Annotated in this window: 108 protein-coding genes, 1 tRNA gene and 3 riboswitches (1 of these 112 cut by a window edge); of the genes, 55 read left to right on the top strand and 54 right to left on the bottom strand. The window is 72.3% G+C overall.

Annotated elements, in window-relative coordinates; all coding sequences use genetic code 11:
- On the top strand, nt 1-410 hold the 3' end of the coding sequence (locus ACGWYL_RS13890) for an HAD-IC family P-type ATPase (protein ID WP_218845752.1). 2323 nt of this gene lie to the left of the window's left edge; the window shows 410 of its 2733 coding nt (coding positions 2324-2733); the start codon falls outside the window, past its left edge; its stop codon occupies nt 408-410.
- Between the two features lie 4 nt (nt 411-414).
- Here ACGWYL_RS13890 and ACGWYL_RS13885 read toward each other — a convergent pair whose 3' ends face one another.
- Both ACGWYL_RS13885 and ACGWYL_RS13880 read right to left on the bottom strand, forming a co-directional pair.
- Complete coding sequence (locus tag ACGWYL_RS13885) at nt 415-930, bottom strand: hypothetical protein (protein WP_395487485.1); 516 nt, start codon at nt 928-930, stop codon at nt 415-417.
- On the bottom strand, nt 927-2003 hold the full coding sequence (locus ACGWYL_RS13880; protein ID WP_395487484.1) for a YbdK family carboxylate-amine ligase: 1077 nt from the start codon (nt 2001-2003) through the stop codon (nt 927-929). The genes ACGWYL_RS13885 and ACGWYL_RS13880 overlap by 4 nt, the downstream gene beginning before the upstream one ends.
- A gap of 111 nt (nt 2004-2114) precedes the next feature.
- On the opposite strand from ACGWYL_RS13880, the gene ACGWYL_RS13875 reads away from it, so the two are divergent.
- From ACGWYL_RS13875 to ACGWYL_RS13845, 7 genes are all read left to right on the top strand, one after another.
- Nucleotides 2115-2978, top strand: a complete 864-nt coding sequence (locus ACGWYL_RS13875) for a class II glutamine amidotransferase (RefSeq protein WP_179424385.1) — start codon at nt 2115-2117, stop codon at nt 2976-2978.
- Between the two features lie 10 nt (nt 2979-2988).
- Complete coding sequence (locus tag ACGWYL_RS13870; protein WP_179424386.1) at nt 2989-4488, top strand: MFS transporter; 1500 nt, start codon at nt 2989-2991, stop codon at nt 4486-4488.
- Nucleotides 4485-5609, top strand: a complete 1125-nt coding sequence (locus tag ACGWYL_RS13865) for an aminopeptidase P family protein (protein WP_395487483.1) — start codon at nt 4485-4487, stop codon at nt 5607-5609. The genes ACGWYL_RS13870 and ACGWYL_RS13865 overlap by 4 nt, the downstream gene beginning before the upstream one ends.
- Nucleotides 5610-5729: 120 nt before the next feature.
- A complete protein-coding gene (locus ACGWYL_RS13860; RefSeq protein WP_179424388.1) occupies nt 5730-7196 on the top strand; it encodes an APC family permease in 1467 nt (488 codons plus the stop codon).
- Nucleotides 7193-7642, top strand: coding sequence for a hypothetical protein (locus ACGWYL_RS13855; RefSeq protein ID WP_179424389.1), 450 nt, complete (start codon nt 7193-7195; stop codon nt 7640-7642). Before ACGWYL_RS13860 ends, ACGWYL_RS13855 begins: the two co-directional genes overlap by 4 nt.
- 3 nt (nt 7643-7645) lie before the next feature.
- Entirely contained in the window at nt 7646-8980 is a 1335-nt protein-coding gene (locus tag ACGWYL_RS13850) for a dipeptidase (protein WP_395487481.1), read from the top strand.
- The gene (locus ACGWYL_RS13845) at nt 8977-10260 is read left to right on the top strand and encodes a threonine/serine exporter ThrE family protein (RefSeq protein WP_395487480.1); all 1284 of its coding nucleotides are present in this window, start codon (nt 8977-8979) and stop codon (nt 10258-10260) included. Before ACGWYL_RS13850 ends, ACGWYL_RS13845 begins: the two co-directional genes overlap by 4 nt.
- A 6-nt stretch (nt 10261-10266) precedes the next feature.
- Here ACGWYL_RS13845 and ACGWYL_RS13840 read toward each other — a convergent pair whose 3' ends face one another.
- A complete protein-coding gene (locus ACGWYL_RS13840; RefSeq protein WP_395487479.1) occupies nt 10267-11778 on the bottom strand; it encodes a SulP family inorganic anion transporter in 1512 nt (503 codons plus the stop codon).
- A 142-nt stretch (nt 11779-11920) separates the two neighbouring features.
- Here ACGWYL_RS13840 and ACGWYL_RS13835 point away from each other — a divergent pair, with 142 nt between their 5' ends.
- Nucleotides 11921-13462, top strand: coding sequence for a protein kinase (locus tag ACGWYL_RS13835; protein WP_395487478.1), 1542 nt, complete (start codon nt 11921-11923; stop codon nt 13460-13462).
- A gap of 6 nt (nt 13463-13468) precedes the next feature.
- On the opposite strand, the gene ACGWYL_RS13830 is transcribed toward ACGWYL_RS13835, so the two are convergent.
- On the bottom strand, nt 13469-14467 hold the full coding sequence (locus ACGWYL_RS13830) for an endonuclease/exonuclease/phosphatase family protein (protein WP_395487477.1): 999 nt from the start codon (nt 14465-14467) through the stop codon (nt 13469-13471).
- Between the two features lie 90 nt (nt 14468-14557).
- Here ACGWYL_RS13830 and ACGWYL_RS13825 point away from each other — a divergent pair, with 90 nt between their 5' ends.
- On the top strand, nt 14558-15316 hold the full coding sequence (locus ACGWYL_RS13825; RefSeq protein WP_395487476.1) for a ZIP family metal transporter: 759 nt from the start codon (nt 14558-14560) through the stop codon (nt 15314-15316).
- Here the strand turns inward: ACGWYL_RS13825 and ACGWYL_RS13820 are convergent.
- The gene (locus ACGWYL_RS13820; protein WP_395487475.1) at nt 15302-15697 is read right to left on the bottom strand and encodes an NUDIX hydrolase; all 396 of its coding nucleotides are present in this window, start codon (nt 15695-15697) and stop codon (nt 15302-15304) included. The genes ACGWYL_RS13825 and ACGWYL_RS13820 overlap by 15 nt on opposite strands.
- Before the next feature lie 33 nt (nt 15698-15730).
- Between ACGWYL_RS13820 and ACGWYL_RS13815 the strand changes: the two genes are divergently transcribed.
- Nucleotides 15731-16198, top strand: a complete 468-nt coding sequence (locus ACGWYL_RS13815; protein ID WP_269302147.1) for a PPOX class F420-dependent oxidoreductase — start codon at nt 15731-15733, stop codon at nt 16196-16198.
- An 85-nt stretch (nt 16199-16283) separates the two neighbouring features.
- On the opposite strand, the gene ACGWYL_RS13810 is transcribed toward ACGWYL_RS13815, so the two are convergent.
- Nucleotides 16284-16874: an MOSC domain-containing protein gene (locus tag ACGWYL_RS13810; protein WP_395487474.1), complete on the bottom strand. Its 591-nt coding sequence runs from the start codon at nt 16872-16874 to the stop codon at nt 16284-16286.
- Nucleotides 16875-16956: 82 nt separating this feature from the next.
- On the opposite strand from ACGWYL_RS13810, the gene ACGWYL_RS13805 reads away from it, so the two are divergent.
- Nucleotides 16957-17544, top strand: a complete 588-nt coding sequence (locus ACGWYL_RS13805; RefSeq protein WP_395487473.1) for a dihydrofolate reductase family protein — start codon at nt 16957-16959, stop codon at nt 17542-17544.
- 1 nt (nt 17545) lies between these two features.
- Here ACGWYL_RS13805 and cobF read toward each other — a convergent pair whose 3' ends face one another.
- Genes cobF through ACGWYL_RS13775 form a run of 6 tightly spaced genes read right to left on the bottom strand, consistent with a single transcriptional unit; the run spans nt 17546 to nt 25355 of the window.
- On the bottom strand, nt 17546-18304 hold the full coding sequence (gene cobF / locus ACGWYL_RS13800; RefSeq protein ID WP_179424399.1) for a precorrin-6A synthase (deacetylating): 759 nt from the start codon (nt 18302-18304) through the stop codon (nt 17546-17548).
- A complete protein-coding gene (cobN, locus tag ACGWYL_RS13795) occupies nt 18301-21906 on the bottom strand; it encodes a cobaltochelatase subunit CobN (RefSeq protein ID WP_395487472.1) in 3606 nt (1201 codons plus the stop codon). The genes cobF and cobN overlap by 4 nt, the downstream gene beginning before the upstream one ends.
- Nucleotides 21903-22556 (bottom strand): (2Fe-2S) ferredoxin domain-containing protein, encoded by a 654-nt coding sequence (locus tag ACGWYL_RS13790; RefSeq protein WP_395487471.1) that lies wholly within the window; start codon nt 22554-22556, stop codon nt 21903-21905. The genes cobN and ACGWYL_RS13790 overlap by 4 nt, the downstream gene beginning before the upstream one ends.
- Complete coding sequence (locus tag ACGWYL_RS13785; protein WP_269302135.1) at nt 22553-23314, bottom strand: ABC transporter ATP-binding protein; 762 nt, start codon at nt 23312-23314, stop codon at nt 22553-22555. The genes ACGWYL_RS13790 and ACGWYL_RS13785 overlap by 4 nt, the downstream gene beginning before the upstream one ends.
- On the bottom strand, nt 23311-24330 hold the full coding sequence (locus ACGWYL_RS13780) for an iron ABC transporter permease (RefSeq protein ID WP_269302134.1): 1020 nt from the start codon (nt 24328-24330) through the stop codon (nt 23311-23313). Before ACGWYL_RS13780 ends, ACGWYL_RS13785 begins: the two co-directional genes overlap by 4 nt.
- Nucleotides 24327-25355, bottom strand: coding sequence for an ABC transporter substrate-binding protein (locus ACGWYL_RS13775; RefSeq protein ID WP_395487470.1), 1029 nt, complete (start codon nt 25353-25355; stop codon nt 24327-24329). The genes ACGWYL_RS13780 and ACGWYL_RS13775 overlap by 4 nt, the downstream gene beginning before the upstream one ends.
- 55 nt (nt 25356-25410) lie before the next feature.
- A riboswitch (cobalamin riboswitch) is annotated at nt 25411-25593 on the bottom strand.
- 49 nt (nt 25594-25642) lie between these two features.
- Between ACGWYL_RS13775 and ACGWYL_RS13770 the strand changes: the two genes are divergently transcribed.
- The 3 genes from ACGWYL_RS13770 to ACGWYL_RS13760 are packed head-to-tail and all read left to right on the top strand — an operon-like array spanning nt 25643 to nt 28682.
- Nucleotides 25643-26521: a nitrite reductase gene (locus ACGWYL_RS13770; RefSeq protein WP_395487469.1), complete on the top strand. Its 879-nt coding sequence runs from the start codon at nt 25643-25645 to the stop codon at nt 26519-26521.
- A complete protein-coding gene (locus ACGWYL_RS13765) occupies nt 26518-27183 on the top strand; it encodes a precorrin-8X methylmutase (RefSeq protein ID WP_179424405.1) in 666 nt (221 codons plus the stop codon). Before ACGWYL_RS13770 ends, ACGWYL_RS13765 begins: the two co-directional genes overlap by 4 nt.
- Nucleotides 27180-28682 carry a precorrin-2 C(20)-methyltransferase gene (locus ACGWYL_RS13760; protein ID WP_395487468.1) on the top strand — a complete coding sequence of 501 codons (1503 nt, stop codon included), beginning with the start codon at nt 27180-27182 and terminating at the stop codon, nt 28680-28682. Before ACGWYL_RS13765 ends, ACGWYL_RS13760 begins: the two co-directional genes overlap by 4 nt.
- 161 nt (nt 28683-28843) lie before the next feature.
- Here the strand turns inward: ACGWYL_RS13760 and cobM are convergent, their stop codons facing one another.
- Nucleotides 28844-29599, bottom strand: a complete 756-nt coding sequence (gene cobM, locus ACGWYL_RS13755; protein WP_179424407.1) for a precorrin-4 C(11)-methyltransferase — start codon at nt 29597-29599, stop codon at nt 28844-28846.
- The gene (gene cbiE / locus ACGWYL_RS13750) at nt 29596-30801 is read right to left on the bottom strand and encodes a precorrin-6y C5,15-methyltransferase (decarboxylating) subunit CbiE (protein ID WP_395487467.1); all 1206 of its coding nucleotides are present in this window, start codon (nt 30799-30801) and stop codon (nt 29596-29598) included. The genes cobM and cbiE overlap by 4 nt, the downstream gene beginning before the upstream one ends.
- Before the next feature lie 70 nt (nt 30802-30871).
- Nucleotides 30872-31018, top strand: a riboswitch (cobalamin riboswitch).
- Between the two features lie 46 nt (nt 31019-31064).
- Between cbiE and ACGWYL_RS13745 the strand changes: the two genes are divergently transcribed.
- The 8 genes from ACGWYL_RS13745 to ACGWYL_RS13710 all read left to right on the top strand — a co-directional run bounded on the left by ACGWYL_RS13745 (nt 31065) and on the right by ACGWYL_RS13710 (nt 39749).
- A complete protein-coding gene (locus ACGWYL_RS13745) occupies nt 31065-33071 on the top strand; it encodes a VWA domain-containing protein (RefSeq protein WP_395487466.1) in 2007 nt (668 codons plus the stop codon).
- 1 nt (nt 33072) lies between these two features.
- Nucleotides 33073-33687, top strand: coding sequence for a cob(I)yrinic acid a,c-diamide adenosyltransferase (gene cobO, locus ACGWYL_RS13740; protein ID WP_179424410.1), 615 nt, complete (start codon nt 33073-33075; stop codon nt 33685-33687).
- Nucleotides 33684-36101, top strand: coding sequence for a cobyrinate a,c-diamide synthase (locus ACGWYL_RS13735; RefSeq protein WP_395487465.1), 2418 nt, complete (start codon nt 33684-33686; stop codon nt 36099-36101). The genes cobO and ACGWYL_RS13735 overlap by 4 nt, the downstream gene beginning before the upstream one ends.
- A 203-nt stretch (nt 36102-36304) precedes the next feature.
- Complete coding sequence (cobA, locus tag ACGWYL_RS13730; RefSeq protein WP_395487674.1) at nt 36305-37066, top strand: uroporphyrinogen-III C-methyltransferase; 762 nt, start codon at nt 36305-36307, stop codon at nt 37064-37066.
- Nucleotides 37063-37545, top strand: a complete 483-nt coding sequence (locus tag ACGWYL_RS13725) for a histidine phosphatase family protein (protein WP_395487464.1) — start codon at nt 37063-37065, stop codon at nt 37543-37545. The genes cobA and ACGWYL_RS13725 overlap by 4 nt, the downstream gene beginning before the upstream one ends.
- A riboswitch (cobalamin riboswitch) is annotated at nt 37532-37593 on the top strand. Its footprint overlaps the gene before it by 14 nt.
- Nucleotides 37594-37649: 56 nt before the next feature.
- Nucleotides 37650-37859 (top strand): CbtB-domain containing protein, encoded by a 210-nt coding sequence (locus ACGWYL_RS13720; protein WP_179424414.1) that lies wholly within the window; start codon nt 37650-37652, stop codon nt 37857-37859.
- A gap of 124 nt (nt 37860-37983) precedes the next feature.
- Nucleotides 37984-38793, top strand: coding sequence for a CbtA family protein (locus ACGWYL_RS13715; RefSeq protein WP_395487463.1), 810 nt, complete (start codon nt 37984-37986; stop codon nt 38791-38793).
- Nucleotides 38790-39749, top strand: a complete 960-nt coding sequence (locus ACGWYL_RS13710; protein ID WP_395487462.1) for a cobalamin biosynthesis protein — start codon at nt 38790-38792, stop codon at nt 39747-39749. The genes ACGWYL_RS13715 and ACGWYL_RS13710 overlap by 4 nt, the downstream gene beginning before the upstream one ends.
- Here the strand turns inward: ACGWYL_RS13710 and ACGWYL_RS13705 are convergent.
- Nucleotides 39688-40428, bottom strand: coding sequence for a cobalt-precorrin-6A reductase (locus tag ACGWYL_RS13705; RefSeq protein ID WP_395487461.1), 741 nt, complete (start codon nt 40426-40428; stop codon nt 39688-39690). The two genes, ACGWYL_RS13710 and ACGWYL_RS13705, sit on opposite strands and share 62 nt — an antisense overlap.
- Nucleotides 40425-41921, bottom strand: coding sequence for a cobyric acid synthase (locus ACGWYL_RS13700; protein WP_395487460.1), 1497 nt, complete (start codon nt 41919-41921; stop codon nt 40425-40427). Before ACGWYL_RS13700 ends, ACGWYL_RS13705 begins: the two co-directional genes overlap by 4 nt.
- Nucleotides 41922-41954: 33 nt before the next feature.
- On the opposite strand from ACGWYL_RS13700, the gene ACGWYL_RS13695 reads away from it, so the two are divergent.
- On the top strand, nt 41955-42704 hold the full coding sequence (locus ACGWYL_RS13695; protein WP_395487459.1) for a gamma-glutamyl-gamma-aminobutyrate hydrolase family protein: 750 nt from the start codon (nt 41955-41957) through the stop codon (nt 42702-42704).
- Here the strand turns inward: ACGWYL_RS13695 and ACGWYL_RS13690 are convergent.
- Complete coding sequence (locus ACGWYL_RS13690; RefSeq protein WP_395487458.1) at nt 42691-43836, bottom strand: alpha/beta hydrolase fold domain-containing protein; 1146 nt, start codon at nt 43834-43836, stop codon at nt 42691-42693. The two genes, ACGWYL_RS13695 and ACGWYL_RS13690, sit on opposite strands and share 14 nt — an antisense overlap.
- A gap of 205 nt (nt 43837-44041) precedes the next feature.
- Entirely contained in the window at nt 44042-44623 is a 582-nt protein-coding gene (locus ACGWYL_RS13685; protein WP_179424420.1) for a QsdR family transcriptional regulator, read from the bottom strand.
- 138 nt (nt 44624-44761) lie between these two features.
- On the opposite strand from ACGWYL_RS13685, the gene ACGWYL_RS13680 reads away from it, so the two are divergent.
- Nucleotides 44762-45682, top strand: a complete 921-nt coding sequence (locus ACGWYL_RS13680; RefSeq protein WP_395487457.1) for an ABC transporter ATP-binding protein — start codon at nt 44762-44764, stop codon at nt 45680-45682.
- Nucleotides 45679-46494, top strand: a complete 816-nt coding sequence (locus ACGWYL_RS13675) for an ABC transporter permease (RefSeq protein WP_395487456.1) — start codon at nt 45679-45681, stop codon at nt 46492-46494. The genes ACGWYL_RS13680 and ACGWYL_RS13675 overlap by 4 nt, the downstream gene beginning before the upstream one ends.
- A 49-nt stretch (nt 46495-46543) precedes the next feature.
- Here the strand turns inward: ACGWYL_RS13675 and ACGWYL_RS13670 are convergent, their stop codons facing one another.
- The 6 genes from ACGWYL_RS13670 to ACGWYL_RS13645 form a co-directional block, all read right to left on the bottom strand.
- A complete protein-coding gene (locus tag ACGWYL_RS13670; RefSeq protein ID WP_395487455.1) occupies nt 46544-47662 on the bottom strand; it encodes a hypothetical protein in 1119 nt (372 codons plus the stop codon).
- Nucleotides 47663-47820: 158 nt separating this feature from the next.
- Nucleotides 47821-49008: an MFS transporter gene (locus tag ACGWYL_RS13665; RefSeq protein WP_395487454.1), complete on the bottom strand. Its 1188-nt coding sequence runs from the start codon at nt 49006-49008 to the stop codon at nt 47821-47823.
- A 37-nt stretch (nt 49009-49045) separates the two neighbouring features.
- A complete protein-coding gene (locus ACGWYL_RS13660) occupies nt 49046-49690 on the bottom strand; it encodes a phosphoribosyltransferase (RefSeq protein WP_179424424.1) in 645 nt (214 codons plus the stop codon).
- A gap of 8 nt (nt 49691-49698) precedes the next feature.
- Entirely contained in the window at nt 49699-51297 is a 1599-nt protein-coding gene (locus tag ACGWYL_RS13655; RefSeq protein WP_395487453.1) for a hypothetical protein, read from the bottom strand.
- A gap of 23 nt (nt 51298-51320) precedes the next feature.
- Nucleotides 51321-51506, bottom strand: a complete 186-nt coding sequence (locus tag ACGWYL_RS13650; protein ID WP_179424426.1) for a hypothetical protein — start codon at nt 51504-51506, stop codon at nt 51321-51323.
- A 340-nt stretch (nt 51507-51846) separates the two neighbouring features.
- Nucleotides 51847-51920: transfer RNA gene (locus ACGWYL_RS13645), tRNA-Pro, on the bottom strand.
- Between the two features lie 196 nt (nt 51921-52116).
- Here ACGWYL_RS13645 and ACGWYL_RS13640 point away from each other — a divergent pair.
- The 3 genes from ACGWYL_RS13640 to ACGWYL_RS13630 all read left to right on the top strand — a co-directional run bounded on the left by ACGWYL_RS13640 (nt 52117) and on the right by ACGWYL_RS13630 (nt 55979).
- Nucleotides 52117-53691, top strand: a complete 1575-nt coding sequence (locus tag ACGWYL_RS13640) for a capsular polysaccharide synthesis protein (RefSeq protein WP_395487452.1) — start codon at nt 52117-52119, stop codon at nt 53689-53691.
- A gap of 68 nt (nt 53692-53759) precedes the next feature.
- Complete coding sequence (locus ACGWYL_RS13635) at nt 53760-54725, top strand: L-lactate dehydrogenase (RefSeq protein WP_179424427.1); 966 nt, start codon at nt 53760-53762, stop codon at nt 54723-54725.
- A gap of 60 nt (nt 54726-54785) precedes the next feature.
- Nucleotides 54786-55979, top strand: coding sequence for a DUF222 domain-containing protein (locus tag ACGWYL_RS13630; protein WP_395487451.1), 1194 nt, complete (start codon nt 54786-54788; stop codon nt 55977-55979).
- On the opposite strand, the gene glsA is transcribed toward ACGWYL_RS13630, so the two are convergent.
- From glsA to nagA, 19 genes are all read right to left on the bottom strand, one after another.
- A complete protein-coding gene (gene glsA / locus ACGWYL_RS13625) occupies nt 55976-57151 on the bottom strand; it encodes a glutaminase A (protein WP_179424429.1) in 1176 nt (391 codons plus the stop codon). The two genes, ACGWYL_RS13630 and glsA, sit on opposite strands and share 4 nt — an antisense overlap.
- Nucleotides 57151-58473, bottom strand: coding sequence for a ribosome biogenesis GTPase Der (gene der, locus ACGWYL_RS13620; RefSeq protein WP_317628297.1), 1323 nt, complete (start codon nt 58471-58473; stop codon nt 57151-57153). The genes glsA and der overlap by 1 nt, the downstream gene beginning before the upstream one ends.
- Nucleotides 58474-58482: 9 nt before the next feature.
- A complete protein-coding gene (locus ACGWYL_RS13615; RefSeq protein WP_395487450.1) occupies nt 58483-60393 on the bottom strand; it encodes an ABC transporter ATP-binding protein in 1911 nt (636 codons plus the stop codon).
- Entirely contained in the window at nt 60390-62123 is a 1734-nt protein-coding gene (locus ACGWYL_RS13610) for an ABC transporter ATP-binding protein (protein WP_395487449.1), read from the bottom strand. The genes ACGWYL_RS13615 and ACGWYL_RS13610 overlap by 4 nt, the downstream gene beginning before the upstream one ends.
- 4 nt (nt 62124-62127) lie before the next feature.
- Nucleotides 62128-63462 (bottom strand): GntP family permease, encoded by a 1335-nt coding sequence (locus tag ACGWYL_RS13605; RefSeq protein ID WP_395487448.1) that lies wholly within the window; start codon nt 63460-63462, stop codon nt 62128-62130.
- Nucleotides 63463-63969 (bottom strand): gluconokinase, encoded by a 507-nt coding sequence (locus ACGWYL_RS13600; RefSeq protein ID WP_179424434.1) that lies wholly within the window; start codon nt 63967-63969, stop codon nt 63463-63465.
- A 37-nt stretch (nt 63970-64006) separates the two neighbouring features.
- Entirely contained in the window at nt 64007-65587 is a 1581-nt protein-coding gene (ffh, locus tag ACGWYL_RS13595; RefSeq protein WP_179424435.1) for a signal recognition particle protein, read from the bottom strand.
- A 26-nt stretch (nt 65588-65613) separates the two neighbouring features.
- Entirely contained in the window at nt 65614-67923 is a 2310-nt protein-coding gene (locus ACGWYL_RS13590; protein WP_395487447.1) for a [protein-PII] uridylyltransferase, read from the bottom strand.
- Nucleotides 67857-68195: a P-II family nitrogen regulator gene (locus tag ACGWYL_RS13585; RefSeq protein ID WP_179424437.1), complete on the bottom strand. Its 339-nt coding sequence runs from the start codon at nt 68193-68195 to the stop codon at nt 67857-67859. Before ACGWYL_RS13585 ends, ACGWYL_RS13590 begins: the two co-directional genes overlap by 67 nt.
- Before the next feature lie 19 nt (nt 68196-68214).
- Nucleotides 68215-69474: an ammonium transporter gene (locus tag ACGWYL_RS13580; protein WP_179424438.1), complete on the bottom strand. Its 1260-nt coding sequence runs from the start codon at nt 69472-69474 to the stop codon at nt 68215-68217.
- Nucleotides 69475-69580: 106 nt separating this feature from the next.
- Nucleotides 69581-70738, bottom strand: coding sequence for a signal recognition particle-docking protein FtsY (gene ftsY / locus ACGWYL_RS13575; RefSeq protein ID WP_179424439.1), 1158 nt, complete (start codon nt 70736-70738; stop codon nt 69581-69583).
- A complete protein-coding gene (cydC, locus tag ACGWYL_RS13570) occupies nt 70735-72336 on the bottom strand; it encodes a thiol reductant ABC exporter subunit CydC (RefSeq protein WP_395487446.1) in 1602 nt (533 codons plus the stop codon). The genes ftsY and cydC overlap by 4 nt, the downstream gene beginning before the upstream one ends.
- On the bottom strand, nt 72333-73928 hold the full coding sequence (gene cydD, locus ACGWYL_RS13565) for a thiol reductant ABC exporter subunit CydD (protein WP_395487445.1): 1596 nt from the start codon (nt 73926-73928) through the stop codon (nt 72333-72335). The genes cydC and cydD overlap by 4 nt, the downstream gene beginning before the upstream one ends.
- On the bottom strand, nt 73925-74920 hold the full coding sequence (gene cydB / locus ACGWYL_RS13560; protein ID WP_179424442.1) for a cytochrome d ubiquinol oxidase subunit II: 996 nt from the start codon (nt 74918-74920) through the stop codon (nt 73925-73927). The genes cydD and cydB overlap by 4 nt, the downstream gene beginning before the upstream one ends.
- Before the next feature lie 11 nt (nt 74921-74931).
- Nucleotides 74932-76362 (bottom strand): cytochrome ubiquinol oxidase subunit I, encoded by a 1431-nt coding sequence (locus ACGWYL_RS13555; protein ID WP_179424443.1) that lies wholly within the window; start codon nt 76360-76362, stop codon nt 74932-74934.
- An 82-nt stretch (nt 76363-76444) separates the two neighbouring features.
- The gene (locus ACGWYL_RS13550) at nt 76445-76870 is read right to left on the bottom strand and encodes a thioesterase family protein (protein ID WP_179424444.1); all 426 of its coding nucleotides are present in this window, start codon (nt 76868-76870) and stop codon (nt 76445-76447) included.
- Complete coding sequence (gene smc, locus ACGWYL_RS13545) at nt 76867-80421, bottom strand: chromosome segregation protein SMC (RefSeq protein WP_395487444.1); 3555 nt, start codon at nt 80419-80421, stop codon at nt 76867-76869. Before smc ends, ACGWYL_RS13550 begins: the two co-directional genes overlap by 4 nt.
- A 55-nt stretch (nt 80422-80476) precedes the next feature.
- Entirely contained in the window at nt 80477-80677 is a 201-nt protein-coding gene (locus ACGWYL_RS13540) for a hypothetical protein (protein WP_179424446.1), read from the bottom strand.
- Between the two features lie 86 nt (nt 80678-80763).
- On the bottom strand, nt 80764-81912 hold the full coding sequence (gene nagA / locus ACGWYL_RS13535; protein WP_395487443.1) for an N-acetylglucosamine-6-phosphate deacetylase: 1149 nt from the start codon (nt 81910-81912) through the stop codon (nt 80764-80766).
- A gap of 47 nt (nt 81913-81959) precedes the next feature.
- Between nagA and ACGWYL_RS13530 the strand changes: the two genes are divergently transcribed.
- Nucleotides 81960-82466: a PH domain-containing protein gene (locus ACGWYL_RS13530; protein ID WP_395487442.1), complete on the top strand. Its 507-nt coding sequence runs from the start codon at nt 81960-81962 to the stop codon at nt 82464-82466.
- Nucleotides 82450-83760: a PH domain-containing protein gene (locus tag ACGWYL_RS13525; protein WP_269306936.1), complete on the top strand. Its 1311-nt coding sequence runs from the start codon at nt 82450-82452 to the stop codon at nt 83758-83760. Before ACGWYL_RS13530 ends, ACGWYL_RS13525 begins: the two co-directional genes overlap by 17 nt.
- Here the strand turns inward: ACGWYL_RS13525 and dusB are convergent.
- From dusB to ACGWYL_RS13510, 3 genes are read right to left on the bottom strand one after another with little or no spacing between them, the layout of a single operon-like run.
- Nucleotides 83747-84883: a tRNA dihydrouridine synthase DusB gene (gene dusB, locus ACGWYL_RS13520; protein ID WP_269306934.1), complete on the bottom strand. Its 1137-nt coding sequence runs from the start codon at nt 84881-84883 to the stop codon at nt 83747-83749. The two genes, ACGWYL_RS13525 and dusB, sit on opposite strands and share 14 nt — an antisense overlap.
- On the bottom strand, nt 84871-85389 hold the full coding sequence (locus tag ACGWYL_RS13515; protein ID WP_395487441.1) for a hypothetical protein: 519 nt from the start codon (nt 85387-85389) through the stop codon (nt 84871-84873). Before ACGWYL_RS13515 ends, dusB begins: the two co-directional genes overlap by 13 nt.
- A 2-nt stretch (nt 85390-85391) precedes the next feature.
- Nucleotides 85392-86777: a glycine--tRNA ligase gene (locus ACGWYL_RS13510; RefSeq protein ID WP_269306930.1), complete on the bottom strand. Its 1386-nt coding sequence runs from the start codon at nt 86775-86777 to the stop codon at nt 85392-85394.
- Nucleotides 86778-86930: 153 nt separating this feature from the next.
- Here ACGWYL_RS13510 and ACGWYL_RS13505 point away from each other — a divergent pair, with 153 nt between their 5' ends.
- From ACGWYL_RS13505 to ACGWYL_RS13425, 17 genes are all read left to right on the top strand, one after another.
- Nucleotides 86931-88031 (top strand): ROK family protein, encoded by a 1101-nt coding sequence (locus ACGWYL_RS13505; RefSeq protein WP_269306928.1) that lies wholly within the window; start codon nt 86931-86933, stop codon nt 88029-88031.
- A 49-nt stretch (nt 88032-88080) separates the two neighbouring features.
- Nucleotides 88081-89331: an extracellular solute-binding protein gene (locus ACGWYL_RS13500; RefSeq protein WP_179424454.1), complete on the top strand. Its 1251-nt coding sequence runs from the start codon at nt 88081-88083 to the stop codon at nt 89329-89331.
- 92 nt (nt 89332-89423) lie between these two features.
- On the top strand, nt 89424-90323 hold the full coding sequence (locus ACGWYL_RS13495; RefSeq protein ID WP_218845754.1) for a carbohydrate ABC transporter permease: 900 nt from the start codon (nt 89424-89426) through the stop codon (nt 90321-90323).
- On the top strand, nt 90320-91147 hold the full coding sequence (locus tag ACGWYL_RS13490; RefSeq protein WP_179424455.1) for a carbohydrate ABC transporter permease: 828 nt from the start codon (nt 90320-90322) through the stop codon (nt 91145-91147). Before ACGWYL_RS13495 ends, ACGWYL_RS13490 begins: the two co-directional genes overlap by 4 nt.
- The gene (locus tag ACGWYL_RS13485) at nt 91144-92589 is read left to right on the top strand and encodes a glycoside hydrolase family 3 N-terminal domain-containing protein (protein ID WP_395487440.1); all 1446 of its coding nucleotides are present in this window, start codon (nt 91144-91146) and stop codon (nt 92587-92589) included. Before ACGWYL_RS13490 ends, ACGWYL_RS13485 begins: the two co-directional genes overlap by 4 nt.
- Nucleotides 92586-93506: an ROK family protein gene (locus tag ACGWYL_RS13480; protein WP_395487439.1), complete on the top strand. Its 921-nt coding sequence runs from the start codon at nt 92586-92588 to the stop codon at nt 93504-93506. Before ACGWYL_RS13485 ends, ACGWYL_RS13480 begins: the two co-directional genes overlap by 4 nt.
- Nucleotides 93506-94264, top strand: a complete 759-nt coding sequence (nagB, locus tag ACGWYL_RS13475) for a glucosamine-6-phosphate deaminase (protein ID WP_269306921.1) — start codon at nt 93506-93508, stop codon at nt 94262-94264. The genes ACGWYL_RS13480 and nagB overlap by 1 nt, the downstream gene beginning before the upstream one ends.
- Nucleotides 94265-94292: 28 nt before the next feature.
- Complete coding sequence (locus tag ACGWYL_RS13470) at nt 94293-95357, top strand: ABC transporter ATP-binding protein (protein WP_395487438.1); 1065 nt, start codon at nt 94293-94295, stop codon at nt 95355-95357.
- 38 nt (nt 95358-95395) lie between these two features.
- Nucleotides 95396-96337 (top strand): metal ABC transporter substrate-binding protein, encoded by a 942-nt coding sequence (locus ACGWYL_RS13465; RefSeq protein WP_395487437.1) that lies wholly within the window; start codon nt 95396-95398, stop codon nt 96335-96337.
- The gene (locus ACGWYL_RS13460; protein ID WP_317628298.1) at nt 96334-97119 is read left to right on the top strand and encodes a metal ABC transporter ATP-binding protein; all 786 of its coding nucleotides are present in this window, start codon (nt 96334-96336) and stop codon (nt 97117-97119) included. The genes ACGWYL_RS13465 and ACGWYL_RS13460 overlap by 4 nt, the downstream gene beginning before the upstream one ends.
- Nucleotides 97116-97946: a metal ABC transporter permease gene (locus ACGWYL_RS13455; protein WP_179424461.1), complete on the top strand. Its 831-nt coding sequence runs from the start codon at nt 97116-97118 to the stop codon at nt 97944-97946. Before ACGWYL_RS13460 ends, ACGWYL_RS13455 begins: the two co-directional genes overlap by 4 nt.
- Before the next feature lie 43 nt (nt 97947-97989).
- Nucleotides 97990-98328, top strand: a complete 339-nt coding sequence (locus tag ACGWYL_RS13450; protein WP_218846559.1) for a transcriptional repressor — start codon at nt 97990-97992, stop codon at nt 98326-98328.
- Nucleotides 98316-99185 carry a 3-methyladenine DNA glycosylase gene (locus ACGWYL_RS13445; RefSeq protein ID WP_395487436.1) on the top strand — a complete coding sequence of 290 codons (870 nt, stop codon included), beginning with the start codon at nt 98316-98318 and terminating at the stop codon, nt 99183-99185. The genes ACGWYL_RS13450 and ACGWYL_RS13445 overlap by 13 nt, the downstream gene beginning before the upstream one ends.
- Entirely contained in the window at nt 99182-99628 is a 447-nt protein-coding gene (locus ACGWYL_RS13440; RefSeq protein WP_179424464.1) for a GNAT family N-acetyltransferase, read from the top strand. Before ACGWYL_RS13445 ends, ACGWYL_RS13440 begins: the two co-directional genes overlap by 4 nt.
- Nucleotides 99629-100549, top strand: coding sequence for a PfkB family carbohydrate kinase (locus ACGWYL_RS13435; protein ID WP_395487435.1), 921 nt, complete (start codon nt 99629-99631; stop codon nt 100547-100549).
- Between the two features lie 32 nt (nt 100550-100581).
- Nucleotides 100582-101160: a dihydrofolate reductase family protein gene (locus ACGWYL_RS13430; RefSeq protein WP_395487434.1), complete on the top strand. Its 579-nt coding sequence runs from the start codon at nt 100582-100584 to the stop codon at nt 101158-101160.
- Nucleotides 101161-101193: 33 nt separating this feature from the next.
- Nucleotides 101194-101634, top strand: a complete 441-nt coding sequence (locus tag ACGWYL_RS13425) for a VOC family protein (RefSeq protein ID WP_395487433.1) — start codon at nt 101194-101196, stop codon at nt 101632-101634.
- On the opposite strand, the gene ACGWYL_RS13420 is transcribed toward ACGWYL_RS13425, so the two are convergent.
- Nucleotides 101635-102615 carry a TIGR03557 family F420-dependent LLM class oxidoreductase gene (locus ACGWYL_RS13420; protein WP_395487432.1) on the bottom strand — a complete coding sequence of 327 codons (981 nt, stop codon included), beginning with the start codon at nt 102613-102615 and terminating at the stop codon, nt 101635-101637.
- An 86-nt stretch (nt 102616-102701) separates the two neighbouring features.
- Complete coding sequence (locus ACGWYL_RS13415; protein WP_395487431.1) at nt 102702-103067, bottom strand: hypothetical protein; 366 nt, start codon at nt 103065-103067, stop codon at nt 102702-102704.
- Between the two features lie 89 nt (nt 103068-103156).
- Between ACGWYL_RS13415 and ACGWYL_RS13410 the strand changes: the two genes are divergently transcribed.
- Nucleotides 103157-103915, top strand: coding sequence for a M15 family metallopeptidase (locus ACGWYL_RS13410; RefSeq protein ID WP_395487430.1), 759 nt, complete (start codon nt 103157-103159; stop codon nt 103913-103915).
- Between the two features lie 35 nt (nt 103916-103950).
- The gene (locus tag ACGWYL_RS13405; protein ID WP_395487429.1) at nt 103951-105531 is read left to right on the top strand and encodes a Na+/H+ antiporter; all 1581 of its coding nucleotides are present in this window, start codon (nt 103951-103953) and stop codon (nt 105529-105531) included.
- A 67-nt stretch (nt 105532-105598) separates the two neighbouring features.
- Here ACGWYL_RS13405 and ACGWYL_RS13400 read toward each other — a convergent pair whose 3' ends face one another.
- Together ACGWYL_RS13400 and ACGWYL_RS13395 are read right to left on the bottom strand one after the other, a co-directional pair.
- Nucleotides 105599-106408, bottom strand: a complete 810-nt coding sequence (locus ACGWYL_RS13400) for a methyltransferase domain-containing protein (RefSeq protein WP_395487428.1) — start codon at nt 106406-106408, stop codon at nt 105599-105601.
- Nucleotides 106398-107270 (bottom strand): class I SAM-dependent methyltransferase, encoded by an 873-nt coding sequence (locus tag ACGWYL_RS13395; RefSeq protein ID WP_395487427.1) that lies wholly within the window; start codon nt 107268-107270, stop codon nt 106398-106400. The genes ACGWYL_RS13400 and ACGWYL_RS13395 overlap by 11 nt, the downstream gene beginning before the upstream one ends.
- Nucleotides 107271-107389: 119 nt before the next feature.
- On the opposite strand from ACGWYL_RS13395, the gene ACGWYL_RS13390 reads away from it, so the two are divergent.
- Genes ACGWYL_RS13390 through ACGWYL_RS13375 form a run of 4 tightly spaced genes read left to right on the top strand, consistent with a single transcriptional unit; the run spans nt 107390 to nt 110116 of the window.
- Entirely contained in the window at nt 107390-108778 is a 1389-nt protein-coding gene (locus ACGWYL_RS13390; protein WP_395487426.1) for a pyridoxal phosphate-dependent decarboxylase family protein, read from the top strand.
- Nucleotides 108765-109157, top strand: a complete 393-nt coding sequence (locus ACGWYL_RS13385) for a hypothetical protein (protein ID WP_269306894.1) — start codon at nt 108765-108767, stop codon at nt 109155-109157. The genes ACGWYL_RS13390 and ACGWYL_RS13385 overlap by 14 nt, the downstream gene beginning before the upstream one ends.
- 14 nt (nt 109158-109171) lie before the next feature.
- Entirely contained in the window at nt 109172-109693 is a 522-nt protein-coding gene (locus ACGWYL_RS13380) for a 2'-5' RNA ligase family protein (protein ID WP_395487425.1), read from the top strand.
- Between the two features lie 39 nt (nt 109694-109732).
- Nucleotides 109733-110116, top strand: a complete 384-nt coding sequence (locus ACGWYL_RS13375; RefSeq protein ID WP_395487424.1) for a VOC family protein — start codon at nt 109733-109735, stop codon at nt 110114-110116.
- Here the strand turns inward: ACGWYL_RS13375 and ACGWYL_RS13370 are convergent.
- From ACGWYL_RS13370 to ACGWYL_RS13360, 3 genes are read right to left on the bottom strand one after another with little or no spacing between them, the layout of a single operon-like run.
- Entirely contained in the window at nt 110113-110697 is a 585-nt protein-coding gene (locus ACGWYL_RS13370; protein WP_395487423.1) for a hypothetical protein, read from the bottom strand. The genes ACGWYL_RS13375 and ACGWYL_RS13370 overlap by 4 nt on opposite strands.
- Nucleotides 110694-110981 carry a hypothetical protein gene (locus ACGWYL_RS13365; RefSeq protein WP_395487422.1) on the bottom strand — a complete coding sequence of 96 codons (288 nt, stop codon included), beginning with the start codon at nt 110979-110981 and terminating at the stop codon, nt 110694-110696. The genes ACGWYL_RS13370 and ACGWYL_RS13365 overlap by 4 nt, the downstream gene beginning before the upstream one ends.
- Nucleotides 110978-111181: a hypothetical protein gene (locus ACGWYL_RS13360; RefSeq protein ID WP_269306885.1), complete on the bottom strand. Its 204-nt coding sequence runs from the start codon at nt 111179-111181 to the stop codon at nt 110978-110980. The genes ACGWYL_RS13365 and ACGWYL_RS13360 overlap by 4 nt, the downstream gene beginning before the upstream one ends.
- Before the next feature lie 115 nt (nt 111182-111296).
- Here ACGWYL_RS13360 and ACGWYL_RS13355 point away from each other — a divergent pair, with 115 nt between their 5' ends.
- Nucleotides 111297-112445, top strand: a complete 1149-nt coding sequence (locus ACGWYL_RS13355; protein WP_395487421.1) for a DUF222 domain-containing protein — start codon at nt 111297-111299, stop codon at nt 112443-112445.
- On the opposite strand, the gene cimA is transcribed toward ACGWYL_RS13355, so the two are convergent.
- The gene (gene cimA / locus ACGWYL_RS13350) at nt 112424-114025 is read right to left on the bottom strand and encodes a citramalate synthase (protein ID WP_395487420.1); all 1602 of its coding nucleotides are present in this window, start codon (nt 114023-114025) and stop codon (nt 112424-112426) included. The two genes, ACGWYL_RS13355 and cimA, sit on opposite strands and share 22 nt — an antisense overlap.
- Nucleotides 114026-114028: the final 3 nt, after the last annotated feature.

The following is a 114028-nucleotide window of genomic DNA, read 5'->3' as shown; positions in this document are numbered from 1 at the left end:
CGCGCGCCAACTGGATCCGGCTGTGCGTCCAGGGCGCGGTGATGACCGCGGGCTCGCTCGCGGCCTACCAGATCGGCGTCGAGTGGGAGGACGCCGTGCTGGCCTCGACGATGCTGCTGACGACCCTCTCGCTGTTCCACCTGGCGGGGGCACTGCTGAGCCGCGACCAGGAGAACACCATCTTCGACAGTCGGGCGCTGCCCGCGGTCGCGCAGCTGCGGCGGTACGGGATCGCGCTGCTGGCCATCGTGCTGGTGACGACGCTGGACTTCCTCCAGCGGATCTTCGGCACGACCGAGATGACCCTCGGCCAGTGGGGCACGTGCCTCGGCCTCGCCGCGACGCTCGTCGTGGTCGAGGAGATCGTCAAGGCCGTGCTGCGCAGCCGCCGCGAGCCCGTGGCTGCCTGACCCCTCAGTGCAGCAGGGTGTTGAGCCCCAGCATGAAGAGCCCGAGGAGCGCTGCGAACGCCGTCTCGGCACCGGTCCGCCAGCCGGAGACGCCGGCCTGGTGGGCTGCGAGGTAGCCGGACACCGCCATCAGCACGACGGTGACCCACAGGCCCGCGGCCATCGCCGTCGCGACCTGCGACCCGAAGGCCAGCATGGTCGCGAACACGACGAGGGCCGGCAGACCACCGAGGAACACGGGCCACTCGTGCCGGATGCTGCCGACGAGGCGGGCGGCGAGATGGACCTGGTCACCGTCGATGCCCCGTCCGAGGGCGTGGGTGTAGGCGTGCGAGAGCCAGTAGATCGTCAGCACACCCGCCGCGCCGATCACGCTGACCTCGGCCCGGGTCTTCTCGCTCATCAGGGCGAGGGTGGCGCCCATGACGAGCGCGCCATGGATCATGCCGGCCGGGTGCAGCCCGGCCAAGCGCCGGGCGACGCGCATCCGGAAGCCGTGAGGCGGTCGGTCGGTGGTCATGGCGTCTCCTCCCCCGCCGTGGCCGACGCGAGGACGTCGACGAACACGCGGGGCGCGCGGTGGGTGGTCAGGAGCCGGCGCTGACGGTCGGCGCCCGTGCCCTCACGGTGGACGCGCTCGAGGCCGCACAGCAGGACGTCGGCGTCGTCGCGGCCGGTGGTGCCGGGCAGGATCGTGCGCAGCAGCCGGGCCACCACGACCGCCCGGGTGACCTCGTCCGGACCGCTCGACGGTGGCCTTCCGTCCACGGCGACCGCCAGCAGGGCGGTGCGCAGCGCCGTGCCCGAGACCTTCACGGCAGGACGCCCCTGCTCCACGTCGGCCACCAGCACCGTCACCAGAGCGCGGCAGATCCCGGCGAGCAGGACCGCGTCGGCGGTCTCCAGGCACGTGTCGGCGATGCGGATCTCGATCGTCGGATAGCGCGGGGAGAGCCGCGCGAGGAAGTAGACGCTGCGCGCGTCGAGGGCGGCGCCGCGGTCAACCAGCTCCTGCACCGCGGCGTCGTAGGCCGCCGCGTCGGCCCACGGCTCGGGCGGCGCGAAGGTCGGCCAGAGCAGCTGGCGCGCGTACCGCGTGCTCTGCCAGCCGGAGTCCCGACCCGACGTCACCGGCGAGTTGGTGCCGAGCGCGAACAGCGTCGGCAGCCAGGTGCGCAGGCGCGCCAGCACCTGGACCGCGAGGTCGCGGTCGGGCAGCCCCACGTGCACCTGGCACGCGCACGTGCCGGCCGCGGCGGTGGCCTCGGGGAACCGCTCGGCCAGACCGCGGTAGCGCGGTGCGTCGGTGACGAGCTCGGCTCCCGGGTCGTCCATCGGCGGCGAGCCCGCCGCGACGAGCCGCACCCCGAGGTCGCGGCACGCGCCCGCCACCCGTGAGCGGAGGTCGCGCAGCTCGCGATCGAGATCGGCCAGGTCGGTCCACACGCCGGAGTTCGTCTCCACCTGGAACGACATGAGCTCGGGCTTCACCCGGGGGTCGCCGATCGCGCGGATGACGTCGTCGGCGACGGGCCGGACCGCTCCCTCGGGGTCGAGGAGCAGGAACTCCTCCTCCACGCCCACGGTCAGCATGGACCCATCGTGCGGACCGCGCGGCGGACGGACCTCATCCCCGTGGGATGAGGCATCCCGGCGCGCGACTGGGTCACGCTCCGAGGAGACCGAGCGTTGGAGGAGGCCGCGATGTGTCGATGGCTGGCGTACTCGGGCAGTCCGATCCTGCTCGAGGAGCTGCTCTACAAGCCCGTCCACTCCCTGATCGACCAGAGCCAGCACTCGCGCATGGGGGTCGAGACGACGAACGGCGACGGCTTCGGCGTCGGCTGGTACGGCCTCGACGAGGCGCCGTCACTGCCCGGCACGCGCCGCAGCGACGAGCCCGTGCTGTTCCGGGGCGTCGGGCCGGCCTGGGGCGACCAGAACCTGCGCGAGCTGGCGCGGTCGACCTCGTCGGGCCTGTTCCTGGCGCACATCCGGGCCAGCACGGGCACGCCCGTGCAGCAGTCGAACTGTCACCCCTTCCGGCACGGGCGCTGGCTGTGGGTGCACAACGGCGCGATCCGCGACTTCTCGGTGCTCAAGCGCGATCTGGTCATGGCGGTCGATCCCGAGCTCTACCCCTTCATGGCGGGCTCCACGGACTCCGAGGTGATGTTCTTCCTCGCGCTGACGTTCGGGCTGCACGAGGACACGATCGGCGCCGTCGAGCGCATGGCGGGCTTCGTCGAGGCGGTGGGTCGCGCGCACGGGGTGGACGAGCCGCTCCAGATGACCGTGGCGACGACCGACGGCGAGCGGCTGTGGGGCTTCCGGTACTCCAGCATCGGTCAGAGCCGCACGCTGTACGTCAGCACGGCCCTGTCCACCCTGCGCCAGATGTACCCGGACAACCCCGTGTTCTCGGAGCTCGACGACGAGACGCGGATCGTGGTCTCCGAGCCCCTCGGCGACCTGAAGGGCGCGTGGAACCCCGTGCCCGAGTCCAGCTTCGGCATCGTCGAGGCGGGGGACGACACCCTGGGGCGGTTCCAGCCCCGTGAGCCGTGAGGACGATCGGATGAGCCGCACCGCACCGTCGACCAGTCGTGCCGGCGGCGTGCTCGCCGCCACGTGCATCTCCACCCTCGTGGTGAACGCCAACACCTCGGCGGTGAGCATCCTGCTGCCGGCGATCTCGGAGGACACCGGGACGTCGGTCACGACGCTGCAGTGGGCCGTCACCGGGTACTCGCTCGTGGGCGCCGCGGTCATCGTGACCTCGGGCTCGCTGGGCGACGTCTTCGGTCGCAAGCGCGTCTTCCAGCTGGGCCTGCTGCTGTTCGTCGTCTCGTGCGTGCTCATCGCGCTGGCGGAGTCCGGTGGGATGGTCATCGCGGGGCGCGTGATCCAGGGCGCCGCCGGGGCCACGATCCTGGCGTGCGGCCTGAGTCTGCTCTCGGTGGCGAACGAGGACGAGGCACAGCTCAGGGCGGTCTCCCTGTGGGGCGCCGCGGCGGCGGTCGGAGCAGCGGCGGGACCGCTGCTCGGTGGCGTCCTGGTGGACATCACCGGGTGGCAGGGGCTGTTCTGGATCGACGCCGCGGTGGCCGTGCTGTGCATGCTGCTGACCTTCGTCACGGTCGCCGAGTCGCGCGACCCCGACCGGCCGCGGTCGATCGACTACGCCGGCACCGTGCTGATCGCCGCGACGCTGACGCCGCTGATCCTCGCGGTGACCGAGAGCAGCGACTGGGGCTGGCTCTCCCCCGCCACGCTCGGCTGCTTCGCGATCTCGATCGCCGCCGGCTGGGCGTTCATCGTCGTGGAGAAGCGGGTGGCCGTGCCGCTGCTGGACCTCGCGCTGCTGCGGAACCGCGTGCTCGTCGGCTCGACGATCGCGATTCTCATCGGTGCCGGCACGATCAACGGCCTGATGTACCTGCTGAGCCTCTACTTCCAGGACCCGTCGACGCTCGACTTCAGCCCGCTCCAGGCCGGCCTGGCGACCCTGCCGGCGACGGTGGGCCTGGTCGTCGTCGCCCCGCTGGTGCCGAAGCTGGCCGCGAAGTTCGGCGGCCGGCAGACGATCGGGGTCGGGTTCGTGCTCACGACGGTGGGCTTCGTCATCGTGGGCTTCGTCCAGTCGGACTGGCGGTACGTGGCGTTCCTGCTGCCGCTCGTCGCGATCGCGGTGGGCATGGGCCTGTCGAACGGCCCGGCCTCGTCGGCGGCGACCGCCTCGGTGCCCCAGAGCCAGGTGGGCGGGGCGTCGGGTGTCTCGAACATGGCCCGCTACGTGGGCGCGGCCGTCGCCACCGCCCTGGCCGCGACGGTGTACGGCACGGTGATCGGCAACCGCACCGACGACGGCGCCGGGCAGGCGGAGGCGCTGGCCGACGGCCTGGCCGCCGCGTCGTGGCTGATGGCCGTCCTCAGCTTCCTCGGCGTGCTGATGGCACTCGTCATCGCCAAGCACCGGGCGGCCCGCGGCACCGTGGACGACGCGGTCGCCTCGGCCGCCGCGATCACCCACACGCTGCCGACCACGGCCTCGGGCGCGGCGGAGGCGACCCGATGAGCACGACACCGACCCCGTTCACGGCCGACGACCTCGCCGCGCGGATGCGCCACGCGGTCGAGTCGGCGCAGGCCGCCGGCCTCGACGGTCTGCTGGTGATGCCGGGCCCCGAGCTCGTCTGGCTGACCGGGTACCGGCCCACGGCGATCACGGAGCGGCTCACCACCCTCGTGCTGACGGCCGACCGCGAGCCCACCCTCGTGGTGCCGACCCTCGAGCGCCCCGACGCCGAGGGCTGCGCCGCCGCCTCCGCCCTGGATCTCGTCGACTGGACCGACGGGCAGGACCCGTTCTCCGTCGCGGCCGGCCTCCTCGGCGGCACCCGGATGCTGGCGATCTCCGACTCCGCCTGGGCGATGCACCTGCTGGGCCTGCAGGACGCCGCTCCCGGCGTGGCCTACCGCTCCTTCACCCAGGCGCTGCCGATGCTGCGCGCGGTGAAGGACGAGGCCGAGGTGGCCCGGCTCGCCGCGGCGGGCGCCGCCGCCGACGCGACCTACGGCGAGATCCTGAAGGTGCGCTTCGCGGGACGTCGCGAGACCGAGGTCGCCGCCGACCTCGCCCGGCTGCTGCGCGACTTCGGGCACGAGCAGGTCGACTTCACGGTCGTCGGCTCGGGTCCCAACGGCGCCAACCCCCACCACGAGGCGGGCGACCGAACCATCGAGGAGGGCGACGCAATCGTCCTCGACTTCGGTGGCCTCGTGCACGGGTACGGGTCGGACACCAGCCGCACCGTGTCGGTCGGCGAGCCGTCGGCCCTCGTGCGCGAGGTGCACGAAGTCGTCCGCCAGGCCCAGCAGGCCGGCGTCGAGGCGGTGGCCCCGGGCGTGCCGTGCCAGGAGATCGACCGCGCAGCCCGGAAGGTGATCACCGACGCCGGGTACGGCGAGCGGTTCATCCACCGCACCGGGCACGGCATCGGCACGACCACCCACGAGCCGCCGTACATGATCGAGGGCGAGACGCAGCCGCTCGTCGAGGGCATGTGCTTCTCGGTCGAGCCCGGGATCTACCTGCCCGGGCGGTTCGGCGTGCGGATCGAGGACATCGTGACGGTCACCGCCACCGGCGGGCGGCGCCTCAACGCCACTGACCGCGGCCTCGCCGTCGTCCACTGATCACCCGCCAGGGGTGAGGCCGCCTCGCCCGCCGCGGCGTGAGACTCGGACCACCAGCCGGCTGACGGCTGCACGGACGGAGGAGCACATGTTCACCCTCGCAGTACCTCGAGGCACCTCATGACCACCGCGGACCTCTCCGCGGAGGGCGGCGGCTCCCGCGTGCGCGCGGCCACGAGTCGCGCGAGCACGCACCAGTGGATCTCCTGGATCGCGCTGGCGATGATGACCACCAGCTCGGTGGCCAGCCTGCGCGCGGCCCCGACCATGGCGGTCTACGGTCTCGCCTGCGTCTTCCTGTACCTGCTCCCGGCGATCGTCTTCCTCCTGCCGACCTCGCTGGTCTCGGCCGAGCTGGCGTCCGGCTGGGAGGGCGGCATCTACAAGTGGGTGTCGGAGGGCCTGTCCAAGCCGATGGGCTTCCTCGCCGTCTGGTGCCAGTTCGCGATGACGATCTTCTACTACCCGAGCCTGCTGGGGTTCGTGGCCAGCACGCTGGCCTACGTCTTCAACCCCGCCCTGGCCAGCAGCGGCGTCTGGACCGCCGCGGTCATCATCGTCGTGTACTGGTCGGGCGTCTGGGTCTCGGCGCGCGGCACGAAGGGCGTCGCGGGCCTGGCCAGCGGCGGCCTCATCATCGGCACGCTCGTGCCCGGCGTCGTGCTGGTGCTGCTGGGCGTGGTGTTCCTCGGCCAGGGCAACGAGTCGGCCGCGCCGATGACGTCGGACCACCTGCTGCCCGCGTGGGCCGGACTGTCCAGCCTCGTGCTGATCGTCAACAACTTCCTGTCGTACTCCGGGATGGAGATGAACGCGGTGCACGTCGGGTCGCTGAAGAACCCCGCCAAGGAGTTCCCGAAGGCCATGTTCCTGGCGATGGGCCTCGTGCTGACGATCTTCATCCTGCCGGCGCTCGCGATCGCGTGGATCGTGCCCGCCGAGGAGCTCTCGCTCACCGCCGGCGTCATGCAGGCGTTCGACGCGGTCTTCGCGAACTTCGGCTGGCAGTGGCTCACCCCGATCGTCGGCATCATGCTGGTCACCGCCTCGCTCGGCGGCATGCTGACGTGGCTGGCCGGACCGTCGAAGGGCCTGTTGCTGATCTCGCGGCAGGAGGGCTACCTCCCGCCGTTTCTGCAGAAGCTCAACAAGAACGGCGTGCAGCAGAACATCCTCGTGGTCCAGGGCCTCGTCACCACGGTGATCGGCCTGGCCTACGCGCTGATCCCCGACGTCTCCAGCGCGTACTGGATCTTCTCGGTGATCACGACGCAGGTGTACCTGATCATGTACCTGCTGATGTTCGTCGCCGCGGTGCAGCTGCGTCGCAAGGAGCCCGACCACCCGCGCGGCTACCGCGCCCCGATGCTGGTGGGACTGTGCGGCGTGGGCTTCGCGGCCTCGCTGGCGGCCCTGCTGGTCGGCTTCATCCCGCCGTCGCAGTTCGCCTCGGGCAGCTCCGGCGTCTACTTCCTCATCGTGGGCGGCGGCGCGCTCGGCCTGGGCCTGCTGGTGCCGTTCCTGTTCTACCGCTTCCGCAAGCCGTCGTGGAAGCAGCCCCAGCCTGAAGAGGTGGTCGAGTCATGAGCACACACCGGGAGTCGCAGACGAAGCGCGAGCGGTCGTGGATCTACATCACGGCCTGCGTCCTGCTCGGCATCGCGGCGGTGGTCGCCGTGCTGACCTTCAGCGAGGCGCGCGAGTCGAACCGCGCGCAGGAGAAGGCCGACCAGCTGATCGAGGCGTTCGTCGACGCGGGCGCAGCCCGTACGCCCGACCGGGACATGATCGTCCGGGTCTTCGGCGACGACGGCGGCGCGACGTGCGAGAACCCGAACGACGCCCTCCGCCGGGCGACGCTCGCCTCGCTGCTGACGAACGGGGCCACGGGCCCGGGCGCCCGGCCGGTGATCGCCGACAGCCGGGCCGTCCAGGGCCAGCTGCTCGTCATGGAGGTCTACTGCCCCGACGAGCTCGAGGACTTCCGCTCGTACGTGGAGGACCTCAAGACCGACGACCACATCGGAGACTGATCCATGGACCTGCGCCAGCGCATCGATGCCCTCATGCCCTCGGTGCGCGACGAGCTGACCGAGCTCGTCGCGCTCCGTTCGGTGGCCGACCCCCGCCAGTTCCCGCCCGAGGAGTGTGGGCGCACGGCGGAGTGGGTGCGCGCACGGTTCGAGGCACTCGGCTTCGCCGACGCCCGGCTCGAGGAGACGGCCGACGGCAGCCACGCGGTGGTCGGCACCCGACCGTCCGCGCGGGAGGACGCCCCGACGGTCCTGCTGTACGCCCACTACGACGTGCAGCCGCCCGGGAACGAGGCCGACTGGCGCACTCCCCCGTTCGAGCTGACCGAGTCCGGCGGGCGCTGGTACGGCCGGGGCACCGCCGACTGCAAGGGCAACATCGTCATGCACCTCGCGGCTCTGCGGGCGATCGGCGACGACCTGGGGGTCGACCTCCGGCTCGTGGTCGAGGGCTCGGAGGAGCAGGGCACCGGCGGTCTCGAGGGGTTCGTCGAGGCGAACCCCGACCTGTTCCGCGCGGACGCGATCCTCGTGTGCGACACGGGCAACGCGGCGGTGGGCCGTCCGGCGGCGACCGTGAGCCTGCGCGGCATGGTCAACGTCGTGGTCACCCTCGAGTCGGCGACGTCGGAGATCCACTCCGGGATGTTCGGCGGCGCCGCGCCCGACGCCCTCGCGGCGCTCGTGGCCACGCTCGCGAGCCTGCGCGACGAGGAGGGCAACACCACCGTCGACGGTCTCGACAGCGGGCAGGAGTGGACGGGTGCGCCCTATCCGCCCGAGCAGTTCCGCTCGGACGCGGGCGTGCTGGACGGGGTGTCGCTGCTGGGCGACGGCACGGTCTCGGACATGCTCTGGGCGCGGCCCGCGGTGACGATCCTGGGCATCGACTGCCCGCCGGTGATCGGCTCGGCCGCGGCGATCGTTCCGAAGGCGGCCGCTCGCCTCAACCTGCGCATCCCGCCCGGCGTCGACCCCGCCGAGGCCGAGGCCGGACTCGTCGCGCACCTGAAGGCCGCCGTCCCGTGGGGCGTGCACTGCACCGTCGAGACCGAGGCGACGGGCTCGCCCTTCCGGGCCGCCACCGACGGGCCGGCGTATCGGGCCATGGCGTCGGCCATGCACGAGGCGTACGGGGTCGAGATGACGCACCTGGGCCAGGGTGGCTCGATCCCGCTGTGCAACGTGTTCGACGAGCTCTACCCCGAGGCGGAGATCTTCCTCATGGGCGTCGAGGAGCCGCAGGCCCTGATCCACGCCCCCAACGAGAGCGTCGACCCGCGGGAGATCGCGTCCATGGCATTGGCGGAGGCGCTGTTCCTCGAACGCTTCGCATGAGCGAGCGCCGCGAGGCCTACGAGGCGCTCGACCTGGCCCTGCGGATCGGCGAGGTGCTGCTGTCCTCCGGAGCCGGCGCCGCGGACGTGTCGGCCACGATGCTCGAGGTCACGCGGGCCTGCGGCGTGCGCAACGTCTCGGCCGACGTGACCTTCGTCGACCTCACGCTGCGGCACCAGCCGAGTCGGGACGAGCCCGCCGCGATCCAGGTGCGCCGGGTCAACCGACGGCCGGTCGACTACGCGAATCTCGTGGAGGTCGACCAGGCGGTGACCGAGCTCGTGGCCGGCCGCATCACCCGGGACGAGGCCCGCGACCGCGTCGCCCGGATCGTGTCGACCGGCCACAGCCGGCCGCGCTGGGCCGTGACGCTCGGTTGGGGCGTCATGGGCACGGGGATCGCGCTCACCCTGGGTGGCGGGCCGGTCATCTGCGCGCTGGCGTTCATCGCCGCGTGCGGCATCGACGCCACGCAGCGTCTGCTCCCGCCGCACCGCATCCCGACGTTCTACCAGCAGGCGGCGGGCGGGTTCGTCGCGACGATGATCGCGGTGCTCGCGTCGGCCACCTCGATCGAGGCGGATCCGTCCCGCGTCGTCACGTCGGGCATCGTCATGCTGCTGGCGGGCGTGGGCATCCTGGGCGCCACGCAGGACGCGCTGACCGGCTTCCCGGTGACGGCGTCGGCCCGCGTCATCGACGCGTTCCTGAACACGATGGGGATCATCGCGGGCGTGGGCGCGGGGCTCACGGTGGGCGACCTGCTCGGGGTGGGGCTCGTCGACCTCGAGGTCGGCGCCGCCGGCATCGCCGAGGCCGGGGTGATCGTCGTCGGAGCGGCCCTCGCGGCATCGGGCTTCGCGTTCGCCTCCTACGCCCCGTGGCGCGCCCTCGTGGCGGTGGCGCTGGTGGGCGGGCTCGGCCAGGCGGTGCTGCTGTCGGTCAACAGCACCGCCGTCGGGCGCACGTGGGGGTCGGCGGTGGCCGCGGTCGTGATCGGCGCGGTGTGCCACCTCGCCGCCGGCCGGTTCCGGGTGCCGCCGCTGGTCGTCGTGGTGCCCGCGATCGTGCCCCTGCTCCCCGGCCTCGAGGTCTACCGGGGGCTCGCGCTGCTCGCGCAGGGCCACGACGGCGTGCTCGAGCTCGCCTCCGCCCTGGCGACCGCCCTCGCCCTGGCCGCCGGCGTCATCCTCGGCCAGTACGTGGCCCGCCCGATCAAGCGGGAGGCCGATCGGCTGGAGCGCCGCCTGTCGGGTCCGCGGATGGTCGGCCGGGGCTAGCGCCGCTCAGTCCCCCGCGTCGAGGTGGCCGGCCAGTCGGCGGTGCCGCTCGAGGCTGGCCTCGTTCAGGCCCTCGATGCGCACGGTCTTGCCCTTCGCCGCGTACTTGGTCTCGATCGCGTCGAGCGCGGCCACGCTCGACGCGTCCCAGACGTGCGACTCGGACAGGTCGATGACGATGTTCGGCGGGTCGCCCGCGTAGTCGAACTGGTAGACGAGGTCGTTGCTGGACGCGAAGAACAGCTCGCCCCTGACCTTGTAGACCCGGGTGTCCGGGTCGGGGTGCGCGACGTCGACCACCTCGGTGAAGTGGGCGACCCGGCGCACGAACATCACCGACGCGACCAGGACACCGGCGATGACGCCGATCGCGAGGTTGCCCGTGGCCACGACGACGGCGACGGTCACGACCATCACGAAGGTCTCGCTGGGCGGGAGCCGGCGCAGGGTGGCCGGCGTGATGCTGTGCCAGTCGAACGCCGCCACCGAGACCATGATCATCACCGCGACGAGCGCGGCCATGGGGATCGTCGCGACGACGTCGCCGAGGCCGACCACCAGCACGAGCAGGAAGACACCGGCGAGGAACGTGGACAGCCGCGTGCGAGCGCCCGAGACCTTCACGTTGACCATCGTCTGGCCGACCACGGCGCAGCCGCCCATGCCGCCGAACAGACCGGTGACGACGTTGGCGACGCCCTGCGCCCACGACTCGCGCGTCTTGTTCGAGTGGGTGTCGGTGATGTCGTCCACGAGCTTGGCCGTCAGCAGGGACTCCATCAGGCCGACGAGCGCCATCGCCAGCGCGTACGGGCCGATGATCCGCAGCGTCTCGAGGCTCAGCGGGACGTCGGGCGTGAACAGTGACGGCAGGCTGCTGGGCAGCTCGCCCTCGTCCCCCACGGTCGGCACGCCGAGCGACATCGTCACGGCGACCGCGGTCAGGACGGTGATCGCGACGAGCGGCGACGGGATCGCCCGGGTGAGTCGCGGCAGCAGCACGATGATGGCCACGCCGGCGGCCACCATCGGGTAGACGAGCCCCGGCACGCCGATCAGGTGCGGCACCTGCGCCATCAGCACGAGGATCGCCAGCGAGTTGACGAAGCCGACCATCACCGACCGCGGGATGAAGCGCATGAGCCGGGCGACGCCGGCGAACGCCAGCGCGACCTGGATGAGGCCGCCCAGGATCACGGTGGCGATGAGGTGGTCGTAGCCGTGCTCACGCATGACCGGCGCGACGACCAGCGCGACGGCGCCCGTGGCCGCGGAGATCATCGCGGGACGGCCGCCGAGGATCGCCGTCGTGACGGCCATCGTGAACGAGGCGAACAGGCCGACCTCGGGGTCGACGCCCGCGATGATCGAGAAGGCGATCGCCTCGGGGATCAGCGCCAGCGCGACCACCAGCCCGGCCAGCACCTCGGTGCGCAGCAGGCGCGGCGAGGCGAGCGCGGCGCGGACCGTGGGGACGCGTCCGGTCTCGGGCACGCGCGAGGGCGCGGAGGAGGTCATGGGGGTTCCGTTCCGTGCATCCGGGGACGGGGTGCGGACGCCCGGAAATCCTAGTCCCGACAGCGTGAGCGAGAGTCCTCGCGAGCCCGTGCGCTTCATCACTCGGGCCGCGAAGTCGGCGAATCCGACCTACCGTGGACTGGTGACCCAGACCCTGATGCAGCGCTATGCCCTCGACGAGGTCGTCGGCACCGGCGGCATGGGCTCGGTCTACCGAGCCACCGACACGCGCCTCGGCCGCACCGTGGCCATCAAGGTGCTCAGGCCCGGCACGGAGGACGACGAGGTCAACCGCGCGCGGATGCGCAGCGAGGCCCACCTGGCCGCCTCGATCCACCACCCGGGCGTCGCGCAGGTCTTCGACTTCGCGGAGGACGACTCCCCCGAGGACGGTGCGACCTTCATCGTCATGCAGTACGTCGAGGGGCACTCGCTGGGCCAGCTGCTCAAGGAGCGCGGGCCGATGGCGCCCGACCAGGTGATGTCGGTCGTGCAGCAGGTCGCCGAGGGCCTCCAGGCCGCGCACGACGCCGGCATCGTCCACCGCGACCTCAAGCCCGCGAACATCATGCTGACCCCCGAGGGCCGCACGGTTCTCGTCGACTTCGGCATCGCCCGCACCGACACCAGCGAGCCGCTCACCGACACCGGGTCCCTCGTCGGCACGACCGACTACATGAGTCCCGAGCAGGTGCGCGGCCGCCTCGCCACCCCGCAGTCCGACCTGTACGCGCTCGGCGTCGTGGCGTTCCACTGCCTCACCGGCACTTCACCGTTCCGCCGCGAGACGCACATCGGCACGGCGATGGCCCAGCTGCACGACGAGCTGCCGGATCTCGGGCCCAGCGTGCCCGAGGACGTGGCCGGTCTCGTCCGATCGCTCACGGCGAAGGACCCGGCCGACCGCCCGTCCACCGCGGCCGAGGTCGCGTCTGCTGCGTCCCGCATCGGCGCGGCGGGATCGATCGACCTGCCCGAGCGCTTCGAGGAGCCCCACCCGAGCCGCGACGTCGCCACGGACCCCATCCCGCTGCCGACCTCGGCCGTCCGTGCCGTCGCCCCTCACCGGAGCCGCCGCCCGCGGGTCGCCTACGCGTCGGTCGGCGTGATCGTGCTCGTGGCCGCACTGCTCGGAGGACGCCAGCTGATGTTCGGCGGGCCGCCGCTCGTGCCCGACGTCGTGGGGATGCAGGCAGCCGACGCGACGAGCCGGATCGACGAGGCGGGACTCACCGCCCGCACGAAGGTCGTCGACGTCGCGAACACGCCCGAGGGCGAGGTCGTGGAGCAGTCCCCCGCCCCCGGCGCGGAGGGCTCCGAGAGCAGCCCGGTCACGCTCTCGGTTGCGTCCGGCAAGGTGCGGATCACCGCCAAGAGCCTCATCGGCAAGCCGTTCGCCGACGTCGCGGCGGCGCTCGAGCGGCGCGGCTTCGCCGTGAAGCGCGCGGATGTCACGCGGGCCGGGGACACCGGCGAGGTCGTCGCACTCGACAAGACCGGCCGGCTGCCCGACGGCGCCACGATCCTGGTCTCCGTGGCGGTTGCGCCGGTCGTCACGAACGCCGCGACGGCGCCGAAGGCCACGAGCGGCGGCAGCGGCGCCGCGAAGTCCAGCGGCAACCAGGGCAAGGGCAAGAACAACGGCAAGGCCAAGGGGAAGTCGAAGGGCAAGGGCAAGGGCTGAGCCCCGTCAGTCCTCCTCTGTCACCCGCAGCGCGATCGGGAAGTGGTCCGAGAACCCCTGCTTGTCGACCGGGTGGCCCATCCCGCCGAACGGGACCGGCCGGGGGTACTGTCCCTCGTCCGCCGTGCCGGGGAAGCGCAGGATCCGCACCGACTCCTCGTCGACGCGCAGCGGTCCGTCGGCCGCCATCGCCCGGTTCACCAGCACCTGGTCGAGCAGGTTCGGCTGGTTCTGCCAGTAGAAGCTGCCGTCCGGCTGGCCGCCGCGGCCGCCGAGCAGCGGCCAGGCGAGGTTCCACAGCAGCGGGACGTCGGCGTTGAGCACGCGGTTGCGCTGGCGGGTGCTGAGCGCGTGCGTGACGAGCGAGACGTCGAACGGCTCGTCGTTGAAGTCGCCCAGCGCCAGCACGGGGGTCTCCGGTCCGTGCACCTCCAGCACCCGCTCGTGGAAGTAGGCGAGGGTCTCACCCGCGATGTCGCGGTAGCCGGCCGACTCGTACTGGCCCCCGCTCCGCGACGGCCAGTGGTTGCCGAAGACGGCCCACGTGCGAGCGCCGTGGCGGGTGCGGAAGTTGACCTGCACGATCTCGCGCGTGGCGTTGCGGCGCATGACGACGTGGAAGAACGTCTCGTCGGCGGGCACCTCGAACAGCCCCGTGTCGTAGAGGAACGCCACGTCGATGCCGCGCGCGTCGTCGGTGTCGGCGTGGGCGATGCCGTAGTGCCGCCCCGGAAGACGCTTCTCGACGTTGGCCACCAGCAGGTTGAGGACGAAGCGGTTCTCCACTTCGCACACGCCCAGCAGATCGGGTCCGGCACCGTCGTTCATCTGGGCGATCACCGACGCGAGCTGGTCGATCTTGCGGTTGCGGAGCGTGCGCGTCCAGCCCCTGAGGTCGTTCCCGAGGACCCGCCGGACCTTCTCGGTGCGCCGGGTCGCGGGAGCCTTCTCCTCGTCGAAGAGGTTCTCCACGTTCCACCACGCGACGTAGTAGTCGACGGACATGCGTCCACCTCCTCGGCGTCCCTCTCATGATGCACCCGCATCGGCCCGTCGTGACCTGCGTCGGTGCCTCCGGACTGACACGATCAGGGGATGGACATGCCGATCGGGGTGGAGGCGGGCCTGTGGGGCCTGGTGGCGGGCGGTGCGCTGGTGATCGGTGCGGCGGTCGCGTGGCTCGTGCCCGTGCCGCGCCGTGTGGTCGCATCGGTGATGGCGTTCGGCGCCGGCGTCCTCATCTCGGCCCTGTCCTTCGACCTGGTCGACGAGGCCGAGCAGCTGGGCGGGCTCCGGCCCACCGTGCTCGGCTTCCTCGCAGGCGCACTCGCCTACGTCGCGGCCAACCTCGTGCTGGCCCGGTACGGCGCCCGCCACCGGAAGCGGTCGGGTGCTCAGCAGTCGTCCGAGGAGGAGCAGTCGGGCAGCGGCACGGCGATCGCCATCGGCGCGCTGCTCGACGGCATCCCGGAGTCGGTCGTCCTCGGGCTGTCCCTCGTGGGCGGGGGCGGCGTCGGGGTTCCCGTGCTGGCGGCGATCTTCGTCTCGAACCTGCCCGAGGGGCTGTCGAGCGCCGCCGGCATGAAGCGCAAGGGCCGCTCGGCCCGCTACGTCTTCGGGGTGTGGGGCGGCATCGCGGTGGCGAGCGGGCTGGCGGCCATGGCCGGGTGCCTGCTGCTGGAGGGCGCCTCCCCCACCACGATCGCCGCCATCACGGCCGTGGCGGCGGGCGCGATCCTGGCGATGGTGGCGGACACGATGATCCCCGAGGCGTTCGAGCGCACGCACCTGTACGCGGGGCTCCTGGCGACGATCGGGTTCCTGTGCGCGTTCACGATCTCACGCGCGGGCTGAGCGCAGCAGGTCCAGCAGGTCGTCGACCATCGGCAGTGCCGCCATCTCGTCGAGGCTGAACCAGCCCGCGTCATCGGCGTCGTCACCCGCCACGAGCCGGCCCGACACGACCGTCGCCGCGAAGTCGTGGATCTCGTAGTCGCGGCCGTCGCCGATCGGCACGTGCGCGGTCCAGAGCTCGGGCCCGACCTCGACGACGTAGCCGGTCTCCTCCAGCACCTCGCGGGTGCACGCCTCCTCGAGCGTCTCCCCCGGCTCGACCCGGCCGCCCGGGACGGACCACTGCCCGCGCCCCGGGTCGTGCGCACGGCGCACCAGCAGGACGCGACCCTCGTCGTCGAGCACGACGGCGCTCGCGGCGAGGACGGGAGCTTCGACCATGCCCCCATCATCCCCGCGGCGTAGCGTGAGTCCATGCCCCGCTCGATCGCCACCAACACCCGTGTCGGCCTCGACGAGCTGCTCGACTTCGTCCGGCCGCGTCACCGGTTCATCCTGCTCACGCGACGCTCCGACGGCAGCCCGCAGGCCTCGCCGGTCACCGGCGGGGTCGACGACTCCGGACGGCTCGTGATCTCCACCTATCCCGAGCGGGCGAAGACGCACAACGCGCGCCGCGACCCCGAGGTCAGCGTGGTCGTGCTGTCGGACGAGTGGAACGACGCGTGGGTGCAGGTCAACGGCACGGCCGAGGTGCTCGACGTGCCCGACGCGCTGGACGCGTTCGTCGAGTACTTCCGGAACATCTCCGGCGAGCACTCCGACTGGGACGAGTACCGGCAGGCGATGCTCGACCAGGGCAAGAGCCTGATCCGGATCACGCCCACGTCCTGGGGCCCGATCTCGACCGGCGGCTTCCCCGCGCGCCTCGCCGACGACTAGCCAGCGCCCCGAGATTTGCTCCGATTTCCACCTTTCGGCACGTCTGAAACGTGGAAAGTGGAGCAAATCTCGGGACGGGCGGAGGTCAGACCGGCTGGAGTGGCGTGTGCGGCTCGGCCGGCAGCGTGATGGTGACCGCGGTGCCGGGGCGCACCTCTCCCCCGCGCTCGACGACGGCCATCACGCCGGCCTTGCGGACCACGGGTGCCGAGGCGCCCGCGGAGCCGGTGGGCGGGGCGGGTCGCGAGGCGGGCGTGCCGTCCGCCTTGGCCAGCACCACCTTGATGAGTCCGGGCTGGAAGCGGTTGATCTGCACGCAGGGGTTGCGCAGGCCGGTGATCCGCACGACCGGGCCGCCGAGGTCGAGCAGCGTCCCGGTGGGCAGGCCGAGCAGGTCGACGCCCTCGGTCAGCACGTTCTCGCCGAGGTCGCCGGCGGTCAGCTCGTGCCCCATCGCGCGGGCCTCGTCGAACAGCTCGGCGTGGATCAGGTGCACCTGGCGCAGGTTGGGCTGCCGGGGGTCCTTCCGCACGCGCGACCGGTGCTTCACGAAGGCGCCGGCGTGGGCGTCACCCTCGACCCCGTGGCCCTCGACGAGCGTGATGGACTCGACCGGCACCTTGCTGAAGCGGTGCCGGTCGTCCCGGCTGACGGCGACGACGCGGGGATCGGGCATGGGCCCATGCTGTCACGCGGTGCTGGCCGGATCGACGCCTGCGGTGGACACTCGGAGAAAGGGGCCGAGGCGGGGAGGCAGCATGACCGCGACCTACACCTTCGACGTGTTCGCCAGCGTGGACGGCTACGGCTCGTACCGGCCGCCGGGCGACTGGGGCGGGTACTGGGGCCGGCAGGGTCCCGAACTGCTGCGGCGCCGCGAGGAGCTCTACGCGTCGGACGTCCGGATGGTGCTCGGCGCCACGACCTTCCGTGAGTTCGTCGAGATGCTGTCCACCGACCGGTACCCCGAGCTCGACGACACGTGGGTCGGACGGATGCGCCGGATGCCCACCACGGTCGTCTCGTCGACGCTGGACGGCGACCTCGACGGGCCCGACGTCACCGTGGCTCGCGGCGACGCTGCCGAGGTCGTGGCGCGGCTGAAGGAGGAGTCCGACGTGCCGCTGCGCTCCCACGGCAGTCTCGGCCTGAACCGCGACCTCATGGCGGCGGGGCTCGTCGACGTGGTGCAGCTGACGGTGTTCCCGGTGCTGACCGGGCGCACGGGCGAGCGGCCCGTGCTGGCCGACGCCGAGGACTTCGACCTCGAGCTGCTGGAGCACCGCGTGCTCGACGACCGCACCGTCGAGCTGACGTACCGGCCCTCGCTGCGGACGTGGGACTGAGTCAGGCCCGGCGCAGCAGGTACGTGTCCATGACCCAGCCGCGGGCGGCCCGGGCCTCCGCACGCCTGGCCGCGATCTCCTCGACGACGCGGTCGAGCCGGCCGGCGACCACGACCTCGTCCGCCGATCCCAGGTTGGCGCCCCACCAGACGTTCCAGGCCGCGCGCTCCGGCAGGCGCCGGCACGTCAGCGACCCGTCGAGCATCACCACGAGGTTGTCCCCGGCGGTCGCGTCCTCCAGCAGGCGCCGGCCGGTGGTGATGGTGATCGGGCCGCCGACGGCGTTGAGCACGAGCCGGTGCCGCGCGGCGAGCAGCTGCACGCTGCTGAGTCCGGGCACGACCTCGACCTCGACGTCGACGACCCCGCGCTCCTCGATGCGGTCGGCGAGCCGGATCGCCGAGTCGTAGAGCGACGGGTCGCCCCAGACCAGGATCGCCGCGTCCCCCGGGTGCTCCAGCAGCGTTGCCTCGAACGCGATCGCGCGCGCCTCGTGCCAGTCGCGCACGGCACCGGCGTAGTCGGTCGGGTCGTCGCGGTCGCGCTCCGGGTCGGGCACCGCCACGAGATGCCACGGTCCGCGCACGTGGCGGCGGCAGATCTCCTCGCGCATGGCGATGAGGTCGGCCGTGCCGGGGTGCTGCGCGGTCTTGTCGGCGACGAGCAGGTGGTCGACCTCGTTGAGCACCCGGGCCGCCTGCGCCGTCAGCAGGTCGGGGTCGCCCGGCCCGAGTCCGACGAGCGCGAGCCGCCGCGTCACGCGTCGTCCTCCAGGTCGCCCTCGACCTCCAGGTAGACGCGCGCCATCTCGGCCATGACCTCGGGATCGGGCTCCTCCCACAGGCCGCGGTCGGCGGCCTCGTTGAGCCGCTCGACGATGCCGCGCAGGGCCCACGGGTTGGAGCGCCGCATGAACTCCTGGTTCGTCTCGTCGAGCACGTACTCCTTCGCCAGGGACTCGTACATCCAGTCGTGCACGACCCCCGCCGTGGCGTCGAAGCCGAACAGGTAGTCCACCGTCGCCGCCAGCTCGAACGCACCCTTGTACCCGTGGCGCTGCATCGCGGAGATCCAGCGCGGGTTGACGACGCGCGAGCGGAAGACGCGGTTCGTCTCCTCCTGCAGCGTGCGGGTGCGCACCGCGTCGGGGGTGGTGGAGTCGCCGACGTACGCCTTCGGCTCGGTGCCGGTCAGCGCGCGGACCGTGGCGATCATGCCGCCGTGGTACTGGAAGTAGTCGTCGGAGTCGGCGATGTCGTGCTCGCGCGAGTCGATGTTCTTCGCGGCCACCGCGATGCGGCGGTAGCTCGTGCGCATGTCGTCGCTGGCGGCGACGCCGTCGAGGTCGCGGCCGTAGGCGAAGCCGCCCCACGCCGTGTAGACCTCGGCGAGGTCGGCGTCGTCGCGCCACGTGCCCGACTCGACGACCTGCAGGATGCCGGCGCCGTACGAGCCGGGCTTCGAGCCGAAGATGCGGGTCGTGGCACGGCGGTGGTCGCCGTGCTCCGCGAGGTCCTGCGCCGTGTGGGCCCGCACGTAGTTGGACTCCTCGGGCTCGTCGAGGTCGGCCACGAGCCGCACCGCGTCGTCGAGGATCTCGATGACGTGCGGGAACGCATCGCGGAAGAACCCGGAGATGCGCACCGTGACGTCGATCCGCGGGCGCCCCAGCTCGGCGAGGTCGATGACCTCCAGGCCGTTGACGCGGCGCGACGCGGGATCCCACGTGGGCCGGACGCCCAGCAGTGCCAGGACCTCGGCGATGTCGTCGCCGGACGTGCGCATCGCGGAGGTGCCCCAGACGGACAGCCCGACCGAGCGCGGGTACTCCCCCGTGTCCTCGAGGTGCCGGGCGACGAGCGACTCGGCCATCGCCTGACCCGTGTCCCAGGCCAGCCGCGAGGGCACGGCGCGGGGATCGACCGTGTAGAAGTTCCGGCCGGTCGGCAGCACGTTCACGAGGCCGCGCAGCGGCGAGCCCGACGGTCCGGCCTGGATGAACCGGCCGTCCAGCGCGCGCAGGATGTTGGTCAGCTCGTCGGTGGTGGCCGCGAGCCGCGGGACGACCTGCTCGGCCGCGAAGCGCAGCACGGCCTGCACGATCGGGTCGTCGTGCACCGTGTCGATCGCGGCCGGGTCCCAGCCCGACTTCTCCATGGTCTCGACGAGACCGCGGGCCTGGGCCTCGACGGCGTCGACCTCGGGCAGGGGGGCGTCCTCCGCCAGGCCCAGCGCCGCGCGCAGTCCCGGCAGCGCCTTCTCCTGGCCACCCCACACCTGTGTGGCGCGCAGCACGGCGAGCACGAGGTTCACCCGCGCCTCGCCCTCGGGCGCCTGCCCCAGCACGTGCAGGCCGTCGCGGATCTGGACGTCCTTGATCTCGCACAGCCAGCCGTCGACGTGCAGCAGGAAGTCGTCGAACTCCTCGTCGCCGGGTCGCTCGTCGAGGCCGAGGTCGCGGTGCATCTGCGCGGACTGCATGAGTGTCCAGATCTGCTGGCGGATGGCCGGCAGCTTCGGCGGGTCCATCGCGGCCACGTTCGCGTACTCGTCGAGCAGCTGCTCCAGCTTCGCGATGTCGCCGTAGCCCTCGGCGCGCGCCATCGGCGGGACGAGGTGGTCGACGATCGTCGCGTGCGCGCGCCGCTTGGCCTGCGCGCCCTCGCCCGGGTCGTTGACCAGGAACGGGTAGATCAGCGGCATGCTGCCGATCGCGGCGTCCGTCGCACAGGCGGCCGACAGCGCGGCGTTCTTGCCCGGCAGCCACTCCATCGACCCGTGCTTGCCGAGGTGCACCACGGCGTCGGCCCCGAAGCCGTGCTCCAGCCAGCGGTACGCCGCGAGGTAGTGGTGCGAGGGCGGCATGTCGGGATCGTGGTAGATCGCGACCGGGTTCTCGCCGAAGCCGCGCGGCGGCTGGATGAGGATGACGACGTTGCCCGCGCGCAGGGTGGCCAGCACGATGTCGCCGTCGTCGTCGACGAACAGCGATCCCGGCGCCTCGCCCCAGGTCTCGACCATCTCGTCGCGCAGCGCGGCCGGGAGGTCGGCGGTCCAGCGCAGGTAGTCGTCGCGGCTGATGCGCACGTGCGAGCTGCTGAGCTGGGCCTGCGTCAGCCACTCCTCGTCCTGGCCGCCGGCCTCGATGAGCGCGTGGATGAGCGCGTTGCCCGACGTGGTGTCCGGCTCCTCACCCTCCACGGGCGGCAGTGGGTCGACGCCGGGGATCTCGCCCGGCGCGCCGAGGTCGTAGCCGGCGTCGCGGAGCTGCCGCAGCAGGCGGATCGCCGACACGGGGGTGTCGAGGCCAACCGCGTTGCCGATCCGGCTGTGCTTCGTCGGGTACGCCGACAGCACGAGGGCGACCCTGCGCTCGGCCGGCGGCACGAACCGGAGCCGGGCGTGGTTGACCGCGATGCCGGCCACCCGTGCGCAGCGCTCCGGATCGGTCTCGTAGCGCGGCAGGCCGTCGTCGTCGACCTCCTTGAACGAGAACGGCACCGTGATGAGGCGCCCGTCGAACTCGGGGATGGCGATCTGCGTGGCCGAGTCGATCGGCGTGACGCCGTCGTCGGAGGCCTCCCACTCCTCGCGCGTCGAGGTCAGCGCAAGTGCCTGCAGGACGGGCACGTCGAGGGCGCGCAGCCGCTCGACGTCCCACGCCTCGTCGTCCCCGCCGGCGCTCGCGGTCGCGGGCTTGGACCCGCCGGCGGCCAGCACCGTGACGACGATGGCGTCGAGGGTCGCGAGCTCGTCGAACAGGTCGTCGGCGGCGGCGCGCAGGGACGAGACGAAGATCGGGACGCCGGTGCCACGGCCTGTCGCGTCGATCGCCTCCGCGAGCTCGTGCGCGAACCTCTGGTTCCCGCTCACCTCGTGCGCCCGGTAGTAGAGGATGCCGACGCGCGGGAGGCCCTCGGTGGCGGGCGTGGCGCGCTCGCTCACGCCCCATTCGGGCAGCACGGCGGGCGGCTCGAAGCCCTCGCCCGTGAGCAGGACGGTGTCGGACAGGAAGGCGTGCAGCTGGCGCAGGTTCTCGGCGCCGCCCTCGGCGAGGTAGCGGTGGGCCTCGGCGCACACGCCGATCGGCGCGGTCGACAGCTCCATGAGGGCCGCGTTCGGGAGCCGCTCGCCACCGAGCACGACGAGCGGACGGCCCCGCTCGCGCACGAGGGCGGCGACGTCGCGGACGTCCTCCGGTGAGCCCAGGACGCGCAGGACGACCAGGTCGGCCTCGTCCACCAGCGCGTCGCGGCGGTCGTCGGTCACCCGGGCGGGGTTCGCCCACGAGTAGGCGGCGCCGCTGGCGCGGGCCGACAGGAGGTCGGTGTCGGACGTGGACATGAGGGCGATGCGGGTCATGCTGCTCCTTCGGGTGGCGCGGTGGTGCCGGGGATGCGGAGGTCGTCGAGGGGTCGGCCGGCGGCGAGGTGCTCGCGCACGAGCCGGACGGCGTCGTCGGGTCCGACGGGGCCGTACCAGGCGCCCTCGGGGTGGACGACGGCCACGGGTCCGTGGTTGCACGGGAACAGGCAGCCGGTCTGGGCCATGAGGACGTCGGAGTCCGTGAGGCCCTCCTGCACGAGGGCCATGACGAGGGCGCGGTAGGTGTCGTCGGACCCGTGGGCGCTGCAGCGCGGTCCGCGGCACAGCAGCAGGTGGTGCCGGTGGGCCGGAGGGGCATTCCAGGCCGAGGACGTCAGGGCGGCCTCGCGGCCCGTGATGGTCCGGTCACCGAAGTGCAGGATCGGCGGGTCGACCTGCGCGCGGAGCCAGTGCCCCGCCACGCGTCCCACCCACGAGCGAGCGAACGCGAGGTCGTCCGTGGAGACGGGCTCGAGACGCAGCTCGCGCACGCCCTCGCCGTGCAGCTCGTCGAGCACGCGGACCAAGGTCGGCTCGGCGCCCTGCAGGAACGCGATCCGGGCGCCCGCCTCCGTGGCGGCGCGGCGCAGCACGCCTTGGCGCGCGGCGTCCGACAGGGTGGTGGCGACGTGGACGAGGACGGTCATGGCTGCCACACCACCGTCAGGGCCCCGGTGACGGGGTGCGGCTCCACGAACGCGGTGACGCCGTAGACGTCGGCGACGAGGTCCTCGGTGATGACCGCGGTGGGTGTGCCGGAGGCCACGACGCGGCCCTCGGCCAGGACCACCACCTCGTCGCAGTAGGCCGCCGCGAGGTTGAGGTCGTGCAGGGCGGCCACGGCGGTGACCTCGGCGTCGCGGACGAGCCGCAGCACCTCGAGCTGGTGACGGACGTCGAGGTGGTTGGTGGGCTCGTCGAGCAGCAGCACCTCGGGGTCCTGGGCCAGCGCCCGCGCGATCTGCACCCGCTGGCGCTCGCCGCCGGAGAGGGTCGCGTAGGGCTGCTCCAGTCGCTCGAGCACGCCGGTCGCCGCGGCCGCACGGCGTACGGCGTCGACGTCGTGCTCCCCCGCGGGCTGCCACGAGCGCCGGTGCGGGATCCGGCCGAGCTCGATGACGTCGCGGACGAGCGGGTCGGTGTCCGTCGCGGACTCCTGCTCGACCACGCCGACGCGCTGGGCGACGTGACGCCGCCGCAGGGTCGCGAGGTCGTCGTCGCCCAGCCGGACCACCCCGGACGAGGGGGCCCGCAGCCCGGCGAGCAGCCGCAGCAGGCTCGACTTGCCCGACCCGTTGGGCCCGAGCAGCCCGACCATCGAGCCGGGCGCCGCGTCGATGCTGACGCCGTCGACGATCAGGCGGTCGCGGACCGCCCAGGACACGGAGGAGGCGCTGAGGCTCATGCGCGGGACCTCCGACGCAGCAGGACCAGGGCGAACGCCGGCACGCCGAGCAGCGCCGTGGCCACGCCGACGGGGAGCTCCTGCGGATCGATGATGGTGCGGGCGGCCGTGTCGACCCACACGAGGAACACGGCGCCGCTGATCGCCGCGAGCGGCAGCATCCGGCGATGGTTCACGCCCACCATCGCGCGGGCCACGTGCGGCAGGACGAGCCCGACGAACCCGATGGCACCGGACGTGCTGACGATGACCGCCGTGGTCAGTGCGGTGATCACGAGCAGGATGATCCGGGCGCGGCCCACGTCGACGCCGAGGGCGGCGGCGCTGTCCTGGCCGAACGCGAACGCGTCCAGGGTCGACGCCAGCAGCAGGCACGCGACCACGGCGAGCGCCACCGTCGAGCCCACGACCGCGACGTCGGTCCACGAGGCGCTGCCGAGCGAGCCGAGCAGCCAGAACAGCACGCCGCGGGTCTGCTCGGCGTCGGCGGCGGTGAAGACGATGAACGAGGTCAGCGCCGAGAACAGCTGCGTCGCCGCGACGCCGGCCAGCACGACACGGTCGGTGGTCCCGCCCGCCGCCGCGGCGAGCACGAGCACCAGCAGGAACGCGCCCATCGCGCCCACGAAGGCGCCTCCCGCCAGGCCGATCGTCCCCGCGCCGACGCCGAGCACGACGATCGAGACCGCTCCGGTGGAGGCGCCGGACGAGACGCCGAGGACGAACGGGTCGGCCAGCGGGTTGCGCAGCAGCGACTGCAGGATGACGCCGCAGACGGCCAGGCCGGCCCCGCACGCCGCGGCGAGCAGCGTGCGGGGCAGGCGCAGGTTCCAGACGATGCCCTCCTGGATGCGGGTCAGCCCGGACTCGCCGCCGATGGCCCGCGACCAGGCCAGGGACAGCACGGACCGCGGACCGACGTCCGAGGGGCCGATGGTCACCGCGACGCACACCGACGCGACCAGCACCGCCACCCCGGCCGAGCCCAGGATCCAGGCGCGCCGGGTGACCGTCACTGCGACAGGCCGAACTCGGCCAGCGCGTCGGCGACCTGCTCGAGGCCCTCGACGGTGCGGATCGAGGGGTTCAGCGCGGCGCCCGAGAGCGCGACGTAGCGCCGGTTCCTGACCGCCGTCATCTCGCGCGTGACGGGGTTGGACTCGAGGAACTCGATCTTGGCCTGCGCAGACTCGGCCGTCTGGCTCTTGCGGGTGAGGTCGCCGATCACGAGGACGTCGGGGTCGCGCTCCGCGACGGTCTCCCAGCCCACCTGCGGCCACTCGGCCTTGGTGTCGTCGAAGACGTTCTCCAGGCCGAGCGCCCGGGTGATGATGCCGGGACCGCCGCAGCAGCCGGCGAGGTAGGGCGACTCGGCGTTCGCGAACCAGTACAGGACGCTGACGTCGTCCTCCGGGGCCTTCGCGGAGGCGGCCGCGACGCGGTCCTGCAGCGACGAGACCAGCTCGTCGCCACGGTCCTCCACGTCGAGCAGCTCGGCCAGCTCGGTGATCTCGCGGTAGATCGCGTCGATCTCGAGGACACCGGTCCGGGCGCCGTCGTCGTCGCCCTCGTTGTCCTTGCCCTCGCACTCGGCGGGCGACAGGTACGTGGGCACGCCGAGGTCGGCGAACGCGCCCGCCGTGCCGACGCCGCCCTTGCCCAGCGTGCTGGCGAACGAGGCGGTCACGAGGTCGGGCTCGGTCTGCAGGACCCGCTCCATCGAGGGGGCGCTGTCGGCGAGCCGCTCGACCTTCGCGTTCTCGGCCTCCAGGCCGTTCATGACGGGGTCGGTCCAGGTGCCGGTGCCGGCCATCCGGTCGGCCACTCCGAGGGACAGCAGGATCTCGGTGGAGCCCTGGTTCAGTGAGACGATGCGCTGCGGCGCGGACTCGACGGTGGTGGTGCGGCCGCAGTTCTCGAGGGTGCGAGGGTAGCCGTCGGAGGAGGCGCGGTCGGGATCGGTGTCCTCGGACGCACAGGCGCCGAGGGTCAGCAGGCCTGCGGAGAGCAGGACGAGGGTACGGCGGACAGAGGTACGCACGGGCGTGATCCTTCGAGGTCTGGGGCTCGTTCGCGAAGCCCGGTGGGACCAGACGGCGGTTGCCGTGAGGGCCAGCAGGTCTTCGGACTCGGGATCGACCGGACGGAGCGCCTTCCCAGACCTCTCGGTCCAGTGGCTGTGTGCCCCGCCCGTCACCCTCACCGCTGCGCGTCAGTCCCGGACTCTCACCGGGTTCCCTGGCTCATCGCTGAGTTTGACTGGCGAGCCGACCGTAGCAGTCCCGCGGCGGGACGTGCGGCGGCAGGGCCGGATGGCACCATGTCGGCGTGACCGAACGGACCCGCCGCGACCTGTGCCCCGGCCTGCTGCGCCCCTGGATCGCCGACGACGGCGCCCTGGTGCGCGTGCGAGTGCCGGGCGGCCGCCTCACGACCGACGCATTGCGCGGACTGCACGAGGTCGCCGAGTCGCACGGGGACGGCGCCGTGCACCTGACCTCCCGAGCCAACCTGCAGGTCCGCGGCATCGCGCACGACGACGGCTGCCTGCCCGACGCCGTCGTCGATGCCGTGATGGCGACCGGCCTGATGCCGTCGGCCTCGCACGAGCGGGTCCGCAACATCATGGCCTCGCCCCTCACCGGGATCGTCGGAGGCCGCGTCGACCTGCGACCTGCCGTGCGCGAGCTGGACGAGCGTCTGTGCGCCGATCCCATGCTCGCCGCGCTCGCCGGTCGCTTCCTGTTCGTGCTCGACGACGGACGCGGCGACGTCGCGGGCCGCGACCTCGACCTGGGTCTCGTGGCGGTCTCGACGACCGAGGCGCAGCTCCGTGCCGGGCGTTCGGCGTGGGGTCCGGCCGTGCCCGTCGCGGAGGCCGCGGAGGCGCTCGCGGGCCTCGCCCGGAGGTTCGTCGCGGCCGCCGGTGCCCAGCCCGAGTCGCCGTGGCACGTCGACGAGCTGCCCGGCGCCGGAGCCGGCCTCCTAGGGCACGTCCACGAACGCCGTGACGAGACCCGGGTGTCGGCCGAGCCGCCGCCGCTTGGCAGGATCACGCAGGACGACGGCCGGCTCGCGCTGCACCTGGCGGCACCGGGCGGACGTCTCGACCGGCGGCTGATGGACGACGTCCTCGCGCTGGACGCCCCGCTCGTCGTGATCACGCCGTGGCGCACCCTGATCGTCCCCGACCTGGAGAACGCATGACCCTCGCCCCACCCGCCCGCCGGTACGCCTACGAGACCGACGGCGCCCAGATCTACGTCGACTCGTTCGCCACGATCCGCGCCGAGGCCGACCTGACGGGCGTGCCGGCGGGCGCCGAGAAGGTCGCCGTGCGGATGATCCACGCCTGCGGTCAGACCGACCTCGCCCGCGACCTCGTGATCCACCCCGCGCTGGTGTCGGCCGCGCGCGCGGCGCTGGAGTCGGGCGCGCCGATCCTCACCGACGCGCACATGGTGGCCTCGGGCGTCACCCGCGCTCGGCTCCCCCGCGACAACGAGGTCCGGTGCCTGCTGCGCGACGAGCGGGTCCCGGAGCTGGCCAAGGCGTGGTCGACCACCCGGTCGGCCGCCGCGGTCTCGCTGTGGACCGAGCACCTCGAGGGCGCCGTCGTGGCGTTCGGGAACGCCCCGACGGCCCTGTTCCACCTGCTCGAGATGCTGCGCGACGGGGCCCCGCGTCCCGCCGCGATCATCGGGACGCCGGTCGGCTTCATCGGCGCCGCGGAGTCGAAGCAGGCCCTGATCGACCTCGCCTCGGACGTGCCCGGACTCGACGTCCCGTACCTCGTCGTCACCGGGCGCCGCGGCGGCTCCGCGATGGCCGCCTCGGCCCTCAACGCGCTCGCCCAGGAGCGCGAGTGACCGGGCGGCTGTACGGCGTCGGCGTGGGCCCCGGCGACCCCGAGCTGATCACCCTCAAGGCCGCCAGGCTCATCGAGTCCGCGGACGTCATCGCCTACCACCAGGGCGTCGGCAAGCAGTCGAACGCGCGCCGCATCGCCGCCGGCCTGTTGCGCCCGGGCGTCGCGGAGGAGGCGCTGGTCTACCCGGTCACGACGCAGGTCAGCGACCATCCCGGCGGGTACGCCGGCGCGATGGCCGACTTCTACGCCGACTGCGAGCGTCGGGTCCGTGAGCACCTCGCCGCCGGCCGCGACGTCGTCGTCCTGGCCGAGGGCGACCCGATGCTCTACGGCTCGTTCATGTACCTGCACGACCGGCTCCACGGTGAGTTCGAGACGCACGTCGTCGCCGGCGTTCCGGCCTTCGCCGCGGCGACCGCGACCACCGCCCTGCCGCTCGTGCGGCAGACCGACGTGCTGACCGTGCTGCCCGGGACGCTGCCCGAGCCCGAGCTGGCCCGGCGCCTCGCGGACACCGACGGCGCCGTGATCATGAAGCTCGGCCGGACCTTCGCGAAGGTGCGCTCGGCCCTCGAGCAGGCCGGCCGCGTCGAGGGCTCCTGGTACGTCGAGCGCGCGTCGATGGACGCCGAGCGGGTGCTGCCCGTGGCCGAGGTCGATCCCGAGACCGTGCCGTACTTCTCGATCGTGCTCGTTCCGGGCGACACCCGCCCCGGAGTCGCGCGCTACGAGAGCCCGGCACCCGAGGCCGTCACGCCCGCCGTGGACGCCGAGGTCGTCGTCGTGGGCCTGGGCCCCGGGCCGGACGCGTGGCTCTCGCCCGAGGCCACGCAGGTGCTCGCCGAGGTCGGTCACGTCGTCGGCTACGGCCCCTACGTGGAGCGGGTCCCCCAGCGCTCCGGCCTGGTGCGTCACGCGTCGGGCAACACGGTGGAGGTCGACCGCGCTCGTGACGCCCTCGAGCTGGCGCTCGCCGGCGAGCGCGTGGCCGTCGTGTCGGGCGGTGACGCCGGCATCTTCGGCATGGCGTCGGCCGTCTTCGAGGCCGCGGAGGACCCGCGCTACGCCGACGTCGCCGTGCGCGTCGTCCCCGGCATCTCGGCCGTCCAGGCGGTCGCCGCGCGCGCCGGAGCACCGATCGGCGCGGACTTCGCCGTCATGAGCCTCTCCGACCGGCTCAAGCCGTGGGAGGTCGTCGAGCAGCGGCTCCGCGCCGTGGCCGCGGCCGACCTCGTGCTCGCGCTGTACAACCCCCGGTCGCGCTCGCGCACCGAGCAGGTCGCGCAGGCACGGGCAGTGCTGCTGGAGCACAAGTCGCCCGACACCGTGGTGGTCGTCGGACGCGACGTCGGCCGTGCCGAGGAGAGCCTCACGGTCACCACGCTCGGCGAGCTCGACCCCGAGACGGTCGACATGAAGTGCCTGCTGCTGATCGGCGCGTCGTCCACGCGGGTCACGCCGTCCGGACGCGTCTGGAGCCCGCGCTTCGTGCAGTGACGGGTGAGCGGTGAGCTGGCAACCCCACGAGGCCCGGATGCGGTTGCTCACTCACCGCCGCCCCAGCCACCCGGGGTGAGCGGTGCGCTGACAACCCCACGAGGCCCCCATGCGGTTGCTGACTCACCGCCGCCCCAGCCGAGGTCGCCGCAGGGGTGGTCCTAGGGGCGCTGGCGACGCTCGCGGCTGGCCGCGTAGAGGTACGACTCGCCGCCTCGCACGTCGGGAGCCAAGGCGGGGCCGACGAGGATCACCGCGGCCTGGCGCAGCCCGGCGGCCTCTACCTGGTCGGCGATGTCGGCGAGCGTGCCGCGCAGCACGAGCTCGTCGGGCTGGGTGGCCTTCGACACCACCGCCACGGCGCAGTCGGCGCCGTAGTGCTCGGCCAGCTCGGCCGCGAGCTCGCGCGTGCGCGTGATCCCCAGGTGCAGGGCGAGCGTCGCGCCGGTCGCGGCGAACGCCGCGAGCTGCTCACCCGCCGGCATCTGCGTGGAGCGCGCCTGCGTGCGGGTGAGGACGACGGACTGCGCCAGCTCGGGGACGGTGAGCTCGGCGCCGACGATCGCCGCGGCGGCGGCGTAGGCGGGCACGCCGGGAGTGACGTCCCACGCCACCGAGGCGGCGTCGAGCCGGCGCGCCTGCTCGTGGACGGCCGAGTACAGCGAGGGGTCGCCGGAGCACAGACGCACGACCTCGAGTCCCTCGCGGTGGGCGTCGACCAGCGCGGCCGTGATCTCCTCGAGGTCGAGGTGCTGCGTGTCGACCAGCCGCGCCCCGTCGCGGCAGTGGCCGAGGACCTCGGCGTCGAGGTAGGTGCCGGCGTACAGGACCACGTCGGCCCGCTCCAGCAGCCGCACCGCGCGCAGGGTGAGCAGGTCGGCCGCGCCGGGTCCGGCGCCGACGAAGTGGACGGTCATGAGTCTCCCTTGACGATGGACCACTGGCTGACGGCGCGGGCGGGCGTCCAACCGGTGAAGGTGCCGAGCGGCTCGGCGCGCTCGACGTGAAGGCGGACGAGCTCGCCGCCATGACGACGGTACCGATCGAGGAGGACGGCCTCGGTCTCGGCCGTGACGGCGTGGACGACGAGCCGGCCGCCGGGCAGCAGCGCCGTCCAGCACGCGTCCAGCACGCCGTCGACCGTGGCGCCACCCCCGACGAAGACCGCGTCGGGTCGCTCGAGGCCGGACAGCGCGGCGGGTGCGTCGCCCTCCACGACCTCGAGGCCCGGGACACCGTGGGCGTCCGCGTTCCGGCGCACGAGGGTCGCCCGGTCGGGACGGGACTCGATCGCGATCGCACGGGCGCTGGGCCACGCGCGCATCCACTCGACGCCGATCGAGCCGCTTCCGGCGCCGACGTCCCACAGCAGCTGACCGGGAGCCGGAGCGAGCCGCGCGAGGGCGCTGGCGCGCACGTCGCGCTTCGTGATCTGGCCGGCGTGGTCGAAGGCGTCGTCGGGCAGCACGCCGCCGACGGCCCAGCCGGGTCCGGCGCCACGGACCTCGACGGCCAGCACGTTCAGGCGCGGGGCGGTCGCGTGCCAGGCGTCCGCGGTGCCCTCGATCCGGGTCTCGTCCGCGCCGCCGAGGTCCCCCAGCACGACGAGCCGCGAGGCGCCCCAGCCGAGGTCGGTCAGCAGCGTCGCCACGGCCGCGGGGGTGGACTCGTCGCTCGACAGCACGAGCAGGCGGCCGTGCGCGGACAGGGCAGGAACGACGAGTCGCACGTCCCGTCCGACGACGCTGACGACGCCCACCGACTCCGCGGGCCAGCCCATCCGGGCGCGCGCCAGCGCCACCGACGACACCGCCGGCACGATCACGACGCGCTCGGTCCCGAGCAGGTCGATCAGCGTCGTGCCGATGCCCGAGACCAGCGGATCACCGGACGCGAGCGCCACCACGGGACCCTCGGCCGCCGCCACGAGATCGGGCAGTCCGTCCCGCAGCGGCGACGGCCACGGACGGCGGATCTGGCCCGGGATCGCGGGGACGCCGGCCAGGTGCCGGTCGCCGCCGAGCAGCGTCCGCGCGCCCTCCACGATCGCCCTCGACGAGGCCGGCAGACCGTCCCAGCCGTCGGCCCCGACGCCGACCACGGTCACGTGCACGCTCATGGTCGAGGACCCTAGCCCGGTCGTCCCGGCCACCGGGCCCCCCGTCCGGTCCGCCACGGATGCGTCTAGGGTGATCGCGAAGGTTCGAGGTGCCCCACGGCCGTTTGGCCACGGGGAGAATCTGGGAAGCCGGTGAGAATCCGGCACAGGGCCCGCTGCGGTGACTCAGGCACAGATCTGGGAAGTCCGAAGACCGGCCTCGATCCGACCCGGGGCGCAATCCGCGTCCCGGACCGACATGGCAGATCGAGCGGGAGCCCTACATGCCAGCGCAGTATCCGTTTTGTGCCGTCGTCGGCTCCGACGACATGACCCTCGCCCTCACCCTGGTCGCGATCGACCCGCTCATCGGCGGCGTCCTGGTCCGCGGGGAGAAGGGCACCGCCAAGACCACCACGGTCCGCGGCCTCGCCGAGGTGCTGCCCCCGGTGCGCGCCTATGACGGTGATCGGTTCTCGATCGATCCCGCGGACCCCGACGCCGTCTCGCCCGACGGTCCGTTCGGCGCCGTGACGCCGGTCGTCGAGCGCCCGGTGCGGCTGGTCGAGCTGCCCGTGGGTGCGAGCGACGACCGGGTCACCGGATCGCTCAAGCTCGACTCCGCCCTGCGCGACGGCCGCGTCGAGCTCGAGCCCGGCCTGCTCGCCCGCGCCCACCGCGGCCTGCTCTACGTCGACGAGGTCAACCTGCTGCACGACCACCTCGTCGACCTGCTGCTGGACGCCGCCGCCACCGGCCGCGTCAGCATCGAGCGCGACGGCGTCTCCGCCGAGCACGCCTCGCGGTTCGTGCTGATCGGCACCATGAACCCCGAGGAGGGTGAGCTGCGCCCGCAGCTGCTCGACCGGTTCGGCCTCACGGTCGAGGTGGCCGCGCCGCGCGATCCCGCCCTACGGGTCGAGGTGGTGCGCCGCCGGCTGGCGTTCGACGCCGACCCCGAGGGCTTCGCGGGGCGCTGGGCCGCCGAGCAGGAGCTGCTCCGCACTCGCCTCGCCGACGCCCAGGGGCGGGTCCGCGACGTCGTCCTCGACGACGAGACCCTCACCACGATCGCCGAGATCTGCGCCGCGTTCGACGTGGACGGACTGCGCGCCGACCTCGTGACCGCCCGCACGGCCGCAGCCCACGCGGCATGGCAGGGCCGCACGCAGGTGACCCGCGAGGACGTCCGGGTCGCCGCGCGCCTCGCTCTCCCCCACCGCCGCCGGCGCAACCCGTTCGACGAGCCGGGCCTGGACGAGGACCGCCTCGACGACCTGCTCGGCTCCGACGAGCCCGACCCCGGTCCGGACGGGCCGGACGACGACGGCCCCGGTGGCGACGGCGGCTCCGACGACTCCCCGCCTGACGGCACCCCACCCGAGACTCCCCCGCAGGAGAGCTCCGAGTCGCCCGACGACGAGCGCCGTCCCGCGCCGGCCGGTGCCGGCTCGGTGGCGTCCGCCGGCGAGCCCAGCCGGGCCCGGCTGCTCGTGGTCCGCGGCACGGGCGAGGGCCAGTCCGGGCGCCGCTCGCGCGCTCGCACCGCGCAGGGGCGTGTCGCCGGCGTCCGGCACGACGGCGAGCCCACCGGCCGGCTCCACCTGCCCGCGACGATCGCCGCCGCGGCTCCGCACCAGCTCGCCCGCCGGGGACTCCTCGACGGCCGGGGACTCGCGCTCGACATCTCCGACGTGCGCCGCGCCGAGACCGTCGGCCAGGAGTCGAACCTCGTGCTGCTGTGCGTGGACGCCTCCGGGTCGATGGCCGCGCGCCGCCGGATGGAGCAGGTCAAGACCGCGGTGCTGTCGCTGCTGCTGGACGCGTACCGCCGCCGCGACAAGGTCGCCCTCGTGACGTTCCGCCAGCACGACGCCGAGATCGTCCTGCCGCCCACCGGGTCGGTCGAGGTGGCGTCCCGCCGGCTCGCGGACCTGCCAGCCGGCGGCCGCACGCCACTGGCCGAAGGGCTGCACCGGGCCGCCGAGGTCGTCCGCCGCGAGGCGCTGCGCGACCCGTCCCGCCGTCCTCTGCTCGTGGTCGTCACGGACGGCCGCGCCACGTCCGGCCCGGATGCCCTCGCCCGGGCCCACCACGCCGCCCGCCACGTCGCCGCGGCCGGGATCCAGAGCGTGGTCGTGGACTGCGAGTCGGGGCGCTTCCGGCTCGGGCTCGGAGTCGAGCTCGCCACCCACCTGCAGGCCGAGCACGTGCCGCTGGGCGAGGTGACCGCCGACGGCCTCACCTGCGTCGTCCACGCGGCCACCGCGCCGCGCGAGGGGGTGGCCTGACATGCCGCAGGGTCAGCCCCTGGTCGTCCCGGACGACGGCCTCACCACCCGCCAGCGCCGCAACCGGCCGCTGCTGATGGTCCACACCGGGAACGGGAAGGGGAAGTCGACGGCCGCGTTCGGCCTCGCCATCCGCGGCTGGAACCAGGGCTGGGACATCGGCGTCTTCCAGTTCGTGAAGTCCGCGAAGTGGCGCATCGGCGAGCAGACCGTGCTCGAGCGCCTCGCCCGACTCCACGAGGAGACCGGCGAGGGAGGACCGGTCGAGTGGCACAAGATGGGCTCGGGCTGGTCCTGGAGCCGCAAGGGCGGCACCGAGGCCGACCACGCCGCGGACGCCGCCGAGGGCTGGGCCGAGGTCAAGCGCCGGATCCGGGCCGAGCGGCACCGGCTCTACGTCCTCGACGAGTTCACCTACCCGATGCAGTGGGGCTGGGTGGACGTCGACGACGTCGTCGAGACGCTCGCGAACCGTCCCGGCAGCCAGCACGTCGTGGTCACCGGACGCCGTGCCGACGCCCGGCTGGTGGAGGTCGCCGACCTCGTGACCGAGATGACCCACGTGAAGCACCCCATGGACGTGGGCCAGAAGGGTCAGCGAGGCATCGAGTGGTGAACCTGCCACGGGTCCTCGTGGCAGCCCCGGCGTCGGGGCACGGCAAGACGACGATCGCGACCGGCCTGATGGCCGCGCTCGCCGCCCGCGGGCACGTCGTCTCCGGCCACAAGGTGGGCCCCGACTACATCGACCCCGGCTACCACGCGCTCGCGACCGGCCGTCCCGGCCGCAACCTCGACCCGCACCTGACCGATCCGTCCCTCATGGTCCCGCTCCTGCTCCACGGCGCGCGCGGGGCCGACCTCGCCGTCGTCGAGGGCGTGATGGGGCTGTTCGACGGCCAGATCGGTGGCGACGGCTTCGCCTCCTCGGCCCACGTCGCCGCGCTCACCCGGACGCCCGTCGTCCTGGTGGTCGACGTCTCGCACGCGTCGCGCAGCATCGGCGCCGTCGTCCACGGGATGGCCACCTTCGAGCCCGGCGTGACCATCGCGGGCGTCGTGCTGAACAAGGCAGGATCGTCGCGGCACGCCACCGAGGTCGTGCGGGCCGTCGAGCGCACGGGAGTCCCCGTCCTCGGCGTGCTGGGTCGCGACCAGGGCGTCAGCGCTCCCTCGCGCCACCTCGGGCTGGTGCCCGCGGCGGAGCGCGACGAGGCCGCCGCCGCACTCGACCGCCTCGCCGAGCAGGTGACCGCGGGCATCGACCTCGACGCGGTGCTCGACGTCGCGCGGACGGCTCCCGCGCTGACCGAGGACCCGTGGAGTCCCGCGGACCATGTCATGCGGGTCGCGGACAACTCGCCCGTCGTCGCCGTCGCGGCCGGTCGCGCCTTCACGTTCCGCTACGCCGAGACCACCGAGCTGCTCGAGGCCGCCGGCTGCACCGTCGTCCCGTTCGACCCGGCCCACGACCGACGCCTGCCCGACGGCACGCGCGGGATCTACCTCGGCGGCGGCTTCCCCGAGGTGCACGCCGCCGCCCTCAGCGCGAACACGAGTCTGCGCGCGGACCTGCGCGAGGCGGTCCTGGACGGCGTGCCGACGGTGGCCGAGTGCGCCGGCCTGCTGTACCTCTGCCGCTCGGTGGACGGTCACCCGATGGTGGGCGCACTCGACGCGGACGCCGTCATGACGCCCCGCCTCACGCTGTCGTACCGGCGTCCCACCCTCCACGGCGATCAGCTGCTGGGCGCCGCCGGCACCGAGGCCACCGCGCACGAGTTCCATCGCACGACCGTGACGCCCGTGCACGGCGATCGACCGGCGTGGTCCGTCGACGGGAGCGCGGTCGGCTTCGCGGGGCCCACCCTCAGCGCCTCGTACCTGCACCTGCACTGGGCCGGTCACCCGCAGCTCGCGCAGTCCTTCGCCGGGGCGGTGGCGGCGGCCGGTCCCCACACGGGCGCCGTGGCGGTCGACGTGCTGCCGCAGGAGCCCGCGACGACCGAGCGCCTCGACGACCCGCTGCGCCACCACGGCGACGCGGAGCTGGGCGACGGCCTCGTCGACCTCGCCGTCAACGTGAGCCGGCTCCCCCGCCCGGACTGGCTGGAACGTGCCCTGGCGGAGGGCGTCGCCGCGTCGACCTCCTACCCCGACGCGACCGCGGCCCACGCGGCGGTCGCCCGTCGTCACGGGCGCGGGATCGACGACGTGCTCGTCACGGCCGGCGCGGCAGAGGCGTTCCTGCTGATGGCTCGCGCGCGCAGGTGGCGTCGACCTGTCGTGGTCCACCCCCAGTTCACCGAGCCGGACGTGGCGCTGCGCTCCGCCGGGCACGACGTCACGCACGTCGTGTGCCGTGCCGAGGACGACTTCGCCCTCGTCCCCGAGGACGTGCCCGAGGACGCCGACCTCGTCGTCGTGGGCAATCCCACGAACCCGACCGGACGCCTCCATCCGGCCTCCGTGCTGCGCGCACTGTGCCGGCCGGGTCGCGTCGTCGTGGTCGACGAGGCGTTCATGGACTTCGTCCCGGGCGAGACGCAGAGCCTGGCTGCGCACCGCGTTCCCGGCCTGCTGGTCGTGCGCAGCCTCACCAAGCTCTGGTCGATGCCGGGCATCCGCGCGGGCTACGTCGTCGGGGACGCCACCGTCGTCGCCGACCTGCGGGTCCAGCAGGCTCCGTGGTCGGTCAGCACGCCCGCGCTGCACGCCGTCGTGGCCGCCACCGGGCCGCAGGCCGCGGCCGAGACCTACGGGCGCGCCCGCCAGGTGGAGGTGCACCGTCGCGTCCTCGTCGACGGGCTGGCCGAGCTCGGCGTGCCCACCGCGGCGTCCTCCGGCCCGTTCGTCCTGGCCCGCGCCGGGACGGGAGCCCACGCACGCCTGCGCGGGGCGGGGATCGCCGTGCGCCGCGCCGACACCTTCCCGGGCCTCGACGACGGCTGGGTGCGCCTCGCCGTCCGCGAGCCCTCCGTCACCCGCCACCTGCTCACCACGTGGGGAGTCCACACCGCATGCACCTGAACGCCACCGGCCTGTCCGTCCTCGTCCTCGAGGGCGCCGAGCATGCCGTCCCCACCGTCGCGAGCCTCCTCGGCGACGGCGCGTCCGTCACGGTGCGCGCTCCATCCGTCTGCACCGCCCTCCAGGACCTGGCGCAGCGCGGCCACCTGCGCTGGACGCGCGACGAGGTCGATGAGGGCTCGTTCGACCTGGTCGTCCGCCACCTGGCGAGGCCGGTCGTCCGCGAGTCCGCCGGTGCGACGACCGGTCGCGTCACCCTCGTCGGCGCCGGACCCGGCGATCCCGGTCTGGTCACGGTCGCCGGACGCGCCGCGATCGAGACCGCCGACGTCGTGGTCGCCGACCGGCTGGCGCCGTGGGAGGCCCTCGCCTGGGCGCCCGCCCACGCCGAGGTCGTCGACGTCTCGAAGATCCCCTTCGGACGGTCGACCAGCCAGGACGAGATCAACCGGATCCTGGTCGACCACGCCACGGCCGGGCGCCACGTCGTCCGGCTCAAGGGCGGCGACTCGTACGTGTTCGGCCGCGGCTTCGAGGAGGTCCAGGCCTGTGCCGCCGCCGGCATCGCCACGACCGTCATTCCCGGCGTCACCTCCAGCGTCGCGGCGCCCGAGCTCGCCGGCGTCCCGGTGACGCACCGCGGACTCGTCCAGGGCTTCACCGTGATCTCCGGCCACGTGCCTCCGGGCCACCCCGACTCGACGATCGACTACGCGGCGCTCGCCCGCTCGGGCACCACGCTCGTCGTCCTGATGGGCGTGCGCACGCTTCCCGCGATCACCGAGGCGCTCCTGGACGCGGGACTCGACGGCGGCACGCCGTGCGCGCTCGTCGCGGACGCCAGCCTGGCCGGCCAGCGCAGCCTGCGCACCACCCTCGCGAAGGCAGCGTCCGACGCCGCGACCGCAGGGATCGGGGCACCGGCCGTCGCGGTGATCGGTCACGTGGCGGCGCTCGAGCCGTGATCCGTTGGCTGCGGCACGGCGAGTCGACCTGGAACGCCGCGGGCCGGCTCCAGTACGGCGACCCCACCCCACCCCTGACCGAGACCGGACGACGCCAGGCGCGTGACGCCGCCGACCGGCTGCAGGGCGCACCCGTGTGGATGCTGCTGTCCTCCCCCGCTCGGCGTGCGGTGGAGACCGCTGAGATCGTCGCCGAGGTCCTCGGTCTCCCGGTCGAGCTGGACGACCGGCTCGTCGAGCGCGGACGGGACGAGACCGTCGAGTCCGTCCGCTCCCGCCTCGCCGATCTGCTCCACGAGCGCGGCGACGGACTGCTGGTCGTGAGCCACGGCGACACCATCGCGATCGCGGTCGAGCAGCTGACGGGGGTGCCGTGCGCCGTCCCGCAGAACGCGCAGGTCCACGTCACGGACCCTCTGGTCGAGGGTCCCCCGGGGCTGCTAGCCTCGTCACGCCTTGCTGACAGGAAGCCGGTGTGATTCCGGCGCAGTCGCGCTACTGTGACGCCCCTTGGGGCGGAGCCAGACCCTCCAGCCGGGCGAAACATCCATCGATGGGACGCAGCATCCCCAAGGAGTGTCACATGCCTCAGGCAACCGCGGCCGTTCCCGCCGCCCTTCCGCAGATTCCCGTCACGGCCCTCGCGCCCTGGACGGTCTTCTTCTCCCTGCTCACCGTCGTGGTGCTGTTCTTCGTGGGCGCCGAACAGGGTGCGTTCTCGGTCCTCGAGGGAACGCTGGTGCACGAGTGGGTCCACGACGCACGTCACGTCATGGGCTACCCCTGCCACTGACGCGCTCGCGCGTCCTCCTCGCCCGGCTTTGCCCGGGCGCTGACCGGGACCTCTCCCGGATCCACCCAGCTCCACCGGTGGTGGCGACCCGTGCCGCCGCGACCGGTCCACGAACGGAACCCTCATGAACCCTCGCACCTTCCTGGTCCACGGCCTGATCGCCGGCCTCGTCGCCGGCTTCGCGGCCTTCCTCGTCGCCCACGTCGTCGCCGAGCCCCAGATCGACGCCGCCATCGCGCTGGAGGAGGCCGCCTCGGCCGAGCCCGCCGAGCACGGTCACGACGGCGACGCCGCCCCGCACGCCCACGACGACGAGGCCGGAGGCCACAGCCACGGCGAGGAGGCCGAGGTCTCGCGCGGCACGCAGTCCACGTGGGGGCTGGCCACCGGCACGATCCTGCTGGGCACCGTGCTCGGCGGCGCCACGGCGCTCGCGGCAGCCTTCGCCCTGGGACGTCTGGGCTCGCTCGGCCCTCGGGGGTCCACCGCGGTCGTCGCCCTCGTCGGCTTCGTGGCCACCGGCCTCGTGCCGTTCCTGAAGTACCCGTCGACGCCACCTGCCGTCGGCAGCGGCGACACGATCGGAGAGCGCACCGCTCTCTACTTCGGCTTCTGGGCCGTCAGCCTCGTCGCGGCGATCGTCGCCGTCGTCGTCGCCCGTCGCCTGGCCGACCGACTCGGCGGCTTCGAGGCGGTCGTCCTTGGCGCCCTGGGCTACCTCGTGGTGGTCGTGGCCGTCGGGCTGGCGCTGCCGACGGTCAACGAGGTGGGCGACTTCCCGGCCGACACGCTCTGGTACTTCCTCCGCGAGTCGCTCGTCACCGTCGCCGTGCTCTGGGCGGTCCTCGGAGTCGTCCTCACCGGTCTCGTGGGACGCGACGCCGACCGTGCCATGCACGACCGGCGTCGTCGCGAGGCGGCCGCGGCCCTGTGAGCCGGGCGCGCGCCACCGGGATCCTCCTCGGCTTCCTCCTCGACCGGGCACTGGGCGACCCCGCCCGGCTTCACCCCGTCGCGGGACTCGGCCGGTTCGCCGCCACGGTGGAGCGGGTGACTCATCGCGACCACCGCGTCGCCGGGGTGGTGCACCACGCCGCCGTCGTCGGCCCGCTCGTCGTCGGGGCGGTCGCCGCGGAGCGGGTCTGTCGCCGGCCGTGGCAGCGCGTCCTGCTGACGTCCGCGGCCACGTGGGCGGTCCTCGGTGGCCGGTCACTCGTGCGCGAGGGCGAGACCATCGCGGCGCAGCTGGAGCGCGACGACCTCGCGGCGGCACGGCGTCAGGTGACGCACCTGGTGGGTCGCGACCCGAGCGGACTCGACGCGGACGGCGTGAGCCGCGCAGCCGTGGAGTCGTTGGCCGAGAACACCTCCGACGCCGTCGTCGCGCCGCTCCTGTGGGGCGCGGCGCTCGGGGTGCCGGGCCTCGTCGGCTACCGGGCGGTCAACACGCTCGACGCGATGGTGGGCCACCGCAGCCCGCGCTACGAGCGGTTCGGCTGGGCCAGCGCGCGGGTGGACGACGTCGCGAACCTGGTCCCGGCGCGGGTCTCCGCGGCACTCGCGGTGGTGCTCGCACCGGTCGTCGATGGGCGTCCCGCGGACGCGTGGACGGCCTGGCGGCGCGACGCCCGGAGCCACCCGAGCCCGAACGCCGGACCGGTCGAGGCGGCCTTCGCCGGAGCGCTCGGGGTGACGCTGGGTGGCGTCAACGACTACGCCGGACGGCTCGAGGACCGGGCGCGGATGGGCGACGGGCCCGCTCCCGACGTGGCCGACCTCCCCCGCGCGACGCGGCTCGCCACCGCGGTGGCGTGGGCCTCGGCCTGCGTCAGCGTGCTGCTCGCGCTCGCACCCAGGCGCGGGCTGCCGCGGCGTCGCGCACGACGCTGACGCCTTCCGGCGCCCCGGCGCGACGCACCACCACCACGGGGACCCCGCGCTCGGCGGCGACGTCCAGCTTGGCCTCGGTGTGGGAGCCGCCCGAGTCCTTCGTGACCAGCACGTCGGCCCCGGTCATCGCCTCGCGCTCGTGCTCGAGGGTGTACGGACCGCGGCTCTGGACGAGCGTCCACGACGTGGGCAGCTCGATCTCGGGCGGGTCGACGACGCGCACCACACAGGCGAGGTCACGCAGCGGCTCGACGAAGCGGTGCAGGGACTGACGGCCCACGGTCAGGAACGGGCGCTCGCCGAGCGTGGCCGTCACTCGGGCGGCCTCGTCGTGGTCGTCGACCCAGTGCCACGCGCCGGCGTCCGCCCGCTCCGACCAGCCCGGACGCTCGAGACGCACGAGCGGGACGTCAGTGCGCTCGCACGCGGCCGCGGCGTTGCCGCTGATGTTCTCGGCGAACGGGTGGGTGGCGTCCACCACGACGTCCACCCTTGCGTCGCGCAGGTGCGAGGCCAGCCCGTCGATCCCGCCGAAGCCGCCGATGCGGACCTCGCCCACGGGCAGTCGCGGACGGGCCACCCGGCCGGCCAGCGACGTCACGACGTCGTCGCCGTCCTGCACCAGCAGCTCGGCCAGGGCGCGGGCCTCCCGCGTGCCGCCCAGCACGAGGACCCTCACGCGTGCGGTCCGATCGTGGGCACAGTGGGCGCGCCCTGCTGCGCGAGCTGGAGCAGCGCGTCGACGTCGAGGTGCTGCTCGGCGAGGTCGCCGAGGAGGTCGAGTCGGCCCTCGCGCGCGGCCGCGAAGCTGACGCCCGAGGCGCTGAACGAGCCGCCGCGCGATCGTGCCGCGAGGTCGAGGACCGCGGTCCGGAGGTCGTCTGACTCCAGGCTCCCGTGCCACATCGTGCCCAGCACCGCGCCGACGCGCGCACCGCCGAGGAACTCCTCCGCGCCCGCGTCGCGGGTGATCCGGCCGTGGTGGATCTCGTAGCCACCGGCGGCGGCGCCCAGCGCCTCGCCCTCGGGCAGTCGCAGTGTCTTCTCGGCTGCGAACGTCGTCTCGACGGGAAGCAGCCCCAGTCCCGCGACGCTGGTCGGCTCGCCCGCCTCCACTCCCTCGGGGTCGTGCACGTGACGGCCGAGCATCTGGAATCCGCCGCAGATGCCCAGGACGGCGCGGCCCGACTCGGCGTGGCGCGTGATCGCGCGATCGAGGCCGCGCATCCGCAGCCAGGCGAGGTCGGAGACCGTCGCCCGCGTGCCGGGAAGCACCACGAGGTCGGCGTCGGCGAGGTCGCGCGGATCGGCGGTGAACACCACGTCGACGTCGGGCTCGAGGCCGAGCGCGTCCACGTCGGTGAAGTTGCTGATCCGGGGCAGCCGGATCACCGCGACGCGCAACGCGCCCTCGGCGCTGGTCCGGCGCCCTTCGAGGTCGAGGGCGTCCTCGGAGTCCAGCCACACGTCGGGGCTCCACGGCAGGGTGCCGAGGACCCGTCGGCCGGACAGGTCCTCCAGCTGCCGCAGGCCGGGCGCGAGGAGTGACTGGTCGCCGCGGAACTTGTTCACCACGAAGCCGGCGACGAGCGCCTGGTCGGCGGGCTCGAGCAGGGCCACGGTGCCGTAGAACGCGGCGAAGACGCCACCGCGGTCGATGTCGCCGACGACCACGACGGGCATGTCGGCGTGCCGGGCCAGGCCCATGTTGACGTAGTCGCCGGCACGCAGGTTGATCTCGGCCGGACTGCCGGCGCCCTCGGCGACCACGACGTCGAACCGCGACGCGAGGTCGTCGAACGCGGCGTGGGCGGCTGTGGCCAGGTGGGTGCGGCCGCCGATGAACTCGCGGCTGCTGATCTCGCCGGCGGGCTCGCCCATCACGACCACGTGGCTGCGGCGGTCGCCGCCCGGCTTGAGCAGGACGGGGTTCATCGCGGCCTCGGGCTCGGCGCCGGCGGCGAGGGCCTGGACCCACTGCGCGCGCCCGATCTCGGCGCCGTCGGCACACACCATCGAGTTGTTCGACATGTTCTGCGCCTTGTACGGCGCCACACGCAGGCCGCGTCGGGCGAAGGCCCGGCACAGGGCCGTGGTCACGAGGCTCTTGCCCGCGTCGGACGTGGTCCCGGCCACCAGGATCCGGGCGCTGCGGCGGGGCTCGGGGTGCACGGCTCCAGTATCGCGGAGGCCTACGCTGTGCTCGTGACCGGTTCCCCCACCTCGAAGCCGCTCCTGGCGATGCTGCACCTGCGCACCTCGCGACCCGCAGCACCTGACTTCCAGGTCGCCCTCGATGCGCTCAACGCGCCCACCGTCCGGGTGGCCGAGCAGCTGGGCTGGGAGGTCGTCCCGGTGGCGTCGGCCGAGGTCGACCGCTCGGTCACCGCCGCACTGGTCGCGCGGGCCGACGCCGTGGTCGTGATGGGCGGCGAGGACGTCGACCCGTCGCTCTACGGCGGTCCCACCACATACCCCGGCTCCGGCCATCACGAGCCGCTGGCCGACCTCGCCCACCTCGACGCCGTGCGCGCCTGCATCGAGACCGGCACTCCCCTGCTGGGCATCTGCCGCGGGCTGCAGATCATGAACGTCGCGCTGGGCGGCACTCTCGTCCAGCACCTCCCCACCAGCGCAGGGCACCGCGCCACCGGCGACGACCACTTCGTCCGCAACCGCGTGACCGTCACGGACGCGTCGCTCGCCACCGTCGTGGACGCCCGCGAGGACATCCGCTGCACCCACCACCAGGCGGTCGACCGGCTCGGCGACGGCCTGGTGGTCGCCGCCCTCGCCGCGGACGCCGTCGTCGAGGCCGTCGTGCACGAGACGGCGCCCCTCACCGGCGTGCAGTGGCACCCCGAGCACCCGCAGACCGCCGACGCCCAGCTGGCGCCGCTGCTCCTGCGCCTCGCGTCGCAGCTCGACGACGGCTCGCTGACTACGGTCGCCTGAGGCGCGCCCGGTCGGCGGCGAACCCGGCCACGTCGCGCACGGTCGACTCCAGCGCGGCCGGCAGCCAGTGCCGGAAGATGACGTCGGCGCCGTGCACGAGCCCGATGTTGACGCGAGCCGCCACGTCGACGCCGGCCCGCGCCAGCCTCCGCGCGAAGGCGATGCCCTCGTCGCGCAGCGGGTCGAGCTCGTTGACCGCGACCACGAACGGCGGCAGTCCGCGCAGCTCGTCCTCGGAGGCGAAGTACGGCCACGCGATGGGGTCCTCGGCATGCTCGCCGGTGGGGTCGTAGGCCCGCACCAGCAGCGCCATGCCGCCGTTCTCGATGAAGTACCCGTCGTTCTCGACGAGCGACGGGAGCTCGGTGAGGCGGCGCTCGTGGTCCCAGGCGTAGCCGCCGCTGATGTACGGGATGCTCGCGTAGACACCGTCGATGGCGTCGAGGCGGCCGCGTCGCTTCGCCAGCAGCGTCGTGGCGATCGCGAGGTTGCCTCCTCCCGACTCGCCCTGCACGACGACGCCGGACAGGCCCAGCGACTCCCGGTGCTCGTCGACCCACAGCACGGCCGCGAGGCAGTCCTCGACCCCGGACGGGAAGGGGTGGTGTCCCTCGGCGGTCCAGGCGTTGCGGAAGTCCACCATCACCACGACGGAGCCGGCGGCCGCGAGATCCGTGCACCAGCGGCGGTGGACGCGGTTGTCGGTGGTGAGGATCGTCATGCCGCCGCCGTGCGTGTAGACCAGGCCGGGCAGCACGCCCTCCACCCCGGCGGGCCGGAAGACGTGCAGCGTGATCTCGTTGCCGTCGACCCCGAGGATCGTCTCGGTCGAGGTCTCGACGTCGTCGCGGTCCGTGGGCAGGTCCAGGGCGATGGAGTCGTAGACGGCCTGGAAGCCGTCGTGGGACGCGCCCACGGCGGCCAGGACGGTCGGCAGGTCGTCGCTCGCCGAGACCGGCGGTGCAGCGGCCACCTCGTCCAGGCCGAAGGTCGCGAGCGCCTCGACCATGGCGGGCGAGAAGCGCGGGTCCGTCCGCGGACCGCTGGACCCGTCGCCGAGGCGGCCGGGAGGGGTGTAGGTAGAGCGTTCGGGGGTCACGGTCATGGCGGGCACCTTTGTGGCGTGGGTCACGTTTGGCTCGGATCCTATGACCGAGAATGCAACATGACAAGACGTTTGTTACATCTGGGCGGTGAGTCCTCAACCTCACTCTGGATGGAGCGGTGAGTCCTCAACCTCAACGGACCCGTCAGAGGTTGAGGAGGCACCGGACCGCCGCGGGAGGGGTTGACCACTCACCGCTCGAGCAGCGGTCCCGGAGGTCGAGCGGGCGGAGTCACGGCCGGAGCAGGGCCTCCAGCACGCGCTGTGCCGCCTCGGGTGCGGGCGGTGCGCCCGTGATCGTTGGCAGGTAGACGTAGGACTCCACGAGCCGCACGCACGCGTAGGCCAGGTCGTGGGCCGGCACGGAGTCGGTGGTGCGACCCTCCGCGACGTCGACCTCGACGTATGCGCGGACGGCGTCGACGAAGCGTGCGTGGAAGCCGTAGTCGGCCGTGGTCATCACCCGCATGAGGAACGCGTTGTTCTCCTCGTTGAAGCGACGGACCTCGGGCCAGGAGAACATCGCGCGCAGGAACCCGCCCAGCACGAGCGGGACCCGCGGGCCGGGCACGTCGCGGGCCGCCTCCCACTCCTGGCGCATCGTCAGCTCGGTCAGCTGCCAGGTCACGTCGACCAGCATCTGCTCCTTGGTGCCCACCCAGCGGTAGAGCGTCACCCGGTTCACACCGAGCTCGGCCGCCATCCGGCCGAGGTCGAGTCCCTCGCCGTTCAGGTAGGCCCGGCGGCCGAGCCGGTACGCATCAGCCTTCGTCGGTCGCGCCCGCGGACCCTCGGCGTCCTCGCGTCCCTTCATGCCCCGCACCCTAGCGGCGCGACGCGCACCCTGAGCGCAGGCGGCCGGGACCCTGAGCACGACTCGGGGTGCGGTCAGGGGCTCGTCCGGGGACGGGCCCGATGTGCCGGGAGGCCTCGCGGCACGACGCTGGGCCTCATGATCACAGTCGATTCCCTCTCGAAGTCCTACGGCGGTCACACCGCCGTGGACGACGTGTCCTTCACGGCCCGTCCCGGCCGTGTCACGGGCTTCCTCGGCCCCAACGGCGCCGGCAAGTCCACGACGATGCGAGTGATGGTGGGGCTCACCCCGCCGTCCAGTGGCGACGTCCACGTCCTCGGTCGCCGGTTCAGTGACCTCCCCGACCCGGGACGCGAGGTCGGCGTCCTGCTCGACGCCTCCGCCCAGCACGCGGGCCGCACCGGTCGCGAGATCCTCACGATCGCCGCCATGACCATGGGTCTGCCCCGCACCCGCGTCGACGAGATGCTCCAGCGCGTCAGCCTGACGCCCGTCGAGGCCGGCCGTCGCGTCCGCAACTACTCCCTCGGCATGCGTCAGCGCCTCGGCATCGCCACCGCGCTGCTGGGCGACCCCGAGGTGCTGATCCTCGACGAGCCCGCCAACGGCCTCGACCCGGCCGGCATCCGCTGGATGCGCGACCTGCTCCGCGGCTTCGCGGACGACGGCGGCACGGTGCTGCTCTCGTCCCACCTGCTGCACGAGATCGAGGTCATCGCCGACGACCTCGTCGTCATCGGCAACGGGCGGATCGTCGCGCAGGGCTCGAAGGAGGAGCTGCTGGCCAGCGCGGGCACCCTGGTCCGCGCCGCCGACGGCGCCGCGCTGGCGGCCGCGCTGCAGACGGCCGGCATCGCGGCTCGGCCCACCGCCGAGGGAGCGGTGCTCGCCGAGTCCGACCTGACCAGCGTCGGGAACGCGGCCTTCGCGGCCGGCATCCCCGTCCTGGAGTTGCGGGCCGCCGACGGCGCCCGCCTGGAGGAGATGTTCCTCTCCCTGACCGCGGAGACCCAGCGCGACCGCGTCCAGCATCGTTCCGAAGGAGCAGCAGCATGAGCACCACCATCACCCCCGCCGCGGCCGGCGTGGCCGCGAGCCGCCCGGCGCGCCCGGTCCCCGCCCGGACGCCGTTCGCCCGGATCCTGCGCGTCGAGCTGCGCAAGATGTTCGACACGCGCTCGGGCTTCTGGCTCATGGCCAGCGTCGTCCTGCTGTCGATCGTCGCCACCGTCGCGACGCTGATCTTCGTGGACAGCGAGAACCTGTCCTACGAGCACTTCGCGAGCGCCGTCGGCTTCCCGATGACGGTCATCCTGCCGATGATCGCGATCCTCGCGGTCTCCAGCGAGTGGAGCCAGCGCACCGCACTGACGACGTTCACGCTCGTCCCCCACCGTGGGCGCGTCCTGACGGCGAAGGCCCTCATGACGGTCGTCATCGGCGTCGTCTCGATGCTCATCGCGGGCGCGGCCGGCGTCGTCGGCAACCTCGTCGGCTCCGCGATCGCTGGCGTCGACCCCGTGTGGGACGTCTCGATCCGCGAGTTCTCCCAGATCGTCCTTGCGAACGAGATCGGGATGCTGATGGGCCTGATGCTGGGCATCGTCCTGCGGAACTCCCCCGGCGCGATCGTCGCGTACTTCGTGTACTCGCTCGTGCTGCCCGGCGCCTCGAGCGCCCTGGCCAGCACGCAGCAGTGGTGGGCCGAGCACGGCCCGTGGTTCGACCTCAACTGGGCCACGATGCAGCTCTTCGACAACAAGCTGACCGGAGAGATGTGGGCCCAGCTCGGCACCTCGGCCCTGCTGTGGCTGGTGGTCCCGCTGGCCCTGGGGACGCGGGCGCTGCTGCGCTCCGAGGTGAAGTGAGTCGCTGAGGCGAGGGCCCCGGGTGTCCGCCCGGGGCCCTTCCCGGGGCTCAGATCAGCTCCATCACGGGTCCTTCGTGGACGGCCCGATAGACCACGTTGCGCATCGCATTGGCCTGGTCCGAGGTGAGGGTGCGGTCAATGGGGCGGAGCACGATGCGCAGCAGCAGATTGACCTGACCGTCCCGGGTGCCGAGCCGAGCGCGTGCCGGCCCGGTCAGCTCCTCGTGCGTCGTGCGACCGAGGACGTCGATGGACTCGACGACGTCCGCGTCGTCGCCCAGCGCGATCCGGATGCGGTCACCCAGCGTCTCCTCGTCTTCCTCCGCACCGACCACCACCGAGATGTCGCGCCGCGTCGCCGGCAGCAGCGAGACGTGCTGCCACGGCGCCAGGGTCCGCATCTGGGCGGCGATGCGCGGATCCTCCGCCCGGAGGTAGCGAATGTCGGGGATGCCCTTGCGCAGCATCAGCGCCCGCTCCAACCCCATGCCGAGCGCCAGACCGGACCACCGGTCCGGGTCGAGACCGGAGCCGCGCAGCACCTCGGGATGGATGCGTCCGCACTCGGCGAGCTCGAGCCATGCGCCCTCGTGCAGGACGTCGATCTGCCGGCCGCCCACCGTGTAGGGGTGCGAGACGTCGGTCGTCCTCCACGCGGCGCCCGGGAGCACCGTCTCGACGACGCGGCTGATCATGCTGAGCATGTCCTCATCGCTCGTGGCAGGCGTGCTGCGGATGCGCCAGAGATCGACCTGGTGCGGTTCTCCCACGTGGCTGCGGTCCACGGCGTCACGCCGGTAGACGAGGCCCGGCGCCACGATCAGCTCGTCGACCTCACGACGTCCCGCGTACTCCTCGAGGGCGGCGGGCAGCTCAGCGCTCGTGTGGCTGCGGAGCATCACCGTGGGACTGACGTAGCGGGTGTAGCGACGGGCGCGGGTGACGTCGTCGTGGTGGTAGCCCAGGCGGTCGTAGTTCTCGCGGACGGGCACGATCGGCGAGTGACGTACGTGGCGGACGGAGGCACCCCACGCGGACTCCAGCGCATCCACGACGGATGCGAGGAGAGTCTGCATGACGTGCTCACCTTGAGCGGGATCGGTGAGGTCGCGCAGGTTCAGTGCGCGGCAGAGCTGGTCAGGGGTGAGGTGGTCGGCGTGCGACATGAGGAGGTCTCCAAAAGGTTGCAGGTGGTCGAAGGAGCGGAGCTTCCCCCCGGCCGTGCCTGCGGAGACCTGCGGCGCTACGAGCGCGCGTCGACGACCCCGCGGCCTTCACCCGGCCGGGGGTCGCGAAATCGCTGATGCCTGTGCACGACGCCAGCCTACCGGGGTGCCCGGTGCCGCAGCGCCCACCGCAGCGGCACGTACGCGAGCAGCATCACGACCGCCGTGCCGGCCGACAGCAGCACGCGGTGGTCGGCGTACAGGAGCCCGGCGATCGCTCCGCCGGCCAGCGCCGCGACGCCCTGGTAGGCGGCGAACACGCCGTAGGCGGTGGCCAGGCGCTCCCGCGGCACCAGGTCGGCCACGAGCGCCTTGACGGCGGAGTCCTGCAGACCGGTCGCGGCACCCCACAGCACGATGCCCAGCAGCGCGAGCCCGAGCCCGTCGAGGAAGACCAGGGCCGGCACCGGCGCGACGACGAGCGGCAGCACCATCAGCGTGCCGCCGCCCCACCGGTCGAAGGCCACGCCGGCGACGAGGGCGGCCAGTGCGGACGCGGCCATGGCGCCGGCGTAGACGACCGGCACCGCCGCCGTCCTCACGAGGTCCTGCTCGGCGAGGTGGTAGCCGAACAGGCCGAAGGTCAGCAGGCCCGCGGTCGTGATCGCGATCGCGAGGGCGAAGGCGTGGAACCGCGCGGGCAGTCGCTCGCCGTCGCCCAGGGCCGGCACCGGCACCTCCTCCAGGCCGGGGGTCGCGAGACGACGCCGCAGCACCGCCAGGATCAGCAGCGCGATGACGCCGGGGATCGCCAGCACCGCGAGCCCGGCCTGGACGCTCCACACGGCGGCGACGCCGGCCACCACGAGAGGCCCCGCGAACGCCCCGACCTGATCGAGTGCCTTGTGCACGCCGAAGCCCTTGCCGCGGCCCACGGACTGCGCGGCCGAGGCGAGCAGCACCGACTTCGACGGGCTCCGCAGGGCCTTGCCCGTGCGCTCGGCGAGGATCAGCAGCGTCGCGACGGCGAGGCCGGCCGAGCCCAGCTCGGGTGCGACGGCCAGCAGCGGCACGCACACCGCGGTCAGGCCGTAGCCGATCCCGGTGAGCAGCCAGTGCCGCTGCGTGCGGTCGGCGACCCGGCCCGCCACGAGGCGCAGCACGAGCGCCGCCGCCTCGCCAGCACCGGTGATCAGACCGACGGTCGCGGCCGAGGCGCCGAGCTCGCCGAGGTAGGGGCCCGCGATCGACCGCATCCCCTCGTAGACCATATCGGCGAAGAGGCTGACCAGGCCGAACGCGAACACGCCGCGCCACGGCGACCAGGTCCTGGCGGGGGTCGACACCCTCCGAGGGTCCCAGAGGTCGAGCCCCACCCGTGCCTCAGGGCAGGCCGAGCAGCGCGGCGACCTCGCGGTCGCTGACGGCTGTGAAGTCGCGGTACCAGTGCCCGACCGCAGCGAAATGGAGCGGCATGTGGAGCACGACCACCTCGTCGGCCTCGATCAGGACGTCAGCGACCCCCGTCGGTGCCACGGGCGACGCGACGACCACGCGGATCGCGCCCCGCACCCGCGCCGCCCGGCACGCGACCCGCACCGTCGCTCCCGTGGCGATCCCGTCGTCCACGAGCAGGGCGGTACGCCCGGTGAGGTCCAGCGGTTCCCGGGCGGAACGGAGGCGCCGGACACGCTCGTCCAGCGCCTCCCGCTCCCGCCGCTCCACCTCGCGCACCTGCTGCTCGGTCGTGCCCTCGAAGGCGACCAGCGCCTCGTCCAGCACTTCGCTCCCGCCCTCGCCGATCGCGCCCATGGCCAGCTCGGCATGGAACGGGAAGCCGAGCTTGCGCACCACGACCACGTCGAGCGGTGCGTCCAGCGCGCGGGCGACCTCGAACGCGACCGGCACACCGCCGCGCGGCAGTCCGAGCACGACGAGCTCCGGTCCCCGCAGGTGCCGCACCAGCGGGACCAGTCGACGTCCGGCGTCGGTCCGGTCGGCGAACCGCGGGGAGGCGCGCGACCACATGCCCGTCCTCAGAGCGGCGAGTGGACGAACGGCAGGAACCTCGACACCCAGTCGATCCGGTCGTCCAGCCAGCCGAGCAGTCCGAGTGAGCTGGTGATGGACGCCGGCGGGTCCGAGACGAGGGTGTCCGCGCGCAGCAGCCGCTCGAAGTCCAGCTCCACCGGGTCGGCTCGCGGGTGGCCCTGCCGGTCGAGGAAGGCGACGCCCGCCGAGCGGAGCACCGAGACGACCTCCTGCGCGAGGATGCCGTAGCCGATCGTCGTCGGGTGGACGCCGTCGAGGGAGAACAGACCGCCCTCGGTGCGCCCGTCGGGGCCCGAGCGGAAGAACCGAGTGGTCGGCACCGGGTCCAGCCGCCTCAGCGCCGCCGGGAGCTCGTACGGCTCCCACCACGCCGGACGGGCCCACGGGCTGGCGACGTAGCGGCGGGTCGCGAGCCGGTCGAGCAGGCCGCCCATGTCGAACAGGTGCCAGTCGAGGCCGGACTCCCTGGCGGCCCGAACCGACGCGATGATCGTCTCGTTGTAGGCGTCGATCGCCGAGTCGATCGCGCGGACCTCGTCCTCGACGAGGTGCGGGTCGTGCCGCGGGTCGAAGCCCTCGTCCGTCACCCACGGCCGCGTGTAGAACGGGAAGTACCGCGAGTCAGGACGCACCTTCTGGTGCGTGCCCCGGGCGATCGGCGCGATCGTGACCGACGGGACCGTCGCCACCACGACGTGCTGGGCGGGGATCCTGCGCAGCCGCGCGACGAGGTCGGCCCAGTCGGCCTCGAACGCGCTCGGTCGCCAGATCGTGCAGCCGGCCCGGGCGTCGCGTCGCTGAGCGAGCGTCAGCTCGGCGTAGCCCTCGGGCGTCCACACGGTCTCGAGGGAGACGACGGAGCCCAGCGCGTTGTTGGACCCCAGGACGACCACGAGCGTCTCGATCCCCTCGTCCACCGCGAGGTCCTCGATCGCGTCGAGGACGGTCCGCCGCGGGTCGTCGCCGGCGGCGCGGCGCAGGACGGGCCACGCCGCTCGCGCGTGGTGGTGCTCGACCAGCTGGCCGAGGAAGTCGTCCGTCGTCGGCGCCGCGAGCGTCCGCTCGATGCGGGCCTCGGTCGTCACCAAGGGGTCCAGGACGTCCCAGCCGTAGACGGCCATGTTGTGGAACGGGGCGCCCCGGCCGGGCGGACGGGAGCCGGTCCCGCGCTCCCAGAAGTCTTCGATGCTGTCCATGTGGTCGCGCAGCCACGGCGCCGCTCGGAGGCTCTCGAGCAGGTCGAGTCGGCTGCCGAACCGCCGGTCGAACTCCCGCGCCAGCCGTTCGAGGTCGACCGGGAGGCCACCGGGCCCGGTGGGCCACTCATAGGTCGGGTACGTGAACTCCTGCGCCGACAGTCCGAGCTCGTAGGCCACCATGGCGGGCCACGACAGGTCGGTCCGGTGGATCGCACCGCTCATGAACCCGTGCGTGAGCGAGTCCCCCACCGTGACCAGGCGGTGGCGCGCCTGCCGCGCCGGAGCGGCGGCCGTGACCGAGACACCGAGCGTCGTGTCGGTCTCGGGACGTCGCGGCTCACTGCGGATCTCCACCTCACGCGGAGTCGCCTGCCGAGCCCGCATCGTCCTCACCCTCTCGACGAGAGTCAGCCTCGTCGGACGTGGAACCGCAGCGCTTCCTCCACGACGTCGAACGCATCGGCTGTCGTGATGTGGCGGCTCTCGGGCGTGTAGCCCGCGCACAGCACGCCTCGTCGCACGGCCCGCCTGGCGGACTCGAGAGAGGTGTCGCTGCGGCCAGCCACGATCTCGGCCAGCTCGTCGACGTCCACCAGGCCAAGGGTGGGAAGCCCGCCGTCGGGAGCGCATGCAGACATCAGGAGCGCCATCTCGTCGGCGCCGCGGGGCTCCCGCGCAGGCTTGGCAGGAGGGCGCGCGGGCACCCATCTCCTCGCCACCGCCTCACCTGCGGCGCGGCTCCAGTACCTCATCCGGTTCGGCAAATGCATGGTCACGACCCCCTCCGCACCGCTGTCGCCCACTGCGGTGCCGATGAACCCAGCCTAGAGAGTTCCTGCCGTCCCACAACTGGGGCGCCGATCCATCGTCGTGCGGATCGGGCGAGCCTCCTCAGACATGACGAAAGCCCCGGTCTCCCGGGGCTTTCCGTTGTCGGGCTGACAGGATTTGAACCTGCGACCCCCTGACCCCCAGTCAGGTGCGCTACCAAGCTGCGCTACAGCCCGTGACAACCTGCAAGAGTCTACCGTAGGTCCTCCCGGGCCCGAGCAAGGCCTCCCGCACGATCGGCCGGCCCCACACTTTGGAGCGCCCCGACGCCTCAAGAAGCCGGTCTTCCCCAGTCTTCGGCTGTCACCGCCACAGAGCCATCCGCGGTGTCCCTACACGGATCTTGCGTCCAGCGCTTGTAACGTCTGCCGCGTGAAGCCGTCAGTCAAGACTTCGAGCGCCGAACGCATTCCATTGGCCCTAGACGCGTGGACGCCCTCGTCCGAGGGAATCGCGCTGGTCGGAGGCACCGATCGGCTCCGCGTCGAGGCTCCCGGTCTTGGCGAGAGCTTCGCACGGTGCAGCCCGCGAGACCTGGGCTTGGCCTCCCGACGCCCCTACCGGATTCGCGCCACGGCGAACCTCGAGTCGCCTGTCGATCCGATCCTCTCTCCTCATGCCCTTCGCATGGTCTTGACACGCACCGGCCGCAGCAAGACCCGTGAGGTTGTGTCCCGTTCGTGGCCCGCCGTCAACAGTTACGGCGCCCACCGCATCGAACTTGTCCTAGACCGCGCCGATCTTCGTGGCGATGTGCAACTCGAACTCCACCTCGGTGGCCGGGGGGGGGTGACATGGTCCGACTTGCGAGCGGAGCCGATACCGGGTGCTGCCACGCGGAGGTTGCGCCGCGCCTCTCTCAAGGACGTCAGCACGTCATGGGACGCTCGCGTGGAGCTTGCACGTCGCATTGCCGCGCAGGACAGTGTTGCTGCCGCCGAACTTCTGCATTCCGTGCTCGACGATCCGAGGACGACCGCATCGATTGCGCATGAAGCCGCTCGCCTCGATCAGCGGGTGCATTCACGCGCGGACATTTCAGACAAGCGCCACTGGCGCCGGCGCTTGGTCGCAGCCAACAAGACGGCCGCACGATTGGAGGAGCGGCTGCCATGGTCGACAGTCGTTGCGATGCTGCGGACGCGTGCGGGCAACTTTCGTGATCGAGCCCATCTCTGGCAGTTCTTCGAGCCCCGCATCGAGGATCTCCGGGCGGCCGCCGCATCGGAACGGGTACCAGCCCGTCCATCAGACCGTGTGTTCACCTACTGGGCACAGGGACTCGATCATGCGCCACCCATCGTTCGCGAGAACGTCGCTCGAATGCGCAGCATGTTCGGCGACAGACTCGTGGTCCTGACCGACGAGTCCAAGGACGATTGGGTTCCGAGGCCAGCATTCGAGGACTATCGACCCCGCATGGTCCCACGTGAGCATTCCGACGTCCTACGTCTCGACCTGCTCCGCAAGTACGGAGGACTCTGGCTCGACGCGACGTGCCTGGTCACCGCGGCATTCACCGTCCCGAAGGGTTTCTTCGCGTTCCCCAAGGAGGGCAAGCGCGCGGAAGGCACCCCTCGGCTCTCGGTGTGGGCGTTAGCGTCAGAGCCCGGCGGTTACCTGGCTTCAGTCTTTGCCGAAGCACTCCACGCCTATTGGTCGACGTACGACGAGGCACTGGACTACTACTTCATACATCACATCTTCGAGGTCCTGTGTCTTCTGGACCCAACGTTCGATGAGGAATGGCAGCGCGCGGCAACGGTGGGCAGGAGTTGGGGTATCGCGCCCCGCGAGCTCTACCGCGTCATGGGCAACGAGTACGACCCGGATAGAGCCGCTGAGATCCTCGAAGGATCACCCGTGCACAAGTTGAATCACAAGGGACCTGCTCGACGTGCGAACAGCCGATCCTTTCTCGCAGCCGTGCTCGACGGCCGTATGTAGGACCGGGCTTCGTCGACTCTGGGGACCGCAAGGTCGTCACGGGCCCAGCCGGGCACCAGAATGGGCCCATGGCCGTCATCGAGAACTCCAAGGTCGCCATCGTCGGAGCCGGCAGCGTGGGCACCGCGATCGCCTACGCCTGCCTCATCCGCGGGTCCGCGCGCACCATCGCCCTCTACGACGTGAACCGGCCCAAGGTCGAGGCGGAGGTGCTCGACCTCCAGCACGGCGCCCTCTTCACGGGCAGCAGCCAGATCATCGGCGGCGCCGACCCGGAGGTGGTCGCGGGCGCGCATCTCGTCGTCATCACGGCGGGTGCGAAGCAGGATCCCGGGCAGACCCGGATCGACCTCGCCGGCACGAACGTGAGGATCCTCGAGCAGATGCTGCCGGTCCTCATGGAGCACGCGCCGAACGCGGTCTACGTGCTCGTCACGAACCCCTGTGATGTGCTGACGGTCGCCGCGCAGCAGATCACCGGCCTTCCCGAGGAGCGCGTGATGGCGTCCGGCACCGTGCTCGACACGTCGCGGCTGCGCCAGCTGCTGGCCACCCGCGCCGGCGTCGCCCCGAACAGCGTGCACGCCGACATCGTGGGCGAGCACGGGGACACCGAGTTCGCGCTGTGGTCGCAGGCGCGCATCGGACCCGTGCCGATCCTGGACTGGGCGCCCTCCCCCACGGCCTCGGACCAGAGCCCGTTCTCGCACCGCGAGCTCGACGAGATCACCGACCGGGTCCGCAACGCGGCCTACGCCGTGATCGAGGGCAAGGGCGCCACCAACTACGCGATCGGCGTCTCGGCGACCCGGATCATCGAGGCGGTCCTGCGCGACGAGAACGCCGTGCTGCCCGTCAGCATCGTCCACCGCGGCCACCACGGCATCGACGGCGTCGCGCTCTCGCTGCCCAGCATCGTCAATGCCAAGGGCGTCTCGCGCGTGCTCGACGTGCGGATGTCCGCCCACGAGGAGCGCCAGCTCCACTCGTCCGCCGACGCACTCCGGAAGGTCCAGCAGGACCTCGGCATCTGACCTCGACCCGTCGTGCAGTCGACCCGAGGCGGTGTCGGTGGGCGTCCCTAGGTTGGACGCATGGACCAGGTCGAGCAGCTGCTGCTGCAGAGCGCGGCGCGAGCACAGGCACGCGCCGAGTTCGCGCTGTGGTCGCTCGTCCTCACCTCCCACGAGTCCGCGTGTGCCGAGGTCGACGCCGAGGAGGCGCCCGAGATCGGCAAGGAGCTCGGTCGTCGCGAGGTGACCTTGCACCTCGCCCAGGCGCTGCGGATGACCGAGCACCGTGTGTGGGGCCTCGTCAACGATGCGGGCACGCTGCGCGACCGGGCGCCGCGCACGTGGATCGCGTTCGGCGACGGGTCGATCGACGCCACCCGCGCCGGACTGATCGCCACCACGGTCGACCAGCTCGAGACCACGGCGGCCGCCGAGGCGCTCGACGCCTCCGTCGTCGCCTACGCCACCACGCACACCACCGGCGAGCTCCGGTCCTGGCTGCGACGGATGCGCGCCCGACTCGAGCCCGAGCAGGTCAGCGCCGAGGCCCAGCGCTCGGTCGAGACCCGGCGCGTCGACGTCAGCCACAACGGCGACGGAACGTCCTGGCTGAGTGCGCTCCTGCCCACCCACGTCGCGATCGCGGTCGGCCACCGGCTGCGGCGTGCGGCGAAGGCACTGCCGAAGATCGACGCCGAGACGGGCGAGATCGACCGCCGCACCCGCGACCAGCGCCAGGCCGACCTCGTGGGCCACTGGCTCACGTCCTGCACCGGCACCGAGACCGACATCCGCGCCGAGATCGCCATCAGCATCGACGCCACCGACCTCGTCGGTCTCACCGATGGTCCGGGCGTCACCCGAGACGGCGAAGCGGCACTGCCGGCCGAGTGGGTCCGCGAGCTCGCCGCCTCCGAGACCACGCTCTTCCGCCGCCTCGTCCTCGATCCGCTCGGCCGGGTGCTCGACACCACCAGCCTCGGCTACCAACCGCCGGACTCCCTCCGGGCCGCCCTGCACTGGAGGGACGGCACCTGCCGGGTGGCCAGCTGCCGAGCACCGGTGGCCGAGACCGATCTCGACCACGAGCTGGCCTACGACCGGGGCGGCACCACCAGTGCCGCGAACCTGCGCTGCCTCTGTCGCAAGCACCACAACATGAAGTCGCACGGACGACTGCCCGAGAAGTTCATCGCACCCGCGGTCGAGCACCGCGAGCGGTGGCACCTGCCCGCGCCCGTCGTGGCGGAGCTCGACCTGTGGCCGGCGGTCTAGATCAGGCGAGCGTCGTCGTCGAGGTCCGTCACCGTAACGCTGAGGCCGTCGAGCTCGAGCCGGCGTTTGGCCTCCAGCGCCATGCGGCGACCCACGTCGGTGACCTCGTCGACGCGGCGGATGTCGAACACGACCCGCTGCGTCTCCGGCGGGTTCTCCACCAGGTGACGGATCAGCGACTCGGCGCTCGCGAAGAGCAGGTCGCCACCCAGCACGTAGGTCGTGGAGTCGTCCTCCACCCGCACGTCGGCCAGCGCCGAGCGCGACGGACGACCGGGGTTCATCAGGTGCATGCCCATGTCGTCCGACAGGCGGCGCATCATCTCCACGCCGCGGGCGCTGTTGCCGTGCGCGTCCAGGCCGGGCGAGAACACCGCGACGCCCACCTGGCCCGGCAGCACGCCGATGATCCCGCCCGAGACGCCGCTCTTCGCCGGGATGCCCACGGTGCTGAGCCAGTCGCCCGCCGCGTCGTACATCCCGCACGTGGCCATCACGCTGAGCACCTGCCGGGCGGTGGCCTCGGCCATCAGCCGCTCCCCCGTCTCGGGCTGGACGCCACCGTTCGCCAGCGTGGCCGCCATCCGCGACAGGTCGCGCACGTCCACCGCCAGCGAGCACTGACGCACGTAGCGCTCGACCGCGTCGACCGGGTCCTCGACGACGCCGTAGGCCGCCATGAGGTGCGCGAGCGCCAGGTTGCGGTGCACGGAGCCCATCTCGGACTCGTAGACGGCCTCGTCCAGCTCCAGCTCGCGGCCGGCCAGCTTCGAGGCGAACTCGGCGAAGCGCTCGAACGAGCCCACCAGCCCGGCGGTCGCGATCGCGCCGGCGTTGATCATCGCGTTGTGGGGCCGGCCGGTCTCGGAGTCCACCGATATCTCGTTGAACGCCTCACCCGAGGGCTCGACGTCGATCTTGGCGTGCACGGCGTCCCAGCCCAGGTGCTCGATCGCCACCGCGTACGCGAACGGCTTCGACATCGACTGGATCGTGAAGCGGTGCTCGGCGTCGCCCGCGCTGTGGTGCGCGTCGTCCACCGTGCTGATCGCGATCGCCGACAGGGACGGGTCGACCTTCGCCAGCTCGGGGATGTAGTCGGCGGGCTCGCCCTCGATGCCGCCGCAGGCCTGGAGGACCTCGTCGAGGTAGTCCGGGACGGGCGAGCGCATCAGCGGCGCTCGCGCTTCTTGCGCGGGCGCTGCTGCAGGTGGATCGGGCTGCCCACGAAGCCGAACTCCTCGCGCAGCCGGCGCTCGATGAAGCGCAGGTAGCCCGCCTCGAGCTTGCCCGAGGTGAACAGCACGAACGTGGGCGGAGCGGTGGACGCCTGCGTGCCGAAGAGGATCTTCGGCTGCTTGCCGCCGCGCACGGGATGCGGGTGCTCGGCCACGAGACGCCCGAGGAACGAGTTCAGCGCGCCGGTGGACACACGGGTCTCCCAGCCCTCGAGCGCCGCGTCGAGCGCGCGCACGAGGCGGTCGATGTGCCAGCCGGTGCGGGCCGCGACGTTGATGCGCGGCGCCCACGGGATCTGCACGAGGTCGCGCTCGATCTCGCGGTCGAGGTAGAAGCGGCGCTCGTCGTCGACGAGGTCCCACTTGTTGAAGGCCAGCACGACGGCGCGGCCGGTCTCCTCGATCGTGTTGATGATGCGCAGGTCCTGCTCGGTGATCGACTCGCTCGCGTCGATCACCATGACCGCGACCTCGGCGCGCTCGATCGCGCTGGAGGTGCGCAGGCTGGCGTAGTACTCGTGGCCGCTGGCGGTCTTGACGCGCTTGCGGATGCCGGCGGTGTCGATGAAGGTCCACAGGCGCCCGCCCAGCTCGACGAGCTCGTCGACGGGGTCGACCGTGGTGCCCGAGGCGTTGTCGACGACGACGCGGTCCTCGCCCACCAGCTTGTTGAGCAGACTGGACTTGCCCACGTTGGGCTTGCCGACGATCGCCACGCGACGCGGGCCGGCGGGAGCGTCGAAGTCCTCGGGCGGTGCCTCGGGCAGGGCACTCATGATGGCGTCGAGCAGGTCGCCGCTGCCGCGGCCGTGCAGGGCGGAGACGGGGTACGGCTCGCCGAGGCCGAGGTTCCACAGTGCGGCGGCCTCGAGCTCGCTCTTCTGGTCGTCCACCTTGTTCGCCGCGAGGACGACCGGCTTGCCGGCGTCGCGCAGCAGGCGCACGACGCGGTCGTCGACGTCGGTGGCGCCCACGCGGGCGTCGACGACGAACAGGATCGCGTCGGCGACGGCGATGGCGACCTCGGCCTGGGCGGCGATCCGCTCGGCCATGCCCTTGGCGTCGGGGTCCCAGCCGCCCGTGTCCACGACGGTGAACGCGCGACCGTTCCAGACCGCGTCGTAGGGGACGCGGTCGCGAGTCACGCCGGGGACGTCCTCGACGACGGCCTCGCGGCGTCCGATGATGCGGTTGACCAAAGTCGACTTGCCGACATTGGGACGGCCGATGACGGCGAGAACGGGCTGTGTGGACACCCGCACAGCCTATCGGGGCGGTGTCTGCGCCGTGGAGGCGAACTGCGCGGCGTACAGCCGCTGGTACGCGCCCTCCGCCGCGATGAGCTCGTCGTGCGTGCCCTGCTCGACGATCCGACCCTGTTCCATGACGACGATCAGGTCCGCGTCGCGGATCGTGGAGAGCCGGTGCGCGACCACGAAGCTGGTGCGTCCGGAGCGCAGGTCGTTCATCGCCGACTGCACGAGGGCCTCGGTGCGGGTGTCCACCGAGCTGGTCGCCTCGTCGAGCACGAGGATCGCTGGATCGGCCAGGAACGCCCGCGCGATCGTGAGCAGCTGGCGCTGTCCGGCGCTCACTCCCCCGCCGTCGTCGGTGATCACGGTGTCGTAGCCGTCGGGCAGCGTGCGCACGAAGTGGTCCACCGAGGCCGCCTGCGCCGCCGCGAGGATCTGCTCCTCCGTCGGGTCGTCGGCGCCATACGCGATGTTCTCCCGGATCGTGCCCGAGAACAGCCACGTGTCCTGCAGGACGACGCCGAAGTCGTCTCGGAGCTCGCGCCGGCTCATGTCCGCGATGTCGACGCCGTCGAGCGTGATGCGCCCGCCGTCGACCTCGTAGAAGCGCAGCACGAGGTTCGTCAGCGTGGTCTTGCCCGCGCCGGTGGGTCCGACGATCGCGACGGTCTGTCCGGGCTCGGCCACGAGCGAGAGGTCCTCGATGAGCGGCTCGTCGGTGTACGAGAAGTCCACGTGGTCGAAGGCGACGCGGCCGCGCAGCGGATCGGGCTCGGGCGCGTCGACGCGATCGGGACGCTCGCGCTCCTCGTCGAGGAACGCGAACACGCGCTCGGCCGACGCCATGCCCGACTGCAGCAGGTTCACCATCGCGGCGACCTGCGTGAGCGGCTGCGTGAACTGGCGCGAGTACTGGATGAACGCCTGCACCGAGCCGAGCGACAGCGATCCGTTGGCGACCCGCAGGCCGCCCACCACGGCGACCAGGACGTAGTTGAGGTTCGAGACGAACATCATGAGCGGCTGGATCACGCCGGAGATGAACTGCGCCCGGAACGACGCCCCGAACAGCTCGTCGTTCGTGGCCGCGAAGTCCTCCTCGGCCACCTTCTGGCGGCCGAACACCTTGACGACCTCGTGACCGGTGAAGGACTCCTCGACGATCGCGTTGAGGCGGCCGGTCTGCGTCCACTGCGCCACGAACTGCGGCTGCGAGCGCTTCATGACGGCGCCGGTGATCGCGATCGCGACGGGGATCGTCACCAGGGCGATGATCGTCAGCAGCGGCGAGATCCAGAACATCATCGCGAGCGTGCCGATCACCATGAGGATGCTGGTGATCATCTGGCTGAGCGTCTGCTGCAGCGACTGCGCGAGGTTGTCGAGGTCGTTCGTGGTGCGCGACATGATCTCGCCGCGCTCCTGCCGGTCGAGGTGCGCGAGCGGCAGGTGGTTCAGCTGGTCCTCCACGTCGTTGCGCAGGTCGGCGACCATCCGCTGGACCACGGTGGTGGCGAGGACGCCCTGGAGCCACATGAACAGCGACGACACGACGTAGACCACGGTGACGATTGCCAGGATCGTGCCGAGGCGGCCCATGTCGATGCCCTCGCCGGGCCTCAGGTCGATGGCGGAGACGAGCTCGGCCAGCTGGTCCTGCCCGTCCGCGCGCAGCGAGGCGACGGCCTCGGCCTTCGTCATCCCCTCGGGGAACTGGCTGGAGAGGAAGCCGTCGAAGATCACGTCGGTGGCGTGGCCGAGGACCTTCGGGCCGATCACCGACAGTGTCACGCCGATGAGGCCGAACGCCGCCAGGGCGAACACCATCGTGCGGTCGCGCAGCAGTCGGCGGAACACGCGGCCGAACGTGGCCTTGAACTCGGTCGCCCGCGCCGGCTTCTGCGGCGCTCCGTGCCAGCTCATCGGGCCTCCTCCGGCGACAGCTGCGACAGGACGATCTCGCGGTAGACCTCGCAGGTCTCCATGAGCTGCTCGTGCGTGCCCGTGCCGACCGCCCGGCCCTCGTCGAGGACGAGGATCCGGTCGGCGTCGCGGATCGTGCTGATCCGCTGGGCCACGATCACCACGGCGGCGTCGGCGGTGACGGGCTTGAGCGCCGCACGCAGGGCCGCGTCGGTGGCGTAGTCCAGTGCGGAGAACGAGTCGTCGAACAGGTAGATGCGCGGGCGCTTCACGATCGCGCGAGCGATCGCGAGGCGCTGGCGCTGGCCGCCGGAGAAGTTCGAGCCGCCTTGGCTGACGGGCGACCCGAGACCCTCGGGCATGGCACGGACGAAGTCCTCCGCCTGGGCGATGCGCAGGGCGTCCCAGAGCTCCTCGTCGGTGGCGTCGGCGCGCCCGAAGCGCAGGTTGTCGGCGATCGTGCCGGTGAACAGCAGCGCCTTCTGCGGGACGAGGCCGATCGCGCTCCAGACGTCGGCCGGTCGCACGTCGCGGACGTCGAGGCCGTCGACCAGAACACGCCCCTTCGTCACGTCGAAGAGCCGCGCGACGAGACCGAGCAGCGTGGTCTTGCCGCTGCCCGTCGAGCCCACGATCGCCGTGGTCTCACCAGGGCGCGCCACGAGCGACACGTCGGAGATGACCGAGCTCTCGGCACCCGGGTAGGCGAACGAGGCGCCGTCGACGTCGACACGCCCCTGCGTGAGCTCGACCGACGGCACCTCCGGGTCGAGGTCGACCGCCGGCTCGGTCCGCAGCACCTCGGTGAGGCGCTCGGCCGAGACCTCCGACCGCGGCCACAGCATGAACATGAAGGTGGCCATCATGACCGCCATCAGCGTCTGGATCAGGTACTGCTGGAACGCGGTCAGCTGCCCGATCTGCAGCTCGCCCGCGCCGATGCGCGAGGCGCCCCACCACAGCGCGAGGACGACCGAGAGGTTCATGATGCCCATCAGGAGCGGGAAGAAGATCGTCATCAGGCGACCCGCGCCGACGGCGACCTGGCGGTTCAGCTCGTTGGCGTGGGCGAAGCGCGCGGCCTCCTGGTCCTCGCGCACGAACGCACGGACGACGCGCACCCCGGTGATCTGCTCGCGCATGATCTGGTTCAGGGTGTCGATGCGCTCCTGCATGAGCCGGAACAGGGGCCGCATGCGCGCGATGATCAGGCCCAGCGAGATCACGAGGACCGGCAGCACGATCAGGAAGACGCCCGACAGCTGCACGTCCTCGCGCAGCGCCATGACGAGGCCGCCGATGCCGGTGATCGGCGCGGCGACCATCATCGTCAGGCCCATGAACAGCAGCAGCTGGACCTGCTGGACGTCGTTGGTGTTGCGGGTGATCAGCGTGGGCGGCCCGAACGAGGCCATCTCGCGGCTGCCGAACGACTGGACCGTGCCGAACACCGCGGCACGCAGGTCGCGGCCCACGGCCATCGCCACGCGCGAACCGACGTAGACGGCGACGACGTTGCACACGACCTGGAGCACCGTCACCGCGAGCATGAGCCCGCCGACGCGCCAGATGTGGCCGATGTCGCCCTGGGCGACGCCCTCGTCGATGATGTCGGCGTTGAGTCCGGGCAGGTACAGGGTGGCCAGGGTCTGGACCAGCTGGAAGAGGCACACCACCAGGACCGGGACCCGGTAGGGCCGCAGGTGGTGGCGCAGGAGCGCGATCAGCACCCGATCAGACTACGAGTCCCAGCAAGAGCACGAACACCAGACCGGACACGGACAGCACGGTCTCCATGAGCGACCAGGTCTTGATGGTCTGGCCGACCGTCATGCCGAAGTACTCCTTGACCAGCCAGAAGCCCGCGTCGTTCACGTGGCTGAAGAACACCGAGCCCGCGCCGATCGCGAGCACGAGCAGCGAGACCTCGGGGGTGCTGAGGCCCTCGGCGAGCGGCGCCATGATGCCCGAGGCCGTGACGGTGGCGACCGTCGCCGAGCCCGTCGCCAGGCGGATCAGCACGGCCACGAGCCACGCCACCACCAGCACGGAGAAGTCCGTGTCCTCGACCCAGCCCGCCACGACGTCAGCGATGCCGGTGTCGATGAGGGTCTGCTTGAAGCCGCCGCCGGCGCCGACGATGAACACGATGCCCGCGATCGGACCGAGCGAGGCGCCGAGGCTGTCCATGATCTTCTGCCACTCCATGCCGCCCGCCCGGCCGAAGGTGAACAGCGCCACCAGCACCGAGATCAGCAGGGCGACGAGCGGCGTGCCGATGAAGTCGAGCGTCGACCGCACGATCCCCTCGGCCTCGATGATGTCGGCGACCGTCTTGGCCAGCATCAGCACGACCGGCAGCAGGACCGTGGCGAGCGTCAGCGCGAACGACGGACGCTTCTCGTGGGTCACGGTCTCGTCGGTGGAGAAGAGGTCGGGCGCCGGGATGTCGACCCAGCGCGTGGCGACCTTCGCGAACATCGGGCCCGCGACGATGATCGTGGGGATCGCGACCAGGACGCCGAGACCGAGGGTGAGGCCGAGGTCCGCGTCCAGCGCGTCCACGGCGACGAGCGGACCGGGGTGCGGGGGCACGAACCCGTGCATCGCCGACAGGCCGGCCAGGGCCGGGATGCCGAGCGCGATCAGCGACTTCCCCGACCGGCGCGACACCAGGAAGATCACCGGCATCAGCAGCACGAGGCCGATCTCGAAGAACATCGGCAGGCCGATGAGCGCGCCGATGCCGGCCATCGCCCAGGGCAGCATCCGGTCGGACGACTTCCCGATGATCGTGTCGACGATCTGGTCCGCTCCCCCGGAGTCCGCGAGCAGCTTGCCGAACATCGCACCGAGGGCGATCAGCATGCCGACGCCGGCCACGGTGTCGCCGACGCCGGTGCTGAAGCTCTCCAGCACGTCGGCCATCGGCATTCCGGCCATGGCGCCGACCGCGAGCGAGCCGAGGGTCAGGCTCAGGAACGGGTGCAGCTTGGCCACCGTGATCAGCACGACGATGACCGCGATGCCGATGAGGGCCGCGAGGATCAGCTGGGTCGAGTCGGACATTCAGGCATCCTCCTGGGTGCGCAGCCAGAGCAGGAACGCCGCCGCGATCCGCTCGGGCGTCTCGGTGACGTCGAAGACGACGCCGTTCTCATCGGCCTCGAGCGGCTCGAGGGTGGCCTCCTGCGACTCCAGCAGCGAGGTCGGCATGAAGTGGTCGCGTCCCTCCATGCGGGACAGGATCAGCGCGTGGTCGCCCACGAGGTGCAGGAACACCGTGCGCGGGGCGTGCTTCGTGAGGACGCCGCGGTAGACGCGACGCAGCGCGGAGCAGCTGATCACGCCGCCGGCCTCGTCGTGCTCGGCGAGCCAGCCGCCGATCAGCTCGAGCCAGGGCCAGCGGTCCTCGTCGGTGAGCGCCTGACCGGCCGACATCTTCTCGATGTTGGCCTTCGGGTGGTAGTCGTCGCCGTCGGCGTAGGGGACGTCGGCGCGGTCGGCCACCGCGTGACCCACCGCGGACTTGCCGACCCCCGAGATCCCCATGACCACGACCAGCGGTGGACTCATGGCCCACACGCTACGCCCGGCGCGGGCGCCCGTCGCGTCAGAGCAGGTCGCGCAGCTCCTTGGGCAGCTCGAAGTCGTCGGCCGCGGCGTTCTGGTCGAACCCGAACGCGCCGGCACCGGCGGGCTTCGCGGGCTCGGCCTTCGCGGCCGCCGCGCGCTTGGCCGGGTTGCCCGACACGCGCTTGCCCTTCTTCTTGTTGGCCTGCTTCGGCTGCTTGGCGCCGGCGCGCTTGCCGGCTCCCATGCCGGGCATCCCGGGCATGCCGCCCATTCCCGGCATGCCGCCACCCTTCGCCATCCGCTGCATCATCTTGGCGGCCTCGAAGAAGCGGGTGACGAGCTGGTTGACGTCGCTGACCTGCGTGCCCGAGCCACGAGCGATCCGGGCGCGGCGCGAGCCGTCGATGATCTTGGGGTTGTCGCGCTCGGCAGGCGTCATCGAGCGGATGATCGCCTTGATCTTGTCGATGTCCTTCTCGTCGAAGTTCGCGAGCTGGTCCTTGAACTGGCCCATGCCCGGCAGCATCCCGAGCATCTTCGTCATCGACCCCATCTTCGACAGGGCCTCCATCTGCTGGAGGAAGTCGCCCAGGGTGAACGAGCCGCCGGCGACCTTCTCGGCCGCCTGCGCGGCCTGGTCGGCGTCGAAGACCTTCTCGGCCTGCTCGATGAGCGTCATGACGTCGCCCATGTCGAGGATGCGCGAGGCCATGCGGTCGGGGTGGAAGACGTCGAACTCGTCGAGCTTCTCGCCCGTGGAGGCGAACATGATCGGGCGGCCCGTGACCGAGCGCACCGAGAGCGCGGCGCCGCCGCGGGCGTCGCCGTCGAGCTTGGACAGCACGACGCCGGTGAAGTCGACGCCCTCGAGGAAGGCCTCGGCGGTGCCGACGGCGTCCTGACCGATCATCGCGTCGATGACGAACAGCACCTCGTCGGGCTGCGTGGCCTCGCGGATGTCGCGTGCCTGCTTCATCAGCTCGGCGTCGATCGCGAGGCGGCCGGCGGTGTCGATCACGACGACGTCGTGCAGCGAGCGCTTCGCCTCGGCGACGGCGTCGCGGGCGACCTGGACCGGGTCGCCGATGCTCTGGGTGCCCGACTGGGTCTGGGCGGCGCCGACGTTGCCGGCCTCGGGGGCGAAGACCGTGACGCCAGCCTGCTCGCCGACGACCTTCAGCTGCGTGACGGCGTTCGGGCGCTGGAGGTCGGCCGCGACCAGCATCGGCGAGTGACCCTGGGCCTTGAGCCAGCGACCCAGCTTGCCCGCGAGGGTGGTCTTGCCCGCGCCCTGGAGGCCGGCCAGCATGATGACGGTCGGCGGGTTCTTCGCGAACCGGATGCGACGCGTCTCGCCGCCGAGGATGCGGACGAGCTCGTCGTTGACGATCTTGATGACCTGCTGGGCCGGGTTGAGCGCCTGGCTCACCTCGGCGCCGCGGGCGCGCTCCTTGACGTTGGCGATGAACTCGCGGACGACGGGCACGGCGACGTCGGCGTCGAGCAGGGCGACGCGGATCTCACGCGCGACGGCGTCGATGTCGGCGTCGGACAGCTTGCCCTTGCCGCGGAGTCCCTTGAATGCCGACTGGAGCCGGTCCTGCAGCGAATCGAACATAGGTCCCCAGAGTAGCCGAGCACCCGTCAGGCGAGAGCGTCGCTCACCGCAGTCCGCAGGACCTGTGCCGCATCGTCGTCCAGGGCGGCGCCGTCGTCGTCCGTCACGTAGAACACGTCGCGCGCCTCGTCGCCGTACGTGGACAGGTGGGCCGAGCGGATGTGGTGCCCCAGCGCGGAGATCGTGCGGCACACCGTCCACACCAGCCCGCGCCGGTCGAGCGTGCGGACCTGCAGCAGCGTGGCCGACTGCTCGTGCGTGTCCAGCACGGCGATCCGCGGCTCGTACTCGTCGCGCTCGAGCCGGTAGACCAGCCGCTGGGCGAGGTCCTGCCGGCCCTGCAGCACCGGACGGATCCGCTCGGCCAGTGCGGTGGCGTCGATCGACGCCCGCGTGACCTCCCAGAGGCTGGCGGCCACGTCGTCGGCCGTGATGCTGCGGCACGAGCGGATGTCGAGCCCGGCCACGGTGAGCGCGCCGGCGAGGTCGGCCAGGACGCCCTGCCGGTCGGGCACGACGATCGTGACGAGCGAGCCGTCGTGGTGCGCGGTCGCGGTGAGCCGCAGGTCGGCGTCCGGCATCGTGAGGTCGGGCAGCGGCACGTGGGCCGGCCAGCCGGCGTAGTCGTCCGAGGGCGGCGTGGTCGTGCCGCGCAGCCGCGCGCGCACCTTGCCCGCCAGCCCCTCGACGAGGCTGCGCCGCCAGTCGCTCCAGGCCGAGGCGCTCGTCGCGCGGGCGTCGCAGGCGGTGAGGGCGGACAGCAGGTCGAGCGCGTCCTCGTCCGGGACGAACTCGGCCACGTTGGTCACCGTGACGGGGTCCTCGATGTCGCGCCGCGTGGCGATCGTGGGCAGCAGCAGATGTCGTCGGACGAGCCAGCCGATGGTCTCGGCGTCGTGGTCGCCGAAGCCCCAGCGCCGCGCGACGGCCTCCGCCATCGGCTCCCCCACCTCGCTGTGGTCGCCTGGCGCGCCCTTGCCGATGTCGTGGAGCAGGCAGGCCACCGCCAGCACGTCGGGGCGGGCGACGTCGCGGTTGAGCTCGTCGGCGTTCACGACGGCCTCGAGGCTGTGCCGGTCGACCGTGAACCGATGGATCGGCGAGGAGGAGCCCCGCAGCCGGATGCCGGCCCACTCGGGGAAGAACGGGTCGACGAGCCCGGCGAAGTCCAGCTGGAGCCACACCGGCACGAGCCGGCGCCCCGCGGAGAGCAGGTCGATCAGCCAGCGGTGCGTCGTGGCCGGGAGCGGACCCTCCGGCCAGCTGATCTCGCGCGCCATCCGGTCGAGCGAGGCCTGGTTGATCGGCAGGTTCCGGCGCGCGGCGGTGGCGGCGACGCGGAAGAGCAGCTCGGGGTCGGTCCGCGGCGTGGCGTCGGCCGTCAGGACGATCTCGCCGTCGAGGACGCCGACACCGCTGACGATCCGCTCGATCACCGGGCCGCGGCTGCCGATCGAGCGGTACGGGTTGCGGTCGGTCTCGTCGAGGCGGCGCCACGCGCGCGCCGTGAGGTGGTCGAGCCGGCGCCCCACGTCGCGCACGTGCACGTCGAGGTCGGTCGGCGACAGGTCGAGCCGCGCGGCGATGTCGGGCACCAGCTCGGGCACGAGCTTGTCCGTGCGCTTCCCGGCGACCTCGTGCAGGAGGTCACGCACGTCGAGCAGGTCGGCGGTCAGCTGGGCGACCTCGCGGGCGGGGACGTCGACGAGCCACGTCGCGGCGATCGCCCGCAACAGGACGGCGTCGCGCAGCCCTCCCCCGGAGGCCTTCAGGTCGGGCACCGCCTCGTAGGCCAGCTGGCCCGAGCGCTCGAGGCGCGCGTCGCGGTCCGTGCGCACGGCCGCCAGCTGGCGCCGGGCGTCGCGCCGCCAGCCCGCCATCACGGTGGAGCGCATCGCCACCACCGCGGCGGCGTCACCGGCCACGCAGCGCGCGTCGACGACGCCGATCGCGACGCGGTGGTCCGCCGCGGCCAGCCGCTCCATCTCGTCGAGCGACCTCACCGCGGGGTCGAGCGGGACGTTCGCCTCCCACAGCCGGCCCCAGAGGTCGGCCGCGCGGGCGTCGACGTCGGCCGGGTCGAGATGGTCGGAGTGGACCAGGACCACGTCGACGTCGCTGTGCGGCGACAGCTGCGAGCGGCCGTAGCCGCCGATGGCCGCCAGGGCCAGGCCGGTCTCGACGTCCCCGGCCACCGCGGCGAACGAGTCGCGCAGCAGCCGGTCCGTCTCCTCCGCCCGGCCCCGGCGAGCCCGGTCGAGCTCCTCGTTCAGAGCGCCGCTTCGTCCGTCTCGCCGGTGCGGACCCGGACGACCGACTCGACCGGGACGACCCACACCTTGCCGTCGCCGATCTTGCCCGTCTGGGCAGCCGACGTGATCGTGGCGACGACGCCCTCGACGTCGGCATCGTCCACGACGACCTCGAGGCGGATCTTCGGCACGAGCGAGACGTCGTACTCGGCGCCTCGGTAGACCTCGGTGTGGCCCTTCTGCTGGCCGTAGCCGCTGGCCTCCGTCACGGTCATCCCGGCCACGCCGGAGGCGGCGAGCGCCTCGCGGACCTCTTCCCACTTGTGCGGCTTGATCACCGCGGTCACGAGCTTCATACGATCATTCTCTCCGTTCTCAGAAGCTGGATCCGGTGGACCCGGCGATGTCGTAGGCGGACTCTCCGTGCTCGGCGAAGTCGATGCCGGTCGTGGCCTCGTCCTCGTCGTCCACACGCCACCCGATCGTGTGCTTGATGGCCAGCGCGATGAGCGTGGTGAAGACCGTGGTCCACACGACGGCGATCACGACGGCCATGGTCTGGTCGACCAGCGAGCCGAGCCCGCCGCCGTAGAGGAGGCCGTCGATGCCGCCCGGGGCGTCGGAGGTGCTGAGCAGGCCGATCAGCAGCGTGCCCACGAGACCGCCGACGAGGTGGACGCCGACCACGTCGAGCGAGTCGTCGAGGCCCCAGCGGAACTTCAGGCCCACCGCCCAGGCACACAGGGCACCGGAGATCGCGCCGATGGCGATGGCACCGACGATGCTGACCGCGCCGGCGGCCGGCGTGATCGCGACGAGGCCGGCGACGATGCCCGAGGCCGCGCCGAGCGAGGTGGCCTTGCCGTGCAGCAGACGCTCCACCGCGAGCCAGGCCAGGATCGCGGCCATCGTGGCGACGGTGGTGTTCATGAAGGTCACGCCCGTCTCGGACATGAACTGCGCCGTGTCCTTGGCGCCGCCGTCGCCCTCGGTGAAGACGATCGAGCCGACGTTGAAGCCGTACCAGCCGAACCAGAGCAGCGCCGCGCCCATCATCGTGAGGGGCAGGTTGTGCGGGCGCATCTGCTCACGCGGCCAGCCGATCCGCTTGCCGATGATCAGCGCGAGGATGCCGCCCGCGATGCCCGCGTTGATGTGCACGACCGTTCCGCCGGCGTAGTCCTGCGCCGGGAAGTGCTCGTGGATGAAGCCGCCGCCCCACACCATGTGGGCGATCGGGAAGTACGAGAACGTCACCCACAGCGGCAGGAAGACCAGCCAGGCCGAGAACTTCACGCGGTCGGCGATCGCGCCGGAGATGAGCGCCGCGGTGATGATCGCGAAGGTCATCTGGAACGCGACGGCGATGTATCCGTCCCAGGCGACGCCGTCGAGGCCGAACAGCTCGAAGGGGCTGGCGAAGAAGCCGCCCACGCTCTTCGAGCCGAAGGACATCGACCAGCCCCACAGGACGTAGACGAGTCCCACGACGGCCGCGGCCGCGTAGGACATCATCATCATGTTGAGGACCGAGCGGGCTCGGGTCATGCCGCCGTAGAACAGGGCGAGCGCGGGCACGGTCATGAAGAGCACCATGGCCGTGGCCATGAGCATCCAGGCGTAGTAACCATCCATGGCCCTCACTGTGGCCGTCGACGGTTTCGCGGAGCCTCCCGCGACATGTCATCTTCGTTTCGACATCCCGCGTCGTGTTACGCGCAGGTTTCGCGGCGTGCGGACCTCAGTCGAGGAGCGCGTCGACGAAGTCCGCCGGCTCGAACGGCGCGAGGTCGTCGGGACCCTCGCCGAGGCCGACGAACTTCACGGGCACGCCGAGCTCGCGCTGCACGGCGATGACGATGCCGCCCTTCGCGGTGCCGTCGAGCTTCGTCAGGACGATGCCGGTGACGTCGACGACCTCGCCGAAGACGCGAGCCTGCGTGAGGCCGTTCTGGCCGGTGGTGGCATCGATGACGAGCAGCACCTCGGTGACGGGGGCCTGCTTCTCCACGACGCGCTTGACCTTGCCGAGCTCGTCCATGAGGCCGGACTTGGTGTGCAGGCGGCCGGCGGTGTCGACGAGGACCACGTCCGCCCCGGTCGTGATGCCCTCCTTCACCGCCTCGAAGCCCACGCTGGCGGGATCGGCGCCCTCGTCACCACGGACGATCGGCACGCCCACGCGGGCGCCCCACGTCTCGAGCTGGTCGGCGGCGGCGGCGCGGAACGTGTCGGCGGCGCCGAGCAGGACGGTGCGGTCCTCGGCGACGAGCACGCGGGCGAGGCGGCCGACCGTGGTGGTCTTGCCGGTGCCGTTGACGCCCACGACGAGCACGACGCCGGGCACGCCGTCGTCACCCGTGCTGCGCAGCGTGCGGTCGAGCGAGGGCCCGACGAGGCCGAGCAGCTCCTCGCGGAGCACCTGCTTGGCGCGCTCGGGGTCCTTGACGCCCTCGGCGGCCAGGCGGGCACGCAGGTTCGTGACCAGCTCGGTGGTGGGACCCACGCCGACGTCGGCCGCCAGCAGGGTGTCCTCGATCTCCTCCCACTGGTCCTCGGTGAGGTCGCCGCCGCCCAGCAGGGACAGCAGGCCGCGGCCCAGGCTCGACTGCGAGCGCGAGAGGCGCGAGCGCAGCCGCGACAGACGCCCGCGCGGCGCCTCGGGACGCTCGATCGTGGGAGCCGGCGGCTCCTCCTCGAGGACGCCGGCCTCGAGCTCCTCGACCTCGTCGAGGTCGACCTCGCGCAGCTCGGGGTGCTCGATCTCGCGCTCGGTCAGCTCGTCCATCACGTCCGGCGGCGGGAGCTCCCGGCGCTGGTTCGCGATGAGGTACGCCAGGCCGCCACCGAGGACGACGACGGCGACGGCGATCAGGACGACAAGGGTCGTGGTGGTCACGGGTCCACCCTAGACAAGCGGACGACGTCGTCGAACCGGGCCAGCACGGCCGGGCTGTGCGAGATCACCACGAGGCTGCGTCCCCCGGGACCCGCGAGGGCCAGGACGTCGTCCATGAGCGCCGCGGCGGTGGGCGCGTCGAGGTGCTCGGTGGGCTCGTCGAGCACCAGCACCCGGTGGTCGGCCAGCAGCAGGCGCGCGAGGCACAGGCGCTGGCGCTCGCCCCCCGAGAGCCGGCCGCCGTGCTCACCCACCGGCGTGTCGAGGCCCTGGGGCATCGCGTCGACCGCCGTCAGCAGCCCGGCGGCGTCGAGCGCGGCGCGCAGGCGCTGGTCGTCCGCGTCCGGGTCGGCGATCCGCAGGTTCTCGCGGATCGACGTGTCGAACACGGCGTCGTCCTGCCCGAGGTAGCCGATGCGCGAGCGCACGTCGGCCGCCGTGAGCTCGCTCGTGCCGACCCCGCCCAGCGTGATGGCGCCGTGCCAGGTGGGCAGCAGCCGCAGCAAGGCGTAGGCGAGCGTGGACTTGCCGACGCCGCTCGGTCCGGTGACCGCGATCGTGCCGCCCTCGTCGACCTTGAACGAGACGGGCCGGGTCACCGGTCCGTCCCAGCCCACCGTGACCTCGTCGACCACCAGCACGGACGACGTCGGGAGCGTTCGCGGCGAGCCCGGGTCCGTCACGGGCTGCGGGAGGTCGCCGAGCGCGGCGAGCCGGGCCGCGGCCGCGGTGACCTCGGGACGCAGCCGCTCGGCCTCGGACCAGCCGTCCCAGGGCTCGATCAGCGCGATCGGCGCCAGCAGGACGACGCCCACCAGCACGGGATCGACCCCGCCCGACCACGCCGCCAGGACGGCGACGGTGAGGCCGGCGACGGCGAGCACGACCGCCGAGCCCAGGCCGGCGACGCTCGCTCCGCCGGATTGGGCCGACTGCGCGTCGCGCGTCGCGGACGCTGCGGTCTCACGAGCCCGGTCCGCTGCGCCGAAGGCGACGAGCTCCCGGGCCGCGACCGCAGAGGCGGCGACCTCGGCCGACAGGCGGCCTTGGGCCTCGGAGCGGCCACTGCGTGACGCCCCGACCAGCGCGACGGCTCGTCGCAGGGCCAGCGCGCAGACCGCGACGCCGACGGCGATCACGAGTCCGGACCTCAGGTCGATGGCCGCCACGACCCCGACGACGACCGCCGTGGCGGCCAGACCGACCCACCACGGGATCCGCAGTCGCAGCAGCCGGTCCTGGAGCCGGGCGACATCGGCGACGACGCGGCTGACGAGGTCGCCTCGACGCAGGTCGCCGAGTCCGGCGGGAGCGACGCGGTCGAGATCGGTGTAGGTCGCCACCCGCTGCTCCACCGCGTCGGCGAGCGCGACGTCGTGCGTGGCGAGGCGCTCGACGTAGCGCAGCACCGAGCGCGAGATGCCGAAGAAGCGCACCGACACGATCGCGACCATGAGGTAGAGCACGGGAGGCTGCTCGGCGGCGCGGACGATGAGCCACGCCGAGGCGAGCAGCAGGCCCACGGCGGTCAGCTGCGCGGCCACGCCAGTGGCGAGGCCGAAGCCCAGGCGCGTGCGACGCGAGTACGTGCGGCTCATGCGGCCACCTCCACGACCCGGTCGGCCGCCGCCACGGTCTCGGGTCGGTGGGTCACCACGATGACGGTGGCCCCCGAGTCGCGCAGCGCCGCCAGGACGGTGGCCTCGTGCCGGGCGTCGAGGCCGGCCGTGGGCTCGTCGAGCAGGACCAGCCAGGCACCGGACCGCCGCGCCCGCAGCAGGGCGCGAGCCACCGCGACCCGGCGCCGCTCCCCCGCCGACAGGTCGGTCGTGCCCTCGCGGACGACGCGGTCGAGACCGAGGTCGAGTCCGGCGTCCAGCGCGGCCGACGCGATCTCCTCACGGGAGGCGCCGGGCTGGCCCAGCGCGACGTTGTCGGCGAGCGTCCCGGCGACGAGGTGCGGCGTCTGCGGCACCCACGCGACCGACTCGCGCCACGCGGTGACGTCGAGGTCGGCGAGCGGGGTGCCCCCGACCGACACCTCGCCGGCGTCGAGCCGCTCGAACCCGAGCAGCACGTCCAGCAGCGTGGACTTGCCGCCGCCGGAGCGTCCGACCACCGCGAGGAACTCCCCCGGCTCGACCGTCAGGTCGTCCACCGCGAGCGACGTGGCCGTGCGCCCGGGGTGGGTCAGCCGCGCGGCGCGGACGGCGATGGGCGCGGGACCGGCGGGCGGCGCCAGCGTGCCCTCGTGCCGCTCGTGGTCGAGCAGGTCGAGCAGCTCGGCCGTGGCGGTCGCGCCCTCGGTGCTGTCGTGGAACATCGTTCCCACGCGCCGGACCGGCAGGTACGCCTCGGGGGCCAACAGGAGCACGAACATCGCGGCGCGCAGCTCGAGGTGTCCCTCGACGACCCTCAGGCCCACGCTCACGGCCACGAGCGCCACCGAGATCGTCGCGATGAGCTCGAGCACCAGGGACGAGAGGAACGCGAGACGCAGCGCGCGCATCGTCTCGAGGCGGTGTCGGTCGCCGACCTCGCGGAGGCCGCGCTCCTGGCGGCGGCCGAAGACCTTCAGCACGACGAGCCCGTCGAGCACGTCGGTGAAGTGCCGGGCCAGCCGCTCCATCGCGGCCCAGCGACGCTCCACGCGGTCGCGGGTCAGCACGCCGACGAGCCACATGAACACGCCGATCAGCGGCAGCGTGACGACGATGATGACCGCCGAGAGCAGGTCGGTCCAGGCGATGACCGCGACGACCGCGGTGGGCACGATGACCGCGAGCGCGAGCTGGGGCAGGAACCTCCCGACGTAGCCGTCGAAGGCGTCCATGCCGGGGCCCAGCAGCGCGACGAGGCGACCGCTCTCGGGTCGCGCTCCGACGCGGCGGGGGTCCAGCAGGTCGTCGACGACCTCGGACCGGAGCTCGGCCTTCACGCGGATCGCGGCGCGCTCGCTCACGACGCCGTGGGCCCACGCGATCGCGGCCCGCAGGCCGAACGCCGCCGCGATGACGAGCGGGAGCAGCAGCACCTCACGACCGTCGAAGCGACGGGACACGACCTCGGCGATGCACCACGAGACGCCGATGATGAGCACGGCGGTGAGCGCGCCCAGGGCCACCGACCACACCAGGTGGGTGCGGACGGTGGCCGAGCGGCGGACCAGCCGGGGGTCGAGAGGTCTCACGCCGGGATGTGCTGCACGCCGATGCGCTTGCGGAACACCCAGTACGACCACGACTGGTAGATCAGCACGATGGGCGTGAACGCCACCGCGACCCACGTCATGATCTTCAGGGTGTACGGCGTCGACGACGCGTTCTCGGTGGTGAGGCTGAACGCCGGGTCGAGCGTCGACGGCATGACGTCGGGGAACAGCGAGACGAACAGCATGATGACGACGCCCGCGATCGCGACGGCCGTGCCGACGAAGGCCCAGCCGTCCCGCTCGGCGTGGCTCGCGGCCAGCGCCCCGAGGAACGCCACCGCGGCGACCGCGCCGATGATCCAGACGGCCGGGTCGCCGTCGCGCGCGGCCGTCCAGCCGATGAAGGCCACGGCGAGGAGCGCGGCGACGACGCCGACCCGCTGGGCGAACGCGTGGGCCCGCACCCGGATGTCGCCGACGGTCTTGAGCGCCACGAAGATCGCGCCGTGCGTCAGGAAGACCGCGGTGGTCATGACCCCGCCGAGCAGCGCGTACGGGTTCAGCAGGTTGAAGAAGCCGCCCACGTACTCGTGCGACTCGTTCAGCGGCACGCCGCGGGCGATGTTGGCGAACGCCACGCCCCACAGCAGCGCGGGGAGGAACGAGCCGACGATGATCGCCCAGTCCCAGCGGTCGCGCCAGGCCTGGTGCTCGCGCAGCCCGCGGTACTCGAACGCGACCCCGCGGATGATCAGCGCCACGAGGATGAGGAACAGCGGCAGGTAGAACCCGCTGAACAGCGTGGCGTACCACTCGGGGAAGGCGGCGAACAGCGCGCCGCCGCCGACGATGAGCCACACCTCGTTGCCGTCCCACACGGGACCGATCGTGTTGACGAGGACGCGGCGCTCCTTCTCGTCCTTGGCCAGCAGGCCGACGAGCATGCCGACCCCGAAGTCGAAGCCCTCCAGGACGAAGTACCCGACGAACAGGAAGGCGATCAGGATGAACCAGACGGTGGTGAGTTCCATGGCGGGTCTCCTCAGTACGCGAACGCCAGCGGGCGGTCGGAGTCGTCGTCGTGCCGGGGCGGGTTCGCGTCGGGCAGGCCCTTGCCGATGTAGCGCAGCAGCAGCTTGACCTCCACCACGGCCAGTGCGCCGTACAGCAGCGTGAAGCCGATCATCGAGGTCCAGACCTGCGCGGCGGACACCGACGGCGAGACGCCGGCCTCGGTGGGCATCAGGCCGAACACGACCCAGGGCTGGCGGCCCATCTCGGTGAAGATCCAGCCGAACGAGTTGGCGAACAGCGGCAGCAGGGGCAGCACGATCGCGGTCGCCAGCAGCCAGCGGGTGGAGCGGGCACCCTGCCGGGGCAGCCGGCCCTTGCGCAGGGTCCACAGGATCCAGGCGCTCGCGGCCATCGCGGCGAAGCCCAGGCCCATCATGAGGCGGAAGCTCCAGTACGTGACCGGGATGTTCGGCGAGAAGTCGGTGAGGCCGGAGTCGGCGTAGGTCTCGGCGTACTCGGCGTTGAGCGAGTTGATGCCGCGCACCTCGCCGTCGAAGCTGCCGGTGGCCAGCTGGGACAGCAGGCACGGCACCTCGAGGCTCCACAGCGGCTTCGAGCCGTCGAGGGTGCCGATCGTGAAGACCGAGAACGGCGCGCACTCGTCGGCGTCCTCGTAGAGCGCCTCGGCGGCGGCCATCTTCATCGGCTGGACCTCGGTCATGACCTTGCCCTGGATGTCGCCCGTGATGACGACCCCGATGCCGGCGATCAGCAGCGTGATGGCGCCGAGTCGCGCGGCGCCGCGGAAGGCATCGGCGTCACGCTCGGGCCGGCGGATCAGGTGCCACATCGCCACGGCCGCCACGAAGCCGCCGCCGACCATGAACGCGGCGAACAGGGTGTGCGGCACGGTGATCAGCGCGACCTTGTTCGTCAGCACCGCCATGAAGTCGGTCAGCTCGGCCCGTCCGCGCTCGGCGTTCATCGTGTAGCCGACCGGGTTCTGCATGAACGAGTTCGCGGCCAGGATGAAGTAGGCCGAGAGCGCCGTCCCGATCGCGGCGATCCAGATCGTCATGAGGTGCAGGCCGGGCTTGAGCCGGTCCCAGCCGAAGATCCACAGGCCCAGGAACGTCGACTCGAGGAAGAACGCGAGCAGACCCTCGATGGCCAGTGGGGCGCCGAAGATGTCGCCGACGAAGCGGCTGTAGCTGCTCCAGTTCATGCCGAACTGGAACTCCTGCACGATGCCGGTGACGATCCCCATCGCGAAGTTGATGAGGAAGAGCTTGCCGAACAGGCGGGTCAGCCGGAGCCACTGCTCGTTCCCGGTCCGCCACCACACGGTCTGCATGATCGCCACGAGGAACGCCAGGCTGATCGTCATCGGGACGAACAGGAAGTGGTAGACGGTCGTGATGCCGAACTGCCACCGGGCGAGGTCGAGTGCTGTGTCCACACGGGTCCTTCCGACGTCAGGTCACTCCGTTGTGACCTGCCTGCCCGTGATGCTAGGAGCCCAGAGGGTCAGGGATCGCGGTTCAGACAGCGCTTGTGACAGTTGTCACAAGCGGCTCGAGCACCGTCCGGATCTCGTCGGGCACCGGGGTGACCGTGCGGTCCTCCCCCGTCACGTAGACGTGCACGAAGCGGCCGATCGCGGCGGGCTCGGGGTCCTCGCCCTGGTACAGGCCGATCTCGTAGACGACGCTCGAGGTGCCCAGCCTCGTCACCGCCAGACGCGCCTCGACGTCGAGCGGGAATCGCAGCTCGCGCTTGAACTGGCACGAGGTCTCCGCGACGATCCCGTACGCCGGCAGCCGCCGGATGTCGACCCCGGTCTCGCGGATGAGGTAGCCGTTCACGGCGGTGTCGAAGTACGAGTAGTACTTCACGTTGTTGACGTGGCCGTAGACGTCCTCGTCCTCCCACCGCGTGGTGATCGTGTAGGTGCCGGGGCGGCTCATGCGGACTCCTCCTCGCGCAGGCGCTGGCTGATGACGGCCGAGACGCCGTCGCCGCGCATCGTGACGCCGTAGAGGGCGTCGCAGACCTCCATCGTGCGCTTCTGGTGGGTGATGACGATGAGCTGCGAGTTGGCGCGCAGCTCCTCGTAGATCTCGAGCAGGCGCCCGAGGTTGGTGTCGTCGAGCGCGGCCTCGACCTCGTCGAGGATGTAGAACGGGCTGGGCCGGGCCTTGAACAGCGACACCAGGAACGCGACGGCCACGAGCGAGCGCTCGCCGCCCGACAGCAGCGACAGTCGCTTGACCTTCTTGCCGGGTGGGCGCGCTTCCACGTCGATGCCGGTGGAGAGCATGTCGGACGGGTCGGTGAGCACGAGGCGCCCCTCGCCGCCGGGGAACAGCCGCGAGAACACGTCGTTGAACTCGCGCTCGACGTCGGTCCAGGCCTCGGTGAACACCTGCTCGACCTTCGCGTCGACCTCCTGGACGATCTCGAGCAGGTCCTCGCGTGTCTTCCTCAGGTCGTCGAGCTGCTCGGAGAGGAACTGGTGGCGCTCCTCCAGCGCGGAGAACTCCTCCAGCGCCAGCGGGTTCACCTTGCCCAGCATCGCGAGCTCGCGCTCGGCGGTCTTGAGGCGCTTGGACTGCTCGGCGCGGTCGAACGGGATGGGCTCGATCTGGCCGGACTCGTCGGCCTGTCCCTCGACGCCGATCGGCAGCACCATCTGGTCGGGGCCGTACTCGGCGACCAGGGTGTCGGGCTCGATGCCGAGCTCCTCGAGCGCACGCTCCTGCAGGCTCTCGAGGCGCAGTCGCAGCTGGGCGCGCGCCATCTCGTCCTTGTGCACGGAGTCGGTGAGGCCCTCGAGGTCGGACGACAGTCCGCGGACCGTGGAGCGGGCCTCCTTGAGGCGCTGGTCGCGGTCGGCGCGGGAGTGCTCGATCTCGACGCGGGTGCGCGTGGCCTCGGCGTACGACTCCTCGAGGCGCTGCAGCGTGGTCTCGGCGGCACGCAGCACCGCCGTGGCGGTCTCGGCCTCGCGGCGGCGACGCTCGGCGCGCAGTCGGGCGCGCTCGCGGGCCTCGCGCTCGGCCTCGGCGGCCTCGAGCAGGGACTGGACCTGGGCACCCAGCGCCTTCGCGCGCTCCTCGGCGGTGCGCAGCGCCAGGCGCGCGTCGGTCTCGGCGCGGCGGGCGCCCGAGGCGGCCTCGGCGAGGCGCTCCATCTCGGTGGTGTCGGGCTCGACGTCCGGGGCCTCCTCGGCCGCGGTCAGTCGCTCCTCGAGCTCGGAGAGGCCGGCGACGTCGCGGTCGCGGGCCTCCTCGGCGGCCACGATCGAGGCCTGGAGGCGCTCGGCCTCGGCGGCGGCCGACCGGCTGGTGGTGCCCAGCTGGGCCAGCTTCTCGGCGACGGCGGACATCGAGGCGTCGGACTCGTGCAGGCGCGCCAGCGCGGCGTCCACCCGGTCCTGCGCGGCCTCCGCCGCGGTCTTGGCCTTCTCGGACTCGAAGCGCAGGGTCTCCAGCTCGCGACCGGTGCGCTCGATCGTCTCGGTGGCCTCGTCGATCGCGGCGGTGACCTCGATCAGGCTGGGCGCCGAGCTGGACCCGCCCTCGGCGAAGTGGGCGCCGACGCGGTCGCCGTCGGCGGTGACGGCAGTGACGTCGGGCAGTGAGGCGACGAGCTGCTTCGCGGCGGCGAGGCCGTCGACGACCGCGACCTTGTGCAGCAGCCGGCGCAGCGAGCCGCGCAGCTCGGCCGGCGCCTCGACGAGCGACTCGGCGTAGACCGCGCCGTCGGGCAGCGCGGGCCAGTCGTCGGTGGAGACGTCGCCCGAGCCCAGCAGCAGGCCGGCACGGCCGAGGTCCTCCTCACGCAGCAGGTGCAGGGCGTCGATCGCGGAGTCGACCCGGTCGACGGCGACGGCCTCGGAGGCCGAGCCGAGGGCGGCGCCGACGGCGGCCTCGTGACCGCCGCGCACCGTGATGAGCGCCGCGACGGAGCCCAGCAGGCCGTTGAGGCGGTCGGACGCGGCCAGCAGGGCGCCCGAGCCGTCCTTGCGGTTGAGGCCCAGCTCGAGGGCCTCCTTGCGCGCCGTGGCGGTGGCCACGCGGCGCTCGAGCTCGTCGCGCTTCGTGGTGAGCTCGGCGACGGCGGCCTCGGCCACCGACAGCGTCTCCTCGGCGGCCTCGAGCTCCTCGTCGAGCCCGGACTCGCCGGCGCTCAGCCCGGCGATCGTGCTCTCGAGGGCGCTGAACTCGCGCTGCGACTCGTCGGCGCGCTGGCGGGCCTCGGCCTGGGCGGCGGTGAGGCGCCCGATCTCCTCGTCGGCGGCAGCGGCACGGCTCTTGAGCCCGTTGACCTGGCCGTGCAGCCGGGCGAGGCCCTCGCGACGGTCGGCGGCGGCGCGCAGCAGGCCGGCGATGCGGCGCTCCTCGGTGGAGTACGCCTCCTCGGCCTCGCCGCGACCGGCGATCGTGGCCCGCAGCGCCTCGGCGGACGTGGCGACGTCGGCCTCCAGCTCGACGAGCCGCTCCTGGGCGCGACGGGCGTCGGCCTCGAGCTCCTCGGGATCGCGGCCGTCGACCCGGTCCGAGGAGTCGTCGGCAGCCAGGCGGATGCGGTCGCGGGCGACGTTCGCGGTGCCGTGGAACCGCTCACGCAGGCTGCCGAGGGCGTAGACGGTCTCCTGTGCACGGGTGAGCAGCGGGGCGTCGGCGGCGAGCGCCTGCTCGAGCTCGGCCTCGACGGTGCGGGCGTCGGCGAGCGCTTTCTCGACCTCCTCGCGACGGGCGCGCAGCGCGTTCTCGTCGGCGAGCTCGGTCTCGATCGTGGTGCGCGCCGCGACGATGTCGTCGGCCAGCAGGCGGGCCCGGGCGTCGCGCACGGTGGCCTGGATGCCGGCGGCGCGACGCGCGACCTCGGCCTGGCGGCCGAGTGGCTTGAGCTGGCGGCGCAGCTCGGTGAGCACGTCGTTGAGGCGCGTGAGGTTGTCCTGCGTGGCGTCGAGCTTGCGGAGCGCCTTCTCCTTGCGCTTGCGGTGCTTGAGGACGCCCGCGGCCTCCTCGACGAAGCCGCGGCGCTCTTCGGGCGTGGCCCGCAGCACCGAGTCGAGCTGGCCCTGACCGACGATCACGTGCATCTCGCGGCCGATGCCGGAATCGCTCAGCAGCTCCTGGACGTCGAGCAGGCGGCACGTGTTGCCGTTGATCGCGTACTCGGACCCGCCGCTGCGGAACATCGTGCGGCTGATCGTGACCTCGGCGTACTCGATCGGCAGCGCGCCGTCGGAGTTGTCGATCGTGAGGACGACCTCGGCGCGGCCCAGGGGCGCGCGGCCGGCGGTGCCGGCGAAGATGACGTCCTCCATCTTGCCGCCACGCAGCGTCTTGGCGCCCTGCTCGCCCATGACCCACGAGAGGGCGTCGACGACATTGGACTTGCCGGAGCCGTTGGGGCCGACCACTGCGGTGATGCCCGGCTCGAGCGCCAGCGTCGTCGACGAGGCGAAGGACTTGAATCCCCGCAGCGTGAGGGTCTTCAGATACACGCGGCCAGCCTAGTGCCTGCGATGGCGGCCACCGCAGGGGAAACGCCGCTGGGGGTCAGCGAGCAGCGGACTCGAGCAGCTCGGCGAGGTCACCGTCGTGGACGGTCTCGGCGAGCCGGGCGAGGAGGCCGTCGTTCTCGGCCTTCATCCGCAGCACCTCGTTCTCGAGGTCGCTGATCCGGCGGCGCAGGACCGCGACCTCGTGAGCGTGCTCAGGGGACGGGCCACCGACGTAGCCGTACAGCGCTTTGGCCATGTTCATCCTTGTTCAGGAGAGGTGGGATTCGACGGGCAGCGCGGGCGCTGCGCGTCTACCAGTGTCCCACCGGAGCGGCCCTTCGGTCAACCGGACCGTCGTCCGTCCACCCACGCGGCGGTGACCCGGAGCTCGAGGGGGTCCAGGACCACGAGGTCGGCGGGCGTCCCGGGCGCGAGGGTGCCCAGCTCGGGCGCTCCGAGGGCATGGGCGGGCACCGTGCTGGCGGCGCGGATCGCCGTGGCGACGTCGACCCCGGCGTGCCGGACGACGTTCGCGATGCAGGTGTCCAGGCGCACGGCGGCCCCGGCGATCGTGCCGTCGTCGCGACGCGCGGGCTGCCCCTCGGCGATCACGACGGGAGCGCCGCCGAGCTCGTACCGGCCGGGTGGCATGCCGAAGGTGGAGAGGTCGTCCGTGACGAGCATGACCCGGTCGCCCGAGCTGGCGAACGCGACCTGCAGGGCGATCGGGTCGACGTGGTGCAGGTCGGCGATCAGTCCGGGCGTCAGTCGTGGGTCGGTCAGCGCCACGCCGACGACCCCACCGTCGCGGTGCCGCAGGCCACGCTGGGCGTTGTAGAGGTGGGTCACGAGGGTGGCGCCGGCGTCGACCGCGCGGGTGGCGGTGACGTCGTCGGCGTCGCTGTGCCCGATGCTGACGCGGACTCCCGCCGCGACGAGCCGCTGGATCGCCTCGATCGCTCCCACACGCTCCGGCGCGAGGGTGACGTAGCCGAGGTCCGCTCCCCCGGCCGCCAGCAGCGCGTCGATGCGCTCGGCGGTGGGATCGACGAGGAAGGACTCGTCGTGCGCTCCCTTGCACGCGGCGGCGATGAACGGCCCCTCGACGTGGGCGCCGAGCAGCCGGGTCGCACCGGGACGGCCGGCCAGGCGTGCGCGCTGGCGGCGATACCCGCGCAGCTGCTCCGCGAGGTCCTCGACCGGGGCCGTGATGAACGTCGGGGCGATCGCCGTGACGCCCGTGGCCGCGAGCTCGTCGACGATTCGCTCCCACTCCTCATCGGTGGCGACCGCGAAGTCCGCCCCGTAGGCGCCATTGATCTGCGCGTCGATCAGGCCCGGGGCCAGGATGCCATCGTGGTGCTCGTCGGGGTCACGCGGCGGGGCGCCCGTGCCGGACGCCGTGATCAGGCCGTCCTCGACCTCGACCCAGCCGGGCTCGAGGTCCACGTCGACGTCGACGACCGCCGCGGCGCTGATGAGGTGTCCCACGAGACGGGACCGTACACGCTCGGACGGCCCACCCTAGGGTGGAGCGCATGCGTCAGGACCTGTTCACCAGTCCCGAGGGCCAGTGGACCCCGGTCTCGCCCCAGCTCGCCACGGCGCGCGGACTCATCGGCACGGCCTGCGGTCTCGTGCTCGTGCTCGTCTCGGTGGGCGCGTGGCTCCCGCTCCGCGACTCGATGGGCGGCTGGGCCCCCGTCCTGTGGCTGCCCGCCGCACTCGGGCTCGGCCTGATCGCCTGGATCTGGTGGTGGGCGCCGCGGAACCGCCGCAGCTGGGGCTACGCCGAGGCCGAGGACGACTTCGTGGTCCGCGGCGGCATCATGTTCCGGCGTCTCGTCGTCGTGCCCTACGGCCGCATGCAGTTCGTCGACGTGCAGTCCGGTCCGGTGGCCCGCACGTTCGGCTTCGGCACCGTCACGCTGCACACCGCCTCGACCTCCACCGCCGCGGAGATCCCCGGCGTCCCGCTCGACGAGGCCAAGCGCCTGCGCGACCGGCTGACCGACCTCGGTGAGGGCCATGGCGCCGGCGTCTGAGGCGCACCGCACCCACCCCCTGACCGCCCTGCTCCAAGGGCTCATCTGGGGCGCGGGCGTCGCGGTGGCGCTGTCGTGGCAGGCCTTCGACTTCCAGGACCCGAACTGGTGGGCGCTCGCGAGCCTGCCCGCGGGATTCCTGCTGGGGGCTGCGGCCGGCTGGGTCAGCTGGCTGTTCACCCGCTACGTCATCGACGACGAGGAGATCCGCGTCGAGCGCGGCGTCCTGTTCAAGTCGTCGCGCCGCATCCCGTTCGAGCGACTCCAGTCCGTCGACATCAACGAGCCGCTCGTGGCGCGCCTCGTGGGACTGTCGGAGCTGACGATCGAGATGGCCGGCGGCTCGGACTCGCGCACGCGACTGCGCTTCCTGACGCTCGCCGAGTCGCGCCGGCTGCGCCGGCTCCTGCTCGAGCGCGCCCACGGCGCCCCCGAGGAGCACGCGGAGGACGGTGAGCCCGTGCCCCAGGAGCACCGCCAGGTGCTGCACGTCGTGCCCCCGGACCGGATCATCCTCGGCACCCTGCTGTCGCTGGACTTCGTCGGCACGGTCCTCGCGGCGATCGCCTCGATCGTCTTCGCGGTCTTCACCGAGACGGGGTGGGCGCTGCTGGCCATCCTCGTCCCCACGCTGTGGGGCATCGGGCAGATGATCACGAATCGGATCATCGCCCAGTGGGACTTCACGCTCTCGCGCCATCCGCGCGGTCTGCGGATCGAGCGCGGCCTGCTCAGCCGCAGCTCGCAGACCATCCCGTTCGACCGCGTGCAGGGCATCGGCGTGGTCGAGCCGATCGTGTGGCGCCGGTACACGTGGTGCCGCCTCGACGTGGACGTGGCGGGCTACGGCGCGGCCAGCGACGAGAGCGGCGGTGTCTCCTCGACGACCCTGCTGCCGATCGCCGACCGCGACCTCGCCCGCCGGATCGTCGACGAGCTCGTGCCCGATCCCGACCGCGGCACCGGGCCCCGGGTCCGGCCGACCAGTCGCTCGCGGATCTTCGCGCCGATCGGCTGGCGCTACCGCTGGCTGGCCGCCACCGACCACACCGTCACGACCGCCACCGGGTGGATCACGCGACACCGCTCGGTGGTCCCGCACCACAAGGTCCAGTCCGTGGAGTTCTCCCAGGGCCCGGTCCAGCGGCGCTTCAAGGTGGCGACCGTCAAGGTGCACACGCCCGACGGGCCCGTCTCGGCCCAGGCACACCACCTCGACGAGGACGTCGCCCGCGCCATCACGTTCGACGAGGTCGAGCGCGCGCGAGCGGCGCGGAGGCTCAGCCGCCGCTGATGTCGCTCTCGGCGCCGGCGTCCATGGCGCCGGACATCTCGCGCGAGTCCAGCCAGCCCTCGGGCAGCACGACCTTGCGCGGCGAGCCCTGACGGCCGCGCGGCACGCCGAGCTCGGCGACGGGGAACGGCACCGTCGGGTCGAGCTCGGACAGCAGCTCGTCGAGGGCGCGGTAGGAGCTCACGTGGCCGAGACGGTCGCGCACGCTGGAGCCCGCCGGGAAGCCCTTGAGGTACCACGCGACGTGCTTGCGGAACTCGATGCTGCCGCGCTCCTCGCCGAGCCACTCCCCCAGCAGCTGGGCGTGGCGTCGCATGACGTCCATGACCTCGCCGAGGTTCGGCAGCGTCGCGACGGTGCGGCCGTCGAACGCCGCTGCCAAGTCGCGGAAGAGCCACGGACGACCGAGGCAGCCGCGGCCGACGACGACGCCGTCGCAGCCGGTCTGCTCGACCATCGCGAGGGCGTCGGAGGCCTCCCAGATGTCGCCGTTGCCCAGCACCGGGATGTCGACGGCGGCCTTGAGCTCGCCGATCGCGCTCCAGTCGGCGCGGCCGCTGTAGTGCTGGGCGGCGGTGCGGCCATGCAGCGCGATCGCGGCGGCGCCGGTGTCCTGCGCGATGCGGCCGGCGTCGAGGTACGTCAGGTGGTCGTCGTCGATGCCCTTGCGGGTCTTCATCGTGACGGGCACGCCGTAGGGCTCCGCCGCCTTCACGGCCTTCGTCAGGATCTGGCCGAGCAGCGTGGCCTTCCACGGCAGCGCGGATCCGCCGCCCTTGCGGGTCACCTTGGGCACGGGGCAGCCGAAGTTGAGGTCGACGTGGTCGACGCCGTGGTCGGCGCACAGGATCTCCACGGCGCGGCCGACGGTGTCGGGATCGATGCCGTAGAGCTGCACCGACCGCACCTGCTCGCCCTCGGCGAACGTCAGCATCGACAGGCTGACCCGGTCGCCCTCGACGAGCCCGCGACTGGTGATCATCTCGCACACGTACAGACCGGCGCCCTGCTCGGCGCACAGACGTCGGAAGGCGACGTTGGTGACGCCGGCCATGGGCGCGAGCACGACCGGCACGTCGACGTGGACGCGCCCGAGGTCGAGGCCCCGCGTCAGGACAGCCATCGCACCGCCGTCGTCACGTCGCCGGGCTGGAAGTCGACCGACTCCACCGCCGTGCCCTCGGGCACGAAGTACAGCAGGCAGCCGCGCACCGTCCGGCCGGCGGCCAGCGTGGCGCCCAGTCTCGGCGCCTTGCACGTGGAGAGGCCGGACGGGGCGGGCGTGGCCGGGACGAGCACGTCGCCCGCGGCGCGCACCCACCACGGCGCGCCCTCGGGGAACGCCGCGTCGGCGGGGCCGCGATTGCCCATCACGACTCGAACGTAGTACGCCTGCATGCCGTCGGGCACGGCGAACAGGGCGAGGTCGCGGGCGGGCGCCTTGGTCACGCCGGCGACGCCGAGGGTGAGCGCGGTGGCGTCCTCGGCGCCGTCCGGCGGGTAGTCGACCGCGAGCGACTTCCCCAGAGCCGTCTCGGTGGGGGCCGGGGCCTCCTGCGGCGCCGGCTCCTCACCGCCCGAGCAGGCTGAGAGCGCGAACAGCAGGGCCGCGGCGGCGAGCGCCCGCATGCTCAGCAACCGACGAGGCGCGACGCGAGGTACCCGCTGACCTGGTCCAGGCCGATGCGCTCCTGCGACATGGAGTCGCGCTCGCGGATCGTCACGGCGTCGTCCTCGAGCGTGTCGAAGTCGACCGTGATGCAGTACGGCGTGCCGATCTCGTCCTGGCGGCGGTAGCGCTTGCCGATGGCCTGCGCGTCGTCGAAGTCGACGTTCCAGTTCTGGCGCAGCTCGGCCGCGAGGTCGCGCGCCTTCGGCGACAGGGCCTCGTTGCGCGACAGCGGCAGCACCGCGGCCTTGACCGGCGACAGGCGCGGGTCGAGGCGCAGCACGGTGCGCTTGTCGACGCCGCCCTTGGCGTTCGGGGCCTCGTCCTCGGTGTACGCGTCGACGAGGAACGCCATCAGCGAGCGGTTGACGCCGGCCGCGGGCTCGATGACGTAGGGCGTCCAGCGCTCGTTGTTGGCCTGGTCGAAGTACGACAGGTCCTGGCCCGAGTGCTGGGCGTGGGTCGACAGGTCGAAGTCGGTGCGGTTCGCGACGCCCTCGAGCTCACCGAACTCCGAGCCGGCGAAGCCGAAGCGGTACTCGATGTCGACCGTGCGCTTGGAGTAGTGCGAGAGCTTCTCGGCCGGGTGCTCGTAGAGGCGCAGGTTGTCGGGGTTCACGCCGAGGTCGGTGTACCACTTCAGGCGCGTGTCGATCCAGTACTGGTGCCACTCCTCGTCCTCGCCGGGCTTGACGAAGAACTCCATCTCCATCTGCTCGAACTCGCGCGTGCGGAAGATGAAGTTGCCCGGCGTGATCTCGTTGCGGAAGCTCTTGCCGATCTGGCCGATGCCGAACGGCGGCTTCTTGCGCGAGGAGGTCATGACCTGCGAGAAGTTCACGAAGATGCCCTGCGCGGTCTCGGGGCGCAGGTAGTGCAGGCCCTCCTCGGACTCCACCGGGCCGAGGAACGTCTTGAGGAGGCCGTTGAACATGCGCGGCTCGGTCCACTCGCCGCGGGTGCCGCAGTTCGCGCACACGAGGGTGGACATCTCGACCGCGTCGGGATCGTCGAGGCCGTGCTTCTCGGCGTACGCCTCCTGGAGGTGGTCCTGGCGGTAGCGCTTGTGGCACTGCAGGCACTCGACCAGCGGGTCGACGAAGGCGGCGAGGTGGCCGGAGGCCTCCCAGACGGGGGTCGGCAGGATCACCGAGGAGTCGAGGCCGACGACGTCGTCGCGGCTCTGCACCATGGAGCGCCACCACTGGCGCTTCACGTTCTCCTTGAGCTCGACGCCCAGGGGCCCGTAGTCCCACGCGGAGCGGGTGCCGCCGTAGATCTCGCCGCACTGGTAGACGAAGCCGCGGCGCTTGCACAGGCTGATGACGGTGTCGATGACTGATGCCATGGGAAGGAAATCCTGTCCGGCTGGATGTCGGCGGGCCACTGCGCGTCGTCGTGACAACGCGCGCCCGAGGTCAGCGATCCACGATACCCCCGACCGCGAACGAGTCTGCTCGAACCCCTTGACGAGACTTAGTTAGTTTGGTGCACTAACTGCGTGACGACGACCACAGTGAACCGCCGAGCCGTGGGCAAGGTGCGTCCGGCCGACACCCGCCGGCACCACCGCACCCTGCTGCTGCAGCACCTCGTGGACCAGGGCCCCACCACCCGGGCCGACCTGGCGCGCGAGACCGGTCTCACCCGCGTGACCGTCTCCGACCTCGTCGCCGAGATGCTCGCCGAGTCGCTCGTCGACGACATCGGCGCCCGCCCCGGCACGCACCTGGGCAAGCCCGCCACCCTCGTGGCGATCTCGGAGAGCGCGCCCGTCATCGTGGCCGTCGACCTCTCCGACGACTCCGGCTTCGACGGCGCCGTCGTCGACCTCCACGGCCGGGTCCTCCTGCGCGAGCAGGCCCCCTTCTCCCGCGGTGCCGACGCCGTCGACGACGTCTCCCGACTCGTCGCCCGCCTCGTCGAGCGCGCTCCACGTCGCGTGCTCGGCATCGGCGTCGGCACCCCGGGCATCATCGACGACGAGGCCGGCGTCGTGCTGCAGGCCCCGAACCTGGCCTGGGACGACGTCCCCCTCGCCGCCACGCTGGCCGAGCGCCACGGACTGCCCGTGTGTGTCGGCAACGACGCCAACATCGCCGCGGTCGCCGAGGGCGCCTTCGGCGACGGCGACGACGCCGGCCTGCTGATGGTCACGATCGGCCAGGGCGTGGGCGGCGGGATCCTCGTCGACGGCCACCCGGTGGCCGGTCCGCTGCGCTCGGCCGGCGAGATCGGCCACATCGTCGTCGATCCCGACGGCGCCGCCTGCGCCTGCGGCAACCGCGGCTGCCTCGAGACGCTGCTCAGCGCGCCCGCGCTGCGCGCCGCCGGCTCAGACGCCGCCCGCAGCCACGTCGGCGACCTCCTCGGCTCGGTCCTGACGCCGATCGTGACGACCCTCGGCATCGCCGACGTCGTCCTGCACGGACCGACCGATCTGCTCGACGGACCCGTGCTGGAGGCAGCACGCGCGGCCGTCGCGCGCCAGAGTCTCCCCTTCGTCGCCCAGCGCATCAGGATCCGCCTGGTCGCCCACGACGAGCTCGTCCTGACCGGGGCGGCGGCGCTGGTGCGCCATCGCGAGCTGGGAGTCGTGTGAGGTGCGCCGCGCCGAACACTCCACCACCACCATTCATGGGAGGCACATCATGAAGCTCCGCAAGTTCGCGGCAAGCGCGGCCGTGGCCGGACTCGCCCTCAGCGCGCTCGCCGCGTGCGGGAGCGGCGACGACGAGGGGTCGTCCGACTCCGGGTCCGACACCATCACGCTCTGGCTCGCCGGCAAGGAGGACACCCCGAAGGAGGCGTCCGACTGGCTCGAGAAGGAGTTCGCCGCCGAGCACGACGGCAAGACCCTCAAGATCGAGCGCATCGACTGGGGCGAGCTGCTGACCCGCCTCAACACCGCGCTGCCGAGCGACAAGTCGCCCGACGTCGTGGAGATCGGCAACACCCAGGCCGCCTCGTTCACCAGCATCGGCGCGTTCACCGACCTCACCGACAAGGCCGACGAGCTCGGCTCGATGGGTCCGGAGTCGTTCGTCGAGGCCGGCACGTGGGACGACAAGCTCTACGCCGTGCCGTACTACTGGGGCTCGCGCTACGTCTTCTACAGCAAGAAGGCCCTCAAGGACGCCGGACTGGAGCCGCCGAAGACGCTCGCCGACTTCAGCACCGCCGCCGCGAAGCTGAAGACCGAGGGCGGCGACAAGTACAGCGGCTTCTGGCTGCCCGGCCAGGACTGGCGCAACGGCATCAGCTGGGTCTTCGCGCACGGCGGCGACATCGCCGTCCAGGAGGGCGACCAGTGGGTCGGCAAGCTGTCCTCTGCCGAGTCGGTGAAGGGACTCGAGCAGTGGCAGCAGCTGGCCCAGGACGCCACGACGGCGCCGAAGGACGGCAAGGACGAGGAGGCCTGGACCCCGTTCAACAACGGCGAGGCCGCGATGTTCATGGCGCCCAGCTGGGCCCGCTGGTCGGTGGCCGAGGACAAGGCCGAGGACCTCGGCGCGTTCGCGCTGCCGGGCGTCGACGGCGACGCGGCCCCGGTCTTCGCCGGCGGCTCGAACATCGCCGTGTCGGCCAAGTCGAAGAACCAGGACCTGGCCTTCGACGTGCTCAAGCTGATCTACAGCGACGACTACCAGCAGCTGCTCGCCAAGAACGGCCTCGGCCCGGCGAACGACGAGTTCACGTCCCTCATGGGCGACGACGAGTTCGCCACCGCGGCCGTCGAGGCGGCCAGCAACTCCAAGCTCACGCCGACCTCGCCCAACTGGGCCGCGGTCGAGACGTCGAGCGTGATGGAGGAGTTCTTCGGGGCCATCGCGAGCGGCGAGGACGTCGCCACCGTCGCGAAGGCCACGGACGCCAAGCTCGAGGCCGAGCTCAACAAGTGACGCCTCGACACTGAAGGAGCCGGTGGGGCCCGGTCGATCGGCCGGGCCCCACCGCCTGCCACGAACACACTGCGCAGGGGAGGGAGGGAACGATGAGCACACAGACGATGACCCGTCGGGTCGGACCGTACGCACTGCTGGTGCCGTCGCTGGTGATCCTCGCGATCGCCATGGGATATCCGCTCGTGCGCCAGGTCGTGATGTCGTTCCAGGAGTACGGCCGGGCCCAGCAGTTCGGCCAGCCGGCGCCCTTCGTGGGCCTGGACAACTACGTCGACCTGTTCACCGACGCCCAGATGTGGGCGGTGGTCGGCCGGTCGCTGGCCTTCTGCGCGGTCAACGTGGCCGTCACGATGCTGCTCGGCATCGCGATCGCCCTGCTGCTGCGACGCGTGTCCCGCGGCCCCCGGCTGACGCTCCAGATCGCGATGCTGCTCGCGTGGGCGATGCCGGTGATCGCCGCGATGACCTCGTGGCAGTGGCTCTTCGACACCCGGTACGGCGTCATCAACTGGACACTCGTCAAGCTGGGCTTCGAGTCCTTCGACGGCCACAACTGGCTGACCAACCCGTGGTCGTTCTACTTCGTCGCCACCGTGATCGTCGTGTGGATGAGCGTGCCGTTCGTGATGTTCACCGTCTACGCGGCACTGACCCAGGTGTCGGAGGACGCCCTCGAGGCCGGCGAGCTCGACGGCGCCAGCCCGTGGCAGCGCTTCCGGCACATCGTCTACCCGACGATCCGCCCCGTCCTGACGATCACGCTGCTGCTGCAGGTCGTGTGGGACCTGCGCGTGTTCGCCCAGATCTACTACCTGCAGGGCGTCGGCGGCACCCCGAGCAAAACCCATCTGCTCGGCACGTACATCTACACCCTCGGCATCGGCCAGAGCGACTACGGCATGGCGTCCGCCCTGGCGATGTTCGTGCTGGTGCTGACGCTCGTCCTGACCGCCGGCTACGTCCGCGCCCTGCTGAGGGAGTCCCGATGAGCCGCACCCTGAGCCGACGCCTGTGGGGCGCCCTGGCGATCGTGATCGCGGTCGTGTGGGTGTTCCCCGTCTACTGGATCCTCAACAGCGCGTTCCAGCCGGCCGACCGGCTGCGCTCCCCCGAGCCCGCGTGGTTCCCGCGCGACCTCACCGGCTCGGGCTTCGCCCGAGTCTTCGACGACGCGTTCCTCGACTCGTTCAAGCTCAGCATCACGGTCACGCTGCTCGCCGTCGTCTGCGCGGGACTGTGTGCGTTCCTCGGCGCCGTCGCGATCTCGCGCTTCCGCTTCCGCGGGCGCGTCCAGTTCATCCTCGTCGTGCTGGCGATCCAGATGATCCCGCCCGAGGCGCTGTTCATCAGCCAGTACAAGATGCTCGGCGACGCCGGCCTCTACAACACCGTCGGCGGCCTCGGGCTGCTCTACGTCGCGATGATCCTGCCGTTCACGATCTGGATGCTGCGCGGCTTCGCCGACGGCGTCCCGATCGATCTCGAGGAGGCGGCGATGGTGGACGGCTGCAGCCGCACCCGCGCGTTCTTCACGATCACCTTCCCGCTGCTGGCTCCCGGCCTGGTCGCCGCCAGCGTGTACGGCTTCCTCCAGGCGTGGAACGAGTTCACCCTCGCGGTGGTCGTGATGGATCCGTCCAACCGCACGCTGCCGCTGTGGCTGCGCGGGCTGTCCGACGTCTCGAACGAGGCCATCGACTGGCCCGGCGTCATGGCCGGCGCGACGATGGTCGCCGTCCCGGTGATCGTCTTCTTCATGATCGTGCAGGGCCGGATGACGTCCGGCCTCGTCTCGGGGGCGGTGAAGGGATGAGCGGCTCCGTGCGCGCCGACGCCCACGGCGTGATGCTGGCGGCCTTCCACGGGCCCGCCGTGCCCGCGTGGCTCGGTCCGGCGTTCGAGGGCGGCCTGGCGGGGATCTGCCTCTACGGGGACAACCTGCCGGCCGACGGCGACGTCCGGCCGGTCGCGCGCGCCGTCGCGGCGCTCGATCCGACGCGGGTCCTGGCGCTCGACGAGGAGGGTGGCGACGTCACGCGGCTGCACATGGCCGACGGCAGCCCCCACCCGGGCAACGCGGCGCTCGGCGTCGTGGACGACGTCCAGCTCACGCGCACGATCGCCGCCGGCATCGGGGCGGAGCTCCGCGAGGCGGGCGTGTGGCTCGACCTCGCGCCGTGCGCCGACGCGAACAGCAACCCGGCCAACCCCGTCATCGGGACGCGCAGCTTCGGCGCCGACCCGGGCCTCGTGGCCCGCCACGTCGCCGCGTTCGTCGAGGGCCTCGCCTCGGTGGGCGTCGCGGCCAGCGTGAAGCACTTCCCCGGCCACGGCGACACGAGCGCCGACTCCCACCTCACGCTCCCCCGCGTCGACGCGTCCGCCGAGGTCCTGCACGAGCGTGAGCTGGTGCCGTTCCGCGCGGCGATCGCCGCGGGTGCCGCCTCGATCATGACCTCGCACGTCGTGCTGGCCGCGTTCGACCCGGACCGACCCGCCACGCTGAGCCCGGCTGTCCTCACCGGACTGCTGCGCGAGGAGCTCGGCTACGACGGCGTGATCGTCAGCGATGCCCTCGACATGGCGGGCGCGAGCGGCACGCTGGGACTCGGTGGCGCCGCGGTCGCGTCCTTGGCGGCCGGTGCCGACCTGCTGTGCCTCGGACCGGAGGCGTCCGCGGAGCCCCGTGCGCTCGCGGAGGCCGTCGACGCGGTCGTCGCCGCCGTCGAGTCCGGAACGCTGGACCGCGGGCGACTCCGCGACGCGGCCGCCCGGGTCGAGCGGCTACGCGCCACGTGGTCGGAGCGGCCTCCCGTCGAGGCGGGCGCCGTCGAGGCCGGTCGCGTGGCCGCCGAGAAGGTCGCGTCCGAGGTCGTGTCGCGGCTCGGCGTGGCTCCCCTGCACGGCCGCGCCACCGTGGTGCGCATCGACACCGGCACCAACCCGGCGGTCGGCTGGACCGACTGGGGCCGCCTCGACGTGGACGCCGAGGTGGTCGACCTGACCGCGCGCGACCTCGACGGTGTCGGGCCCTTCGGCGGCGAGGTCCTCGTGGTCATCCGTCGCGCCACGGCTCATCCCGACGTCTGGGCGTGGGTAGCGCAGCAGCTCGAGGCGAACCCCCAGGCCCGTCTCGTCGAGCTGGCGTGGCCCGACCCGCGACTGGCCGGCCGCCCCGACGTCGTGTGCACGATGGGCTCGTCCGCCGCCCTGCTGGCCGCCCTGTCGCGGGCGCTGAGGGGTGAGGTCTGGTGACCCCGATCCTCGTGGGCCTCGACATCGGCGGCACGTCCGTCAAGGCCGTGGCGGTCTCCCCCGGCGACCCCACCGGGCCCGCCCTGGCCGAGGTGCGTCACCGCACCGAGCCAGGCGCGTCGGGCATCCGCGCCGGGATCGCCGCCGCCGTTCACTCCCTCGCTGCCGAGGTCGGACCCGACGCCGAGGTGGCCGGCATCGGCGTCGGCATCCCGGGGTTCGTCAGCCGGGGCGCCGTCTCGCACGCCGTGAACCTCGGCCTCGGCGCCGAGCCGCTCGACCTGCTCCCGACCCTGCGCTCGCTCACGTCCGGCCCGGTGGGGGTCGAGAACGACGTCAACACCGCCGCGCTCGGCGCTGGCGGCTGGGTGGCGCGGCACGATCCCGGCGTCGACGACTACGCCTTGCTGAACATCGGCACGGGCCTGGCCGCGGGACTCGTCCTCGACGGCCGGCTGCGCGCCGGTGCCACCGGGATGGCCGGCGAGATCGGCCACCTGGTCTTCGACCGCAGCGGTCCGACCTGCCCGTGCGGCCAGACGGGCTGTCTCGAGCTCTACGCCTCCGGCAGCGGGATGCGGCGCACGTGGAGTGGCACCGCCCGCCAGCTCCTCGACGCCGCGGCGGCGGGCGACCCCGTCGCCGTCCGCACGGCGGGCGACCTCACCGCCGGCATCGCGCACGCGATCACGCTGTTGGCCTACGCGCCTGACGTCGCCCTGATCCTCGTCACGGGTGGGGTCGTCTCGCGCAACCCCGCGCTGCGCCGGGCCGTGACCGCCCGACTCGACCACGACGACCACACGGTGGTCGGCCGCGCCGTCCCGGTCGCCGACCGCGTGCGCTGGCTGCCCGAGGACGTCGCCGTCGGCACCCGCGGCGCCGCCCTCCTCGTCGCCGAGGGGGTGCGGGTCTGATGGAGGTCGTCATCACGTCCAGCCCGGGCGAGGTCGCGGCGGACGCGATCTCCGGGCACGTGCACCCCGGCGCGGTGCTGGGGCTGGCCACGGGCTCGTCGCCGCTGCCGGTCTACGAGGAGCTGCTGCGCCGGCGCGACGCGGGCACCCTGTCGTTCGACGGCGTGCGTGCGTTCACCCTGGACGAGTACCTCGGCCTGCCGCGGTCGCACCCGCAGAGCTACCACTCGGTGATCCGCCGCGACTTCACCGACCGCGCGGGGATCGAGGTCGACGGACCCGACGGCGAGGCCAAGGACGTCCCCGCCGAGGCGGCACGGTACGAGGCCGCCATCGCGGCCGCCGGCGGCATCGACGTCCAGCTGCTCGGCATCGGCACGGACGGCCACATCGGCTTCAACGAGCCCGGCTCGTCGCTCGCGTCGCGCACCCGCACCAAGACACTCACGCCGCAGACCCGGCAGGACAACGCGCGCTTCTTCGACTCGGTCGACGAGGTGCCAGTCCACGTGCTGACGCAGGGCCTCGGCACGATCCTCGACGCGCGCCACGTCGTCCTCGTGGCGACCGGAGCGACCAAGGCAGCAGCCGTCGCGGCCGCGGTGGAGGGCCCCGTGAGCGCGTTCTGCCCCGCCTCGGTGCTCCAGCTGCACCCGCACGTGACGTTCGTCGTCGACCCCGACGCGGCGTCCGAGCTGCGGCTCCTCGACTACTACCGCTTCACGGTCGCCCACAAGCCGGACTGGCAGCCGTGGTGACCATGACCCCGACGAAGGGAGCAGCACCGTGGCATCGGTGACGTTCGACAAGGCGACCCGCATCTTCGACGGCCAGGAGCGGCCGACCGTGGACGCGATGGACCTGGCCATCGAGGACGGCGAGTTCCTCGTGCTGGTCGGTCCGTCCGGCTGCGGCAAGTCCACGACCCTGCGCATGCTCGCGGGACTCGAGGACGTCGACTCCGGTCGCGTCCTCATCGGCGACCGCGACGTCACGCGGTTGGCGCCGAAGGACCGGGACATCGCGATGGTGTTCCAGAACTACGCGCTGTACCCGCACATGACCGTGGCCGAGAACATGGGCTTCGCGCTGAAGATCGCGGGGATCCCGAAGGCCGAGGTGCGCACCCGGGTGGAGGAGGCGGCCACGATCCTCGACCTCGTGCCCTACCTCGACCGCAAGCCCAAGGCGCTCTCCGGTGGCCAGCGGCAGCGCGTGGCGATGGGCCGCGCCATCGTCCGCTCGCCGCAGGTCTTCCTGATGGACGAGCCGCTGTCGAACCTCGACGCCAAGCTGCGCGTGCAGACCCGCACCCAGATCGCCGCGCTCCAGCGCCGGCTCGGCACGACGACGGTCTACGTCACCCACGACCAGGTCGAGGCCATGACGATGGGCGATCGCGTCGCGGTCATGGAGGCCGGCGTCCTGCAGCAGGTGGCGACGCCGCGCGAGATCTACGACCACCCAGCCAACGTCTTCGTCGCCGGCTTCCTCGGCTCCCCCGCGATGAACCTGCTCGACCTGCCCGTCGTCGATGGCGGCGTGCGGCTGGGCGACGCCGTGGTGCCGATCGAGCGGTCGGTCCTCGCGCAGGCCGGGCCCGTCGTCACCATCGGCGTGCGGCCCGAGAACCTCGGCATCAGCGAGCAGGGGCTGCCGATCACCATCTCGGTCGTCGAGGAGACCGGCGCCGACGCGTACCTCTACGGGCACACCGAGAGCCTCACGGACAACCTCGTCGCGCGCACCGACTGGCGCAACCCGCCCGAGAAGGGCAGCGAGATCCGGCTGTCCCCGCTGGACCTCTCGCAGGTGCACGTGTTCGACCCGACCACGGGGGGCCGGCTCTGATTTGACAACCGTTCTCACTCTTCTTGAGAATGGTTGTCATGAAGCTGCTTGCCGGTGCCGCCTGCACCGCCCTCCTCGCCGGAACCCTCGTCGCGTGCGCCGGATCGGGTGACGACGACGGTCGCACCTCGGTCGTCGCGTCGTTCTACCCCGCCGCGTTCCTCGCCGAGCGCATCGGCGGCGAGAGCGTCTCCGTCGAGACCCTGACCTCCCCCGGCGCCGAGGCCCACGACCTCGAGCTCACCGCCAAGCAGGTGGTCGACGTCAACGAGGCCGACGTCGTCGTCTACCTCACCCACTTCCAGGAGGCCGTCGACCACGCCGTCGAGGACGCCGACCGCGACTCGGCCACCACGGTCGACCTGGCCGCCGGCGTCGAGGAGATCGCCGACGAGGAGGGTCACGACCACGACCACGACCACGACGAGGACCACGAGGGGCACGACCACGACCACGGCGGCATCGATCCGCACGTGTGGCTCGACCCGGCGAACATGGTGACCGCCGCCGAGGGCGTGCGCGACGCGCTGGTCGAGGCCGACCCCGACCAGGCCTCCACCTTCGAGGCGAACGCCGATGAGCTGATCGCCGAGCTCGAGGCGCTCGACGCCGACTTCACGAAGGGCCTCGCCTCGTGCGAGCGCACCGAGTTCGTCACGTCGCACGCGGCGTTCGGCCACCTCGCCCACGCGTACGACCTCACGCAGGTGCCGATCAGCGGCATCGACCCGCAGTCCGAGCCCACCACGGCGGCGCTCGCGGAGATCACCGAGCAGGTCAAGGAGCACGGTCTGACGACCGTGTTCACCGAGCGACTGGCGTCGTCGGCGCTCGCCGAGACGGTCGCCCGCGAGACCGGTGCGGCCACCGCCGTGCTCGACCCGATCGAGGGCCTGTCGGACGAGACGGCCGACGAGGACTACGTTTCCCTCATGAGGCAGAACCTCGAGGCACTGGTGAAGGCGAACGGCTGCCAGTGACCGACCCCTCCACCCCCGTCATCGACGCCACGGGCGTCCGGGTCGACCTCGCCGGCACTCAGGTGCTGCGCGGGGTCGACCTGCGAGTCATGCCGGGCGAGTTCGTGACCATCCTGGGGGCGAACGGCTCGGGCAAGTCCACGCTCGTGCGCGCACTCGTCGGCCTGCTGCCGCACCGCGGCTCGGTCCGGCTCTTCGGCACGCCCCTCGACCAGTTCCGCGACCACCAGCGCGTCGGCTACATGGCCCAGCGTCCCGAGGTGTTCTCCGGCGTCCCGGCCACCGTGACCGAGGTCGTCGTGAGCGGCGCGCTGTCGCGCCGGCCGCGCTTCGGCTGGCCGTCGCGCGCCGACCGGGCCGCCGCGGCCGAGCTCATCGAGCGCGTGGGGCTTGCCCACCTCGCGAAGCGGCCCCTCACCCACCTGTCCGGTGGCCAGCAGCAGCGCGCGCACATCGCTCGCGCCCTGGTCGCCGACCCCGACCTCGTCGTCATGGACGAGCCGATGGCCGGCATCGACGCGCACAGCGCGGAGGTCTTCGCCGACCTGCTGGGCGAGCTGGACGAGCGCGGCACCGCGATCGTCATGGTCGCCCACGAGCTCGGCCCGCTGGCGCCGCTCGTCGACCGCGCGGTGCACCTGGACTCCGGACTCGTCGAGTACGAGGGGCCGGCGCAGGGGCCCGGGACGCACGACCACGCCCACGACCACGCGCACAGCAGCGAGCCCGCGGTGACGCGTCCCGTGCCCGCCGAGGGACCGCTCCCGGGAGGCGCCGCATGAGCGTCCTCTCCTACTCCTTCATGCAGTACGCGCTCGTGGCGGCGATCGTCACGGGCCTGTCGGCACCGGCCGTGGGCACGTTCGTCGTCCAGCGGCGCCTGGCCCTGCTCGGCGACGGTCTCGGCCACGTGGCGCTCACCGGCGTCGCGCTCGGCCTGCTGACGGGCGTCGCTCCGCTGACCACCGCGATCGTCGTGGCCGTCGGCGGCGCGATCCTGCTCGAGATCCTGCGCAGCGTCGGCCGCACCAGCGGGGACCTCGCACTGGCGATGCTCTTCTACGGAGGCCTCGCGGGCGGCGTGCTGCTGACGAACCTCGCCGGCGAGTCCGCCGCCACGCTCAACCAGTACCTCTTCGGCTCGATCATCACGATGAGCCGCACCGACCTCGTGATCGTCGTCGCTCTCGGCCTGGTCGTGATCGCCACGACGATCGCCCTGCGTCCGCAGCTGTTCGCCGTGTGCCAGGACGAGTCCCAGGCGCGCGTCATGGGCATCCCGGTGAGGCTGTACGGCATGCTCATCGCGGTGCTCGCGGCCGTCACGATCACCGTCGCGATGCGCACGGTGGGACTGCTGCTGGTCTCGGCGCTGATGGTGGTCCCGGTCGCGGCGTCCCAGCAGGTCACCCGCAGCTTTCGCTCCACGCACCTCGCTGCCATGGCGATCGGGCTGTTCTCGGCGGTCACCGGCCTGCTCGTGAGCTACCAGATCGACACCCAGCCGGGCCCCACGATCGTCGTGATCGCCCTCGCCGTGTTCGTCGTGACCGCCCTGGCCCACGCACTGACACACGTCCGCACCCGACAGGAGGCACCTCGTGGTTGAGGCACCCCGCAACACCCGCCAGCGCCGAGCCGTCGCCGAGCTGATGGAGGACCTCGACGGGTTCTCCTCCGCGCAGCAGATCCACGCGATGCTCGCGTCGCGCGGCGAGAACGTCGGCCTGTCCACGGTCTACCGCACCCTGCAAGCGCTCGCCGACGCCGAGGAGATCGACGCGCTGCGCTCCGATGACGGCGAGACGCTGTACCGCCAGTGCAGCCGCGGTCACCACCACCACCTCGTCTGCCGCGCGTGCGGTCGCACGGTGGAGGTCGAGGGCCCCACGGTCGAGCGCTGGGCCGACCGGGTCGCCGAGGAGAACGGCTTCGCCGACGTCTCCCACACGCTGGAGATCTTCGGCACCTGCGGATCATGCAGGTCCTGAGCCGATCCGCATGGCTGCCACTCGCCGAGGCGCACCGTGAGCGCGCCCGGTGGCACACGGCACCCCACCTGGCACGGCGGGCCGACGGCGAGAAGCACCCCGTCGCGGACTTCCTGTTCGAGTACTACAACCTGTCCCCCGGCGCGCTCGAGCGCTGGCACCCGGGGCTCGGCGTCGGTCTGGCCGATGCACCCGAGTACGCCGCGCTGGGGGCCTACGTCGAGTCCGAAGGCGTCGCGACAGTGGACGCCTCCCGGCTGGGGAAGCGGCTCTCGGGGCTGCGGTGGACGCGCGAGCTGCTGGCACGAACGGCTGCCCGGTCCCCGCGCACCGGCTGCTTCGGCCTGCACGAGTGGGCGATGGTCTACCGCGAAGCCGACGACCGCCGACATCCCGCTCCCCTGCGGCTCGGCGCCGCCGGCACGGACGAGGTCGTGGAGTCGAACCGGCTCGTCTGCACGCACGTGGACGCGTTCCGCTTCTTCACCGACGAGGCGCGCCCGCTGAACGTCGAGGTGCTCGGCCGCGAGCACCAGCTCGACCGCGAGCAGCCCGGCTGTCTCCACGCGACGATGGACCTCTACCGGATCGCGTTCCGGCTGCTGCCGTTCGTGGAGGCGACGATCGTCCTCGACACGTTCGAGCTCGCGCTGGCCGTGCGCGAGGTCGACATGAAGGCCTCCCCCTACGACCTCGCGGACCTGGGCTACGAGCCCATCCGCATCGAGACGCCCGAGGGCAAGGCCGAGTACGTCCGCCGCCAACGCGGGTTCACCGAGGCGGCGGCCCCACTGCGCGCGAGGCTCCTCGAGCACGTCGAGCAGCTGCTCGGCCAGCCCACTATCGTCAACCCGTGACGACCCCCACGATCACCGCACGTCCCGGCCCCGAGCTCAGCGCCCGTGAGGTCTACGAGATCTGGCGCATCCGCGACGTCGTCTTCGCGGTCGAGCAGCAGTGCGACGAGCCCGACGTCGACGGCGTCGACCTGGCCGACGACTGCACCCACCTGTGGATCGCGGACGCGAACGGCTTCGTCCAGTCCTACCTGCGCACCTACCTGTCGAACGGCGTCCGCAAGGTCGGCCGCGTCGCCACTCTGAAGGAGGCCCGCGGCCAGGGCCTCTCGGGCGCCCTCGTCCGCGAGGTCGTGAACCGCTGGGGCGACACCGAGATCCGGCTCGGCGCCCAGGCCTACCTCGAGAACTGGTACGGCTCGTTCGGCTTCGTCACCACCGGCCCGCACTTCATGGAGGCCGGCATCGACCACGTCCCCATGACCCGGCAGGCGACTCCGTAGATGAGCGCGGCGCGCGTGCCCCGGGCCCTCGTCGTCGGCGAGGCGTTGGTGGACGTCACGCGCAGGGCCGACGGCAGCGTCACCGAGCATCCCGGCGGCTCGCCGCTGAACGTGGCGGTGACCATGGCGCGTCAGGGCATCGACACGACGCTCGCCGCGCACGTGGGCGACGACCACTTCGGCGCGCTGATCCGAGCTCATCTCGCCGAGAGCGGCGTGACGCTGGCGAACGCGAACGCCTCCCTGCCCACCGCCTCGGCGACCGCGACGATCGGCGCCGACGGCGCGGCCACGTACGAGTTCGACCTCCGCTGGGACCCGAACGAGCTGCCCGACCCGGAGGACTTCCACCTCGTCCACGTCGGCTCGATCGGTGCGTGGATGGCGCCCGGCGCCGACGTCGTCCTCGACCTCGTCCGACGCGCGCACGCTGCCGGTCGGGCGGTCGGCTTCGACCCCAACGTCCGGCCCGCGCTCGCGCCGTCGGTCCCGCTGCTCCGCGAGCGCGTCCTCGAGCTCGCCGCCCTCAGCCGGTTCGTGAAGCTGAGCGACGAGGACGCCGACGTGCTGGCCGAGGACTCGGGAGGCCCGCTCTCGGTCCTGCGGCTCCTGGCCGGTCATGGACCCGCGCTGGCGGCCCTCACACGCGGCGGGGAGTCGGCGCTGCTCTGCTCCGGGTCCGACGAGGTCGAGGTCCGGGTTCCGCCGGTCGAGGTCGCCGACACGATCGGCGCCGGCGACACCTGGATGGGAACGCTGCTGGCCGAGCTGCTGCGGCGGGGCTGGGCCGACCGGACGTCGTTCGCGGCCGACGAGCTGGAGTCCCTCGGACACGCCGCCGTCGCGGCCGCAGTGATCACCGTCTCCCGCCCCGGCGCCGACCCGCCGTGGCGCGACGGAGAGAGGCCGCCGTCACGCTAGCGTGAACGCACGTCAACGCAGAGGAGCACGCCGTGGGCAAGGTCGTTCTGTACGGGTCGGTGTCGGTGGACGGCTTCATCGCCGACGCGAACGACGATCCCGGCCCGTTGTTCGACTGGCTGACCATCGGTGACGTACCGCTGGACGACAGCGGCTTCCTGAAGGTGACGCAGGCCTCGTTCGACCACGTCCGGCCCTACTGGGACGAGATCGGGGTGACGGTCACCGGGCGACGAGTCTTCGACCTCACCGACGGCTGGGACGGCACGCCTCCCAGCGGGATCGACCACGTGGTCATCGTGACGCACCGACCCGCACCCGCGGACTGGAACACCGACGCACCGTTCCACTTCGTCGACGGCATCGAGGCGGCGGTGGCGCAGGCCCAGGAGCTGGCCGGCGGGCGTGTCGTCGAGATCGCCGCCGGCGACGTGGGCGGGCAGGCGCTGGCCGCGGGCCTGGTCGACGAGGTGCGCATGGACGTCGTCCCCGTCGTGCTCGGATCCGGCCGTCGCTTCTTCGGACCGATCGACGCGCCCCACCTCCTGACCGATCCCGACGTCGTGATCCGGGCCGAGCGGGTACTCCATCTCTGCTACCCGGTCCGCTGACCCGTCGGCCACGTTCTCGGTAGCGTGCAGCGCATGGACATCAAGCTCGAGAACGTCGGCATCGCGGTGCGCGACCTCGAGGCGGCGATCGCCTTCTTCACCGACCTGGGGCTGACGGTTCTCGGCCGCGACACGGTGAGCGGCACGTGGACCGACACGGCCGTCGGCCTCGACGGCAACCACGCCAACATCGCGATGCTCCAGACGCCGGACGGCCTCGGCCGGCTCGAGCTCTTCGAGTACCTCCACCCCGACGCGATCGAGACGGAGCCGACGCAGCCGAACGAGATCGGCATGCATCGCGTGGCCTTCTCCGTCCCCGACCTCGATGCGGCGCTCGAGATCGCGGCGCGTCACGGCTGCCACCCGCTCCGCGGCGTGGCGACCTACGAGGACATCTACCGGCTCACCTACGTCCGCGGGCCCAGCGGCATCATCGTGATGCTGGCGCAGGACTTGCGCCAGTCGGACTGATCAGTCGCCGAACTCCTGCTGCAGCGCGGCCAGGATCTCGGGCGCGGCCTCGAAGAACCGGTCCTGGCCCTCGTCGCCGATCTGCAGGAGCGCGAGGTCCGTGAAGCCCGCCTCGGCGAACGGCCGCACGGCCTCGACCACGGCGTCGATGTCGTCGCCGCACGCGATCTGTTCGGCGACGTCCTCCGGCCGCACGAACTGCGTGGCGGCGTCGAACGCGGACGGGCCGGGCAGCTCGGCGTTGACCTTCCAGCCGCCGGCGAACCAGCGGAACTGCTCGTGAGCTCGTGTCACCGCCCGCTCACGGTCGGAGTCCCACGAGATCGGCAGCTGACCGACCTTGCGCGCCGGCGCGTTCGCGCCGACCGCCTCGTCGTAGTTCGCGACGGCGTCGGCGTCGGGCTCGACCGCGATCATGAAGTCGCTCCACGGAGCGGCGACCTCGATGGACTGCGGGCCGCTGACGGCGACGCCGATGGGCACCCGCACTTCGGGCAGGTCCCAGAGCTTCGCCGAGTCGACCCGGTAGTGGTCGCCTACGAAGTTCACGTAGCCGCCGTCGAACAGCTCGTTGATGATCTGCAGTGCCTCGGAGAACGCCTCGTGGCGCACGTTGACCGGGTCCCACCCCTCGCCGACCACGTGCTCGTTGAGGTTCTCGCCGGCGCCCAGGCCCAGCGAGAACCGACCGCCGCTCAGGACACCGAGGGTCGCGGCCTGCTGCGCCACCACCGTCGGGTGGTAGCGACCGATCGGGCACGTCACGTAGGTCATGAGCTCCAGCGCCTGCGTCGCCTGGGCGACCGCGCCGAGCGTCACCCAGGCGTTGGGGCTGTGGCCCTGCTCGTCCAGCCACGGGTTGAAGTGGTCGCTCATGACGGCGAACGGGAACCCCACCTCCTCGGCCTTCCGGGCGTACGTCACCAGGCTCGTCGGCGGGGACTGCTCGCACATGAGAGTGCATCCGATGGAGAGACTCATGCCGGGGGTGTACCCGGGACGGCAGGCCGTCACTCACCTCTCTCCACTTTTGGAACGCGTTGAACCGTTCGTTCACCCAGAACGGTTCAACGCGTTCCAAAAGTGGAGAGGGCGCGCGCCAGGCCGCAGCCGAGTGCGACGCCCGCGGCGACCAGCGCCACGGTCACCATGGGATGCACGGCCATGAACCCGATGAACAGCGTGACGACGGCGGCAGCCAGGGTCGCGCGGGCGCCCAGCACGAGGGCCTGGACGCAGCCCATCACGGCTCCGGCCAACAGCGGGAGCCACACCGCAGTGCTGCGGACGTCGTCGTCCAGGAAGAACGCGGACCCGTACGAGGAGTCGTAGATCGCGTACGCGACCAGGTAGTTCGCCACGGTGGACACGACGACGCCGATGCCCAGGAAGGCCATGCGTCCGAGCCCGGTCTGCTCCGTCGTCGTCGTCACATCCGTCACCCTAGATCCGGGGGCGTGTGCTGTCCGCGGATTCGTCGAGGGGCTCGCGCCGAGGCGACGGGTGCGTCAGACTCACGGGGATGCGTTCCCGACTTCCCGCCGTCCTGGGCACGGTGCTGGCCCTGGCGCTGCTCGCCGGCTGCAGCGGCTCGGACGACGAGCCCGCGCCCAGTGCCAGCACCACCTCGAGCGCGACACCGACCGCGACGACGCCGGCTCCCTCACCCACCGCCACGACGCCCGCTCCCCCGCCGGCCTCGCGGATCCGTGAGGTTCCCCCGGCGCAGTGGGACCGGATCGTCGCGGCCGGCATGGTGCGCCCGGAGTGCCCGGTCCAGCGTCGTGACCAGCTCCGCCGGGTCGACCTGAACTTCGTCGACTTCGCAGACCGCACGCGCCGCGGCCACCTGATCGTCAACGCCGACGTCGCGCCGAGCATCCAGCGGATCTTCGACCGCCTCTACGAGAGGAAGTTCCCGATCCGCAAGATGAAGGGCGTCGAGGCCTACGGCGGCGACGTGGCCAGGAGTCTGTCGGCGGACAACACCTCGGCCTTCAACTGCCGTCGCGCCGACCAGATCAACGCGCCGTTCAAGGACTCGCCCCACGCGAACGGGCGCGCGGTGGACATCAATCCGCTCGAGAACCCGTGGATGGACCTGCGGTGCGACTGCTGGACGCCCTCGGCTCGCCACGCCGAGCGGACCCCAGGCCGAGGCAAGATCCTCGAGAAGGGTCTGGTGTGGCGACTCTTCGATCGCGAGGGCTGGATCTGGCAGAACATCGACGTGCCGGACTACATGCACTTCGACACGGGATACCCGTCGCGCCCCTTCTGACCCCGCGAGTTGCGCCTCGGGGTGAAGATTGACCCGTGCTCGGACTCGAGATGGTCGTCCTGCTGGGAGTCGCGCTCGTGGCGTGCGGCGCGCTCGCCAGCCGTTACCCGATCGCCCCCGCCATCCTGCTGGTCGTCGCCGGCGTGCTCATCGGGTTCGTCCCGCACCTGCGCCACGCGCATCTGCCGCCGGAGATCATCCTCCTCGTCTTCCTTCCCGCTCTGCTGTTCTGGGAGAGCCTGACGACCTCGTTGCGGGAGATCCGGAACAACCTGCGCGTCGTCGTGCTGACCAGCACCGCACTGGTGGTGGTCACGGCGGGCGCCGTCGCAGCCACCGCCCACTACGTGCTGGGCATGGCGTGGGGACCCGCATGGGTCCTGGGCGCGGCGCTCGCGCCGACTGACGCGACCGCCGTCGGCGTCCTGGCCCGCAACCTCCCGCGCCGCACCGTCACGACCCTTCGTGCCGAGAGCCTCGTCAACGACGGCACCGCGCTGGTCCTCTACGGGCTCGCCGTCGGGGTGACCGTCGGCGAGGAGCACCTCACCGGGCTCCACGTCACCTGGCTCGTCGTGCTCTCGTACGGAGGCGGCGTCCTGGCCGGCGGCCTGGTCGGCCTCCTCAGCTGGCAGATCCGCCGCCGGATGGACGACCCCATGCTCGAGGGCATCGCCATCCTGGTGACCCCCTTCGCGGCGTTCCTCGCGGCCGAGTCCATCGAGGCCTCGGGCGTCCTGGCCGTCGTCGCGTGCGGACTCTTCCTGAGCCAGGTGGCACCCCGCATCACCGGTGCCGCCACGAGGCACCTCGTCGTCCCGTTCTGGTCGCTCGCCACGACCGTGCTGAGCAGCGCGCTGTTCGTGCTGATCGGTCTCGAGGCGCAGTCGGCGTTCCGCAACCTCTCCAGCGAGTCGATGGGTCGAGCGCTGCTGGACATCCTCCTGGTGGCGGCGGTCGTCATCGGCGTGCGCTGGGTGTGGACCTACACGACGCCCTACGCGATCCGCACGGTCGACCGCCGTCCTGCGCAGCGGGCACGGCGTGTGAGCGCACGCCAGCGCACCGTGAGCGCGGCGGCCGGCTTCCGCGGGGCCGTGTCGCTCGCGGCGATCCTCGCCGTGCCGCGCACCCTGGAGTCCGGCGCCCCGTTCCCCGACCGCGACCTCATCGTGCTCATCGCCTGCGGCGTCATCATGCTGAGCCTCCTGCAGGCGCTGCTGCTGCCGGCGATCGTCCGGTTCGCCCGGCTTCCCGCCGACGACTCGGTCGCCGAGGAGATCCAGCTCGCCGAGGTCTTCACCCTCGACGCGGCGCTCGAGGCCATCGACGACACTGCTCTGCAGCTCGGCGTCGGCGACCTCGTGACGGCCAGGGTGCGGCACGAGCTCGACAAGCAGCGCCGCCTCGTGAAGGCCGCGGGCGTCGACGGCGACCCCGTGGTCGAGCACCACGGCCAGTACACGAGCCTGTCGCTCGCCCTCCTCGCCCGCCGCCGCGACGCGCTCGTGCAGCTGCGCGACGAGCGTCGCATCGACGACATCGTCCTGCGCCAGGTCCAGGCCCGGCTCGACATCGAGGAGATCCGCTTCTCCCGCACCGCTCCCCCGGAGTGACCCGGGCGAGATGTGTAGCGGTACCCACCCTTTTTCGGGCGGAACGGCCGAAATTCGGTGGACACCGCTACAGAACTCGCGTCGCGACGACGGCGTAGAGGGTGACCGCGAAGACGAAGGAGCCGCGGGCGGCGCTCTCCTCGAGCTGACGGCGCCAGTCGGCCTCCTCCCCCGCCGCAGCGGCGCGGCGAGCGGCGGCCTCGACGACGAACGAGACCGGCGGCAGGTCCAGCTGGCGCGGGCGCAGCATGAGCACCTCGGTGGTGACGCGGGCATCGACGAACCCGTGACGAAGGACCAGGTCGAGCAGCTGCGCGCCGGCCTCGGGAGAGGTGACACCGCCCCAGTCCTCGTGCCACGCCGCCGTCAGGTGCGGGTCCCCGGGCCACGTCGCGAGCGTTCGCCAGTCGGTGTCGATCAGACCGATCCGGCCGCCGGGCCGCAGGACCCTGGCCATCTCACCCACCGCCACCGCGGGATCCACGAGGTGCTGGAGCACGCGCTCGCTGCGCACGAGGTCGACGGAGGCATCGTCGAGGGGCAGCGCCTCGGCCGATCCCTGGACGAACCGCGCGGGGTTGCGGGAGGCCTCGCCTCGCCGACGCGCCTCGGCCAGCATCGTCTCGCTCGGGTCCACCCCCGTGGCCGATCCCGTCGGCGCGACCGACGCCGCGAGCCCACGAATGTCCTCGCCGGTGCCGCAGCCCACGTCCAAGGCCTCCATCCCCGGCAGCGGGTCCAGCGCCTCCAGCAGCCACGCGTGCAGCCGCAGGATCGACGGCAGCTGCGCCTGCACGTCGAGCGCCATCAGCGCGGCCAGCTGCGCCGCGTCGGAGGAGGCGTCGACCGCGTGGAACGACGGCGAGTCAGCGCTCATCGTCGGACTCCTTTCGTGCCGTGACCAGCCAGGCGGCCGAGCCGAAGTCCACCCCATCGGGGCCGGCGTGCTCGGCGAGGCTCTGGCGGAGCCGATCGACCGCGGCCGCGCGCTCGTCCTGAGGCAGCTCGTCCAGGAGCCACGCGAAGAGCCCGCGGAGGAAGCCGAGGGCGTCGTCCACGTCCTTGCCGAACCACTCCCGACCCTCGAGGCCCTCCACCGAGACCTGCGCCCACCCAGCGGCACCGAGCACCTCGCGGATCCGCTCGGGCCTCGAGAGGGAGAACATGCCCGGAGCGTCGAGGTCCGTCGTGGGTCCGGGCGTCCCACCGAGCACGCCGAGCGTCCCGCTGATCCACTCGTTGCGGTCGGGCGGCTGCCACGTCAGCAGTACCAGGCGTCCACCCGGACGCGTGGCGGTCCGCAGGTTCGCGAACGCGGCGACGGGGTCGCCGAAGAACATCGAGCCGGTGCGCGAGAGGACCACGTCGTAGTGGTCCGGCTCGAACGCGTGCACCTGCGCGTCGGCGCGGACGAAGCTCACGTTGCGGACGCCTTCGGCATCAGCGCGGCGGCGGGCGACGTCGAGCAGCTCGCGCGACAGGTCCACGCCGATCACGTCGCCGTCGATGCTCGCGCGTGCCGCACGACGCGTCGTCAGGCCACCCCCGCACCCGACGTCGAGGACCCGATCGCCGGGCCGCACCGAGACGGCGGCCTCGAATCGATCCTGGAAGTCGGCCACCGCGCGGTCGAACCGGTCGGCGTGCGCGGCCCAGTAGGCGCCGCCGGGGCCGTCCCACGACTCCGCCTGCGTCAGGTTCGTCTCGTGGACCTTCGCGTGCCCGTCGCCGGATTCCATCGCCACCTCCGCGCCTCGTCCGAGGCCTTCTCCTAGTGACCGCCCTGCACCGGGTCCGCGTCAAGAGACCGGTCTGCACGGGTCTGGACGGGGCCCGCGCCGTGGGTCATCCTGACGAGATGGAGCCGTCCCCCGACGCCTCGAAGGCCTTGGCCCGCGCACACGAGCACGCGCTGTCCTGGCTGGCCGGGCTGCCCGACCGGCCGGTCCCGCCGGCCTCGTCCGTCGCGGACGTGATCGAGGCGCTCGGCCCGGAGCTACCGGAGGGACCGACCGATCCCGTCGAGGTCGTCGACCTGCTCGCCGAAGCGGCAGGGCCGGGACTCACGGCGATGCCGTCGGGCCGCTTCTTCGGGTTCGTCATCGGCGGCACCCACCCGGCCGCGCTGGCTGCCGACTGGCTGACGTCGGCGTGGGACCAGATCGCCGGACTGCGGACCGTCACGCCGTCGGCCACGGCGGCGGACGACATCGCCGAGAGCTGGGTCCTCGACCTGCTCGGCCTCCCGCGCGAGGCGGCCGTCGGCTTCGTCACCGGCGGCACGATGGCCAACTTCACGTGCCTCGCCGCCGCTCGTGACGCCGTCCTCACACGGGCCGGCTGGGACGTCGGCACGCGCGGGCTGCTCGGGTCGCCCGGCGTCCGCGTGCTGGCCGGCGAGGAGCGACACGACTCGGTCGACCTCGTGCTGCGCTACCTCGGACTGGGCGCGCCCGAGCTCGTGCCAGCGGACGACCAGGGCCGGATCGACCCCGCGGCGCTGCGAGCGCGACTCGAGGAGGACGACCGACCGACCGTCGTGTCCCTCCAGGCGGGCAACGTCCACTCCGGCGCCTTCGACCCGTTCGAGGAGGCGATCGCGGCCGCACACGACCACGGCGCGTGGGTGCACGTCGACGGGGCCTTCGGCCTGTTCGCGGGCGCCACAGCGACCCACCGGCATCTTGTCCGCGGCTACGAGGCCGCGGACTCCTGGGCGACCGACGCCCACAAGACCCTCAACGTGCCCTACGACTGCGGGCTCGCGATCGTGCGCGACCCGGCCGCCCTGCGCGCCGCGATGTCGATGCACGGTGCCTACCTGATCCGCGACGAGGCCGGCGACCCGTTCGAGAAGGTACCCGAGCTCTCCCGCCGCGCCCGCGCCTTCACGGTGTGGGCCGTGCTGCGCTCCCTCGGCCGCACCGGCCTCGCCGAGCTCGTCGACCGGATGGTCGGGCACGCGCGGGCGTTCGCCGACGGCATCGCCGAGATCGAGGGCGCCACGGTCCTCAACGACGTCGTCTTCACCCAGGTCTGCGCGGCCTTCGGGGACGACGCCCGCACCCGGGACGTCGTGCGCCGCATGTGGGAGGACGGCACCGCGTGGACCACCGGCTCGGTCTGGCGCGACCGCGCGGTCCTGCGCATCTCGGTGAGCAACTGGTCGACGACCGACGCCGACGTCCGGCGCACGCTGGAGGCCCTCCGGAACGCTGCGCGACAATCGGCTCATGGACTTCGCTGACCGGGTGCGGGCCGCGCTGGACCCTCTTCTCGAGCCGGCCGGATTCGCGCGAGGGCAAGGGGACGGTGCGGACGACGGAGTGATCTACTGCGCGGCCCACGACGAGTTCAGCGCCCGGTTCCCGGCGTTGCCGCAGGCGTATGAGGACGGCGACGAGGAGTGGGCCTGTACGGACCTCGTGCTGGACTTCGGCGAGCGCTTCACGGCGCGGCTCGAAGGGCTGAGCCTTCGCGAGACCTTCCACGCTCTCCAACTCCACGGCGACGCCGCGGAGGCGGCCTCGTGGGAAGAGGCGACCCGCGAGGAGGCGCTGGAGCAGCTTCCCCGGCTCCTGACCCGACTCCTGGAGGCCGGGGCCTCGGGAGCTCGCGGCGCCTGACCTATCCTCCCCGTGTGCCCGATCAAGCCCTGGAGCTGAGCTTCGACGCCGCGTCCGCCGGTGCCGTCGAGGCCCAGTGGGAGGCGCTCCGGGAGGTGGGCCTGCCGTCGCAGGCGGACCACAAGTCCATGACGAACGCACCGCACGCCACCGTCGTGGCCGCGGTCGCCGTCGACCCCGCGGTCGTCTCCGTGGCGCGGGACGCCATCGCACCACTGCTCCCCGCTCGGATCGAGGTCCGCGGACTCGTCCTCTTCGGTCAGGGACCGCGCTACACGATCGCGCACCTCGTCGAGCCCGAGCGCGAGCTCGCTGCCGCCGTGGCCAGGATCCGTGAGCTGGTGCCGGCACTGCGCCACCCGGTCTGGACCCCGCACGTCACCTTGGCCCGGCGCGTCCCGCAGCGGCTCGTCCCGACGGCCTTCGAGGTCCTGCAGTCCTCCGAGACCCCGCGCGAGCTCCTCGCCGACCGCCTCCGCTGGTGGGACCCGGCGCTCGAGCTCATCGAGGACGTCGCGGCCGCGCCTGGGGACTGATCCCTTGCCCGTGGCAGCAGAACGGCGCATCGTGAGCACATGAGCGACGACACCCACGGCGGCGTCCGCTACATCGTGAGCGACGTCGAGGCGGCGATCGACTTCTACACGAACCAGCTCGGCTTCACCCTGCTGAGCGACCCGGCGCCGCCCTTCGCCGACGTCGCTCGCGGCTCGCTTTGCGTGCTCCTGTCCGGGCCGGGCAGCTCGGGTGCGCGTGCCACACCGCCGGACGCCGACGTTCCCGGGCGCAACCGCATCCACGTGGTCGTCGACGACCTCGCCGCAGAGGTCGAGCGGCTCGACGCCGGCGGCGTCACCCTGCTGACCGACGTCGTCAGCGGCCCCGGCGGCCAGCAGGTCCTGGTTGCCGACCCGGACGGGAACCTCGTCGAGCTCTTCCAGCCGGCTTCGCGGTCCTAGTGGTACATCGCCGGGATCACCCGACGATCGTCGCGGACCGCGGGGTGCTTCGACTCCGCCACGACACGCTCGATGGCATCGACCGTCCCCGCAACACCGGCGAAGTGCGAGTCGATGTCGTACGCCACGCACCATGAGCGGTCCGTCGGCCAGACGAACGCCGGTGGGAAGTGACGTTCGCGGCCGGAGGTCGTCCAGGTGCGAAAGTCCGCGAGCGACCCGGTCGCCATTGCGCAGCTGCGCAGACGCATGAGGTCGATGCGGTCGACCGCCGGGAGGGCCGGGTCGTACGGGTAGCCGTCCCACATCAGGAAGCGCAGGTCGTCGAGTCCGGACCCCGCGGCCAGGAGCTCCACGGTCTCGACAACGACATCCGACTCGACGGGGGCGGCGTCGAAGACCTCGTCGGCGACGTCGGCCTCCTGCTGACCGTCGTGTGCCGGGTCCGGAAGCGTCAGGACACGCGCGTAGGCCTCGAACCCGGGCGGTCCGACCGTGAGGGTCCTGCCGAACGAGCGCGGGTCCTGGCTCGCCTCGAGCCACGCGGTCTCTGCGCGTACCAGGTCGAAGTGCAGGGTCATCGAGCGTCCTCGTGGTCTGTCGGGGAGCGGAAGTGGGGACTGGTCGCCTGCCAGCGCCGTCGGGCGGCATCGCGCGCGAGCGCCTCCCGTCGGAGGCGCAGAGAGCGCCACAGATGGAACGCGGCGAAGATCACCCACGCCGCCGGGATGGCCCACCGTCCGAGACCGGTCCGGGTCGGGCTGATGAGGAAGAAGACCGCGAGCGTCAGGGCGCCCAGCGCGAGGACGAGCTGACTGACCCAGCCAGGTCCGTCGTACTCCGCACGCGGAAGGTCGTCCGTCACTGTGGTGACTCCTCCTCGCTCGTGTCGTCCTTGGACCATGCACGGTCCGCCGCGATGTCGACAAGTCCGAACTCCAACGCGAGCCATGTCACGAGGAAGGTGACGCCCGCGATCACGAGGCCCGTGCGCGCCTCGACGACGAACGCCACCAGCATCACCGGGATCATGAGCACGCTGAGCGTCTTGAGCACGAACCCCATGGCTCGAGTCTCCCAGCGGATGCGTGCACCGTCCGCCGTTCCTCGGATTTCAGTGCGGATCGCGGTCGTGCAGCCGCCCCGGACCGGTGTCCGAGGGTCTCACTAGGTTCGGTGCATGACCTCGGAACTCCCGGCTCGCGCCTTCGACGCGGCGCGTCGTGCCCGCGCTCGGGCGGAGTTCGCGGAGTGGGAGCTGATCGCCCAGCACCACACCCGGCGCGTAGCCGAGATCGACCGTTCCGACGAGATCGTCCTGAGCAAGGATCTGGCCCGCCGCGAGGTCACGCTCGAGATCGCGCAGGCGCTGAAGGTCACCGAACGCCGCGTCTGGGCCGTGGTGTTCGAGGCCGAGACCCTGCAGGAGCGCACACCACTGGTCTGGGAGGCGTTCCGCAGCGGCGACCTCGACGCCGGCCGGGCGAGCGCGATCGCCGACACCGCCGAGCGTCTCGTCGAGCGCGAGAGCTGGGCCCGGCTCGAGCGCTCCGTGATCGGCTACGCGGCCACGCACACACTCGGCGAGCTCCGCACGTGGCTGCGCCGATTCCGCGCCCGGGTCGAGCCCGAGGAGACCGCGGTGGAGACGGCGAAGGCCCTCGAGGAGCGTCGCGTCTCAGTCACCCACAACACCGACGGCACCAGCTGGCTCAACGCCCTGCTGCCCACCGGACTCGCGATCGCCGCGGCCGAACGACTCCGCCGGGCGGCGAAGGCCGAGCCCGGGATCCATCCCGAGACCGGCGTGCGGGACACGCGCACGCGCGACCAGAAGCAGGCCGACATCCTCGGCCGGTGGCTCACGTCATGCACCGGCACCACCACCGACATCCACGCCGAGATCGCGATCAGCATCGCCGCCACCGACCTCGTCGGGTACACCGAGGGGCCCGGCCTCACCCGCGACGGAGAGCCGCTCGACGCGGCGTGGGTCCGCGAACTCGCCGCCAGCGAGCACACGGTGTTCCGCCGACTCGTACTCGACCCCGTCGGCCGGGTCATGGACACGACGGTCCTGGCCTACCGACCCACCGAGTCCCTGCGGCAGGCACTCCACTGGAGGGACGGCACCTGTCGGGTCGCGGGCTGTCGGGCCCCGGTGTTCGAGACCGATCTCGACCACGCCAAGGACTACGACTCAGGCGGCGAGACCTCCGCGCGGAATCTCAGGTGCCTCTGCCGGAAGCACCACAACATGAAGTCCCACGGTCACCTCGACGACCGCTTCCTCGACGAGCCCGCAACCTACGGCAGCGCGACCCCGTGAGACCGCAGGCCGAACGTCAGCGCGTCCACGAGGGCCTCGAACGACGCCTCGATCATGTTCGGGCCCACGCCCACGGTCACCCACGAGCTCTTGCCGTCGGTCGTCTCGATCAGCACGCGCGTCACCGCGTCGGTGCCGTGCCCCTGATCGAGGATCCGCACGCGGAAGTCGATGAGGTGGAACTGCGCCACGTCCGGGTAGATCCGCTCGATCGCCTGGCGCAGCGCGTGGTCGAGGGCGTTGACCGGACCGTTGCCCTCCCCCACCACCGCGTGGCGCACGCCGCCCGCCACGACCTTGACGATCGCCTCGGCACCGCCGTCGCCCGCCGAGCCGGCGATGACCCGCCACGACTCCACGTCGAAGTACGCCGGGCGCACGCCCGTGACCGCCTCGGTCAGCAGCAGCTCGAAGGACGCGTCGGCCGCCTCGAACGTGTAGCCCTCCTGCTCCATCTGCTTCACCTGATCGGTGATGCGAGTCAGCAGGTCGTGGTCGCCCGACAGGTCGAAGCCCAGCTCGCGACCCTTCAGCTCGATCGTCGCGCGGCCCGCCATCTCCGAGACCAGCAGGCGCATGTCGTTGCCCACCAGCGCGGGATCCATGTGCTGGTACAGGTCGGGATCCACACGGATCGCGCTCGCGTGCAGGCCGGCCTTGTGCGCGAACGCCGAGACGCCCGTGTACGGCTGGCGCGCCACCGGCGGGTAGTTCGTGATCTCGCTGATCGCGTGCGAGATGCGCGTCGCGTCGGCCAGCACGCCCTCGGGCATCACGCTCATGCCGAGCTTGAACTCGAGGTTCGCCACGCACGTGACGAGGTCGGCGTTGCCCGTGCGCTCGCCGTAGCCGTTGATGCAGCCCTGCACGTGGGTCGCGCCTGCCCGCACCGCCTCGATCGAGTTGGCCACCGCGCAGCCGGTGTCGTTGTGCGCGTGGATGCCCAGGCGCGCGCCCGTGCTGTCGCGCACGTCGGCCACGATCTCGCCCACCTGGTGGGGCAGCATGCCGCCGTTCGTGTCGCACAGCACCGCCACCTCCGCACCGGCCTCGGCGGCCACCCGCACGACCTCCAGCGCGTAGTCGCGGTTGTCGAGGTAGCCGTTGAAGAAGTGCTCGAGGTCGAGGAACACGCGCTGGCCCTCACCACGCAGGTGCGTCACGGTGTCACGCACCATCGCGAGGTTCTCCTCCAGCGTGGTCCGCAGCGCGCGGAGCACGTGCTGGTCGTGGCTCTTGGCCACCACCGTCACCACCGAGGCGCCCGAGTCGCGCAGCGCACCCACGAGCGCGTCGTCGGCCGCGGCGACGCCGGCGCGACGCGTCGAGCCGAACGCCGCGAGCGTCGCGTGGCGCAGGTCCAGCTCCTTGGCGGCCAGGGCGAAGAACTCGGTGTCCTTCGGGTTCGAGCCCGGCCAGCCGCCCTCGATGTAGCCCACGCCGAGGTCGTCCAGGTGCTGGGCGATGGCGAGCTTGTCCTGCACCGAGAGGTTGAGCCCCTCCTGCTGGGCGCCGTCGCGCATCGTCGTGTCGTAGACGTGGAAGTCCGCGGGGTCGTGCTTCCCGAAGGTGGTGCTCATGGA

Origin of the sequence: Aeromicrobium sp. JJY06, from assembly GCF_044069275.1 — a bacterium.
GTDB lineage: Bacteria > Actinomycetota > Actinomycetes > Propionibacteriales > Nocardioidaceae > Aeromicrobium > Aeromicrobium tamlense.
The sequence above is the reverse complement of the archived record's forward strand: the minus strand, read 5'-3'. Positions and strand labels throughout refer to the sequence as shown.

Coding starts and splice junctions, on each gene's coding strand:
- nagB (WP_269306921.1), top strand. CDS start 93,506: ATGGAGGTCGTCATCACGTCCAGCCCGGGCGAGGTCGCGGCGGACGCG.
- ACGWYL_RS13860 (WP_179424388.1), top strand. CDS start 5,730: ATGACCACCGCGGACCTCTCCGCGGAGGGCGGCGGCTCCCGCGTGCGC.
- ACGWYL_RS13495 (WP_218845754.1), top strand. CDS start 89,424: ATGAGCACACAGACGATGACCCGTCGGGTCGGACCGTACGCACTGCTG.
- ACGWYL_RS13525 (WP_269306936.1), top strand. CDS start 82,450: ATGGCGCCGGCGTCTGAGGCGCACCGCACCCACCCCCTGACCGCCCTG.
- ACGWYL_RS13540 (WP_179424446.1), bottom strand. CDS start 80,677: ATGGCCAAAGCGCTGTACGGCTACGTCGGTGGCCCGTCCCCTGAGCAC.
- ACGWYL_RS13385 (WP_269306894.1), top strand. CDS start 108,765: ATGGACTTCGCTGACCGGGTGCGGGCCGCGCTGGACCCTCTTCTCGAG.
- ACGWYL_RS13865 (WP_395487483.1), top strand. CDS start 4,485: ATGAGCACGACACCGACCCCGTTCACGGCCGACGACCTCGCCGCGCGG.
- ACGWYL_RS13435 (WP_395487435.1), top strand. CDS start 99,629: ATGAGCGCGGCGCGCGTGCCCCGGGCCCTCGTCGTCGGCGAGGCGTTG.
- cimA (WP_395487420.1), bottom strand. CDS start 114,025: ATGAGCACCACCTTCGGGAAGCACGACCCCGCGGACTTCCACGTCTAC.
- ACGWYL_RS13605 (WP_395487448.1), bottom strand. CDS start 63,462: ATGTCCGACTCGACCCAGCTGATCCTCGCGGCCCTCATCGGCATCGCG.
- ACGWYL_RS13715 (WP_395487463.1), top strand. CDS start 37,984: ATGAACCCTCGCACCTTCCTGGTCCACGGCCTGATCGCCGGCCTCGTC.
- ACGWYL_RS13360 (WP_269306885.1), bottom strand. CDS start 111,181: ATGGGGTTCGTGCTCAAGACGCTCAGCGTGCTCATGATCCCGGTGATG.
- ACGWYL_RS13375 (WP_395487424.1), top strand. CDS start 109,733: ATGAGCGACGACACCCACGGCGGCGTCCGCTACATCGTGAGCGACGTC.
- ffh (WP_179424435.1), bottom strand. CDS start 65,587: ATGTTCGATTCGCTGCAGGACCGGCTCCAGTCGGCATTCAAGGGACTC.
- ACGWYL_RS13615 (WP_395487450.1), bottom strand. CDS start 60,393: ATGAGCTGGCACGGAGCGCCGCAGAAGCCGGCGCGGGCGACCGAGTTC.
- ACGWYL_RS13410 (WP_395487430.1), top strand. CDS start 103,157: ATGCGTTCCCGACTTCCCGCCGTCCTGGGCACGGTGCTGGCCCTGGCG.
- ACGWYL_RS13600 (WP_179424434.1), bottom strand. CDS start 63,969: ATGAGTCCACCGCTGGTCGTGGTCATGGGGATCTCGGGGGTCGGCAAG.
- ACGWYL_RS13370 (WP_395487423.1), bottom strand. CDS start 110,697: ATGACCCTGCACTTCGACCTGGTACGCGCAGAGACCGCGTGGCTCGAG.
- ACGWYL_RS13510 (WP_269306930.1), bottom strand. CDS start 86,777: ATGGCATCAGTCATCGACACCGTCATCAGCCTGTGCAAGCGCCGCGGC.
- ACGWYL_RS13790 (WP_395487471.1), bottom strand. CDS start 22,556: ATGACCGTCCTCGTCCACGTCGCCACCACCCTGTCGGACGCCGCGCGC.
- ACGWYL_RS13880 (WP_395487484.1), bottom strand. CDS start 2,003: ATGCTGACCGTGGGCGTGGAGGAGGAGTTCCTGCTCCTCGACCCCGAG.
- ACGWYL_RS13785 (WP_269302135.1), bottom strand. CDS start 23,314: ATGAGCCTCAGCGCCTCCTCCGTGTCCTGGGCGGTCCGCGACCGCCTG.
- cbiE (WP_395487467.1), bottom strand. CDS start 30,801: ATGAGCGTGCACGTGACCGTGGTCGGCGTCGGGGCCGACGGCTGGGAC.
- ACGWYL_RS13825 (WP_395487476.1), top strand. CDS start 14,558: ATGGACATGCCGATCGGGGTGGAGGCGGGCCTGTGGGGCCTGGTGGCG.
- ACGWYL_RS13765 (WP_179424405.1), top strand. CDS start 26,518: ATGACCCTCGCCCCACCCGCCCGCCGGTACGCCTACGAGACCGACGGC.
- ACGWYL_RS13450 (WP_218846559.1), top strand. CDS start 97,990: ATGGAGGACCTCGACGGGTTCTCCTCCGCGCAGCAGATCCACGCGATG.
- ACGWYL_RS13840 (WP_395487479.1), bottom strand. CDS start 11,778: ATGACCTCCTCCGCGCCCTCGCGCGTGCCCGAGACCGGACGCGTCCCC.
- ACGWYL_RS13515 (WP_395487441.1), bottom strand. CDS start 85,389: ATGCGGGCGCTCGCCGCCGCGGCCCTGCTGTTCGCGCTCTCAGCCTGC.
- ACGWYL_RS13845 (WP_395487480.1), top strand. CDS start 8,977: ATGAGCGAGCGCCGCGAGGCCTACGAGGCGCTCGACCTGGCCCTGCGG.
- cydC (WP_395487446.1), bottom strand. CDS start 72,336: ATGAGCCGCACGTACTCGCGTCGCACGCGCCTGGGCTTCGGCCTCGCC.
- cydB (WP_179424442.1), bottom strand. CDS start 74,920: ATGGAACTCACCACCGTCTGGTTCATCCTGATCGCCTTCCTGTTCGTC.
- ACGWYL_RS13445 (WP_395487436.1), top strand. CDS start 98,316: ATGCAGGTCCTGAGCCGATCCGCATGGCTGCCACTCGCCGAGGCGCAC.
- ACGWYL_RS13820 (WP_395487475.1), bottom strand. CDS start 15,697: ATGGTCGAAGCTCCCGTCCTCGCCGCGAGCGCCGTCGTGCTCGACGAC.
- ACGWYL_RS13455 (WP_179424461.1), top strand. CDS start 97,116: ATGAGCGTCCTCTCCTACTCCTTCATGCAGTACGCGCTCGTGGCGGCG.
- ACGWYL_RS13850 (WP_395487481.1), top strand. CDS start 7,646: ATGGACCTGCGCCAGCGCATCGATGCCCTCATGCCCTCGGTGCGCGAC.
- cobM (WP_179424407.1), bottom strand. CDS start 29,599: ATGACCGTCCACTTCGTCGGCGCCGGACCCGGCGCGGCCGACCTGCTC.
- cobO (WP_179424410.1), top strand. CDS start 33,073: ATGCCGCAGGGTCAGCCCCTGGTCGTCCCGGACGACGGCCTCACCACC.
- ACGWYL_RS13400 (WP_395487428.1), bottom strand. CDS start 106,408: ATGAGCGCTGACTCGCCGTCGTTCCACGCGGTCGACGCCTCCTCCGAC.
- ACGWYL_RS13830 (WP_395487477.1), bottom strand. CDS start 14,467: ATGTCCGTCGACTACTACGTCGCGTGGTGGAACGTGGAGAACCTCTTC.
- ACGWYL_RS13465 (WP_395487437.1), top strand. CDS start 95,396: ATGAAGCTGCTTGCCGGTGCCGCCTGCACCGCCCTCCTCGCCGGAACC.
- ACGWYL_RS13815 (WP_269302147.1), top strand. CDS start 15,731: ATGCCCCGCTCGATCGCCACCAACACCCGTGTCGGCCTCGACGAGCTG.
- dusB (WP_269306934.1), bottom strand. CDS start 84,883: ATGGCTGTCCTGACGCGGGGCCTCGACCTCGGGCGCGTCCACGTCGAC.
- ACGWYL_RS13855 (WP_179424389.1), top strand. CDS start 7,193: ATGAGCACACACCGGGAGTCGCAGACGAAGCGCGAGCGGTCGTGGATC.
- ACGWYL_RS13720 (WP_179424414.1), top strand. CDS start 37,650: ATGCCTCAGGCAACCGCGGCCGTTCCCGCCGCCCTTCCGCAGATTCCC.
- ACGWYL_RS13680 (WP_395487457.1), top strand. CDS start 44,762: ATGATCACAGTCGATTCCCTCTCGAAGTCCTACGGCGGTCACACCGCC.
- ACGWYL_RS13420 (WP_395487432.1), bottom strand. CDS start 102,615: ATGAGTCTCTCCATCGGATGCACTCTCATGTGCGAGCAGTCCCCGCCG.
- ACGWYL_RS13585 (WP_179424437.1), bottom strand. CDS start 68,195: ATGAAGCTCGTGACCGCGGTGATCAAGCCGCACAAGTGGGAAGAGGTC.
- ACGWYL_RS13655 (WP_395487453.1), bottom strand. CDS start 51,297: ATGCGGGCTCGGCAGGCGACTCCGCGTGAGGTGGAGATCCGCAGTGAG.
- ACGWYL_RS13670 (WP_395487455.1), bottom strand. CDS start 47,662: ATGTCGCACGCCGACCACCTCACCCCTGACCAGCTCTGCCGCGCACTG.
- ACGWYL_RS13875 (WP_179424385.1), top strand. CDS start 2,115: ATGTGTCGATGGCTGGCGTACTCGGGCAGTCCGATCCTGCTCGAGGAG.
- ACGWYL_RS13675 (WP_395487456.1), top strand. CDS start 45,679: ATGAGCACCACCATCACCCCCGCCGCGGCCGGCGTGGCCGCGAGCCGC.
- ACGWYL_RS13630 (WP_395487451.1), top strand. CDS start 54,786: ATGGACCAGGTCGAGCAGCTGCTGCTGCAGAGCGCGGCGCGAGCACAG.
- ACGWYL_RS13355 (WP_395487421.1), top strand. CDS start 111,297: ATGACCTCGGAACTCCCGGCTCGCGCCTTCGACGCGGCGCGTCGTGCC.
- ACGWYL_RS13745 (WP_395487466.1), top strand. CDS start 31,065: ATGCCAGCGCAGTATCCGTTTTGTGCCGTCGTCGGCTCCGACGACATG.
- ACGWYL_RS13685 (WP_179424420.1), bottom strand. CDS start 44,623: ATGAAGGGACGCGAGGACGCCGAGGGTCCGCGGGCGCGACCGACGAAG.
- ACGWYL_RS13550 (WP_179424444.1), bottom strand. CDS start 76,870: ATGAGCCGCCCCGGCACCTACACGATCACCACGCGGTGGGAGGACGAG.
- ACGWYL_RS13885 (WP_395487485.1), bottom strand. CDS start 930: ATGACCACCGACCGACCGCCTCACGGCTTCCGGATGCGCGTCGCCCGG.
- glsA (WP_179424429.1), bottom strand. CDS start 57,151: ATGCGCTCGCCCGTCCCGGACTACCTCGACGAGGTCCTCCAGGCCTGC.
- ACGWYL_RS13580 (WP_179424438.1), bottom strand. CDS start 69,474: ATGGATGGTTACTACGCCTGGATGCTCATGGCCACGGCCATGGTGCTC.
- ACGWYL_RS13485 (WP_395487440.1), top strand. CDS start 91,144: ATGAGCGGCTCCGTGCGCGCCGACGCCCACGGCGTGATGCTGGCGGCC.
- ACGWYL_RS13425 (WP_395487433.1), top strand. CDS start 101,194: ATGGACATCAAGCTCGAGAACGTCGGCATCGCGGTGCGCGACCTCGAG.
- ACGWYL_RS13660 (WP_179424424.1), bottom strand. CDS start 49,690: ATGTGGTCGCGCGCCTCCCCGCGGTTCGCCGACCGGACCGACGCCGGA.
- ACGWYL_RS13500 (WP_179424454.1), top strand. CDS start 88,081: ATGAAGCTCCGCAAGTTCGCGGCAAGCGCGGCCGTGGCCGGACTCGCC.
- ACGWYL_RS13635 (WP_179424427.1), top strand. CDS start 53,760: ATGGCCGTCATCGAGAACTCCAAGGTCGCCATCGTCGGAGCCGGCAGC.
- ACGWYL_RS13490 (WP_179424455.1), top strand. CDS start 90,320: ATGAGCCGCACCCTGAGCCGACGCCTGTGGGGCGCCCTGGCGATCGTG.
- ACGWYL_RS13395 (WP_395487427.1), bottom strand. CDS start 107,270: ATGGAATCCGGCGACGGGCACGCGAAGGTCCACGAGACGAACCTGACG.
- ACGWYL_RS13810 (WP_395487474.1), bottom strand. CDS start 16,874: ATGCCCGATCCCCGCGTCGTCGCCGTCAGCCGGGACGACCGGCACCGC.
- cobN (WP_395487472.1), bottom strand. CDS start 21,906: ATGACCCGCATCGCCCTCATGTCCACGTCCGACACCGACCTCCTGTCG.
- ACGWYL_RS13530 (WP_395487442.1), top strand. CDS start 81,960: ATGCGTCAGGACCTGTTCACCAGTCCCGAGGGCCAGTGGACCCCGGTC.
- ACGWYL_RS13870 (WP_179424386.1), top strand. CDS start 2,989: ATGAGCCGCACCGCACCGTCGACCAGTCGTGCCGGCGGCGTGCTCGCC.
- ACGWYL_RS13390 (WP_395487426.1), top strand. CDS start 107,390: ATGGAGCCGTCCCCCGACGCCTCGAAGGCCTTGGCCCGCGCACACGAG.
- ACGWYL_RS13805 (WP_395487473.1), top strand. CDS start 16,957: ATGACCGCGACCTACACCTTCGACGTGTTCGCCAGCGTGGACGGCTAC.